The 113626-nt window shown below is 60.1% G+C and carries 102 protein-coding genes and 5 pseudogenes (1 of these 107 only partly in view); 59 read left to right on the forward strand and 48 right to left on the reverse strand.

Annotated features, from left to right (window positions below):
- Window positions 1-21 precede the first annotated feature (21 nt).
- Window positions 22-1353, reverse strand: a complete 1332-nt coding sequence (gene oxlT, locus P3T40_RS21190) for an oxalate/formate MFS antiporter (RefSeq protein ID WP_429269687.1) — start codon at window positions 1351-1353, stop codon at window positions 22-24.
- A gap of 460 nt (window positions 1354-1813) precedes the next feature.
- Between oxlT and P3T40_RS21195 the strand changes: the two genes are divergently transcribed.
- Window positions 1814-2203, forward strand: a complete 390-nt coding sequence (locus tag P3T40_RS21195) for a hypothetical protein (RefSeq protein WP_429269688.1) — start codon at window positions 1814-1816, stop codon at window positions 2201-2203.
- A 23-nt stretch (window positions 2204-2226) separates the two neighbouring features.
- Here the strand turns inward: P3T40_RS21195 and nudC are convergent, their stop codons facing one another.
- Entirely contained in the window at window positions 2227-3171 is a 945-nt protein-coding gene (nudC, locus tag P3T40_RS21200) for an NAD(+) diphosphatase (RefSeq protein ID WP_429269689.1), read from the reverse strand.
- Window positions 3172-3699: 528 nt separating this feature from the next.
- Window positions 3700-3954, reverse strand: a complete 255-nt coding sequence (locus tag P3T40_RS21205; RefSeq protein WP_429269690.1) for a hypothetical protein — start codon at window positions 3952-3954, stop codon at window positions 3700-3702.
- Between the two features lie 849 nt (window positions 3955-4803).
- Here P3T40_RS21205 and P3T40_RS21210 point away from each other — a divergent pair.
- The 3 genes from P3T40_RS21210 to P3T40_RS21220 all read left to right on the forward strand — a co-directional run bounded on the left by P3T40_RS21210 (window position 4804) and on the right by P3T40_RS21220 (window position 6378).
- The gene (locus tag P3T40_RS21210; protein WP_429269691.1) at window positions 4804-5259 is read left to right on the forward strand and encodes an NUDIX hydrolase; all 456 of its coding nucleotides are present in this window, start codon (window positions 4804-4806) and stop codon (window positions 5257-5259) included.
- Window positions 5260-5409: 150 nt separating this feature from the next.
- A complete protein-coding gene (locus P3T40_RS21215; RefSeq protein WP_429269692.1) occupies window positions 5410-5922 on the forward strand; it encodes an N-acetyltransferase family protein in 513 nt (170 codons plus the stop codon).
- Between the two features lie 72 nt (window positions 5923-5994).
- Window positions 5995-6378 carry a hypothetical protein gene (locus P3T40_RS21220; RefSeq protein ID WP_429269693.1) on the forward strand — a complete coding sequence of 128 codons (384 nt, stop codon included), beginning with the start codon at window positions 5995-5997 and terminating at the stop codon, window positions 6376-6378.
- A gap of 107 nt (window positions 6379-6485) precedes the next feature.
- Here P3T40_RS21220 and P3T40_RS21225 read toward each other — a convergent pair whose 3' ends face one another.
- The 4 genes from P3T40_RS21225 to P3T40_RS21240 form a co-directional block, all read right to left on the reverse strand.
- Complete coding sequence (locus P3T40_RS21225) at window positions 6486-7472, reverse strand: ABC transporter permease (RefSeq protein WP_429269694.1); 987 nt, start codon at window positions 7470-7472, stop codon at window positions 6486-6488.
- Entirely contained in the window at window positions 7469-8449 is a 981-nt protein-coding gene (locus P3T40_RS21230; protein WP_429269695.1) for an ABC transporter permease, read from the reverse strand. The genes P3T40_RS21225 and P3T40_RS21230 overlap by 4 nt, the downstream gene beginning before the upstream one ends.
- On the reverse strand, window positions 8446-10008 hold the full coding sequence (locus tag P3T40_RS21235) for a sugar ABC transporter ATP-binding protein (protein WP_429269696.1): 1563 nt from the start codon (window positions 10006-10008) through the stop codon (window positions 8446-8448). Before P3T40_RS21235 ends, P3T40_RS21230 begins: the two co-directional genes overlap by 4 nt.
- Window positions 10009-10197: 189 nt before the next feature.
- Window positions 10198-11325 carry a sugar ABC transporter substrate-binding protein gene (locus P3T40_RS21240; RefSeq protein WP_429269697.1) on the reverse strand — a complete coding sequence of 376 codons (1128 nt, stop codon included), beginning with the start codon at window positions 11323-11325 and terminating at the stop codon, window positions 10198-10200.
- A 405-nt stretch (window positions 11326-11730) separates the two neighbouring features.
- Between P3T40_RS21240 and P3T40_RS21245 the strand changes: the two genes are divergently transcribed.
- On the forward strand, window positions 11731-12459 hold the full coding sequence (locus P3T40_RS21245; RefSeq protein WP_429269698.1) for a FadR/GntR family transcriptional regulator: 729 nt from the start codon (window positions 11731-11733) through the stop codon (window positions 12457-12459).
- A 371-nt stretch (window positions 12460-12830) separates the two neighbouring features.
- Window positions 12831-13286: a hypothetical protein gene (locus P3T40_RS21250; RefSeq protein WP_429269699.1), complete on the forward strand. Its 456-nt coding sequence runs from the start codon at window positions 12831-12833 to the stop codon at window positions 13284-13286.
- A 168-nt stretch (window positions 13287-13454) separates the two neighbouring features.
- On the opposite strand, the gene P3T40_RS21255 is transcribed toward P3T40_RS21250, so the two are convergent.
- Together P3T40_RS21255 and P3T40_RS21260 are read right to left on the reverse strand one after the other, a co-directional pair.
- Complete coding sequence (locus P3T40_RS21255) at window positions 13455-14198, reverse strand: SAM-dependent methyltransferase (protein ID WP_429269700.1); 744 nt, start codon at window positions 14196-14198, stop codon at window positions 13455-13457.
- A gap of 957 nt (window positions 14199-15155) precedes the next feature.
- The gene (locus P3T40_RS21260) at window positions 15156-15761 is read right to left on the reverse strand and encodes a TetR/AcrR family transcriptional regulator (protein ID WP_429269701.1); all 606 of its coding nucleotides are present in this window, start codon (window positions 15759-15761) and stop codon (window positions 15156-15158) included.
- 130 nt (window positions 15762-15891) lie between these two features.
- Here P3T40_RS21260 and P3T40_RS21265 point away from each other — a divergent pair, with 130 nt between their 5' ends.
- Together P3T40_RS21265 and P3T40_RS21270 are read left to right on the forward strand one after the other, a co-directional pair.
- Window positions 15892-16815 carry an NAD-dependent epimerase/dehydratase family protein gene (locus P3T40_RS21265; RefSeq protein ID WP_429269702.1) on the forward strand — a complete coding sequence of 308 codons (924 nt, stop codon included), beginning with the start codon at window positions 15892-15894 and terminating at the stop codon, window positions 16813-16815.
- Entirely contained in the window at window positions 16812-17162 is a 351-nt protein-coding gene (locus P3T40_RS21270; protein ID WP_429269703.1) for a DoxX family protein, read from the forward strand. Before P3T40_RS21265 ends, P3T40_RS21270 begins: the two co-directional genes overlap by 4 nt.
- 74 nt (window positions 17163-17236) lie before the next feature.
- Here P3T40_RS21270 and P3T40_RS21275 read toward each other — a convergent pair.
- Window positions 17237-17530: pseudogene (locus P3T40_RS21275) on the reverse strand (cupin domain-containing protein); the annotation flags it as partial.
- Between the two features lie 116 nt (window positions 17531-17646).
- On the opposite strand from P3T40_RS21275, the gene P3T40_RS21280 reads away from it, so the two are divergent.
- Window positions 17647-18381, forward strand: a complete 735-nt coding sequence (locus P3T40_RS21280) for a GlxA family transcriptional regulator (RefSeq protein WP_429269704.1) — start codon at window positions 17647-17649, stop codon at window positions 18379-18381.
- 114 nt (window positions 18382-18495) lie between these two features.
- On the forward strand, window positions 18496-18882 hold the full coding sequence (locus P3T40_RS21285) for an ester cyclase (protein ID WP_429269705.1): 387 nt from the start codon (window positions 18496-18498) through the stop codon (window positions 18880-18882).
- 239 nt (window positions 18883-19121) lie between these two features.
- Here P3T40_RS21285 and P3T40_RS21290 read toward each other — a convergent pair whose 3' ends face one another.
- A complete protein-coding gene (locus P3T40_RS21290) occupies window positions 19122-20312 on the reverse strand; it encodes an MFS transporter (protein WP_429269706.1) in 1191 nt (396 codons plus the stop codon).
- A gap of 165 nt (window positions 20313-20477) precedes the next feature.
- Between P3T40_RS21290 and P3T40_RS21295 the strand changes: the two genes are divergently transcribed.
- Window positions 20478-21503 (forward strand): IS110 family transposase, encoded by a 1026-nt coding sequence (locus tag P3T40_RS21295; RefSeq protein WP_429269707.1) that lies wholly within the window; start codon window positions 20478-20480, stop codon window positions 21501-21503.
- Between the two features lie 533 nt (window positions 21504-22036).
- Here P3T40_RS21295 and P3T40_RS21300 read toward each other — a convergent pair.
- Together P3T40_RS21300 and P3T40_RS21305 are read right to left on the reverse strand one after the other, a co-directional pair.
- Window positions 22037-22783, reverse strand: coding sequence for an SDR family oxidoreductase (locus P3T40_RS21300; RefSeq protein ID WP_429269708.1), 747 nt, complete (start codon window positions 22781-22783; stop codon window positions 22037-22039).
- Between the two features lie 78 nt (window positions 22784-22861).
- Entirely contained in the window at window positions 22862-23683 is an 822-nt protein-coding gene (locus tag P3T40_RS21305) for an aldo/keto reductase (protein WP_429269709.1), read from the reverse strand.
- Window positions 23684-23834: 151 nt separating this feature from the next.
- Between P3T40_RS21305 and P3T40_RS21310 the strand changes: the two genes are divergently transcribed.
- Window positions 23835-24797: a LysR family transcriptional regulator gene (locus P3T40_RS21310; RefSeq protein WP_429269710.1), complete on the forward strand. Its 963-nt coding sequence runs from the start codon at window positions 23835-23837 to the stop codon at window positions 24795-24797.
- Between the two features lie 34 nt (window positions 24798-24831).
- On the opposite strand, the gene P3T40_RS21315 is transcribed toward P3T40_RS21310, so the two are convergent.
- Window positions 24832-25119, reverse strand: coding sequence for a winged helix-turn-helix domain-containing protein (locus P3T40_RS21315; RefSeq protein WP_429269711.1), 288 nt, complete (start codon window positions 25117-25119; stop codon window positions 24832-24834).
- 586 nt (window positions 25120-25705) lie between these two features.
- On the opposite strand from P3T40_RS21315, the gene P3T40_RS21320 reads away from it, so the two are divergent.
- The 4 genes from P3T40_RS21320 (at window position 25706) to P3T40_RS21335 (ending at window position 29614) form a co-directional block, all read left to right on the forward strand.
- Complete coding sequence (locus tag P3T40_RS21320) at window positions 25706-27040, forward strand: sodium:solute symporter family protein (RefSeq protein WP_429269712.1); 1335 nt, start codon at window positions 25706-25708, stop codon at window positions 27038-27040.
- Between the two features lie 163 nt (window positions 27041-27203).
- Window positions 27204-27896, forward strand: a complete 693-nt coding sequence (locus tag P3T40_RS21325; RefSeq protein ID WP_429269713.1) for a helix-turn-helix domain-containing protein — start codon at window positions 27204-27206, stop codon at window positions 27894-27896.
- A gap of 288 nt (window positions 27897-28184) precedes the next feature.
- Window positions 28185-28958 carry a c-type cytochrome gene (locus P3T40_RS21330; protein WP_429269714.1) on the forward strand — a complete coding sequence of 258 codons (774 nt, stop codon included), beginning with the start codon at window positions 28185-28187 and terminating at the stop codon, window positions 28956-28958.
- 131 nt (window positions 28959-29089) lie between these two features.
- On the forward strand, window positions 29090-29614 hold the full coding sequence (locus P3T40_RS21335; RefSeq protein WP_429269715.1) for a DUF6622 family protein: 525 nt from the start codon (window positions 29090-29092) through the stop codon (window positions 29612-29614).
- 59 nt (window positions 29615-29673) lie between these two features.
- Here P3T40_RS21335 and P3T40_RS21340 read toward each other — a convergent pair whose 3' ends face one another.
- Window positions 29674-30420 carry a hypothetical protein gene (locus P3T40_RS21340; protein ID WP_429269716.1) on the reverse strand — a complete coding sequence of 249 codons (747 nt, stop codon included), beginning with the start codon at window positions 30418-30420 and terminating at the stop codon, window positions 29674-29676.
- Between the two features lie 387 nt (window positions 30421-30807).
- Between P3T40_RS21340 and P3T40_RS21345 the strand changes: the two genes are divergently transcribed.
- On the forward strand, window positions 30808-32148 hold the full coding sequence (locus P3T40_RS21345; protein ID WP_429269717.1) for a sensor histidine kinase: 1341 nt from the start codon (window positions 30808-30810) through the stop codon (window positions 32146-32148).
- A 78-nt stretch (window positions 32149-32226) separates the two neighbouring features.
- On the opposite strand, the gene P3T40_RS21350 is transcribed toward P3T40_RS21345, so the two are convergent.
- The 6 genes from P3T40_RS21350 to P3T40_RS21375 all read right to left on the reverse strand — a co-directional run bounded on the left by P3T40_RS21350 (window position 32227) and on the right by P3T40_RS21375 (window position 37032).
- Window positions 32227-33351, reverse strand: coding sequence for an MFS transporter (locus tag P3T40_RS21350; protein WP_429269718.1), 1125 nt, complete (start codon window positions 33349-33351; stop codon window positions 32227-32229).
- Between the two features lie 252 nt (window positions 33352-33603).
- A complete protein-coding gene (locus P3T40_RS21355) occupies window positions 33604-33756 on the reverse strand; it encodes a hypothetical protein (protein ID WP_429269719.1) in 153 nt (50 codons plus the stop codon).
- A 136-nt stretch (window positions 33757-33892) separates the two neighbouring features.
- Window positions 33893-34039 (reverse strand): DUF3563 family protein, encoded by a 147-nt coding sequence (locus P3T40_RS21360; protein WP_429269720.1) that lies wholly within the window; start codon window positions 34037-34039, stop codon window positions 33893-33895.
- A 173-nt stretch (window positions 34040-34212) separates the two neighbouring features.
- A complete protein-coding gene (locus P3T40_RS21365) occupies window positions 34213-35607 on the reverse strand; it encodes a sugar porter family MFS transporter (RefSeq protein ID WP_429269721.1) in 1395 nt (464 codons plus the stop codon).
- 266 nt (window positions 35608-35873) lie between these two features.
- Window positions 35874-36368: a GNAT family N-acetyltransferase gene (locus tag P3T40_RS21370; protein WP_429269722.1), complete on the reverse strand. Its 495-nt coding sequence runs from the start codon at window positions 36366-36368 to the stop codon at window positions 35874-35876.
- Window positions 36369-36594: 226 nt separating this feature from the next.
- On the reverse strand, window positions 36595-37032 hold the full coding sequence (locus tag P3T40_RS21375) for a GFA family protein (RefSeq protein ID WP_429269723.1): 438 nt from the start codon (window positions 37030-37032) through the stop codon (window positions 36595-36597).
- A gap of 291 nt (window positions 37033-37323) precedes the next feature.
- Here P3T40_RS21375 and P3T40_RS21380 point away from each other — a divergent pair, with 291 nt between their 5' ends.
- The 20 genes from P3T40_RS21380 to P3T40_RS21475 all read left to right on the forward strand — a co-directional run bounded on the left by P3T40_RS21380 (window position 37324) and on the right by P3T40_RS21475 (window position 57111).
- Window positions 37324-37860, forward strand: coding sequence for a DUF3592 domain-containing protein (locus P3T40_RS21380; protein ID WP_429269724.1), 537 nt, complete (start codon window positions 37324-37326; stop codon window positions 37858-37860).
- A gap of 337 nt (window positions 37861-38197) precedes the next feature.
- Window positions 38198-38569 (forward strand): VOC family protein, encoded by a 372-nt coding sequence (locus P3T40_RS21385; protein WP_429269725.1) that lies wholly within the window; start codon window positions 38198-38200, stop codon window positions 38567-38569.
- Between the two features lie 13 nt (window positions 38570-38582).
- Window positions 38583-39149, forward strand: a complete 567-nt coding sequence (locus P3T40_RS21390; protein ID WP_429269726.1) for a GNAT family N-acetyltransferase — start codon at window positions 38583-38585, stop codon at window positions 39147-39149.
- A gap of 43 nt (window positions 39150-39192) precedes the next feature.
- On the forward strand, window positions 39193-39909 hold the full coding sequence (locus P3T40_RS21395; RefSeq protein ID WP_429269727.1) for a GNAT family N-acetyltransferase: 717 nt from the start codon (window positions 39193-39195) through the stop codon (window positions 39907-39909).
- Window positions 39910-40047: 138 nt separating this feature from the next.
- Window positions 40048-40899 (forward strand): oxidoreductase, encoded by an 852-nt coding sequence (locus tag P3T40_RS21400; RefSeq protein ID WP_429269728.1) that lies wholly within the window; start codon window positions 40048-40050, stop codon window positions 40897-40899.
- Window positions 40900-41070: 171 nt separating this feature from the next.
- The gene (locus P3T40_RS21405) at window positions 41071-41874 is read left to right on the forward strand and encodes a transporter substrate-binding domain-containing protein (RefSeq protein WP_429269729.1); all 804 of its coding nucleotides are present in this window, start codon (window positions 41071-41073) and stop codon (window positions 41872-41874) included.
- Between the two features lie 463 nt (window positions 41875-42337).
- On the forward strand, window positions 42338-43381 hold the full coding sequence (locus tag P3T40_RS21410) for an NAD(P)-dependent alcohol dehydrogenase (RefSeq protein WP_429269730.1): 1044 nt from the start codon (window positions 42338-42340) through the stop codon (window positions 43379-43381).
- Between the two features lie 36 nt (window positions 43382-43417).
- The gene (locus P3T40_RS21415; protein WP_429269731.1) at window positions 43418-43735 is read left to right on the forward strand and encodes a hypothetical protein; all 318 of its coding nucleotides are present in this window, start codon (window positions 43418-43420) and stop codon (window positions 43733-43735) included.
- Window positions 43732-44754: a CobW family GTP-binding protein gene (locus P3T40_RS21420; protein WP_429269732.1), complete on the forward strand. Its 1023-nt coding sequence runs from the start codon at window positions 43732-43734 to the stop codon at window positions 44752-44754. Before P3T40_RS21415 ends, P3T40_RS21420 begins: the two co-directional genes overlap by 4 nt.
- Window positions 44751-45845, forward strand: a complete 1095-nt coding sequence (locus P3T40_RS21425) for a WD40 repeat domain-containing protein (RefSeq protein ID WP_429269733.1) — start codon at window positions 44751-44753, stop codon at window positions 45843-45845. The genes P3T40_RS21420 and P3T40_RS21425 overlap by 4 nt, the downstream gene beginning before the upstream one ends.
- Window positions 45846-45885: 40 nt before the next feature.
- Entirely contained in the window at window positions 45886-46089 is a 204-nt protein-coding gene (locus P3T40_RS21430) for a hypothetical protein (protein ID WP_429269734.1), read from the forward strand.
- A gap of 350 nt (window positions 46090-46439) precedes the next feature.
- Window positions 46440-48110, forward strand: coding sequence for an aromatic/alkene/methane monooxygenase hydroxylase/oxygenase subunit alpha (locus tag P3T40_RS21435; RefSeq protein WP_310815899.1), 1671 nt, complete (start codon window positions 46440-46442; stop codon window positions 48108-48110).
- A 59-nt stretch (window positions 48111-48169) separates the two neighbouring features.
- Window positions 48170-49252, forward strand: a complete 1083-nt coding sequence (locus P3T40_RS21440) for an NADH:ubiquinone reductase (Na(+)-transporting) subunit F (protein WP_429269735.1) — start codon at window positions 48170-48172, stop codon at window positions 49250-49252.
- Window positions 49253-49312: 60 nt separating this feature from the next.
- Complete coding sequence (locus P3T40_RS21445; RefSeq protein WP_429269736.1) at window positions 49313-50395, forward strand: aromatic/alkene monooxygenase hydroxylase subunit beta; 1083 nt, start codon at window positions 49313-49315, stop codon at window positions 50393-50395.
- Window positions 50396-50439: 44 nt separating this feature from the next.
- The gene (locus P3T40_RS21450) at window positions 50440-50793 is read left to right on the forward strand and encodes an MmoB/DmpM family protein (protein ID WP_408256268.1); all 354 of its coding nucleotides are present in this window, start codon (window positions 50440-50442) and stop codon (window positions 50791-50793) included.
- Between the two features lie 81 nt (window positions 50794-50874).
- Window positions 50875-51900 (forward strand): amidohydrolase family protein, encoded by a 1026-nt coding sequence (locus P3T40_RS21455; protein ID WP_429269737.1) that lies wholly within the window; start codon window positions 50875-50877, stop codon window positions 51898-51900.
- On the forward strand, window positions 51897-52778 hold the full coding sequence (locus P3T40_RS21460; protein WP_429269738.1) for an iron-sulfur cluster assembly protein: 882 nt from the start codon (window positions 51897-51899) through the stop codon (window positions 52776-52778). Before P3T40_RS21455 ends, P3T40_RS21460 begins: the two co-directional genes overlap by 4 nt.
- Window positions 52779-52820: 42 nt before the next feature.
- A complete protein-coding gene (locus P3T40_RS21465; RefSeq protein WP_429269739.1) occupies window positions 52821-54458 on the forward strand; it encodes a molecular chaperone GroEL in 1638 nt (545 codons plus the stop codon).
- A gap of 100 nt (window positions 54459-54558) precedes the next feature.
- Window positions 54559-54765, forward strand: coding sequence for a hypothetical protein (locus P3T40_RS21470; RefSeq protein WP_429269740.1), 207 nt, complete (start codon window positions 54559-54561; stop codon window positions 54763-54765).
- 354 nt (window positions 54766-55119) lie between these two features.
- A complete protein-coding gene (locus tag P3T40_RS21475; RefSeq protein WP_429269820.1) occupies window positions 55120-57111 on the forward strand; it encodes a sigma-54-dependent Fis family transcriptional regulator in 1992 nt (663 codons plus the stop codon).
- Between the two features lie 60 nt (window positions 57112-57171).
- Here P3T40_RS21475 and P3T40_RS21480 read toward each other — a convergent pair whose 3' ends face one another.
- Window positions 57172-57912: a TetR/AcrR family transcriptional regulator gene (locus P3T40_RS21480; RefSeq protein ID WP_429269741.1), complete on the reverse strand. Its 741-nt coding sequence runs from the start codon at window positions 57910-57912 to the stop codon at window positions 57172-57174.
- 196 nt (window positions 57913-58108) lie between these two features.
- Between P3T40_RS21480 and P3T40_RS21485 the strand changes: the two genes are divergently transcribed.
- Genes P3T40_RS21485 through P3T40_RS21500 form a run of 4 tightly spaced genes read left to right on the forward strand, consistent with a single transcriptional unit; the run spans window position 58109 to window position 62536 of the window.
- Window positions 58109-58762, forward strand: a complete 654-nt coding sequence (locus P3T40_RS21485; RefSeq protein WP_429269742.1) for a CoxG family protein — start codon at window positions 58109-58111, stop codon at window positions 58760-58762.
- Between the two features lie 12 nt (window positions 58763-58774).
- The gene (locus tag P3T40_RS21490; protein WP_429269743.1) at window positions 58775-59650 is read left to right on the forward strand and encodes an FAD binding domain-containing protein; all 876 of its coding nucleotides are present in this window, start codon (window positions 58775-58777) and stop codon (window positions 59648-59650) included.
- Window positions 59643-60143, forward strand: a complete 501-nt coding sequence (locus P3T40_RS21495; protein ID WP_429269744.1) for a (2Fe-2S)-binding protein — start codon at window positions 59643-59645, stop codon at window positions 60141-60143. Before P3T40_RS21490 ends, P3T40_RS21495 begins: the two co-directional genes overlap by 8 nt.
- Window positions 60137-62536, forward strand: a complete 2400-nt coding sequence (locus tag P3T40_RS21500; RefSeq protein ID WP_429269745.1) for a xanthine dehydrogenase family protein molybdopterin-binding subunit — start codon at window positions 60137-60139, stop codon at window positions 62534-62536. Before P3T40_RS21495 ends, P3T40_RS21500 begins: the two co-directional genes overlap by 7 nt.
- Window positions 62537-62626: 90 nt before the next feature.
- Here the strand turns inward: P3T40_RS21500 and P3T40_RS21505 are convergent, their stop codons facing one another.
- A complete protein-coding gene (locus P3T40_RS21505) occupies window positions 62627-63961 on the reverse strand; it encodes an alpha/beta hydrolase (protein ID WP_429269746.1) in 1335 nt (444 codons plus the stop codon).
- 270 nt (window positions 63962-64231) lie between these two features.
- On the opposite strand from P3T40_RS21505, the gene P3T40_RS21510 reads away from it, so the two are divergent.
- A complete protein-coding gene (locus P3T40_RS21510) occupies window positions 64232-65776 on the forward strand; it encodes a carboxylesterase/lipase family protein (RefSeq protein ID WP_429269747.1) in 1545 nt (514 codons plus the stop codon).
- 32 nt (window positions 65777-65808) lie between these two features.
- Here P3T40_RS21510 and P3T40_RS21515 read toward each other — a convergent pair.
- A pseudogene (locus tag P3T40_RS21515) lies at window positions 65809-66306 on the reverse strand (MFS transporter); the annotation flags it as partial.
- 293 nt (window positions 66307-66599) lie between these two features.
- Between P3T40_RS21515 and P3T40_RS21520 the strand changes: the two are divergent.
- Window positions 66600-67178 carry a helix-turn-helix domain-containing protein gene (locus tag P3T40_RS21520; protein WP_429269748.1) on the forward strand — a complete coding sequence of 193 codons (579 nt, stop codon included), beginning with the start codon at window positions 66600-66602 and terminating at the stop codon, window positions 67176-67178.
- A gap of 53 nt (window positions 67179-67231) precedes the next feature.
- A complete protein-coding gene (locus P3T40_RS21525) occupies window positions 67232-67804 on the forward strand; it encodes a DUF1349 domain-containing protein (RefSeq protein ID WP_429269749.1) in 573 nt (190 codons plus the stop codon).
- 130 nt (window positions 67805-67934) lie between these two features.
- Here P3T40_RS21525 and P3T40_RS21530 read toward each other — a convergent pair whose 3' ends face one another.
- Window positions 67935-69227 (reverse strand): TAXI family TRAP transporter solute-binding subunit, encoded by a 1293-nt coding sequence (locus P3T40_RS21530; protein WP_429269750.1) that lies wholly within the window; start codon window positions 69225-69227, stop codon window positions 67935-67937.
- A 145-nt stretch (window positions 69228-69372) separates the two neighbouring features.
- Window positions 69373-70332, reverse strand: coding sequence for an HPP family protein (locus P3T40_RS21535; RefSeq protein WP_429269751.1), 960 nt, complete (start codon window positions 70330-70332; stop codon window positions 69373-69375).
- A gap of 235 nt (window positions 70333-70567) precedes the next feature.
- Between P3T40_RS21535 and P3T40_RS21540 the strand changes: the two genes are divergently transcribed.
- Window positions 70568-71440, forward strand: a complete 873-nt coding sequence (locus tag P3T40_RS21540; protein ID WP_429269752.1) for a LysR family transcriptional regulator — start codon at window positions 70568-70570, stop codon at window positions 71438-71440.
- Between the two features lie 131 nt (window positions 71441-71571).
- On the opposite strand, the gene P3T40_RS21545 is transcribed toward P3T40_RS21540, so the two are convergent.
- Window positions 71572-72534 (reverse strand): helix-turn-helix domain-containing protein, encoded by a 963-nt coding sequence (locus tag P3T40_RS21545; protein ID WP_429269753.1) that lies wholly within the window; start codon window positions 72532-72534, stop codon window positions 71572-71574.
- Between the two features lie 394 nt (window positions 72535-72928).
- Here P3T40_RS21545 and P3T40_RS21550 point away from each other — a divergent pair, with 394 nt between their 5' ends.
- A complete protein-coding gene (locus P3T40_RS21550) occupies window positions 72929-74530 on the forward strand; it encodes a GMC family oxidoreductase (protein WP_429269754.1) in 1602 nt (533 codons plus the stop codon).
- Window positions 74531-74633: 103 nt separating this feature from the next.
- Here P3T40_RS21550 and P3T40_RS21555 read toward each other — a convergent pair whose 3' ends face one another.
- Window positions 74634-75032 carry a hypothetical protein gene (locus tag P3T40_RS21555; RefSeq protein ID WP_429269755.1) on the reverse strand — a complete coding sequence of 133 codons (399 nt, stop codon included), beginning with the start codon at window positions 75030-75032 and terminating at the stop codon, window positions 74634-74636.
- Window positions 75033-75489: 457 nt separating this feature from the next.
- On the opposite strand from P3T40_RS21555, the gene P3T40_RS21560 reads away from it, so the two are divergent.
- Window positions 75490-76395: a LysR family transcriptional regulator gene (locus P3T40_RS21560; RefSeq protein WP_429269756.1), complete on the forward strand. Its 906-nt coding sequence runs from the start codon at window positions 75490-75492 to the stop codon at window positions 76393-76395.
- Here the strand turns inward: P3T40_RS21560 and P3T40_RS21565 are convergent.
- The 3 genes from P3T40_RS21565 to P3T40_RS21575 form a co-directional block, all read right to left on the reverse strand.
- Window positions 76392-76721: a LysR substrate-binding domain-containing protein gene (locus P3T40_RS21565; protein WP_429269821.1), complete on the reverse strand. Its 330-nt coding sequence runs from the start codon at window positions 76719-76721 to the stop codon at window positions 76392-76394. The two genes, P3T40_RS21560 and P3T40_RS21565, sit on opposite strands and share 4 nt — an antisense overlap.
- A gap of 272 nt (window positions 76722-76993) precedes the next feature.
- Window positions 76994-77839 (reverse strand): sulfite exporter TauE/SafE family protein, encoded by an 846-nt coding sequence (locus P3T40_RS21570; protein ID WP_429269757.1) that lies wholly within the window; start codon window positions 77837-77839, stop codon window positions 76994-76996.
- 216 nt (window positions 77840-78055) lie between these two features.
- Window positions 78056-78835, reverse strand: coding sequence for an AraC family transcriptional regulator (locus P3T40_RS21575; protein ID WP_429269758.1), 780 nt, complete (start codon window positions 78833-78835; stop codon window positions 78056-78058).
- Window positions 78836-79164: 329 nt separating this feature from the next.
- Here P3T40_RS21575 and P3T40_RS21580 point away from each other — a divergent pair.
- Window positions 79165-79571 (forward strand): annotated as a pseudogene (locus P3T40_RS21580) (response regulator); the annotation flags it as partial.
- 238 nt (window positions 79572-79809) lie between these two features.
- Here the strand turns inward: P3T40_RS21580 and P3T40_RS21585 are convergent.
- The 3 genes from P3T40_RS21585 to P3T40_RS21595 form a co-directional block, all read right to left on the reverse strand.
- Window positions 79810-82305, reverse strand: coding sequence for a CoA transferase (locus P3T40_RS21585; RefSeq protein ID WP_429269759.1), 2496 nt, complete (start codon window positions 82303-82305; stop codon window positions 79810-79812).
- A gap of 23 nt (window positions 82306-82328) precedes the next feature.
- The gene (locus tag P3T40_RS21590) at window positions 82329-83174 is read right to left on the reverse strand and encodes a class II aldolase/adducin family protein (protein ID WP_429269760.1); all 846 of its coding nucleotides are present in this window, start codon (window positions 83172-83174) and stop codon (window positions 82329-82331) included.
- A gap of 489 nt (window positions 83175-83663) precedes the next feature.
- A complete protein-coding gene (locus P3T40_RS21595) occupies window positions 83664-84248 on the reverse strand; it encodes a DUF308 domain-containing protein (RefSeq protein ID WP_429269822.1) in 585 nt (194 codons plus the stop codon).
- 325 nt (window positions 84249-84573) lie between these two features.
- Here P3T40_RS21595 and P3T40_RS21600 point away from each other — a divergent pair, with 325 nt between their 5' ends.
- Window positions 84574-85638, forward strand: coding sequence for a carboxymuconolactone decarboxylase family protein (locus tag P3T40_RS21600; protein ID WP_429269761.1), 1065 nt, complete (start codon window positions 84574-84576; stop codon window positions 85636-85638).
- 5 nt (window positions 85639-85643) lie between these two features.
- Here the strand turns inward: P3T40_RS21600 and P3T40_RS21605 are convergent, their stop codons facing one another.
- From P3T40_RS21605 to P3T40_RS21635, 7 genes and pseudogenes are all read right to left on the reverse strand, one after another.
- Window positions 85644-86918, reverse strand: a complete 1275-nt coding sequence (locus tag P3T40_RS21605) for an MFS transporter (RefSeq protein ID WP_429269762.1) — start codon at window positions 86916-86918, stop codon at window positions 85644-85646.
- 93 nt (window positions 86919-87011) lie between these two features.
- On the reverse strand, window positions 87012-87218 hold the full coding sequence (locus tag P3T40_RS21610) for a tautomerase family protein (protein WP_429269763.1): 207 nt from the start codon (window positions 87216-87218) through the stop codon (window positions 87012-87014).
- Window positions 87219-87237: 19 nt separating this feature from the next.
- The gene (locus tag P3T40_RS21615) at window positions 87238-87468 is read right to left on the reverse strand and encodes a tautomerase family protein (RefSeq protein WP_429269764.1); all 231 of its coding nucleotides are present in this window, start codon (window positions 87466-87468) and stop codon (window positions 87238-87240) included.
- Between the two features lie 26 nt (window positions 87469-87494).
- Window positions 87495-88904, reverse strand: coding sequence for an MmgE/PrpD family protein (locus tag P3T40_RS21620; protein WP_429269765.1), 1410 nt, complete (start codon window positions 88902-88904; stop codon window positions 87495-87497).
- A gap of 256 nt (window positions 88905-89160) precedes the next feature.
- Window positions 89161-90072 carry a LysR family transcriptional regulator gene (locus tag P3T40_RS21625; RefSeq protein ID WP_429269766.1) on the reverse strand — a complete coding sequence of 304 codons (912 nt, stop codon included), beginning with the start codon at window positions 90070-90072 and terminating at the stop codon, window positions 89161-89163.
- Window positions 90073-90320: 248 nt separating this feature from the next.
- On the reverse strand, window positions 90321-90617 hold the full coding sequence (locus tag P3T40_RS21630) for a hypothetical protein (protein WP_429269767.1): 297 nt from the start codon (window positions 90615-90617) through the stop codon (window positions 90321-90323).
- Between the two features lie 257 nt (window positions 90618-90874).
- A pseudogene (locus P3T40_RS21635) lies at window positions 90875-91339 on the reverse strand (helix-turn-helix domain-containing protein); the annotation flags it as partial.
- An 8-nt stretch (window positions 91340-91347) separates the two neighbouring features.
- On the opposite strand from P3T40_RS21635, the pseudogene P3T40_RS21640 reads away from it, so the two are divergent.
- A pseudogene (locus P3T40_RS21640) lies at window positions 91348-91566 on the forward strand (putative quinol monooxygenase); the annotation flags it as partial.
- Window positions 91567-91671: 105 nt separating this feature from the next.
- Here the strand turns inward: P3T40_RS21640 and P3T40_RS21645 are convergent.
- Window positions 91672-92688 (reverse strand): D-cysteine desulfhydrase family protein, encoded by a 1017-nt coding sequence (locus P3T40_RS21645; protein WP_429269768.1) that lies wholly within the window; start codon window positions 92686-92688, stop codon window positions 91672-91674.
- Between the two features lie 178 nt (window positions 92689-92866).
- Here P3T40_RS21645 and P3T40_RS21650 point away from each other — a divergent pair, with 178 nt between their 5' ends.
- On the forward strand, window positions 92867-93601 hold the full coding sequence (locus tag P3T40_RS21650) for a molybdopterin-dependent oxidoreductase (RefSeq protein ID WP_429269769.1): 735 nt from the start codon (window positions 92867-92869) through the stop codon (window positions 93599-93601).
- A gap of 943 nt (window positions 93602-94544) precedes the next feature.
- On the opposite strand, the gene P3T40_RS21655 is transcribed toward P3T40_RS21650, so the two are convergent.
- The 6 genes from P3T40_RS21655 to P3T40_RS21680 all read right to left on the reverse strand — a co-directional run bounded on the left by P3T40_RS21655 (window position 94545) and on the right by P3T40_RS21680 (window position 103232).
- A complete protein-coding gene (locus tag P3T40_RS21655; RefSeq protein WP_429269770.1) occupies window positions 94545-95141 on the reverse strand; it encodes a YopT-type cysteine protease domain-containing protein in 597 nt (198 codons plus the stop codon).
- A 167-nt stretch (window positions 95142-95308) separates the two neighbouring features.
- On the reverse strand, window positions 95309-96394 hold the full coding sequence (gene tssA / locus P3T40_RS21660; RefSeq protein ID WP_429269771.1) for a type VI secretion system protein TssA: 1086 nt from the start codon (window positions 96392-96394) through the stop codon (window positions 95309-95311).
- Entirely contained in the window at window positions 96394-100278 is a 3885-nt protein-coding gene (locus P3T40_RS21665) for a type VI secretion system protein (protein WP_429269772.1), read from the reverse strand. The genes tssA and P3T40_RS21665 overlap by 1 nt, the downstream gene beginning before the upstream one ends.
- Window positions 100275-101249, reverse strand: coding sequence for a DotU family type IV/VI secretion system protein (locus P3T40_RS21670; RefSeq protein ID WP_429269773.1), 975 nt, complete (start codon window positions 101247-101249; stop codon window positions 100275-100277). Before P3T40_RS21670 ends, P3T40_RS21665 begins: the two co-directional genes overlap by 4 nt.
- On the reverse strand, window positions 101242-102612 hold the full coding sequence (tssK, locus tag P3T40_RS21675) for a type VI secretion system baseplate subunit TssK (RefSeq protein ID WP_429269774.1): 1371 nt from the start codon (window positions 102610-102612) through the stop codon (window positions 101242-101244). Before tssK ends, P3T40_RS21670 begins: the two co-directional genes overlap by 8 nt.
- A gap of 131 nt (window positions 102613-102743) precedes the next feature.
- Window positions 102744-103232 carry a hypothetical protein gene (locus P3T40_RS21680; protein ID WP_429269775.1) on the reverse strand — a complete coding sequence of 163 codons (489 nt, stop codon included), beginning with the start codon at window positions 103230-103232 and terminating at the stop codon, window positions 102744-102746.
- A gap of 630 nt (window positions 103233-103862) precedes the next feature.
- Between P3T40_RS21680 and tssB the strand changes: the two genes are divergently transcribed.
- The 8 genes from tssB to P3T40_RS21720 form a co-directional block, all read left to right on the forward strand.
- Window positions 103863-104429 (forward strand): type VI secretion system contractile sheath small subunit, encoded by a 567-nt coding sequence (gene tssB / locus P3T40_RS21685; protein WP_429269776.1) that lies wholly within the window; start codon window positions 103863-103865, stop codon window positions 104427-104429.
- 26 nt (window positions 104430-104455) lie between these two features.
- Window positions 104456-105934, forward strand: coding sequence for a type VI secretion system contractile sheath large subunit (gene tssC, locus P3T40_RS21690; RefSeq protein ID WP_429269777.1), 1479 nt, complete (start codon window positions 104456-104458; stop codon window positions 105932-105934).
- Window positions 105935-106025: 91 nt separating this feature from the next.
- On the forward strand, window positions 106026-106532 hold the full coding sequence (locus tag P3T40_RS21695) for an Hcp family type VI secretion system effector (protein WP_429269778.1): 507 nt from the start codon (window positions 106026-106028) through the stop codon (window positions 106530-106532).
- Window positions 106533-106577: 45 nt separating this feature from the next.
- The gene (gene tssE / locus P3T40_RS21700; protein WP_429269779.1) at window positions 106578-107051 is read left to right on the forward strand and encodes a type VI secretion system baseplate subunit TssE; all 474 of its coding nucleotides are present in this window, start codon (window positions 106578-106580) and stop codon (window positions 107049-107051) included.
- Entirely contained in the window at window positions 107035-108822 is a 1788-nt protein-coding gene (tssF, locus tag P3T40_RS21705) for a type VI secretion system baseplate subunit TssF (protein WP_429269780.1), read from the forward strand. The genes tssE and tssF overlap by 17 nt, the downstream gene beginning before the upstream one ends.
- Entirely contained in the window at window positions 108786-109883 is a 1098-nt protein-coding gene (tssG, locus tag P3T40_RS21710; RefSeq protein ID WP_429269781.1) for a type VI secretion system baseplate subunit TssG, read from the forward strand. The genes tssF and tssG overlap by 37 nt, the downstream gene beginning before the upstream one ends.
- Window positions 109880-112468: a type VI secretion system ATPase TssH gene (gene tssH, locus P3T40_RS21715; RefSeq protein WP_429269782.1), complete on the forward strand. Its 2589-nt coding sequence runs from the start codon at window positions 109880-109882 to the stop codon at window positions 112466-112468. Before tssG ends, tssH begins: the two co-directional genes overlap by 4 nt.
- On the forward strand, window positions 112465-113626 hold the 5' portion of the coding sequence (locus tag P3T40_RS21720; RefSeq protein ID WP_429269783.1) for a type VI secretion system Vgr family protein. The gene runs 833 nt beyond the window's last position; the window shows 1162 of its 1995 coding nt (coding positions 1-1162); it begins with the start codon at window positions 112465-112467; the stop codon falls past the right edge of the window. Before tssH ends, P3T40_RS21720 begins: the two co-directional genes overlap by 4 nt.

Raw genomic sequence — 113626 nt, forward strand, 5'->3', positions numbered from 1 at the left:
GCTGCGCGCTCGTGTTGTTGTTTATTCAGGCGAGCCGCCGGGCGACGGCTGCAGCCGCGCTTCAGCGATGACTACGCTGGCCGGCGCGCCCGAGTTCTCGATCCAGCGCTTTCTCATGGGTGCGAGGATGAACTTCGCGGACACGGCCGCCGCGATCGATACCACCGCCGCTGAGATGAACACGGTGCTCCAGCCGCCGCTCGCCGACAGCACCGATGCGATCGGCACCAGCATCGACGCGGTACCCTTCGCGGTATAGAGCGTCCCCGCATTGGCCGCGGCGTATTTGCTGCCGAACGTGTCCGCGCACGTCGCCGGGAAGATCGAGAAGATCTCGCCCCAGCACAGGAATACGGCGGCCGCGAAGAACATGAATGCGTACGGGTTGTGGCCGAACTGCATGAGTCCCAGCAGCGCGACGCCTTCGCCGAGAAAGATCATGAACATGGTGTTCTCGCGGCCAATGCGGTCCGACAGAAAACCGCACAACGGACGCGTAAAGCCGTTGCACAGATTGTCTATCGACAGCGTCATGGTGAGCAGCGGCAGGGTGATGCCCAGCAGATTCACCGGCAGCTTGGCAAAGCCGTATTCCTTCGCGATTGGCCCTAGCTGCGCGGTCGCAATGATGCCGCCGGCCGCAACGAACACGAACATCAGATACAGCACCCAGAAGAGAGGAGAACGGATCATCTCGCCGGGCGTGTAGTCGATCTTGCTTGCGACCACGCGTTTGGCTGCGATCGCGGTTGAGGGCGGCTTCGGCCGTACCAGCATGGTGGCGAGCAGCAGAATAGAAACGCCCTGGAAAATGCCGAAGAACATGAACGTGTGCTCGTAGCCTGAGCGCTGGATCATGTTGGCGATTGGAATTACGGTGACGGCCGCGCCGGCGCCGAAACCTGCCGCGGTCAAACCGGCCGCGAGACCGCGCTTGTCCGGAAACCATTTGAGTGCCGTGCCGACGCAGGTGCCGTACACGCAACCCGCACCGATGCCCGCGATCACTGCTGCGACGTAAAGCTCAGCGAGACTGCTCGCATGCGCGTCGATGATCCAGCCGAGCGCCGCACACAGGGAACCGCCGATCACAACCGGGCGCGGCCCGAACTTGTCGACGAGCCAACCCTCGACGGGCACGAGCCAGGTTTCGGTGACGATGAAGACGGTGAACGCGGTCTGGATTGCCGCGTGGCCCCAATGGTGGGCGTTGTCCATCGGTACAACGAACAGTGTCCACGCATATTGAAGATTCGCGACGAGGCCCATGCACACGATGCCGATCGCCAGTTGCATCCAGCGGTGATGCCAGAATGCCGTGCTGTTTCGCCCGGGTACGTTGGAATGTCCCATGTCTTTCGTCTCCTCTATATTCCGTCGCGCTCGAACGGCGCGTTGGACCTACGTGATCGAATCGCTTCATAGCCCGTTTGCCGGGGGGCAATGAAGCGCCAATGGTCGGCCAGACGAAATTGCACTAACGAAAACCCTTGCTCGTCGATCGCACGGCAACTGGGTGAAAGGTGTTTGTCGTAGAGCGCGTCAGAGGGATGCTGCGCGAGAACAGCAATAAGTGAAAGTTAAAACATTTTATGGTTTGTATTAGGCATACCTAATGGATAGGTTTGCCGCTTCTGGCTGTGGCGCTGTGAGAAGGGCAGCGCGGCTGTCCAGGCACCAGGTTTCGTTGCTTTTTGTCAGCGAGGAACGGATGTATAAGTAAAGAGCTATCGTTTATCGAAATAACTTTAACTATTGTTTATTCATGCGCCGACCTATTCTGGGTCATGCCACTTTCCTCAAGGAGACGACCATGAGCCCGTACCAGTTGGATGTTTGCGACAGCGCGCATGATGCGGAAGTCGAGGCGCAACTGTGCGCCTATAACAGCACATTCGATGAACTCGGCCTGCGCTTCCGTTGGGATGCGAGCACGCTGGCGTTAGTAGCCAGGATCGACGGTGAGGAGGCGCAGATTGCCGCGTATATCGAAGCGCACCATCCGCACTTGCTGAAAGCGTATAGCGCCGGGTTTTTGAGCCAGGCCATTCTCGAGAAGAAAAACGCTCGCTATTCAGCGCGCGTCTCGATGCACGTCGAGAGCGCGCCGCGTCTGAACCACGTGGAACGTCAGCCGCAGATCAGCAGCGGGCGCGAGCGTGTGTCGTACGACGTAGAGCTGCCGGCGCTGGCTGGTGTTTAGACGCTGCTCTTGCCGCGATGCGCTCAGCCACTTAATACCGAGGCACCCTTAGCGGCGTACGCCTGCAGCAAATGATGGGCGATGGCGAACGGCTTGGGCGCCGACAGCCCGCTCGCATGCGTTCCCGCGAGCATCGCCGCGACTTCCTGGCGTGAGAACCAGCGGGCGTCTTCGAGCTCCGCCGTATCGACGACGATTTCGGTATCGCTCGCCTGTGCAAAGCAGCCGATCATCAGCGATGAAGGGAACGGCCACGGCTGCGACGCGAAATAGACCACCTGTGCGCACCTCACGCGAGCCTCCTCCATTACTTCGCGCCGCACGGCGTCTTCCGCGGTTTCCCCCGGTTCAACGAAACCAGCAAGCGCCGAATACATTCCCGGGCCGAAGTGGCGCTGACGCCCGAGCAAACACCGCTCGCCATCGATCACCAGCATGATTACGACTGGATCCACCCGCGGGAAATGACGTGCGCCGCAAACATCGCAGATGCGTTGCCAGCCGGCCGCCGCGACGCGGCTTGGAGAGCCGCAGTTTGCGCAGAAGGAGTGGCGGCGGTGCCAGTCGAGCATCGACTTCGCCTCGCCCAGTATTCCGAGCGTCCCAGACGCAACGAGGCCCTGCACCGCGATCGAGCGAAGGTCGATGCGATCGTGGACCGCGCCTCGCGACGGATCCTCTGGCGCGAGGCCAAGTGTGAAGCCGAGCGCGAAGCGTCCGCTGCCGTCGCTTTCCTCCCCGAGGAAAACGCTATGAGACGGCTGGCCGAAGGCAGCCGTTTCGCTCTCAAGGAACCACACGTCGTGCTCGCTGCCGCGCTTAAGCAAGGGGATGTCGCCGTCGAAGACGAGAAAGCGCGCGGCCGGGTCGCTGCGCAGCTGCTCGATGAAGGCGAGGTCGTCCCGCCTGTCCGAGCGGCGCTCGAGCGGGTTCAGGTTAAAGCCGATGGACGTGGAAGAGGGGATCATCACTATCACTGAAATATGGGTCGGTACGATCCGGAAGTATGGCACGGCGTCCCGCGCGGTGCTGACGGTGGCCAGCTAGGTCGCGGCTGGCGAACGCCTAGGTGCCTTGGGGCCTAAATGCTCCCGATCGTGTCGTTGTCCTCAAACCACTGCACAATGAGTGTGGGATGTTTCGGGCTCGGACATACATAAGCGCGCGGGTCCCGTAAGGAGGACAGCAATGAACTTTTCTTTCCATTCGGAAGATCTGCTTGCGAGGCTCGCGATTACCGTGCCGATCGTCCAGGCGCCGATGTCCGGTTGGGCAACGCCCAGCCTTCAACGGAAATGCGCCTTGTGTAGCTAGCGAACGCAATGAATAAAGCGACGCCGATGGCCATGCAAAGCGAGAGTGCCGTGAGGGAGGCGAATGAGACTGGGCGAATTAGGATGATTTCGCCTGCGGTCTGCGAACACTGCGCCCCCAACGCTTAGACTCGAAAGAGAGTGGATCGAAATGTCACCGTCGAAATTTTGATAGGCAGAAATTTATCGGAATTTTTTAGCCACGAGCAAGACCGCACCAAAGGCAATCATTAAAGTCATGTAGAAATGACTGCTAATCGCGGACGCGCTTCCGATTGAAAATATTCCAACAAAGAAAATAAAAATCAAAAGCGAAGTGAGATCTCTTTGGTGCGAACTTTCTTTTCCTGTTAGTATTTTTTTGAGTACAATCGCACCATAAGAAAAATGCAGGCAGATTAATAGAAAGAAAAAACCGAAATCGACTTCTCCGGTCATCACCTTGTTCCTGTAATACAAAAATCGGAATACGCGAGTATCGATGCAAATACGGTCCATATAAGTAATATCGCAATTTTTATCGCAGACATATTTTTCATACTTTATGGAGGTGATTCGCGACTCTAAATTATGGAAAAAGACGGTCGCTCAACAAGCGTCGTGGAGCGACTACCCCCGCCGACTGCATTAATCTCTTCAACGGACATTGTTTGCATTTTTTCTTCCGTAGAGTGATTAAGGAAAACACCGGATAGCATCCTAGACAAGTCAGCCAAAATATTTCAAGCCGAAAGCATTTTCCGCTGACGAATGCATGGAAAATGAAAGCAAACCGTGAAGTATATGAATTTTCTTGTCTGAAGATATCGACAACAAAATGTAAATCGAGAAAAGTGCGTCGTCAAGGAGATTTGGTTAATCACCCCAAAAGGAATGAGGTACCCCAATAGGCATAGCAAATGATGCTTATTGCATCTGTCCTGCCGGATGGAGGGGGACGGCGGTAGACCGGTTAGATAAGGCGAACGATATTGTATTTTCACGGTTGTTGCTTGCGTGCGCTTGTCGCTAGCGGCATTGCCCGCTGGCAAACTTGACGTCACGCGTAGCCGAGTCCAACCAGTCATTGACCGTGTCACGTTTTTTGTGCAATCAACTAGCGGTAGGCTTTTATCAAAAAACTCAGTTTTTCGGTCGTGACGAAAGATGAGCACTTTGTAATGTATCGATCCCCGCCCTTAATTGACGCGAGCGCAGCGTCCGCTTTGGAGAAAGATGGAGAACCGAAACGGGTCGCTTCCCGATGCATACTCTACTTCCACTGACATCTACTTCCGAATGAATCCCATGCGCGAACGTCCTTCGGCCAGGCTACTGATCACCACTCCAAAGCGGCGAGTGTTGCTGTTCCGGTTCGTGCACAGGACTGGCGTGCTAGCGGGCAAGGTTTACTGGGCAACGCCGGGCGGTGGTGTCAAGCATGGCGAGACGTTCGCAGACGCTGCGATACGAGAGCTCCGTGAAGAAACAGGCATTCGAGTGGCACGGGTATCCGCGCCGGTCGGACGGCGCGAAGTGCCCTTGCTGTTGGCAGATGGCGAGCGTGTGCTCGCGGTCGAACAGTATTTCGTCGTGAACACGGACACGGAATCCGTTTCACGTCACGGTTGGACTGCGGAAGAGATGGAAGTGATGGCGGATCACCAATGGTGGAGCCGCGAGGAGTTGTCCATCACCACCGAGACTATCTATCCGGAAGGGCTGATCGAGATGCTAGACGAGGCAGGGGTTTTCGGCGCATGAGCGGCCGCTTTAAAGCAAAAACGAGGGACCGGAATGGATCGCGTGCTGTCGATTGCCGTCAGGCAGCCACCGACCATATTCGGCGGGTCGACGTACGCCCTTGAATCGTCGACACCCACCGTTCCCAACGGACTCTGAAAAACGAACAAGATGGAAGCTACGCATTCGATAAGAACAGCTAGGCCGGAAGACTCAGCACGTATCGCGGTGCTTGGCGCACATGTTTGGGTGCATACCTATGCAGCGGCGGGCGTGTCTGAGGTCATCGCGCAATATATCCTGACGACATTTACGCCTGGAAAAATCCTGACCCTGGTGAACGATCCAGGTGCCGTTCTGTTGGTTGCCGAGGCAGAAGGAAATCTTGCCGGGTATATTGTCATGCGCTTTGGTTCGTACCATGCGGACGTTTCCATCGAGATTGAAACACTCTACATCCAGGACTCATTTTCCGGTCGTGGAATCGGATCGGCATTGCTGATCCATGCCAGAGGCATTGCAGAGGCAAAAACTGGAAATCGTGCAATCTGGCTCATCGTTAACTCTCAAAACGAAAAGGCAATCTCTTTCTATCATTCCCGTGGGATGACGCAGGAGGGGATAGCGTACTTTGAGCTTGGCGGTATCAAACACGAGAACAAGGTGATGGTCGCGAGGGGTTGACGCGCGTCTTGCAGCCGTTAAGCGCTGTTGAACATCGTCAAATATACGGCCAACGTTGACATAGCCGCGGAATTGAAGGGCGCGCAAGTTGCCACATACGCGACGGCGGTCCGACAGGACGGTGCGAGTGACGGAAAAGTCGTCGGCGTTCTGGCCGTGTTCTTCGATTGGGCGAAGCAGGCGTCGACCGTCGTGAATAGCGTCCGGTTGACCGCTGGCGAACGAGAGCGGACGCGCTGCATGATCCTTGACGCAAGTGGTCAAGTGATCGCCTCCTCCGCAACAGCGAGCCGCGAGAATATGCGCTTCGACCCGCCGCCGAATACTGCTGATATCGGAACGTACCGTACGGCCAGGGGATCGCTTGTCGGATATGCGCTGACACCCGGCTATGAGACGTATCGCGGTATGGGCCGGTTCGGAGTAATCGAGCAACAGCCGAATCAAACACCGTAACCGGGTCATCGGCATAAACAAACACGGGTTAGGTCATCTGCAACGGTAGCCCAGGTCCTGCATTCGGAATAGAGCGCAGCCAAACAGCAAACGACAGCCGCTTCTTCCTACGCCTCCCGCTTGCCGCGCCCGTACAGCAGCAGCATCGCCGCGATCACCACGCCGTAGATGATCTGGCGCCCCGCCTCCGGCATCTGCGCGACCGAGAGGATCGACTGCAGCAGCGTGATGAGGATCGCGCCGGCCACCGTGCCGAGGTACGAACCCCGGCCGCCCAGAATCGACGTGCCGCCGAGCACGACCGCCGCGATCGCCGGCAACAGGTAAGCATCGCCCATCGACTGCGCCGCTTTCGACGCATAACCCGCGAGCAGCACGCCGCCGAACGCCGCGAACGCGCTGCACACGGCGAAAGCGGCCACTGTCACGAGCCGCGTATTGATACCGGAAAGATACGCTGCGCGTTCGGTGTTGCCGATCGCGTACAGCGTGCGGCCGAAGGTCGTGCGCGACAGCAGGAACATCGTGACGCCGCCGATCAGCACCCACAGCGCGACGGCATTCGGCACGCCCGGTACGAGCCAGCCCGCAGCGAGCCATCGCATCACGTGTGGCGCGGAATCCTGCGGCGACGATCCCCCCGTGTAGACGATCATGATGCCCTGCGCGACCGCATTGGTCGCGAGCGTCGCGATCATGGACGGAATGCGCAGCAGCGCGACAAGGATGCCGTTGACGATGCCGATCAGCACGCCGCAACCGATCCCGACTGGAATCGCGAGGATGCGCCCGAGTTCGCCGTGTCCCGCGACGGCGCACGCCATCATCGCGCCGACTGTGATCGTCCACGGCAGCGACAGGTCGATGTGACCGAGCAGTATCACCATCATCAGGCCGGTCGCGATGATGCCGAGGAACGCGCCGACCTTCAGCTGCAGCAGAATGTATTCCGGCGACAGGAAGTTCCGCGAATACATCCCGCCAACGAGCAGCAGCGCGACGATGCACGCGAACGCGATAACGATCGGCCGGTCGATTTTGCGCGTGAGCCTCGACACGAACGTGGTCCAGCTGGTTGCGGAAACGTCGCTCATTGAAACCACTCCAGACGGTTGCGCACCCTGAACAGCCCGCACGCTCCGATCGCGACAGCAAGCAGCAGAATCACACCCTGGAACAGCGGCTGCCACAGCGCATCGACGTTGAACACGAACAGCAGGTCGCCGATAGAGCGGAATGCGAATGCGCCGAAGATCGCCCCGATCGCGCTGCCCTTGCCGCCGAGCAGTGACACGCCGCCGATGACCACGGCGGCGATCGAAAACAGCGCATATGAGTTAGCGCTGCCGAGACTCGCTTCTCCGGTGTCCGTGAAGAACGTCAGAAAGAGGCCGCCGATCGCGGCGAGCAGGCCGGCCAGCGTATAGCTCGCGAACTTCGCGCGCAGGATCGGCATGCCGGACAGGAAGGCCGCGGATTCGGACGAGCCGGTCGCATACGCCGCACGCCCGATCACCGAACGTTTGAAAGGAATCCAGACGATCACCACAGCTGCGAGCAGAATCAGCAGACTCGCCGGCACGACGCCGGCGACCTTGCCGGTCAGTGCGTCGGCGAGGTCCTCGTTGATCGATCCGCCAGGAACCGGGCGCAGCAGCAGCGCCAGTCCATAATAGACGGCCCCCGTCGCGATCGTCGTCACGATCGGCTGCAGACGGCCATAAATGATGATGATGCCGTTTAGCGCGCCGCACAGTGCGCCGGCCGCGAGCACGCCGGCGATGCCGAGCGCGCTGTGCAGCGCGTCGCCCGTGACGATCCACGATCCAACGCAATTCGTCAGCACGAGCGTCATGCCGATCGACAAGTCGATGCCGGCCGTCAGCACGACCAGCGCCTGGCCCATCGACACCAGCGCGAGCAGTACCGCCTTGTTCGCTGCCGTCTGAAAGACGTTCGCCGACAACGTCGACGGATAGTTGAAGAGGTAGATCGCGAACATCAGCACGAACAGGCCGAATGCGAACGTCGTCCCGCGATTTTCCGCATACCAGTAACGCAGCCCGCTCATGGCGCGACTCCAATGGAAGGCGAAACCTGGCCGACGGGCAGGTCCAGCGCACTTGCAATCAGGTTTTGCTCGGTGATCTCCGGCCCGACAAGTTCCTTCTTGATCCTGCCTTCGTAAAGCACGAGCACGCGATCGCAACAGCCGATCAGCTCGTCATAGTCGGTCGAATAAAAAACGATCGCGGCGCCTTCGTCGGCGAGGCGCCTCAGCAGCTGATATATCTCCTGCTTGGTGCCGACGTCGATGCCGCGCGTCGGATCGCTGAGGAGCAGGATTCTCGGCTGCCGGATCAGCCACTTCGCGATGACCACCTTCTGCTGGTTGCCGCCCGACAGCGAGCCCACGGCCGCGTCGACGCTGAACGACTTGATCGCGAGGAGCTCCATCATGCGGTCGACGAACGACTGCTGGCGGTCGCGATCGATCACGCCCGCGGTGGACATGCGATCGAGCGCGGCAAACGACAGGTTCTCGCGCACTGACATCGGCAGCATCAGACCTTCGGTTTTGCGGTCCTCCGGGATCAGTGCCATACCGATCTGGTTGGCGCGCGCGACCACGGGGCTCGTGATCGACACGGCCTTGCCGTCGATCTCGATCTTGCCCGTGCAGCCGCGCAAGACACCGAATAATGCGAGCAGCAGTTCGCGTTGGCCTTGCCCGTCGAGGCCGCCGAGCCCGAGAATTTCACCCGACTTTAGCGAAAAGCTGATGCCTTGAAGCGTGTCGGTCCACGCGAGATTACGACAGGCGAGAACCGGTTCGGCGGCGAGGCGGCGCCCGGGGTCGTCCGCGGGTTTGTCCGGGAATGCGTGCTGGTATTTCCGGCCGATCATCATTTCGACGACCTCATTATCGCTGCGCGTACCCGCCTCGAAGCTCATCACATGACGACCGTTGCGGTACACCGTGCATTCGTCCGCGAGCGCCTTCACCTCGTGCATCCGGTGCGAGATGAAGAGCAGGGCGAGCCCCTCGTCGCGCAGACGCTTGAGCACTTCAATGACACGCGCCACGTCGGCCGCGGTCAGCGCCGACGTGGCCTCGTCGAGGATCAGGATGCGCGGCTCGTGCGCAAGCCCCTTCGCGAGCTCGACCATCTGCTGGCGCGACAGCGGCAGGTCCCGGACTTTCGCGAGCGGATTGATGTCGCCCGCGCCCGCACGGGCGAGCGCGTCCTCGGCCTGGCGGCGCTGGGTCCGGCGGTCGATCATGCCGAAGCGTCGCGGCGGGTTCGAAGCGAAGATGTTGTCCGCCACGCTCAAATCAGGGATCAGCGACAGCTCCTGATACACGCAGACAATGCCGGCCGCGTTCGCCTCGGAGGGCGACGCGAAGGAGACCTGACGACCATCGAGGTGCATCGTTCCATCGTCCGGCTGCACGACACCGGACATCACCTTCAGCAGCGTGGACTTGCCCGCGCCGTTCTCGCCGAGGACCGCATGGATGCGGCCGCTCCGCACCGCGATATCCGCGCTATCCAGCGCGACGGCGCCGCCGTAGCTTTTCGACACGCCCGACATCTGAAAGAACGGCTGCTCCTCGTCCTGCCGCATGCTTCGTCTCCTGTCGATCGGAGTTAGCGCTTTAGCGCTTACTCCGATCCCATGCAAGTGCGGTCGATCGGAGTTAGCGCTTTAGCGCTTACTCCGATCCCATGCAAGTGCGGTCGATCGGAGTTAGCGCTTTAGCGCTTACTCCAATCCCATGCAAGATGTTGCCGTTACGTCACAGAACCAACCCGGTCACTGGTTGCCCTGGCTCTGCTTCATGATTTCCTGCGCCGAGAAATTGATGCCGCAAGTCGGAAACGAGTTGCCGACGAAGAAGTTGTCGGATTCATCCGGGAAATAGTTGACGCCAGCCTTCAGTTTCGAATCGTCGGTGACGTCGAGCGGCAGCTTGATCGCGACCGGGATCGTCTGGCCGTCCAGCGCAGCGAGCGCGGTCTTGATCGCCACGGCCACCTGCGCAGGACCGCTACCCGCCGACGTGCACTTCAGGCCTTGACTTCCATACTGCGCACAGAGCTTGCGAAAGCCGTTCTCCGTTTCGCCGCCGAACGGCACGAAAGGATGTTTCGCATCGAGCATCGCGCGCACGACACCGGTGTCGCCGCCTTGCGCCGACATGCCATCGAAATGGCCCTGCACGGCAATCGCGTCGGCCACGGCCTTTTGAGCGACGCCATCGTCCCACTTGCCGTAGACCTGGACAACGTTCCACTTCTTGCCGGTCGCGTTCAACGTGTTCTGGAAACCATTGTGCCGGTCGGTATCGACCGAGGTGCCCGCCACCCCGCGAACCTCGAGCACTTTGCCTCCGCTGGACAGATGCGACGCGAGCCAGTTGGCCCACAGCACGCCGAGCCCGTACTGATCGACGTCGACGTTGATCGCGTCTTCGCTGTCGAGCGTGTTGTCGAACGCGATCAGCACGACGCCGGCCTTCTTCGCGCGGCGGATCGCGGGTCCGAACGAGGCGGGATTCTGCGCGTCAACGATGATCGCGTCATAGCCGGCATCGATGAAGTTGTTGACGGCCGAGATCTGCGCCGGCACGTCCTCGCCGGTCGAGACGACCTTGAATTCCTTGAGCTTCGCGGCGACGGCCGGCTGCGCCGTATAGGCCTTGGCCGTCTTGATCATCTGGATACGCCAGGTGTTCGCGATATAGCCGTTCACCAGTGCGATCCGGTAGGGCCCGCTCTTCTTCGGATATTTGACGAACTTCGTGTCGCTCTTCCATGGGACCATGCACGTGGGATCGCTGGGCGGCCCGGAAACGATCGATGCCTGTGCGAAAGCCGTGCTTGCGCACAGAGCCAATGTCGCGGTCGCCGCCGCTCGAAGCACCTGGATTCCTGAAAGCATGTTGTCTCCTGTGTTGGATTGAACTTACCGATTGCCAGCGCACATGGCTCGTCGTGAATTTCCGACACGGTGTGCGTATCGCAGGGAATCTTGCGGATGTGCTGCAGCGGGACTGAATCGGCCTCGCCGAACCAACGGAATGACCTCTTCAAAGGCGTCCCCTCGAAGCGAAACGAAGGATGCGCCTACGCTCCCTATCCGACAGTACTGGCATACCAATCCGCACGCGATAGTGGTTTACCAGTGCGCCCCGGAGTACGGCCAGATCGGGCTGAAACCGGCGCCGTTTCTGCACTTGACGGTTAAAGCCTGCAGCCGACAGACTCGGCGTTACATAAAATTGGTGTACCATTTCGGCCAACTTCAGCCGCCGCCGGGCGGCTTCGACGATTTCGGGAATCCTGGATGGCCGATCTTTCGCGCACGCCAACCGGCCGGGCCGCCGATGCGGACGCGGCCGACCGTTCCTATGTCGGGCTGGCAAAACAGATCTACGATCTGATCGAGGCTGGCGACGTCGGGCCGCGTGCCCGCCTGCCTTCCGAGCGCACGCTAGCCGAGCGCTTCGGCGTGAGCCGCACGCAGGTGAGGGAAGCGATTATCGCGCTGGAAGTGCAGGGCGTGGTCGAGGTGCGTGTAGGGTCGGGCATCTATGTGGCCGAAGCACCCGAGGCGCGGTCGGTCTCGTTCGAACTGCCACGTGGGCCAGGCCCGATCGAGACGCTGCGCGCGCGGGTGGTGATCGAAAGCGGAATCGCGGCGCTCGCCGCGACTGAACGCAAGGATTCGGACCTCGACCGGCTCTTCGCTGCGTTGCGCGCGATGCGCGAAAACATGGACGACAAGGCCGTGAACGAAGCGGCTGACCGCGAGTTCCATCTGTCGATAGCGCGGGCGACGGGAAACGAAGTGCTCCGCCTCGTGGTGACCGCGATGTGGGACAACTCCCGCGCCGACCCGTTGTGGAAAAAGATTGAGGAGCACTTCCATACGCCCGCGTTGCGCGCGGCTTCACAGGAAGACCATCAGCGCATCTTTTCGGCCATCATGGCGCGCGACGCGACCGCTGCGCGCACGGCGATGCAGGCGCATCTCGCGCGCGTGATCGGCGAATTCACGAAGGCCTGGCGTTAGCCCAACTTGAGGAGCGTTGGCCCGGTTTAGGAACTCGCTTTGCCACTGCCAGAGAGGAAGGTCGTCACCATAAGCGATTCCGGCGATTCCCCACGCGTACTCACACGAGAGGTCAACGGGTTACCCCAGCAGCCGCATCAAAAATCGGTGAAGAATGCTGGCATCGGCGGTCGAACAGCGAACGTCGGATTAGTTCAGTCGAAGTATGAAAGTTCGCGTTGGGTCGTTCACGGAAATTCGGAACGGGACCGGGTTGGCCATAAACCGCCGTGCGCCCGCACTGTCGCATGGACATTTGACTGTCCGTCAGCCGACCCATTGCGAATGACAGTTATACTAAACAGCCTATGTTCCTGTGCCAGGAGACTTCGATGAGCAAGCATACCCTTGTATCGACCGCCACCACGTTGCTGTGCGTGGGTGCGCTGACGGGCTTGACCGCCACCCCGGCTCAGGCAGGCGCGCCGGTAAAATGCCATCTGACCTTCAGCATGTCCGGATGGTCGGCGATTTATCAGCATGCCGAAGGACGCGGCAAAGTAAGTTGTAGTAATGGGCAAAGGGCCGCTGTCACGATCAGCGTGCACGGCGGCGGCCTGACGGCCGGCAAGTTTCACGTCAGCGGCCATGGCGATATTACCCATGTGTACAGCATCAGGGATGTGTATGGCAGTTATGCTCAGGCCGGTGCTTCGGCCGGCGCGGGGAGTAGCGGTACTGCCCAGGTGCTGACCAAGGGAACTACGTCGATGGCGTTGAGCGGCAGCGGTGAAGGCGTGGACCTGGGTGTAGCGGTCGATGCTTTCAAGATCGAGCCGGTGCGCTGAGACACCAGAGATGCTCTGATGTATTCCCTACGCCGGGCGTCATATCAGTGGCGCCCGAGGAAGGCACTTGAAGCAGCGTGCAACGCCATCGGACTGGGTCGGGCCAGAATCGGTCATTTAGATCGGCCGCGAAAAGCTGCGCGGCCGGGGAGCTTTAGTCTGTATGTTTTAAGTGCGCGAAAGCAAATAGTAGCCAAATCCGAGCGTTGCGCGCCCCCACAGCAAGTATGAGTTATGCCAATCTTGCATCCGCTTCAAGAACTTTGCCGAGTCGGGATCATCAGGATGCGTCGCTAAGTACTGCATCATCGCATCGCAGTACCTGCCTTCGTATTCATCCCACTCATCATCACTACTGGTCGCGGTCCGCAGCAGGTTGTAGCCCAACGCGTTGGCGCGCTGGGCGTTCTGCGCGTGAGAAACGAACTCGTCGGCTGTTCCGCCAATTGCATCCAGATAGTCTTGCGAGGGTGCTTGCTTCCAATACCCGTCGGCGACTAGCAAACGGCCGTTCGGCTTCAGCCAGTCAAACGCGACACGCAGGCATTCTTCGAACGAACCGAATGCATGCGTAGATCCGCCTTCGGGCCGAGTGTGCTCCAGCAAAGGAGCGTTGATCAGGCTCAGTCGCGGGTCATTTGGAAAGTCCTGCCGAAACGCGGCTTGCGCTTCGACCAGGAAACTTTGATTGATATCGACGCCGACACCACGCGCCGGCGACATGTGAAGCACGTCTCGCAATAGCCCTGCCTTGCCACAGCCGGCATCCAGCACGATGTCATCTGCGGAAAGATCCGCGACGAGGCTGCGGAGGATTTCATGAGCTTTGTTCCGCGACAGCGGGCTCAGGTAGCCGTGGTTACTATGTGCGATCGTGGAAAAACGGAACGGGTTGTAGTTCGTGTTGGTCATGGTTCTCTTGCGAATAGGTATTGATGGTTTTTTTCAACATCGATTCACGAAGAGCTTTCATACACGAACCTCCCAAATATTGTCGTTGTGCGGCGCGGCAAGCTTACACAGATTCTCAAACGGCTGCAATTCTTCACTCTCGTGAACGTCCGCTCTGGGCGTTCGCGAATCGCCGTTCGGGGTCGTATTGGGCCGGTCGCGATGGAGGTGGCATGGCAGGTCTAATATCAGAACATCGCTGGCGACTTCCAAGGAATATATTAGACACTTCTGGCCATCACACGGTGTGGGGCGTCTGATAAACCGGCCGCGCATGCCGTCACCAAGGCGAGCCGACTGTGCCGCTCAGTCGGTCGAAGCGCCGAAGCAGCGGCCGCACGAACGCGCCAGGCCCAGTCGCAGGCGCCCGGCACTCACTGTTGCCTTACCACCGCAGTCACACCGGCAAACCCACAAGCCATCTCCAGCGTATCGATCGGTCGTCAACTGGCCGAATACCTCGCCGCCCCGCAGAGCCGGTGAGCCTGGCCGGGAGCGCCACACACGACGCTGCTCACGGCAGCCGCAATCCCGCATTCGGCCGCTCTTCACCGCCTCCAACTCCGCAGTCACGTGGCCGCCACACCGGCACCCCCAGAGCCAGACGCCGGCGCCGCGATATTGAAGCGCGACAAGGTCGCCAAAGGTGCGGCCAGAAACATCGCGACTCGGCGGAAAGGGCCATTCAGGCGGCAAAGGGGGAGGAATGCGCTTTTTCACAAGGGGTAAATGGGATTCGGCGTCTTACTTTCAAGGCGTAACTGCCGGCCTTCGATTCGCGGGGCTCAGGAAGGCGGGGGCAGAACGCCCTCATACGGTCGTCGGGTCGCCGCCTCGTTATGAGGAGCGCGTGCGCAATTCGGCACCTCCACGTGCCCGCTCCGCATGCAGTAGCTCGACAATCTTATGCGGCGCTCCTTAGCGAAGTGCAGCTGCCACCGCCTCGTCAATCTGCAGCGCAAAGCGCGTTTCAACATCGGGCACCGTGTAGCCAATTGACAGTTCCAGATACGCGTCGCCTAGCACCAACTGAACGAATGTCGCTGCCCGCAATGCAGCAGTCGTTTCGTCAAATCGCTCTCGCAGAATTTTTGCGGCGAACGCTCGCACGACCTTTGCACCATTTTCATAAAACACCTGGCCCAGTTCCGGAAGACGCTCGGCCTCAGCAACGATGGCCCGGTAAAGCCGCAGATTATCCGGCGCGATAAGGTTTTGCGCCAACGCCCATCCCAACTCGCGCAGCTCGACTTCGGGTGCTCCATCGGATTGCTCGTCCTGAGCGCTGGCAAGAAGTCCACCCACCTGAGCGCACATCGAACTCACCAGACCAACGAAGAGCGCCTCCTTCGACTTGAAGTGGCGGTAGACCGTCTGTTTGCCGACGCCAGCGGCTGCGGCGACATCGTCCATCGTTGCCAGGCCGAAACCCTGAGTTAAAAAAACGGCTTTCGCGCCGTCGAGGATGGCGGACCGCTTACGGCGTTGCAGCGGGCTCAGGTCGGGGAGAGAGGACGTGTTCATGCCCGATTAATAACAGATCGTTGAGTCGTTGACAAGACTGATCAGTCTCGTTTAGAGTTATCGAAACGAGACCAGTAAGTCTCGTTTATGTGACTTATCAGCGGTGCAGGCAATCATCGAGGAGAACGCTATGGAACTATTCATTACAGGTGGTACGGGCTTTATCGGGCAAGCGGTCGCGCGCAAGGCAATCAGCCTCGGTCACCAGGTGACGGCGTTGGTGCGCCAGGACAACTCGGCGGGCGCCAGTGCGCTGGCACGTCTCGGAGTGAAACTGCATTCCGGCGATCTGCGTGAGCCACAGTCTTTCGCTGCGACTGCCGGTGCCGCTGATGGCGTGGTGCACATGGCGTCGACCAACGATGCTTCCGCCGCCGCTGTTGATGAGGCCGCGGCAGAGGCGATGCTTTCGCGTTTGCATCCGGGCGCGGCGTTTGTCTATACGTCGGGCACCTGGGTCTACGGCAATACAGAGGGGGAGCCCGCGACTGAAGCATCGGCGCTGAACCCGACACCACTTGTCGCCTGGCGGCCCGCAGTGGAACAACGTGTGCCGGCGCTGGCAGCAAGCCGCTCGATTGCCGCAGTGATCCTCCGGCCGGCGATGGTGCATGGATATGGCGGCGGCGTTTTCGGCATGCTTGCCGGCATGGTCCGTCAGACCGGCAGTGTGAGGATCGTCGGCGATGGTCGCAACCACTGGCCTGCCGTGCACGTCGATGATCTCGCCACGGCATATCTGAGCGCGGTGGAGCGGGCGGCAAGCGGGGACGCTCGAGTCACGGGACAGATCTTCAACGTGGTCACGGAAGATGCCGTTGCCGTTGCCGAAATAGGTGCAGCGATTCGGGCCTCGGTCGGCGCCGATCGCGTCGAATTTTGGCCGCTCGACGATGCTCGCAAATCGCTTGGGCCATTTGCTGACGCACTGGCGCTCGACCAGACGGTAAGCGGCCAGCATGCCCGGCGAGTTCTTGCCTGGGAACCCCACGGCCCCGGCCTGATTGCGGACCTCTCTGTACAGAAGCACTACCAGCCAAGCAACGGAGCATGACGATGGCGTTAAGCACTGCATCTTTCGAATCGATTCTCGCGATGATCGTAGCGGTTCTGTTCGCGGTTGCTGGGGTGGTCAATCTTTCAGGACTAGGCGCGGTGAAGCGCGACTTCGCACGCTGGGGTTACCCGGCATGGTTTCGGTTGCTCTGTGGCGTTCTCGAACTGCTCAGTGCGGCACTTCTTCCTGGACAACAAACCAGAGTTTTAGGCCTAACGCTGGCCGGTGCGATCATGATTGGCGCGCTCTTCACGTTGCTACGAAATCGGGAGCCGTTCCGGCATCTCGCCCCGGCGCTGATCTTCTCGACTCTCATTGTGGCTACTGTGGCGGTCCGCGGTTGAGGCTTCCTCGCCATCATGCGAATGAGCCCGGGATGCTAACAGGCCGCGCGGGCAATCTGTGCTGCAGGTATTTGAAAGCTTTCGCCTTCGCGATAGACGCGCGCGGGCTCATCGTTCACTTGCGACTCGATCGCGCCCGAGACGACGTAACCGTAGATAAACGCCGATCTGGCGTCCACGTGCGGTGGCGAGGCCCCGCCCGGCGCATAGTCGACAACGACCGCGACGAGCGACTTGCCGGGGATGTTCTCTATCGCGTGGTTAAAATTCGGTGTAACTGTTTCCCCAGTGCCTTGCGCGATAGCCGGCGATGAGGCAATGAATGCAATGGCGGCGCAGGCTGCACCAATCAAAGATCGTGTATTCATAACGATGTAGGTCGTTCGGGTAACTAAGTTTTAGACAGGCGGATCGTGGCCAATCAGACCGGCTCGGTCTCACGCCTGGTCGTCGCGCTGTGCTGTGTGCACGACAGGTGGATGCGATGATGCGCGGCTTCGGCGAGCAGGAAAGCGATCGCAATCAGCGCGGCCGCGACGAGACTCAGGTATTGCCCGCCGATCGACTGGAGCACTGCACCGCCAAGCACGCCGGAGCAGGCGAGTCCGATGTATGCCGCGGTATTGTTGAGCGCAATCTGCAGCGCAGTTTTCCCACGATAGCCGTCGAAGAGGACCAGATTTTCATCGTCGGTGGACCGATCTGGACCTCGGCGGGTATGACAGCCACGATCGACATGGCGCTGGCCATGATCGAGAAGGATCATGGCCAGGACGTTTCACGCGCTGTGGCCCGCAAGCTTGTCGTTCACCATCGCCGCGCCGGCGGGCAATCGCAGTTCTCCACCTTGCTTGACCTCGAGCCCAAGTCCGACCGGATCCAGAAGGCGATCGACTATGCGAACGCCAATCTGCGTAATGCGCTGACCGTCGAGGAATTGGCCGACGTAGCGGGCCTGAGCCCACGTCAGTTCAGTCGCGCTTTCAGTGCTGAAACGGCGCAATCTCCCGCCAAAGCCGTCGAGCATTTGCGCGTGGAAGCCGCGAGGCTGTTGTTGGAAAAGGGGCGTTTATCTTTGGACGTGATCGCGGACGAAGTCGGCTTCTCGGATCGGGAGCGAATGAGGCGGGCGTTCCTGCGGACGATTGGGCAACCGCCTCAGGCGGTCCGGCGCTTCGGCAGGGAAACCCGTGGGCCGATCGGACACGGTCAAGAATGACCCGTACTGGCCTGCGCGCGATAAGCTTTGGCGAAGCGACGCCCGAGGGGCAGTGCACGCAGCGCCAGATGGTCGCTAATCAACTGATCTATTGAAGCATGGAGACCGATTGCGATGGACGAAATCAATCTCTCGGAAGTCTACCGAGGCTATATCGCCTGCCTGAACAAGCAGGATTGGTCAAAGCTGGGAGTATTTGTTGGCGACGACGTGAAATACAACGGCCAACGGATCGGCTTGTCCGGCTATCGTGAGATGCTCGAGAGAGACTTCCGCGAAATCCCGGACCTACGCTTCGAGATTCAGATCCTCGTTTGCGAGCCGCCGCATATTGCGAGCCGATTGCATTTTGACTGTACGCCGATCGGTACGTTTCTCGGGCTTCACGTGCAAGGAAAACGGGTCGCGTTCGCTGAGAACGTCTTCTATGAGTTTCGTAGCGACAGGATTCAGCAAGTCTGGTCGGTCATCGATAAGGCTGCGATTGAGAGACAGTTGTAGCGGGACATGGATGCGGGTTCCGGCAGTCCCGGCCGACTCCGGACAGACATCGGCCAAGAGTAGCCGCTGATGAGGCAAGCGCTAGTCGAAAAAAAGCCGACCCTCCTGCGGATAGCGCCTTTTCGGCAAGTGCTCGACCCAATCCGCTGCTCACTCCGCTAATGAACCAAGCGCGCATGTTGATGCTCCTTATATGAACTAGCACGAACCAAAGTGTTTCTGCGCTGATGAGGGTGCTGTCACGGTTGCTGCGCCGGTAGTGGCCGCTGCAGCCACCCCCCGTCCACACAAAGCAGTAAAAGCGAGACGAGCACTGCGCCGGCAGCGGCCATGAACGCACCGGGAATGCCGTAGATCTGGGCGATAGCGCCTGCTCCTGGGCCGCCGACGGCGAGCCCGACGTCGAAGCATGCGAGGTAAGCGCCGATCGCAAGCCCGCGGCTTTGTCCGGAAACCCGCTTCATCGCTTCGACACCGAACGACGGAAAAACGAGTGAATATCCAAGGCCCGTGATACACGCGCCCGCCAGTGCGATGGTTGGCCCGGACGCCAGCGAGATCGCGCCCAGCCCCACCGCTTCCGCGAGCAGCGAAAACAGCCCCGTGCGATAGCCTCCCCATCGGTCAGGCAATCCGCCAAACAATACGCGCATTGCGATATACGCGCCTCCGAACGTGGTCAGCGCAATGCCCGCGTGCGGCCAGGATTCGCTGGCGTAACGCAGCGACAGAAACGCGCCCACTGTGCCGACGCCGCACGATGCCAGCGCCAAGCCAAGCCCCGGCGCCCAGATGACGCGCAGCATCCGAACGAACGACTCGCGCCTCGCCAACGCCTCAACTGGATCGGCCTTCCAGCGGCTCAAAATGATCAATCCGCCAAGGGGCGCCAGTGCCGCGCATGCTGCGACCGCATGAAACCCCTCTGCGTGATAGATCGCCAGTCCAGCCGGTGCCCCTAGAGCGAGAGCCGCGTACATCGCAATGCCGCACCAGGCCATGGCCTGCCCCGCATAACGGGAGCCGACGCGCGCGATGCTCCAAGCCGTGAGCGCGGTAATGAACAGGCTCTCGGCCAGACCGAGCACGAGACGCGCCGCGCAGAGAAGCACGACGCTAATCATCGGATGCCCGGTGAAGGCGCTGGATACGAGATAAAGCCATCCCGTCATCGATGCACAGAACAACCCCAGCATCGCAGTCGGTTTCGGCCCTCTGGTGTCCGAAAGCCGCCCGGAAAATTGGCGCGTCAGCAACGTTGCGAGCGACTGGAGGCCGACGACGATTCCCACGGCAGCCGTACTGAAGTGCAGCACGCCCGGGACATAGAGGGAGAAGGTTGGCAATGGAAGACCCACCGCCAGAAATCCGAGGAAGATGACAACCGAAAAGGAGATGAGTTGCCAAGCCACGTTCTTTTGCTCTTCCATTGCACAAGCCCCTGAAGATTATCTGATCAGTCGTAGACGCTGGAAGACCTTTAGAGAATAGAAGGGACTTCCCCGTCCCGAGGCTGCGGCGGAAGCCGCGAGTCGGCATCGACGTGCCATGATGAAGTTTCGAACGTTCATCAACACCAGCGAGAGGGGGAGTCCATGCCTATTGTCACTATCGGAATCGATCTTGCCAAGAATGTATTAGCCATTCATGGTGTAGATGAAGCAGGTAAAGCGATGCTGATCAAGCCGCGTGTGCCGCGCGATCAGCTGGTGACATTGATCGCGCAGTTGCCAGCGTGCCTCATCGGCATGGAAGCGTGCTCCGGCGCACATCACTGGGCACGCGTGTTCCAGCAACACGGCCATACAGTCAAGCTCATGGCACCCAACCTTGTGGCGCCTTATCGCATGTCCGGCAAGCGCGGCAAGAACGACGCGGCGGATGCTGCTGCGATCTGCGAAGCGGTGACGCGTCCGAGCATGCGTTTCGTGCCGCTGAAGGACGAACATCAGCAGGCGACGCTTTGCCTGCATCGAACACGACAAGGTTTCGTGGAAGAACGGACCGCGACCTATAACCGGTTGCGAGGCCTGCTCTCGGAATTCGGCGTGGTGCTGCCACAGAGCCCGGAGAAGTTGCGCAGGCACATCACAGAACATCTGGACACGTTGCCTGGCTGGGCGAAGCACAGTATCAGCGATCTGCTTGATCATGCTGGCAATATTGAGGATCGCCTGATTGAATACGATCGCGCGATCGCCGGGATCGCGCGTGAGGATGCGCGTAGCAGGCGGCTGATGCAGCTGCGCGGCATCGGCCCAACCACGGCAAGTGCGTTGCTCGCCAGTATCGGTGCCGGGCACGACTTCAGAAACGGCCGACAGGTGGCTGCATGGATCGGACTGACGCCGGGTCAGTACAGCAGTGGCGGTAAGGCACGGCTGGGCAGCATTACGAAGGCAGGCGACGCCTATCTGCGCGGGCTGCTGGTCAACGGCGCCCGCGCCGTTATTGCCAGTCTTGGCGAGAAACAGGATCGCTTCAGCCGGTGGGTCCGAACCCTGATCGAGCGCCGGGGCTACTGGCGGGCCGCCATCGCGATCGCCGCAAAGAACGCGAGATTGGCGTGGGCCTCGCTGAAATATGGCGATGACTTCAAGCTCGAACCAGTGGCAGACTAACTTCGATCCGAGCCTGTCGATCAGCTTGCAACGAGACGCGAGCGCAGACGTCATGAGCACATAGAAACGATCACTTTGCACTGCCAGCGGTGATGTGAAGCGGGTTGGACCCGCGCGGGGCGTACCTGACTAACACGGCGGGGATATCCATTCCCGGCTAGAGAATGAGGCCTCTGCGCGCGTTTTTCATCAGGGTCCGGGCCATTGGCCCAACATGCCCGGTTGTAGAACCGCAGTCCTTCACCTTCTCACATATACCGGCGCGGCATTGCCGCATGTATCACAGCGAACTTCGATTGAGCTTGTGCTCAACGGGGAGCCCTTGTAGCGTGTTAGGCACTTTGCGTAATCGGTACGGCATGAACGAGCATGAGCATGGTAGACGGCGACCCGCCAACTCTAGATGTCAACCACGCTTACGCGTAGTCATTTCAGACATCGGTTTCGTTTCGGCGCCGCAGCGGACTGCTGAGTGCGATGCTGATGAAGGCCTTCGTGGACGACGACGCGCGATTGAGGCGCGTGGTCGTCCATCAAACCAGCACGTGGCCTCCGTCGACAATAATGACCTGGCCCGTGCTAAAACCCTGTTGCATCAAGTAAAGATACGTTTGAGCAATGTCGCTTGCCTCTCCGACCCTTCCTACGGGCAATTTTTCGGCGAATTGATCAAAAAGACCCTTGCGGTCAGCTTCACTCATCATGTTGTCCCACAAGGCCGTGCGCACGACGCCGGGCGCTACGGCATTGACACGCAGCGGCGCAAGCTCCACCGCCAAGGTGCGAGTCAGTGATTCGATCGCGCCAAGGATGCTGGACGGGATCGTCCAGGCAGGTATCGGGCGCGACGACGCCACTCCGCTCGTAAGGGTGATAGAGCCACGCGCGCGAATCAGGGAAGCCCCGTATTTAACGGCCTTGAGCGCGCCCCAGTAGCGCACTTCGAAAGCTCGCTGCGCCGCGTCGATGCTGAGATCGGCAAGGTTTTGCAGGAGCAGTGTTTCACCGGCAGTGTAGACGAGGTGGTCGAATGCGTCGACGCGCGCGAAAAATGCCCTCACTTGTGCTTCGTCGGTCAAGTCGAGCGCCTCTCCGCGCGTGCCTTGAGGCAGTCGGTCCAGCGCAGCCGCTACGCGTTCAGGGTTGCTTGATGCGATGATGACCTCGGCTCCGGCTCGCGCCGCAGCTTCGGCCACAGCAAAGCCAATTCCTGATGTACCGCCCGCTACGACGATCCGGCTTTGCCGGAGAGTGATGCTGGAAAGCTGATTGTTTCCCATGTTCGAAGTTTCCTAAGAAAGAAAGGCCACACGAGAGACGAAGGTCCGTGGTAGCCGGTAACCAGAATGCTTGCAGAGTTAGGCGTCCCATGCCGGCGCAAACGGTGGAGTGACGAAACGGTGGTTCTTCGGCAATGCCGCAATAGCGTGGCGGTCTTGATCGTCGAGTTTCACCGTGAGCGCGTCGAGATTGGATTTCTGACTTTCACGGCGTTGAGCCTTGGGAATAACGGCCACGCCGTCCTGTTCCAGAAGCCACGCAAGTGCAACCTGGGCAGCGGTCACGCCATGCTTGACGCCGATTCCCTGAAGTACGGGGTCGCTTGCAGCCCGGCCTTGTGCAAGCGGGGCATAGGCGACGAGCGGAATGTCCTTCTCGCGCAAGTAGTTCAGCATTTTCGACTGGTCCAGGAACGCGTGGTATTCAATCTGGTGGCAGGCAATGGGCGCGCCGATTTCCTCGATGGCTGTTCGCAGCATCGTCATGTTGAAATTGCACACACCGATTGAGCGAACTGTGCCGTTCTGCAGAAAGCCCTGCATTGTCTCCATGACTGCGCCGAGGTCCATGTCACGCGACGGCCAATGCACCATGTACAGGTCAACATAGTCGACACCAAGCTTTGCGAGGCTCGCGTCCAGTGCGCGACGAAGGGACTCGGGCTTGAGGTTCTCGTGCCATACCTTGGTCGTCAGATGCAGTTGCTTTCGTGCGAGGCCCGAAGCAGCAATTGCGGCGCCGACGGCTTCCTCGTTTTGATACATCTCGGCGGTGTCGATGTGTCGATAGCCGAGCTCCAGTGCACTTTCAACTACCGGTTGGCAATCCCCACCGGGCATACGGAATGTGCCAAATCCGAGGCGCGGCAGTTCGATACCCTGTGTCTTCAAAACTTCCATTGATATTCTCCCAAGCTGGTTCAGGTCCGCAGCGCAAGCCGCCGCAGCGTTCAGGGGGACAATCTCTCATTTTTTGATTGTTGAATAAAGTACGTGCCGTTCAAATCACTCGTGACTAAACTATCTGAATGAGATGAACCTCGGAGAGGGCATGACGTTTGATGGTCGGCTGTTTTCTGGCATCACCGTACTCGCCGCAGTCGCGGAGAGTGGCAGTTTCGTGCGCGCAGCAGACGCTCTCGGATTGTCGCCATCGGGCGTTAGCCGTGCTGTTTCCCGCCTCGAAAAACGGGTAGGCGTGCGGCTGCTTGACCGCACGACGCGCTCGCAGACAATGACCGACGAAGGGAGGCGTCTGTATGAATCGGTTGTTCCGCATCTGACCGGCATCGAGGAGGCGGCTTCAGCGGCGTCAGGTTCAGCGAACGTCGTGCAGGGAAAGCTTCGAGTTAACGTCGACCCGTTCTTTTCAAGGACTGTGCTGGCGTCACGATTGCCAGATTTTTTGGCTCACCATCCTGACCTTTCGCTCGAACTCATCATGCGCGACGACGTCGGCGACCTGGTGGCAGATGGATTTGACCTTGCGGTGCGCTTTGGCCCGCCACCAATGGGAACATTGGTGGCGCGAAAGCTGCTCGAGACGCGCATCGTCACGGTCGCGTCGCCGCGGTATGTGGCTGAGCACGGAAAGCCAGCCAATCCGGAGGACGTGAGGAAACATCAGCGAATCATGTTTTATAACCCAGTGACGGCAAAACCCTTCGAGTGGGAGTTCCATCGGGGTAAGAAGGTCACGGAGATACCCGCAGAGGGCCGCCTCCTCGTGTCGGATGTCGAAACCATGCTCGGTGCGTGTATCGCCGGCGCTGGTATCGCCCAGGTAATGGAGATTGGCGTCGAGCAGGTAATGCGTGACGGCTTGCTCGTGGATATCTTCCCGGACTGGTCCGACGAAAGATTTCCGCTGTACGCGCTCTTTCCGTCCCGGCGCCATCGAGCCGCGAAAGTCGAGGCGTTCATCAAATTCTGCCTCGAGTCATTGTCGGCAGCCACTCCCGTTACGCCTCGTCAGATGAGCCTCCGGGGGGAACGGCGGCAGCGTAAAAGATAAGGCGCGCGCTCCATGGCGACCATGGCAATTGATATCAAAACCGTGTACAGAGTAACTCGTAATGTCGCAAGCTTCTCGAGAGGAAAGTACCTCGTCCAACGCTGCGAGCTATTAGGCCCTCGCGCTCGATGGCGGCGAGGGCCTTCCGCACACCGCTGCGGGGGACCTTGAATTCCACCGCGAGGTCGCGCTCTGTCGGCAAACGCCCTTCGGGAAAAAAGGTGCCGGCTGAAATCCGCTGCGACAACTCCGCCGCGACAGCTTCAAAATCTTCCATGTCACACCTCGGTCGAGCTCTTTGTTCTCCGCTGGATAAAGCCATTTTATGTCAAATGTAGGATTCCTATATCATTGATATCGAATGATCAACTGTGACCGAACTTGGTCCAACTACGACCGGCTCAGTTCGACCCATTGCTGGCATTGGACATGACTATCGATCATTCGCAGGCATGCCGGTTCGTCAGCAAGAAGGCGACCGAGGTTGGATATCCGGGCTGTGGACCTGGGCGTTTCCGTACCGCAGATCGCGAATCCTATCAAGTTCTCGCGGACAGCGATTGATTACCTTCGTCCGCCGCCAATGCTGGGTGAACACACTGCCGAGATTCTGGCATCGGTCGGGTTGACGAAGGAAGGCCTGGAGCAACTGCAGGCGTCTGGAGTAGTTCACGGTTGCGACCGATATCCTGTGGATGCTGGTTAGGGCGATAGTGATCCATGGGCAGGTCCCCGTAAAGATGCGAGATAGGCAGCGGGCTTATTGATCATGTGCCAGTTGCCGCTGAACAGCGAAAAAATGCGGAAAATATCGCATCTCGCTGGTCTGGGAAGGCTTCTGACAGTATCAACCCAAATTCGTCGAAAGCCTACATAACGCTCGCCATACTGATATGCAGGAGACAATCATGCGTAAATTTGATATGGCCGGCACATCTATAATAGTAGGAGTGCTTATCTTATATCTGGCTGGAACACAGTTCCTAACGGTGCGCTTGAGAAGCAAGAATGCGGGAGACTTTATGGTCGCGGCACGGTCCATGCCGGCGATCGTGGTTGGGGTGCTCATGATGTCGGCCGCCATTGGTTTCCCGCTGTTCGGCGTGTTCCTCGCGAGGAAGCTTTACAGCTCTGGTGAGATTACGATTTCGGGAGCGATCGCCAGTAAATATGGGCGCTCCACGCAGGTGACCGTTTCGCTGATCATGATTTATGCGCTTCTGCTGGTGAACGTCGGCTACTACGTCAGCGGGGCCGCAGCTATCTCGGGCGTGTTGCACATCTCGCTTCCTGTGGCGGAGGTGATCGTCGCCATAGTGAGCACCTTCTATTGCGCAATAGGCGGCATGAAAAGTATGGCGTATGTGTCTGTCATGCATACGACAATAAAATACGTTGGCGTTTTCGTCGTTCTCGCAGTGGCGCTGAGCATGACGCATGGGGTGAAACCGATGCTCATGCAGATGCCCCATGACTATTTCACGTGGGACGGGAAGATCGGCGTGGCGACGATCGGGGCGTGGACCATTGCCAACGTGGGCGCGATATTCTCGACGCAGTACATCATTCAGGCGGTGTCTTCACTGAAGCGACCCGAAAGTGTCAGGCGCTCAGCATATATGGCGGCAATCCTTTGCGTTCCTATCGGCATCGCGCTGGGCCTGATAGGGGTTGCCGCCAGATTTCTTTTCCCGGGACTTGGCAGTCTGTATGCATTCCCGATATTTTTGGCCCACATGAGCCCGGTGCTGGCCGGGATCGTCACGACCTCCCTGGCAGCGTCCGTTTTCGTAGGAGTGAGCAGCGTGGGACTGGCGATTTCCTCCTTGATCGTGCGCGACTTCTATGTTCCCGCCAGACATACCACACCGGAGGCGGAGTTCAGAATGTCGCGGCTGCTGTCTATCCCGGTCGGCTTTGTGCCCCTGATCTTTGTCGTTTTCTTCCCGGAGGTATTGCATTTGTCATTTTTCACCCGGGCGCTACGATTGTCGATTTCGGTTGTCGCTGTGATCGCATTTTATTTGCCGTTCTTCGGCAGCAACCGCGGAGCGACGTGGGGACTATGTGCCGCAGTGGTATCAACCACGGTCTGGTACATGTTGGGGGACCCCTACGGAATCGACAATATTTACATTGCTTTGGTAGCGCCCATGGCAGTTATGCTGATTGAGCGCCTGGTTCCGAATCGGGGTCGTGTGAAACAGGAGAAGCCAGTATCAAAGAGTGCGCTTCGAGGTTAGTGCGCCCAGGACAAAGACACGGATGTGCGGGGCGCTTGCTGCCGATCGCGACGCCGCGAGGACCTGGCAGTATAGGCCACTTGCATGAGGCATAACCCGGGCCGTGCAGCGTCATTCGCCCGCACTGTCGTTCGGACATTCAGGCGTCGGTTGGACCCAGGACGTGGGCATTCAATTCGCAATGCTGAACGTTGCTTCATCGGCCATAGTCGCCGTTCTAATGGCCAGTGATCTAAACGACATGCTCGATACTTTGATGTCGATTCGACATTCGCCTGATTCAAGCCAGCTTGAGGCATTGAATCACGAATACCTGGAAAAGGTCGTGCTAGAGCGCACTCTCCGGATCCTTTCCAACTCAACCGCCAGATCCTCTCAGATGCCGTTGGGTAGTGCGTATCGAATCACCCAAGCGGCGCAAGCTTTGATTGAAAGCAGCCCCGAAGAGCCGTTGACGGTAATGACTTTGTGTCAGGATCTGGGAGTCAGCCGTGCCTCGCTTCAGCGCTGCTTCTTGCAGATTCATGGTGTCGCGCCGCTTGCATACTTGAGGATGCGACGGCTCAATTGCGCGCGGCGCGCCCTGAAAGCGGCGCGCGGCACAAACGCCACGGTGACGGCCATCGCTATGCACTGGGAGTTCTTTCATTTTGCTCGCGATTCGCGCAAGATTATTTGCGCCAATTTGGAGAACTTCCCTCCACGACACTCGGCAGGTTGGGCAGCACGAAGTCCGCGCCTGGCCGATCCCGTCTGCAAAGTTAGCGCCGACGGGATCGGTACGAGGTTCCCTGGCCGAACGTTCACAGTCTATCGTCTGCAAGTAGACTACATCCGAGTGTCCGCGTGGGTGTAGTGTCTATCTGTCGTTTCGAACTGTCATCCGGTCGCGCAGCCTGCCGAGATTCTTGAGTTCTATCGCAACCGCACTGAAATCGGTGGCTTCGAGCTGAAAATCGCCGGCGCGCTCAAGGTTGGCAAGACGCTCCGTGGGCCAGCAGCGTCCGGAATGGGTCGATAAACGGCGAGGAAAGCGCGTTCCGGTTCTTCGCGACTTTTGTGCTCGTGCTGATTTTCGTGAGTCAATACAATGACGATATCGCTGAATAGGATCGCGCTGGTTTGGGCTATCTCGCTCTCCTTCATGGCTTCCCCCGTCATGGCCGCGGACCTGCTGCTCGATACGGGCACGCCCACCACGCTTACGACCGAAGACTTGCTCGCTATGCCCGCTGCCGCGACGATCCAGGTTCCTGAGGACGTCACCTACCGTCGCACGATGACATACCGCGCCGTGCCATTGCGTGCGCTGCCCGGCGTGCGAGGCTTGTCCGCCGATGCCGACCTGCAGATTACCGCAACCGATGGCTTTGTCACCAACCTGCCTGCTGCGCTCGTGCGCGACGGCAACGGCCATGGCGCGGTGCCTTGGCTCGCGATCGAACCGCGTGACCAGCCCTGGCCGAAGACGGCGACGGGAACGGACATTGGCCCCTTCTATCTCGTCTGGATTGATCCGGCCGCGTCGGGCGTGGTGAGCGAACAGTGGCCTTACCAGATCGATGCCATCCGCGTGGTGGCGTCGCGCGCGGCGAAGTGGCCGCAGCTCGCCGTGGATGAGCGCGTGCCGTCGAACTCGCCCATCCGCCGCGGGCAGATGCTCTTCGCCACACAGTGCATGGTTTGTCATCGCATGGACGGGGCGGGAGACGCAGAGATCGGACCGGATCTCAACCGTCCGCATAATCCGACCGAGTACTTCCAGCCGTGGGCGTTGAAGGCGTATATCCGCGATCCGAAATCGATCCGTGCGTGGTCCGGCATGAGGATGCCGGGCTTCGACAAGACCCGCATCAACGATAGCGACCTCGACGCGATCATCGCTTATCTGGGTTACATGGCGCAGAGGCGCAAGTAGGGCACACGGGTGGTTCAAGCTGCGATATTTGCATCATTCTCAGCTAATTCTGCGCTGGCAAGATTCCTGACATTCGGTAGTTCCAATGTGAGTCGCGTCTCGCGAAATCGTCAGGCCAGAAGGAGGTCATCATGTCAGCGGCAGCAATCATTCACGGCACACCAATCTGGGTGTGGGTGCTACTCGTCGTCCTCCTGTCGCGGGGGTTCAATGCACTGAACAGCAGGACGGTGCCGCTCTCCAGGCTCGCCATCGTGCCGCTCATCTTTGCAGGCTGGGGCATTGCGCATCTGGTTTCGAATCCGCTGGTCGGTTGGTCCGACGTCATCGCATGGATGACAGGCTCACTCGTTGGCATCGCGGCCGGCCTTTTCATAGCGACACGGACTCGTTTCATTGTCGATCCGATTGCGAAAACCGTTATGGTGCCGGGTTCGGCGTTGCCGTTGGTCCTGATCATTGCCATATTCGCCAGCAAATTCTGGCTCGGGTTCCAGATGGCCACTGTGACCGACATATCGTCGCTTGGAATGTATATGTTGATCAGTGCGGCTGTGTCCGGAGTCGTCGCAGGCGTGTTCGGCGGCCGCTTTATCACCTACTGGCGAGCGATGAGCGCGCGCCGGGTGATACAGGCTTATTCACAAGGCGCTTAGGCAATTCAGGAGAGTCGGTACGTCACGTCGGGCAGATTGAGCGCGCAATCAGCGGACAATCATCTCGTGCCGTCAAACACGACAACGTCCGAGCGATCCTGCTTCGGCAATGCAATCAGCAGACGGCTTTCCTGGAGCAACGCGTGCCCCGTGACCGTGGCGTTCGGCACTGCACAAGGCGCAGCGTTGAACGTGAGGGATGCCTTGTAGGCATTGACACCACTATCGGGTGAAACCCTGCCGCGAAACTCGCAACCAGTCGACGTGCTGCCCGCCAGCAGTCCGTCACGCGCGATCAGCATTTGCGCGGCCCCGTTGCCTTGCAACGAGCTCATGCGCCCGCTGTACTCACCCGCGATCGCCCCGAGCCCCGAACTTTGTCCCAAAGACGGTTCGGGGGACGCGGAGAAAGTCATGGGCGTGGCCCCCTGGTTGGACGCGACGACCGTGCCGCTCACATTGGGCGATCGCGAGAAATCGATCTGCACCTGGACCGGCGATGCTGCCGCGTTCGGCGCAAAACTGTACTGGGTGCCGGACCTGCCGTTGAATTGGCCGTTGTCCGTCTGCTGGCCGTTCGTCACGACAATGACACCGGCCACCGGCTTTTGATAGAAAAGGTAGGCTGACCCGTCGTAGAGCGAGAGCAGCGTGACGGGTGCTCGCGTCGAGAACGCGCCGCTATAGACGCCGGCGGAAGAGACGAGCAGGTTGGTGGCCGACTGGGCCTGCAAAGGCGGTGGGCTCCCCATGCTGCAAGCACCGAGAATCAAGCTACAACTGACACTCATCAGTATTTTTTTCATGACCGCACCTTGGCATCCGGGATACAACGAAGATTGGCTAACAAAGTCAGGAGTATGCATTAATTCACACCCTGTGCTCGCACGACGTTGATCCAGTTGGCAGTGCCGCCTCAATCGAGGTCTGATCTTGCGTGCAAGCGGTGCCTCCTCAACCGCCGAGTCTATTCGCTGCGCTCGCTAATTTTGCCCTAATTTTCGTGACGTACGCTGAGGCACGTTGGGTCAAATCCTGGTCCGAAGCCGGAATCCAGTACCGCAAACAGCGGATACAAAGGACCGGGCGAACTGGCATTGCGGGTCGTCGCACCGATCGTCATTACCTGTTGATCATCGGAGGCGACTGAATGGGAAGGGTCGGGTCGGCTGGCATATTTCGGAGCCCGCGGCATGAAATCGTTGAAGAGCCGGATTATCGGAACATTGGTCGTGCTGTTCGCAGTCGTCGGCGCCGCCGATGCCTGCGCGTCGTACTGGCTTTCGATGACGCATATCGATCAACTGCTCGACGAGCATCTGCAGGGCGCAGCGGTCTGGCTCTCGGTCGGCAAGGTGGGCACGCTCGGCACGAACGGTCCGCCACAGCATTCGATCGACGGGTTCATCGGGCAAGTATGGAAACAGGGGCTTGCCACGCCGACCGACAATACCGACACGGAAGTGATCTTCAACCGCAATGCACCGAGCGGCTACTCAGTCGAGCGGATAAATGGTCATCGTTATCGCCTCTACACGCTGAGAAAAGACTCGGACGATCTGACTTATCAGGTCGGCCAGCCTATCGCGTTTCGCGAACAGACCGCAGGGCGCGCAGCGCTCGAAAGTCTGGTGCCGACGTTTTTCCTGATACTGCTCGTATGGATCGCGATCCCGCTGGTCGTCAATGCCGCATTCGCTTCGCTGGAACGCGCGAGTGCGGATGCGGAAGCGGTCGGCATTAGCCGCCTGACGCCGCTCGACATATCGCACGCGCCCGAAGAGGTGAGGCCGTTCGCCGATTCGATCAACCGGATGATTACGCGCTTGCAGATCGGCATCGACGGAGAAAAGCGCTTCATTGCCGATGCGGCGCACGAACTGCGCACGCCGATCGCCGCTTTGCAGCTGCGTATCGACAACCTGCAAAATGCGCCCGATGCGACTGCGCGCGACGAGCGGTTACGCGAACTGCGCGAGGCGATCGTCCGCACGGCGACGATGATCCGGCAGCTTCTCGAACTCGCGCGCGCCGATGTGCAGCATGTTCCCGGTGCGGCCGTCGATGCGGTCGACGTACGCGAGATGGTTCAGACGCTCGTTGCCGATCTGCTGCCGGTTGCCGACGCGCGCTCGATCGATCTGGGCGTCAAGCGTTTCGAAGCCGCGCACGTGAATGCGAACACAGGAGAGCTGCGCATGGCGGTGCGCAATCTGGTTGAGAACGCGCTGCGATACACGCCCGCCGACGGTTGTGTGGATATCGATGTATTCGAGGATGCAGCGGGCGCAATCGTACGTGTGACCGACACGGGACCGGGCATTCCGGAGGAGGCGCTCGGCCGCGTGTTCGACCGCTTCTTCCGGTTGAATTCCGAAACGGTCGAAGGCAGTGGGCTGGGTTTGTCAATCGTAAAGTCAGTGGTCGCCAAACACGGTGGTTCGGTTTCGCTGGAGAATCGGCGCGACGGTCAAAGCGGCCTGATCGCGTCGCTCGTTTTGCCGGCGCGCGTGTCAGCCATCATTGAGGGTTGATTGCGCGGAAACCACCGCCGGATGTGAAAATACGCTGCGAATAGAAGCGTTAAACGGTTTGTATAACGAACGAAACGATTACACCACGCCACGTGCATCGTGCTGGCGTTGCTCACGCCCCGAAGCAAATCGAATCAGGCATAAGGCCGTCGCAACGACGCCACACACAATCAACGTTCCGCCAAGCGCTTGAGCCCACGCGGTCACCAACATCCCGGCACCGATCATCAGGTAGTACATCAATCCGAACAACGCGCCAGCGGTGCCCAACTTGTCCTGGTAAGCGACAAGCGCGTGACCGAGCACATTGGGAATCGCCAGACCAAACGCGACCACAACCAGCAACATGGGTACGAGGAACCACGCGCTGTTCTGCAGAGAAGCCACGCCCAGCGCGCTTCCCAGCATCAATACGCTCGCCATCCGGAGCATGTTTTCGCCTTTACTGCCAGCCTTGAGCCGCCGTCGATTGAACCACGCACCAAGCGATGATCCTAGCGCCAATAATGCTCCGCTGTATCCGTACACATCAGCACCAAGATGGAGTCGTTGGAAGACGAAGGGGCCGAGATCGTAATAGCTGTAAAGCGCGACATTGAATACAGCGACCAGCAGGGCGGAACGCCAGATGAGCGAATCGCGAAGCATGAGCTTCAACGTAGCTGAAAGCGGCTCAGCCATCCGATGCGATGGGCGCGTTTCGGGCAGCGCGGCCACGGTCCAGACAAACAGCACAGAGGACATGATGAATAAAGCGGTCACCACGCCTTTGTAGCCGAAGGTCTCTACCAGCGCCGCGCCCGCGAACAGCCCGATGGCCGGGCTGGCGGCGAGGACCATGCCAACCATCGAAAAAATCCTGACCAGTTCAGCTCCGGCATACCGGTCGCGGAGCACTGTCTGCGTAACAACCGAGCCGACGGCCGCGCCGAAGGCAGCAACGGCCTGGGAGATCAGTAATCCATCGAACGTAGTGACGGCGAAAGCGGCGCAACAGGCCGCTGTGTAGATGGATAATCCGCACAAAATTGCTGGCTTTCGGCCAATACGGTCGCACGCGCGTCCCCAAACGAATACGCCGAAAGCGAAGGCCACGAAGTACACCGTCAAAGCCTGGCTGGCCGCTTCTGGAGGAACCGAAAACGCCCGTGCGAAATCGGCCAGCGCTGGACTGAATAGCGTTTGGGCCATTTGCGGGAACATCAACAGCGCGACGGATAATGGGAGCAGACCTCTCGTTTGCATGACCCTGTCCTCGTGAAGAAAAGACGCTATGGTCAAGCATTCTTGCGAGTCCGGTCACAGGCTTTTGGACAGGTAATGTGTGAAATAGGACAATTGCTCGCATGCCATACCTTGACGCGACCGACATGTTTGACCCCGGCTCCTATGAGGCCGAGGTCATTGGACTTGCCACGTCGGGTCTCAGCAAAACCAGGCAGGTATGAAACGCACTCAGCCACGGAACCAGACGATGTTCGCTCCGAATTTGCGAAGACGCCGGTCCTCACGTATCCGGGCTTCATACGAATAGTCGCTGTCGAGAGGCAGATTTGGCTCGTCAAAGTCAGGTGCCAGTTGGTGAAGCAGTGCGAAGATGTAGCTCATGTGAATCTCCATGAAATTAGCGGATGCTTTGCCTGGCAGTGATTGAGCGACGCGTGCCGAATGGTGACAACGCTGCGCCGCGGGAACGCGGATGGAATGAGAGCGGGTCATCCACCACGTTGTCGATCTTCTTCGTTTACAAGGGATATCCGTTGTTTTCCAACCGGCGCATGCGGCGTTCAATCTCGCCCAGATCTGAAGATCCGGCAAGATAGTCTTCCCGACGGCGCTGTTCAGAGCGATCAAGCCACTGGCCCAGTTTTTCAAGAATGTACGCAAACATGATGTTCTCCGGTATCTCGAGTGTGGTTTTCCGCGGATCGGCGAGGGCGTCGTCGCGGCAGCATCGACGGGCTCCGGGGCGTTGGCTTCACGCTGTGTGTCGCTGGTGGAAGCAGCGGGGCTCGTCGATGGATTGAATCGTATAGGTCGAAAATGAGCGGAAAATGAGGCACTCTAGACTTTTGCGCCCAGTTCCCGCAGCCGCTGACCTGCCATCAGGTTTCGCTCGATGTGCTCCAGCGAGACTCCGCGAGTCTCGGGTACGAAGAGGTAAACGACACAGGCAAATATGATATTCAGCAATGCGTAAAGAATGAAAGTGTGGGACTCACCGATGCTGGAAAGGAGGCTGAGGAACGTCGCGGCCACGATCATATTTGCAGCCCAGTTGACGAAAGTCGATATCGCGATCCCAAAGTCACGGCCTTGCATCGGCTGGATCTCCGAACAGAGGATCCACACAAGCGGCCCGGCAGACATCGCGAAACCTGCAATGAAAACGAGAAGCATGGAAACCGCAAGCACCTGCGAAGCGCCTCCTGCAATGCCGGCATGCAGCAACCAGCCAAGCGTTCCCATCCCCATGGCCATCGTGGCGCAGCCCACATACAGAATGGGCTTACGGCCCCAGCGGTCCACCAATGCAATGGCCCCGAAGGTTGCGAGGACATTGACGAGACCCACGATTACCGTGCACCAGAGCTGCTGTTCGTGCGTTGCAAAACCAGCCAGGCCAAAGATGCGAGGCGCGTAGTACATCACGACATTAATGCCCGTGAGCTGCTGCAAAATCTGGAGAGTCGCGCCAAGCACGATCGAGCGACGAAAGTTCGTGCTGGTGCGAAACAGCTTCCAGCCCTGAGCCGGTTGCGCAAGCTGCGCGTTGATTTCGCGAACCTCGACGTCGACTTCTTCTGCGGACCCGAGCAGGCGCGTCAATACGGTCCGCGCCTCTTTCTCGCCTTTTCGCTGCAACAGCCAGCGCGGGCTGTCCGGCAGTGCCAGCACGCCAAGCAGGAACAGTACGGCGGGGATCGCAATCACCCCGAGCATCCAACGCCAGCTACCGATGTAACTCAGCCCAATATTGGAAAGAAAAGCGCCCAGGATACCTACGGTGATCATAAGCTGATAGGCGGAGATCATTGCACCACGTACCTGCCTCGGCGCAATTTCCGAAAGATAGAGCGGCGCCGTAAATGACGCTACACCCACCGCGAGACCGAGGAGCAGTCGCGCGCCGATGAGGCTCTCTGGGCTCCCGGCGAGCGCGGACCAGACGGAGCCCGCGACAAACATGACGGCAGCTAGCCCCAGTGAATAGCGACGACCCATCCGCCACGACAACCAACCAGCCCCCACGGCGCCGAATGCGGCGCCGACCATCATCGAGCTGACAATCCATTCCTGAAGCGTGTCGCTAAGCGCGTACTCCTTGGCGATAAAGGGTAGCGCGCCTGAGATTACGCCGATGTCCAGACCAAACAGCAGTCCGGCCAGCGCGGCCATCACGCAGACAAATAACCCGTATCGTCGGGAGGAAGGGGCATTCAAAGTGGTCGCGTTCATTGCGTCTCCTAAGACTTGAGCGGGAATATTTGCGGGGCGTAGCCAACCGAATGGCTGCGCATCGCGTTGACCGCATCATGCTGGAGAAAAATGAGGTAGAGATGAGCAGGCTCGGATACCGTCACCCTAGCCGTGGATTCCACAGGCGCGACTGACCCATGCGACGGCAGAAGTCGAGATTCGTCGCTGCGTCAACATCTTTCGCCGACGCCGACGAAGTCAGCAGCGGCAGTCGTTGGCCGACCATTTTAAGCCGATCGAGCTCGCTATCCGATTGGACGTTGCATGACGATGAGGTCCCCGGTAAATCGCGGACTGCTCGCGCGTCGAATCTCCTCAAAGCCCTCACGCTGCCAGAACGCGTATGCGCGAGGATTGGTTGAAACGACTGCAAGTTGCGCAGCGCGATAGCCCCAGTCGCCCGCCATCTCAATCAACAGCTTTAAAGCGGCCTTTCCAAAACCTCGACCCTGATCCGCTTCGGTGAGGAGCATCAGGCCAATCCATATGCAGTCGTCAGTTGGATACGAACGAATCACGTCTGCGCAGCCGATCATGTCCCGTCCGGCAAAGAATCCGAAGACTGATTTTTGTGCTGCATCCGTGCCCGCTGGCTTGCCGAAGAAGAAATCGGTGACATCTTCTGTGGAGGGCGAACGGCCTTCAACGAGTTCCGTGTACGAAGGTGCTTCAATAAAGACGCGCAAGACATTTGCGCAGTCGCTAGCAGATTCGCTGATAAGTGGGAGCGCTGTGAGCATCGGGTACTCGTGCGAAATGAGAAATTCGATTCTAAGCTGGTTAATCGGGCAATCGTGCATTGCACCGTGACCGCCAACGCCCGCCTGGAGGAAAGTTGAGTGGCTCTTCAGGGCCGGGTAGCGCTGGTGGCGGTCAGGCAGAGATCGGCCAACAAGAGATGGTCGATGCGAGCATCCAAATCGTCGACAATGCCACTCGGGTCGCTAAGAGGACTGCTGTCGCTGGCTAATCCATGTGCTCGATACCCGGGGGCATTTCAACCCAGGAGTGCATGCGTTCTTCATACACGGAGAAGTTCGGTGCGGGAAATGTCGGGTCTGCGAATGCGCCGACGGTGATGATGATGCTGTCTTCACGTTCCTCATTGGTGTAGTACACCGTGGCACCGCATGTGGGGCAGAAATTGAACGTGCTCTTGCTTCCGCCGTCACCAACCCGAACGAATGTGTTTGAGGGACCGGAAATGGTCACCGTCCCTGCGGGAAATCGTGCCTGTGCAGCGAACACGCTACCGGTTCTGCGTTGGCAATCCAGGCAGTGGCAAACGGAGACGCCAACCGGGGCAGCCGACGTCGTGGCTGTGAGTCGGCCACAAGCGCAACTGGCGGTTCGGTTCGTTTCGATCATCCTATTCGCGCTCCCTAAACTTGGTGTTGTACACATCTAGTGTCAATGCTTCGGCGTAACCCGGTATAAGAACCTCGGTCTCGGTCGCGTGCGGGTACCTACCGAGATGCGCGTTATCTTACCTTTTCAAAAAATCGATTTTGCGTTATGAATGCCCGCTTCCTGAAAAGCTTAAAGGCCGTTGTGGGGCGCGTTATGCCAGTCGCATGAGACGCTGTTTGGCTACTCCGGGACATTCGACGACCGGCACAAAATCGGTGACAATCCAGTGCTGTCCCTTGATCATGCCCCGCCCTGCAAAACCGAACCCGGACAAAGGAATTGCCAGTGAATAACTCACAGACTAGTGAGCGGAGAGTGACGGCTCGGCCGGGAATCAAGGGAGCTTTTCTGCAAACTCTTCTCATAGCGGCAGGTGGCGTGTGGCTGGGGTACGGAGTATTTGACGGCTGGCACTGGCAAAACGTCGAGAAAAATTGGGCATCTACTGACGGGACCATAGAAGCTGCATATGTTCACGAGGCTATGGGGCGCCACATTAATTGGGAGACCGGTTGGACCTACTCGTATTCAGTAAATGGGCGAAAATACGAGGCAAAAAGCACTGCTCTGAGCAATGCTTATTTCGTTCATATGTTCGGATCCGGATCGCAAGCGGAAGGTGATGAATACACGCGGCCAGTGGGAAGTACCGTATCCGTCTACTACGACCCCCTCGAGCCGCAACGTTCCGTGCTGGACCTTGCGACAGATAGTTCTCTGGAGTGGCTCACCTTGAGCCTGGCGGGGTTGTGTATGGCCCCCGCGATTTACGGCGCGTTTGCGCTTCTCAAAGTACTCAGAAACCGCCAGTATGGTGCTTGAGTCCGTCCTCAGTCGTTTTCGTTTTCGCCAGAGTAGCGCCGGCTCTTGGAGCTCGTCGCCGCGCCCGACCAGTAAATCAACGGCTGCTTTCTGGCTGCACGAAGGGCCGTTCAGGGTCGACGAAGTCGGGTTGAGCAGAAACGATATCTGGAACGGTGGCCCCGAGCTACGGTCATCGTTTAGGAAAGCCGTGCGCCGTCATTAGGATCGGCACCGACAGAGGTCACCCAGTATAGGTGGTCAGTCGACATCGATGCCTGGATCGTTAACAATCGACACTACATAGCAATGGTTTCGGTTGCCTCACGCCGGTCGTAAAACACATTCGGAGAATCCAATGTCCGTCTCAATGACGAGGTTGATACTGTATGTCCGCGATGTTGCACTGCTAAAGTCGTTTTATCAGACGCACTTTGACCTTGCCGTTACGGAAGAGATTGAAGGTGAATGGGTGGTGCTAAAGGCGGGTGAGATCGAGATTGCGCTGCACCGTGTCGGCGAACCCTACCGGGACCGACTACCAGAAGCCAATACTTCAAATTCCAAGATTGTTTTCTCGGTGCAATCGGGATTGCCGGCGTTGCGCGAGAAACTTGTAAGCGCTGGGGTGCCGATGTGTGATCTGAAGCGCTATGACGGCTTTGCCCAAATAATGTGTGACGGGGAGGATCCAGAAGGGAACGTATTCCAACTTTCGCAAGCGGACTAGACCTAAGAAGAAAATGGAAAACACAACCCTCGTTGTTGCAACCGACCGCTGTTTGCTCAGACCTGCTACACCTCACGATTACGACCCACTGGTTGCGGGGATCGGAGCGCCCGAGTTCCCTCCCGAACTCCCACTGGCCAATTTGCAACGGCAAGGCAAGCTGAAGTCCTGGTTGGATTCGATCCTCGCGATGTCGTTAGACGGGAGAGCTTGCGTGTTTTCGATTGACCTTCGGACAGGCGAGCGTTGCATTGGCCAAGTATCGCTCGTTCAAAGAGATCAATCGGCAAGCTGGAATCTGGCGTTCTGGTTGCATCCTTCGTATTGGGGCGGAGGCTTGGCCGTGGAAACGGCCGCGGCTACTGTCCGATATGCTTTCACCGTCATGGCGGTTCAGGAGGTCTGGGCAGGCGCTGCAGTTTGGAATCAACGTAGCATCAAGACACTGCTCAAGCTCGGGTTGCTCCCAATCGATGCAGGTAAAACATTAAACAGTGACTCCGACTCATCTGACGCTACCCGCACCTTTTCGGTATCGCGCGATTGCTGGTTGCGCACATCGAGTGGCGACTCGGCTTGAGTCCCATTCCGCGAAATCCGGTCGGCAACTAGCCAGCGCATGAATGACCGCGACCGGGATTGTTGAATGTCTCGTCGGGGTAGTCATACGACGATCGCACGAGGAACGAGACTGCCCGGCCACAAGCGCCCGGTCGACAAGGCTGGCTGAATCGCCGACAATTCAGGGCATCCGTATCCTGTCGACGTCCTCCACGATATTGACCTTTCCAAATTTACCTACCTCGTTTGAAACGGACCGCCTGATCATCAGATGCCCTCGGTCTGGTGACGGTGCAGAGCTATTCGAGGCGACCGTCGACGCATTGGCGGAACTGAGGCGGTTCCCGGCGTCCATGCCATGGGCGCTCGAAACACCATCAATCGATACGTCCGAGTCGTTTTGCCTCGCGGGGTCCGCAAATTTTCAAGCAGGAAAGGACTTTCCGTTTCTATTCATCGATAAGACGTCGCGCACCGTTGTGGGCTGCGGCGGCCTGCACCGGCCGAGATGGGCTGTTCCAGTTTTTGAACTCGGTTTTTGGGGAAGGTCGTCGCTTGTGGGGCGGGGGTTGTTCAGTGAAGCCGCCGTTGCCTTGATCAACTATGCTTTTTCCAATTTCGGCGCGAAGCGGGTCGAGGCGATCTGCGACGATTCGAACACAAGGAGCATTCGACTGTGCGAACGCATTGGGATGGAACTGGAAGGCGTGTTACGGCAGGAACGGCGCGCTCCGGACGGTAGTTTGCGAAACACGCGAATCTATTCAAAACTAGCTTGAACCGGCATCACGAGAAACTTTGCGCCGGCCCCACCAACTTTCCAGTGTTGCGATATTCTCCAAGCTCATTCTCCGCTGACCGATACGCGCCCCGATTCGCGGTGTGGCCCATCGAGTCAGCCCTCACCGAGGACTACCATGCCGATCGACTCTTCCGTTTCTCCCGTCTGGTTCATTACTGGCTGTTCGACCGGGTTCGGTCGGGAAATTGCACAGGCTGTACTCGCGCGTGGCTGGCGTGCTGTCGTCACTGCGCGCGATCCTGGTGCTGTCGCCGACCTGGCGAGCGCGCACCCCGAACACGCACTGTCACTCAAACTTGATGTGACCTCGCCCGAGGCCGTGGTCGCAGCCGTAGCGCAGGCGAAGGCTGCGTTTGGCCGCATCGACGTGCTGGTCAACAATGCAGGGTACGGTTATCTGTCGGCTATTGAAGAAGGTGAAGATGACGAAGTACGCGCCATGTTCGAGGTCAATTTCTATGGCGCGGTCAGCACGATCAAAGCCGTGTTGCCTTTGATGCGCGAGCAGCGAGCGGGGCATATCGTCAATATCACCTCCGTTGGGGGCTTGGTGGGTAATCCGGGCAGCGGTTATTACGCCGCAACCAAGTTCGCGCTAGAGGGTCTTGGAGAAGCACTCGCGCGTGAGACTGCCGAGTTGGGCATCAAGGTGACAACGGTCGAACCAGGGCCGTTCCGGACGGACTGGGCGGGTCGATCACTCAAGCAGACGCGCCGGTCGATCGACGCCTACGCATCCATCGCTGGCAAGCGCCGCGCGCAGGTGGCGGCGGATAGCGGGCGGCAACCCGGAGATCCGGCACGCGCCGCACAGGCGATCATCGCCGCCGTCGAAGCAGAGGTGCCGCCGTCGAATCTCGTATTGGGCAAACCCGGGCTGGAAGCAGTCCGAACGAAGCTGGGCAGGCTTCAGAACGATTTGAATAACTGGGAGGCGACGACACTCGGCGCGGATTTTCCTGACTGATATCGCGCCCGGGATCGCCATTTGCTTACTGCGCGCCCGCAGACAGCGCAGGATGCGGGTCCATTGCAAGAGCGCCATGGCGAACCTGTCCGACCTCACGAATCGCCGCAACCCGGACGAGATGTTAAAGTCGTTGTGCAGTCCCATAATTCAATAAACAGGAGGCATGTTATGAAGTTCTCGAAGTTGCTGTTTTCGAGTGTAGTAGCCGTATCCGTTCTGGGGTTTACCGCAGTTGCTGCCCATGCGGAAGATTTGCTCGACTCTGTAAAGCAGGCCGGGGTGCTTAAGATCGGGCTCGAAGGCACGTATCCTCCGTTCGATTCCCGCAACAGCGCGGGCGAGCTCGAAGGCTTCGACGTGGACGTTGCAAAGGCTGTCGCAGCCAGGCTTGGCGTCAAGCCGCAATTCATTCCAACCGAGTGGAGCGGTATCATCGCAGGCTTGCAAGCCGGGAAATTCGACGTCATCGTGAACCAGGTTACCATCACGCCGCAACGTAAGGAGGCCCTGGATTTCAGCCAGCCGTACACGTTTTCCGCAGCGCAGCTAATTCAGCGGGCCGACGACAAGCGGGACATCAAGTCACTTGAGGAGTTCAAGGGGGAAAAGAAGCTGGGGGTGACGCTTGGCACGAACTATGACCAGATGGCTCGCGCTGTACCGGGCATTAACGTGCAAACTTACCCCGGCGCACCCGAAAAGCTCCGCGATCTGGCGGACCGCCGCATCGACGCGACGATCGATGATCGATTGATGCTGCCATACGTCATCAAGACGTCGCAGCTGCCACTTCGCCCGGGTGAAGTGCTCAAGGGAGCCGACCAGGAAATGGGCATTCCATTCCGCAAGGGCAATCCCAAGTTCGAGAAGGCGATCAATGATGCGCTCACGTCGTTGACGCAGGACGGCACGATGAAGAAAATCTCGATGCATTGGTTCGGCACCGACGTAACCCAACCCATCGCACACTAATCCATCACGTTCTCTTTCCCCACGTACGGTCCGGTACGCCTGAACTTCAGGCGGCTGAATCCGCCGGATCGACGTGGGTGACCTTGCTTGGTCGGCTCACGCTCCGTGCGCCGATTAACGAGGATGGCGCAACGCTCGCATCTCAAGGCAATTCGCGCGCCTGGTCTTCGTATCAACAGCTCGGCATCAGCAATCCTTCACGCCTAATGCGTCCCATTTTCGGACAGGCCGCCGATCCTCACCCACACTAAGCGTCCGATTTTGCGACAGTACTCCAGCACGCGAGCCATTTGTCCGCTGCGGATAACGCCGCGTCTCCATGCTCACGAACCTTCTTAGGGTAGCGTGATTACTTTCTTCTCCTTTGGCATGGACATTGCCTAGTCTGTATTGGCCCCGCGCAAAAGCGCCGCTCTTACGGTTCGTGCATCTGCCGGCCATACAGAAACGGAGGAGACAAAAAGTGAAAGCTGCCGTGCTGCATCAGTACGACGAGTCATTGACTCGCGAAGAATTCGTGCGCTACGAAGATGTCGACGATCCGAAGATCGAGCGTCCCACTGATGTCATTGTCCGGATTGGCGGCGCCGGTGTGTGCCGCACCGATCTGCACGTCGTGGAAGGCATCTGGCGCAGCAAGGTCGATGTCACGTTGCCCTACATCATGGGCCATGAAAACGCCGGCTGGGTCGAAGAGGTGGGCCGCGGTGTGGAGAGTGTCAAGGTGGGCGACGCGGTCATCTGCCATCCACTCGTGACGAGCGGCCATTGTCTCGCCTGCCGGCGTGGCGACGATATGCACGCGGCGGACAGCCGGTTTCCCGGCATCAATGCCAACGGCGGCTACGCGCAATATCTGCTGACGGGCGAACGCTCGCTGATCCAGTTGCCGAAGTCGCTCGCGCCGAAGGACGTCGCGCCGTATACCGACGCCGGCTTGACCGCATACCGCGCTGCAAAAAAAGCGTCGCGCCATTTGCTGCCCGGTCAATTTGCGGTCGTGATCGGCGCCGGCGGGCTGGGGCACATCGGCATTCAGGTACTAAACGCGCTTTGTGCGGCTGAAATCGTCGTAGTCGACCGCTCCGATGTTGCGCTGCAGCTTGCAAAGGAATGCGGCGCGCATCACACGGTCAAGGGCGACGGTCATGAAGTCGAGCGCGTACTCGAACTCACGGGCGGCAACGGCGCCGAAGCGGTAATCGATTTTGTCGGCGAAGGCGATGCAATCGCAAAGGGCCTCGCCATGACGCGCAACGCGGGCTTCTACTACATCGTTGGCTATGGCGGAAAGATCGAGTTGCCGACCATCGACATGATCACCAGCGAGAAGACCATCGTCGGCAACCTGGTCGGCACCTATCCCGAACTCGTCGAACTGATGGCGCTCGCCGACCGTGGCCTCGTCCATCTGTCAACGCGGGAATACCGTCTGAGCGAGGCGAACCAGGCGCTCAAGGATCTGCACCACGGCAAGGTCAAAGGCCGGGCGGTGTTGATTCCGTAGACGCCTCGACGGGCGAACCTTAACGTGGAGATCGCCGTGACTGGGGAGCGTGACGCAGCCTCGCTTTTCGAGCGTATGCGTCTGGTTATTGCACTGACCGAAGTTAATTCCCACCACTTGCGCGGCGAAAGCAGACGCGCGGGCGCGGAGATCGAACTGGCGTGCGCACTGGCTTGCGAGGAGTGCGACGGTGTCTCGCCGGAAGGAACGGCGCATATAGCGCAATTGCGCGAGCGCTTCGGCGAGGCCGAAAGCGCGTTGCGGGCGATCGAATCCGAGCGGGAGCGGCTGGCGAATGAGCTGGCCCAATTGGACAGGCGAGCGTCGTCTGACACGCATGGGGGCTGGCAATGAATCGGATCCCGGTTACGGTGCTCACCGGCTTTCTCGGCGCTGGCAAAACCACGCTGCTCAATCGTATTCTGCGCGAGCAACACGGCCAGCGCTATGCGGTGATCGTCAACGAATTCGGCGCGATCGGCATTGACGGTGGCCTTGTCGTCGGCGCGGAAGACGAGGTCATCGAATTGAACAACGGCTGTGTCTGCTGCAAGGTGCGCGGCGATCTGATTCGCGTAGTGGCGGCCCTGGTGAAGCGCAAGGGTGGCTTCGACGGGATCCTGATTGAAACTTCCGGTCTGGCGGACCCTGCGCCGGTGGTGCAAACCTTCTTTATCGATGATGAGATCCGGCAGCGCACGCGGCTCGACAGTGTAATCTGCGTGGCGGATGCCGTGCATCTGCAGGCGCGCCTCGCAGACAGCCGCGAGGCGGCGGAGCAACTCGCGCAGGCCGACATCGTACTGATCAACAAGATCGACCTCGTCGATCCAGCCGGTCTCGCTTCGGTTCAGGATGCCGTGCGGCGTATCAACCCGACTGTGGAATGGCGGACCAGTGTGCGCTGCGACATACCGCTTGCCGTGCTGCTCGATCGCGGGGCCTTCGATCTCAAGCGCATGGCGCTTGCCACATCGGCGGGTGAGGCCGGCGAATCATCGCGCGGCGAGCGGCCTTACCGCTATGTGCCGCTTCGTGCAGGCGCCCCCGTCAAACAGGGTCGTCATAGTCACGGTATAGATAGTGTATCGCTGCGCGTCGAGCGCCCGCTCGAACGTACGCGTTTCCTCTCCTGGCTGCAGCAACTGGTGGTCGAGCAAGGCCAGGACCTGTTGCGGGCAAAGGGTATCGTCGATCTCGCCGGATCGGAGCGCCGCTTCGTGTTTCAGGGCGTGCACATGACGATGGATACGGATTTCGACCGACCCTGGCGAGCCGGCGAACACCGTGACAGCCGCCTGGTGTTTATCGGCCGCAATCTCGACCGGCGCGAGTTACGGGAGAGCATCCGGCACTGCGAGATCGACTCATGAATGCGCCCCCCGTTCTGATCGAACTACTAGGGGCGTGTTGGGTAACCGATGCGTCCGTCGTCGACGTGGTGTGGGACACGGCGGGGCAATCTGCTGGATTCGCCCTCGGCGACGGCACGCTTGCGCTCGCCACCGGGGTCTGGGACGGCGGCCCTCGACTCAAACCACGCGAGAGCGGCGGCGTCGAGTTCGTGCAGGCGCAAGCACCACCGGCGCCGCTCGCGCGCTTCAGCGCGCATGAGGGCACGTGCCTGGCCCTTGCCGCCGACCCTGCGGGCGGATTCCTCACCGGTGGCGATGACGGCCGTCTCGTCCATCTGCGCCTCGATGGCACGAGCGAACTCGTCGCGCACGAGGCCGGCGCATGGATCGACCGCGTGGCTGCCAGCGAGGCGGGTGGCCGAGCCTATGCAAGCGGCCGCCGGGTTCATTGGCTTGGGGCCAAACCCGCCTGCGTGATGCTGTCCGGATCGGCAACATCGCTGGCTTTCGACCCGGCTGGCACGCAACTGGCGATCTCGCATCAGGGTGGCGTCACGCTTTGGGCGGCCGACACGCTCCGCGAGCGTCAGCTTGCGTGGCCGGGCTATCACCGTGACGTAGCGTGGAGCCCTGACGGCCGCTATCTGGTGAGCGGTATGGAGGAGAACGCGTTGCATGGCTGGCGGCTGCCCGACGGCGCAAACATCGAGATGCGCGGCTATCCCGGGCAGCCGCGCTCGCTATCGTTTTCCGCGGACGGCCGCTTTCTTGCCACCAGCGGCGGCATGCGCGCGGTGTGCTGGCGCTTTGATCCGCCCGACGCAGATGACGAGCCGCATGAATGCGGTATCACGGGCAAGACGCCGGTCAGCCGGGTAGCGTGCCATCCGGCACATCCGCTGATTGCAGTGGGTTATCACAGCGGTGCGGTGTTGCTGTGCCAGCCAGGCAGTAGCGACATTTTGTTTATCAAGGGTTCCGGCAACAGCGCGGTGAGCGCGATGGCCTGGTCGCCGGACGGTGGGCGGCTCGCGCTGGGAACCGAGGCGGGCGAGCTGGCGCTGGTGTTTCTGCCGGAGGAACTGTTCCGCTTCGGACGCCGCAGATAAGCGGGCCGCGCTCGCATCACATATCAAAACGGAGACAACCATGAATAACGGACACACACCCAAAGAGCAGTTCTTCGAGCGCCTTGGCGGCGTCGCGGACGAGATGATCGAAGCGTACGGCAAGGACTTCGCGCTGGGCGCGCTGATTCTTACGGCACGCTTTGTCGCTGAAGGAAAAGGGCCCGACGGCGTTGCTCAAAGCTTGATTCTTACGGGTGAAGGCCAAGGCGGCGTTGCGACGTAACAGCGTGGCATGGTTTACCCCGCTATCCGTAACGAAATATAAGGCATCCGAAATAATATTGACGGTCGATCCAGCGATCGCCATCCGATCCAAACGTCCCAATATCGGACAGCGTCGTGAAACGGAGTTGTCGCAGAACACAACATGGCGCACTGCAAGAATTTTTAACAGAAGCCCGTGCTCGTTACCAGGCTTGATGCCGAACCAGATAGTCCTTCTGGCACGCATATCGCTCTATAAGTCCAGGTCAATCCGGCCCGCCCGTGTTGTTGACTCTGGTCCAGGCGCGAGCCGGCCCTGCCCGAAGCGTCGCATTGCGACAGTTACCGAAATGGAACTAGGAGAGCTCAATGTCTGATGGATTAACGCTCAACAAGATCACGTCCCAGCGTGGGATCAGCATTGGCGAAGCGGCACGCCGCGTTGCCGATCTCGGCTGGACTCCGAGTTACGTCCAGGAGGCCATGACCTTCCCGACTGACTACAAGATCAGCAAGGCGCCACGCGACCCGATGAAGCAGGTGCTGCGCTCTTATTTCCCGATGCAGGAGGAAAAGGACAACCGCGTCTACGGCGCACTCGACGCGGCATTGCGCGGCGACATGTTCCGCAACGTCCAGCCCCGCTGGGTGGAATGGATGAAGCTGTTCCTCGCGATCATTCCGTTTCCCGAAATTTCGGCGGCACGCTCGATGGCAATGCTCGGCCGGCTCGCGCCGGGTGAAGAGCTACGTACCGGCTTTACGATGCAGATGGTCGACGAGTTCCGGCACTCCACGATCCAGATGAATCTGAAAAAGTGGTACATGGAAAACTATATCGATCCGGCCGGGTTCGATATTACGGAGGCCGCATTCGGCAAGTGCTATGCCACCACGATCGGCCGTCAGTTCGCCGAGGGCTTCCTCACCGGCGATGCGGTCACGGCCGCCAACGTGTTTCTGCAGGTGGTGGCTGAAACGGCGTTCACGAACACGCTGTTCGTCGCGATGCCATCAGAAGCCGCCCGCAACGGGGACTATGCGTTGCCGACTGTGTTCCTTTCGGTGCAGTCGGATGAAAGCCGCCATATCGGCAATGGCCACTCGCTGGTGATGTCGATCATCAACGATCCGGATAACCATCTGCTGCTTGAGCGCGACCTGCGCTATGCGTTCTGGCAGAACCACGCGATTGTCGACGCCGCGATCGGCACCTTCATCGAGTACGGCACCACGGATCGCGACAAAAACAAGGAATCGTACGCCGAGTTGTGGCACCGGTGGATCTATGAGGATTACTACCGCACCTACATGCTGCCGCTGGAGAAGTACGGTATCAAGATTCACCACGACGACGTCGCCGCCGCCTGGGACCGCATCGTCAAGCAGAACTATGTCCACAAGGTCGCGCAGTTCTTCTCCGTGGGCTGGCCCGTCAACTTCTGGCGCATCGAAGCGCAGACCGAGAAAGACTTCGAATGGTTCGAACACAAGTACCCCGGCTGGTACGCCGAATTCGGCGATTTCTGGAAGTGGTACGCGAAGAAGAGCGTGCCGGGCGAAACCAACATGCTGTTCGATCAGGAAAACGGTTACGTGTATCCGCACCGTTGCTGGAGCTGTCTGGTGCCGTGTCTGATCCGTGAAGACTTCGTGGTCGACGAGGTGGATGGTCAGCTGTACACGTATTGCTCGGAGCTGTGCCGCTGGACGCATAAGGTGGCGTTTGCGCCGGAATACGAGGGCAGGCCGACTCCGGCTATGGGGCGCTTTAGCGGGCGCCGCCAATGGGAAGAGTGCTACCACGGCTGGGATCTGGCCGATTGCATCAAGGATCTTGGCTTTGTGCGCAGCGACGGCAAGACGCTCGTGCCCCAACCGCATCTACGCTTTGACGACAAGCAGATGTGGACGCTCGACCACGTGCGCGGCTATACGATCCAGAGCCCGATCGTGCTGCTGCGCGCCATGACACCGGAGCAGCGCGAGAAACACATTGCCGAGTATCGCGCCGGCTTCAAGATCAATCCGGTGAATTGACGAAGCCATCCGATCCGGCGGCACCTATCCCGCGCCACCGGACGGATCAGGAGCACACGATGAGCGACACGCAAGAGACGAGGCGCGAGATGGCGGACACAGGTGACGACAAGGTATTCCATACCGTTTACTTCGAGCCGGTCGGCGTGCAGATGTCGGTGGCGGAAGGCGAGACCGTGCTCGATGCCGCGTTTCGCCAGGGCATTGCGGTGATGCACGGATGCAAGGAGGGGCAGTGCAGCAGCTGCAAATCGCTGCTGGTCGAAGGCGATGTTGAACTCAAGAAGTATTCGACCTTCGCGCTGCCCGACTACGAACGAGAATCCGGCCATATCCTGCTGTGCCGCACGCTTGCCTATAGCGATCTGACCGTCGAGCTGCTGAATTACGACGAAGACCTGATGCGCCGCTCGATCGCGGTGAGCGAATACGACGCGACGCTGACAGGGATCACCGAGCTCACGCACGACATCAGGCTGCTGGAAGTGAAGTTGTCGAGGCCGCTGCGCTTTTGGGCCGGGCAGTACGTCGACCTGACGATTCCCGGCGCGGGCATCACGCGATCTTTCTCGATGGCGAACACGCCCGACGGCGAACCGGTGCTGAAATTCATCATAAAGAAGTATCCCAACGGCGCGTTCTCGTCGCAACTGGACGGTGGTCTGAATCCAGGCGACAGGTTGATAGCAAAGGGACCGTACGGCACCTGTTTCCGGCGCGAAGACCAGCCTGGACCGATGGTGCTGGTGGGCGGAGGCTCAGGCATGTCGCCGCTGTGGTCGATCCTCAGCGATCACGTGCAAAGCGGTGAAGAGCGCCCGATCCGGTTTTTCTACGGCGCGCGCAGCCGTCGCGATCTGTTCTATCTCGACGAGTTCGCGGAGCTGGAAGAAAAGCTGCCGGATTTCCGTTTTATTCCGGCGCTCTCGAATGCCGAACCGGATGACGGCTGGACGGGCGAGACCGGCTTCATACACGAAGTGCTCAGCCGCGCCTTGCGCGAGGAGGCACTTGCTGGAGAGATCGACGCTTACACATGCGGTCCCACTCCGATGATCGAGGCGGTGATGCCGGTTCTTCAGATGGCGGGTGTGGCACCCGAGCGGCTCTATTTCGACAAGTTTACGCAGGCGGTTCGCTGACCGAATCTGGCAAAACGCCTATTCGAAGTGCTTATAACCGAAACACGAAGGAGGACTAACATGAGTACGTTGGCAGAGCAGTCGCCAGTGAAGTCGGGCGCGGCCGGCGCGGCCCAGTTTTCCGGCTGGGACAGCCGCAAGTACAACTACTTCGAGCCGAAGGGACGCAAGGCGAGCCACTACGAAGACATGACCGTGGATGTACAGCCGGACCCCAAACGTTATCTGCTGCAAGACTGGATACTTGCATTCGCTGACGGCACACCGACGTATTCGCAAACCTGGACGGCGGCCAAAAGCTCAGACTGGCATCAGTTCCGCGCTGTGGACGAAGAGTGGGAGCGCACCCATTACCAGCGTCAGTCGACCATTGTGGGCATGATCACCGGCGCGATCCAGAACGCGCGGCGCTCAGGGGCAGTCAAGCGCTTCGACAAGACCTGGATCAAGGTGCTGGAACAGCATCTGGGCGCATACAAGCATGCGGAATTCGGTTTGGGCACAGCCACAATGCATGCGCAGCGCTACGGCTACACCCAGATGATCAATAGCGCCATCCTCACGAACGCGTCGTACAAGCTGCGCTTTGCTCAGGACCTGACGCTCTACCTGGGCGAGATCGCGTTGGACCTGCCCAATCTTGACCTCGATGCCGGCAAGCAGCATTGGCTCACCGACCCAATCTGGCAGGACACGCGCCGCGCGGTGGAAAACATCGGTGGCGCCACCGATTTTCTCGAGAAGTACTTCGCCGTGAACGTCGTATTCGAGCCGCTCGTGGCGGATCTGTTTCGCAGCGGCTTCATCATGCAGGTCGCCGCCTCGCAAAACGATTTTCTGACGCCGACCGTCGTGTCCGCGGCGGAAGGCGACTATGAGCGCAATCTGGCCAATGCCGTCGAACTGTTCCATATGCTCGCTAACGACCCGCAGCACGGCGAAGCCAATCGCAAGCTGTTCGGCGAATGGCTGGAAAAACACGGTGCGCTGGCCTCAGCGGCAGCAAAGCAATTGCAGCCGATCTGGTCGATTCCGCACGTGAAAACGGCCCAGTTCAACGATTGTCTGAACAGTTCGATAGAGCGGGCGGAGATGATCGCGAGAGAAATAGGCGTTCACTTTCCGTCGTCGATCCGCGCCTGAGCGCTCCTCGACCCATTCGAACCAACCGCGAAGAGGAGTACGCAATGTCAGTGCATACCGACAACATTTTCAAGTCGATGAAGGACGTCCGCTTCGAACAGACCATCTCGCATCAATGTGGCGTGACGATGAACGACAGCGTGGAAGCCCGGGCGATAGCCGAACTGATGTCCGCCAAGCCCGGCATCACGGTGACTTATCTGCCCGCGATGATCCGCATAGACGGCCAGGGCAAGATCGAGTTCAGGATGGGCGAGATCAGCGAAGTGCTCGGCCGCGAGATGACACCGCATCTGTTCGAAATCTCTACCTCGACCCACTACGGACGGATGGTGATGATCGACGACGAGACGGTGGTGCTGTTCGGCAATATGGACGATGCGATGGCTTACGAGTGAGCGAACACCCTGCCAGCTAATCAGGCGGACGGTTGCCCTCAAGGGCGACGGGCCGCCCATGCAACCAAGGAGACGAATGCCATGTATCGAACCACGGACGGTGAGGAAATCTTCATCATCGACGGACACGTTCATCTATGGGACGGCAGCAAGGCCAACCTTAAAAACGTGCACGGCCAGCAATTCATTGACTGCTTCTACGCGTATCACTCGAACCTGAGCCCCAAGGAGTACTTGTGGCCCAAGGAGAAATTCGACAAGTACGGCGAAGAGGCGATGTACAACGACCTGTTCGTCACGGGTTACGACGACATGGCGATCTGTCAGCCAACCTATCTGACGGACTTCTACAAGAACGGCTTCAACACGACCGAAGCCAACTACGTGCTGAAGCAGAAGTATCCGCACCGCTTTATCGTCAACGGCGCGTTCGATCCGCGCGATGGGGAAGCAGGACTCGATCGTCTCGAGGAGCTTGCGTCTCTCTACAAGATTCAGGGTGTCAAGCTCTACACGGCAGAATGGCGCGGCGATAGCAAGGGCTACAAGCTGTCGGACCCGAGCGTGCAGCGTTATTTCGAACGCTGCGAGAAGCTGGGCATCAAGAACATCCACGTCCACAAGGGACCGACGATTCTGCCGCTGAATCGCGACGCGTTCGACGTGGCCGATGTAGACGATGCCGCCACCAGCTTTCAGAATCTGAATTTCATTGTCGAGCACTGCGGCTTGCCACGGCTTGACGATTTCTGCTGGATCGCGACCCAGGAGACGAATGTCTACGGTGGCCTCGCCGTAGTGCTGCCATTCATCCATACACGTCCTGAGTACTTTGCGCATGTGATCTCGGAACTGCTGTTCTGGATCGGCGAGGACAAGATCCTCTACGGCAGCGACTATGGCATCTGGTCGCCGAAATGGCTGATCGAGAAGTTCATGGCCTTCGAACTGCCGGAATCGGTGAGTAAGGAGACCGGCGTGCAGTTGTCGATGACGGCCAAGAAAAAGATCCTTGGGCTCAATGCGGCGCGGTTGTACGGCATCGACGTCGAGGCGCAAAAGGCGCTGCTGGAGGACGTCCGGCAACCGGCAGCGGTCGGCGCATGAGCACCGGGCGCGCTGTGCAAGCACCGGCCGCCATTGCGCCGAAGGCAACTGACGGCCGGGTCGCCGAGGTCTGGACCCGGCTCGAGGCGGTCGCTGACCCCGAACTCGATGAGTCGGTGACGGAGTTGGGCTTCGTCACCGCGGTCGAGGTCGACAGCGGCTGCGTGTCGATCGGTTTCCGCTTGCCGACCTACTGGTGTGCGGCCAACTTTGCGTACCTGATGGCGGACGATATGCGACGGGCGGTAGCTGGCTTGCCATGGGTGACCAACATCATGATCACACTCGACGAGCATATGTATGCCGCTGAGATCAATCGCGGTGTGGCCGCTGGACGGTCGTTCCAGCAGACCTTTGGCGGCGAGGCCAATGGCGAAGTGGAAGACGTACGGCGTATTTTTCTCGTCAAAGCTTTTCAGCGGCGGCAGGAGGCGCTTTTAAGCTGGCTGCTGGCACAAGGCAACGAGCCCGCGATGCTCGTGCGCTTGAGCATGACGCAGCTATTGGTGTTTGCAAGCGCGAGCACAGACGATGGGAAAACCCAGCACCTGGTAGCGCGATATCGCGAGCGGCGTTTTTTTGTGGGGCGCTGTACTGACGAAGCACAACAGGGGGATGCACCGGCTTTTATCGACACAGAAGGTGCATTGCTGAATCCAGACGAGCTAGGTGCATACCTGCGTGCGTTGCGAAGGGTCGGCGTCAATGCCGAATTCAACGGCGCGCTATGCCGCGGTCTTCTGGCTGCCCGCTATGGCGAAAGCTGCGCCCCAGCGCCAGCGGTTGAGATCAAACCGGTGCATTTCGTCCGCACTGGCGGCTCGAAGCCCGGAGGTACGTTCGCGCCAGCACGAGAGACACGCGGCGCAGCAGAGTAAAAAACAGCAATCCGAATTAACCGGATCAGGAGGAGCAGGATCATGCCGAATATCATGCTGCATGACGACGACGCGCGCATGGCGCTAGGTCGAGGCGTTGCGAAACTGGCCAAGGCAGTGCGAGGCACGCTGGGGCCGCGTGGAATGAACGCGATCATCGACCGGCCAATCGGCACGCCGATCATCTCGCGCGACGGCGTCAGCATTGCCAACGAGATCGAACTCGAAGATCCATTCGAGAATATCGGTGCCCAAGTCGTGCGCGAGGTGTCCAAGCAGACCAACGAAGTCGCCGGAGACGGCACGACCACCGCGACCGTGCTGGCCGACGCACTGGTCCAGGATGGCCTCGCCTGCCTCGCGCAAGGCGCCAACCCTGTCGAACTGGTGCAAGGGCTGGAACTGGCCGTCAACGAGGCAATCGATGCGCTGAAGCGCGCTGCGACGCCCCTGCGCAGTGGTGACGAAGTGCGTGCCGTGGCGGTGGTGGCAGCCAACGACGAATTCACCGGCAAGCTGGTGGCCGAAGCATTGGAGCGGGTGGGCGCCGATGGGATTGTCGATGTGGAATACGGCACCACCGTCGAAACCCGTCTGGAAGTGGTGGACGGGATGGCTTTCGATCGTGGCTACCTGTCGCACCACATGGTGACGGACATCGAGAGAATGCAGGTGGTGCTGGATAACCCGCTCATTCTGATGACCGACCAGCGGCTGCAATCGCAGGAAGAAGTCGCAGCGCTTCAGACATTGGCGACCCGGAGCAAACGTCCGCTGCTCATCATTGCCGAGGAGGTGGCGCCGGCCTGTGTCATGACGCTGCTCGCATGGCGCGACAACGGCGGCATGCCTGTGGCGGCGATTCATCCACCGGAGTACGGACACTGGCGCAAGGCGATGCTCGAGGACATCGCAATCGTCACAGGCGGCAAGGTGGTTGCCCGCGACCTGGGGGGGAAGCTGGAAGCCACCGAATTGCGCGACCTCGGTAGCGCGCGGCAGGTGCGCATCTCCTCGAACCAGACCATTATCACGGCCGGTGGCGGCGATCCTGCGGCGGTCGTGGCGCGCCGTCAGCAGGTGGCGCGCCAGTATGAGATGGCGCCGGAGAACGTTGAGCGCGACAAGTTCCAGGTACGTCTTGCCAAACTCTCGGGCGGCACTGCGCTGATTCTTGCGGGTGGCGCGACGCCAGTCGAGCAGAAACGCCGGCTACATCTGATCGACGATGCGATTCACGCGGCGCGCGCGGCGATTGCCGAAGGCGTCGTCCCTGGGGGCGGCATGGCCTTGTTGCGGGTTTCGTCCGAACTGGAGGGCGTCATTGCTCGTAGCCACGGCAGCGTGCAGCAAGGCGCACGGCTCTTGCAGCGTGCGTTGGCGAAGCCGCTCTTTCACATCGCGACCAATTGCGGCCTCGACGGCGCGGCCATCGTTGGCGAAGCGGTGCGGGCAAAACCCGGCATGGGTCTCGACGCGCGTAGCGGGGCTTTCGTCAATCTCGTCGAAGCAGGCATCATCGATCCGGTAAAGGTCAGCTACAGCGCGGTGCGCAATGCAGCCTCGGTAGCAGGGCTGATTCTCACCACTCAGACGCTGATCGCCAAGAAGCCGGAGACGATCGATCCGACCGCCGGACCGGCGCTAGGCGCAGGCGCCGAACTGCTCGGTCGCCAATAGACGCATGAGATTGACATAGCCGGTCCCCCTATCCGTGGACCGGCACAACAAGGCCGCTGCCGGCACGAACCGGGCGGCCTCCTGTAGAAGGAGACGAACGATGGCTACAGGAACGACCCGCCACTTCAGCGCAATTGCGATGACTGCCCGGTATCTTGGCGTGCTGCCTTCGAGGCGCCTCGTCAAGTTCACACTGGGCTGGAGCATCACGCTGAGTGGGACAGGTATTCTCGTAAACGATGTAAGCGCAACGATCGCTCCGTTTTTACGCGGCGTCGCGGGTGCGATCATTAAAGCAATGGTGTAAGCGAAATGCCTGTCCGTTTGAGCGGCCGCTGTTGCGAATTGCGATGGGAAGGAGAGCGCACGCATCGATGATCGCGTTTGGCGAACGCGTCTGACGTATTCAGGGGCAAGACCAACGAAGCCATGAAAGGGGCGCGATCCGCTGTGCTGACCGTGTTTCCCCCAAAAGACATGCTGAAAATCCAGAGCTATACTGATCGCGCGTTAGCTGCTGGGTTTAAAAAATAGGAGTCCACCAGATACGCCCAGCCAGAACATTCCAGCTAGTCAAGACGAAGCCAGCCGTAGAGCCCGGTTCCGCGTTGACCCATCGCCCAGGAGGAAAGTTGTGGCGAGGAGACATCAGATTGGCAGCATGTTGGGTCTAGGTGATCAGGCCGCGATGCGCAGCATCGTGGCCAACGCGCAGCGCGCCAATCTCCGTCATTCCGACAGGGGTACGATGCTCGCATGGGAGCGCTTTCTGGCGGGCGAGCCGTCGACGTCTGCTCCGCCGGCGCTCATCGACTCATGGCAACGCAGCTTGCAGTCCGGCGTCAGTCCGACTGCGGTCTCGGCGCCGATCGCGGTACACGGCGACGAGGTTGCGGCGCTGTGCTGGCGCCATCGCGACCTGCTGGCAGCGGCCGACCGCCTGTTCACGGTCACGGCCGACCTTTTCGCCGATTCACATTCAATCCTGCTGCTCACGAACCAGGACGGCGTGATCCTTAAAGCGGCCGGCGATTTGCGCACGCAGGCGGCGGGCGAAAAAATCCATTTGACGCTCGGTGGGGACTGGGGCGAGGGCAGAGCTGGCACCAATGGTATCGGCACCGCGCTGGCGACCCGCGAGCCAACCTATATCCACGGCTCCGAGCACTTCTGTGAAGGCATCAAGTCATGGAGTTGTGCAGCGGCGCCGATTTGCGAACCGGGCACTGGAGCAGTGATCGGTGTGCTCGATATTTCCGGTCCGCCTTCCACCTATCAGATCAACAACCTCACGTTGGCCGTGACCGCGGCACGCCAGATCGAAATGGTGCTGGCCGAGCAGGCTGCGCGCGAGCATATGCGTTTGTTGGCCTTTTGTCTGCAACGGTTGTCGTCGTCGGATGCAACCGGCATGGTTGCGATAGACCGCAGTGGCCGGCTCGTGCATACCACGGGCAGAGTGGCATTGCCGGTCGGCATTGGCGAGCGTTTCCCGGGGATGAACGAGACTTCCGCCGTGGAGGACTGGGCGCAGCATTTGCCCGCAGGGCTAAGCGCCGAATGGTTCAATCCTGTCGTCGTCGACGGTAGCACCATTGGGGCAATGCTAGTCGTGCCGGCGCGAACCCGCCCCATCAATGTGCGGGTCGCGGAGCGCAACGGAGAGGCTGATCCGCTGCGCAACTGCTTCGCGCAGATCCAGGGGCAAAGTGCGGCGATGCTGGCCGCCGTCACTCGCGGGCGCCAACTTGCCAGCAGGCGCGTACCAGTGCTGATCGAGGGCGAAACAGGGGTTGGCAAGGAACTGTTCGCGCGCGCTATTCATGGTGAAGAAGGCGGAGGCGGCCCGTTCGTCGCCTATAACTGCGGGGCGGCGTCGAAAGAACTGATTGCCAGCGAGTTATTCGGTCACGTGCGCGGTGCTTTTACTGGCGCGACAACGGAAGGGCGGGCCGGCCGTTTCGAGCTGGCTCATGGTGGGACGCTCTGTCTCGACGAGATCGGTGAGATGCCGCTCGAGTTGCAACCTGTCCTCTTGCGTGTACTGGAAGAAGGCATCATCTACCGGCTTGGTGACACGCAGCCGCGGCGCGTCGATGTGCGCCTGCTGGCAATGACCAACCGCAATCTGCGCGAGGAGGTCGAGTCCGGTCACTTTCGCCGCGATCTGTATTACCGGATCAGTGTTACGCGTATACGTATTCCGCCGCTGCGTGAACGGGACATTGATATCGATCTGCTCGTCGAGCACTTTAACCGGAAGCTTGCCTTGCGCCACGGGGTCCCCGAACGACAACTGAGCGCGGAGATCATGGCGGTGTTGCGCGCCTATTCGTGGCCGGGCAACGTAAGGGAAATGCGCAACGTGATCGAGAATATGCTTTTGACGTCCAGTGAACCCGCTGTGTCGTTCGATGATCTGCCTGCCGAGTTGCTCGATGAAATCGCGACGTCTGGAGCCGTACCGTCGCTGCGGGACGATGGGGCGAGTCTCGAAGAAACGGAGCGTTTAGCCATTGCACGCGCAGTGCACAATGCGCACGGCAACCTTGCGCAGGCCTCCCGCGCCTTAGGCGTTTCACGCAGCACGCTTTATCGCAAGATCGAGCTTTATCAGCTGGAAGGTATCGTCAAACCAGCGGGAAAGGAATGAGGTTGTGCGGATGAAAGTCTGGCACACCCGGAAGTTCATGCATGACAATACCCGGGTTATTTACTTCCGGCCTGCACGCGGGGGCTTTACGCTGGGGCGTTGCTTTGAAATGCTGCGCATAGCCGCGGGAGCGCCCTGCATGAAACGCGTAATCGCGGCCTCGATGATTCCGTCGAGATCATCCGGAACTGGCATGTCGTACACCCAACGGCGCAAGGCCAGATAAAACAGTTCACCGTGCAGGCCCCAAGCCACTTCCATCTCTTCCGCCGAAGGAGGGGTTTTTCGCGCCCTGGGGCCTTCCGCCAATAAGCGCAACTCGATGGCCAAGGGCGCAATTACCTTTGCCTGAATGAGCGCGAGGTAGCGCTGACTGATGCCGACGCCCTTCAGGCCAGAAAACACGAAGATCCTCACCCAGTCATAGCGGAAGATGGCGTGGAGATAGGCTTTGTAGAAATCCGTCAGGCGGGCTTCCAGTGGTCGCTTCGGCTGACGCAGCAGGCTCTCCCATTCGGGCTGCCAACGGCCGAGATAAACCTCCTCGTACACGCGGTCAATCAGCGCCTCCTTGGTGGGAAAGTACCGGAAGAGGTTCTGGTGCGTGATGCCGAGTCGCTGCGCGAGTTCCCGCAGCCCCCCGTCGAAGCCCACTTCGGCGAAGAAGTTCACGGCGCCCTCGATAATTTCCCGCTCGCGGTCCTGAGGCGCAAGGCGTCGCCGCCGTAGTGGCGCAGCGGCCGTTGACGGGATGCGAGCAGTGCGCGCAGCGGAAGCAGGTTTCTCGATCAGTTTGGTCATCCCACTAGGTTACCTGTGAGCGACCATTCGGTAAATAGCCTGAAGACCTTGCGGGACGGTCCTCTCACGCACACCAAATGCCCTCTTGCGGACTGCTAGTTGCCACTCGGTAATTTGTGTTACGCTGATATCACGTGGAGTACATGCCAGTGCCGACGCGGTCGAAACTGGTTCGCTATCGAAAGGAGACAGGTCCATGGAGCTATCTGGGCAGCAGATTGTCGCTGCACCGCGACAAGCGGTTTGGGACGCATTAAATGACCCGCGGGCGCTTTACGAATGCATTCCAGGGTGCGAGGACATCGAAAAAGTATCCGCTGAAGAGACGCGGGTGCGGGTCGCGGTGAAACTGGGCCCGGTGCGTGCCCGATTTACCGGGAAAATGCTCATGTCAGACGTCACGCCTGCGGAGCGATGTAAGCTCACCTTCGAGGGCGCCGGCGGGGCTGCCGGATTCGCAAAAGGGTCCTCGCGGGTTGAACTGTCCGACGAGGGAAGGGAGACCAAACTCACCTATTCTGTTGATGCGTCCGTGGGGGGCAAGCTCGGGCAGATTGGCGGACGACTCATCGACTCATCCGCCAAGAAAATGGCCGATGAGTTCTTTGGATCGCTAGATCGCTATTTGACAGGAGGCGCGCTTTCGCGCGAGAGCGCACGCGAGCAGGCGCCGACTACGAACGTGGCAGATATTGCCGATCTGCCAAGGTCCGCTCCCGAGAAGCTATCTGTGCGCGATACGTCGGTGGGTCGCGGCGCATGGACTGGCGGTCTTATGCCAGAACTCTACCGCGTCGGCTGGTTCGCGCTTGGGGTGGCAGTCACGCTGTTGCTGAAGCATTCGTTCTGAGAAGGGGTGCCCATGAAAGCTCCTGAATTTGACTATGTGCGAGCCAGATCACTTGAAGAGGTGTTCGCACTACTGGACGAGTATGGCGATGAGGCGCGGATTCTGGCGGGCGGTCAGACGCTGCTTGCGACCATGAACATGCGGCTATCCGAGCCGCAAATTCTGGTGGACATCGCAGGCCTGTCGGCTCTGAAGCAGGTATCAGTCGTTGGCGATGTCTTGCGTATCGGTGCAATGGTGACGCATGCGGAGATCGAAGATTCGCCGGTGGTGCGCGAGCATGCGCCCCTGCTCTCGGAGGTTGCGCCCTTTGTCGCACACCGCGCCATTCGTAATCTGGGCACGTTCGGCGGATCGATAGCATTCGCGGATCCCGCTGCGGAGTGGCCTTGCATTCTGGTTGCAGTGAGGGGAGTTGTAATTGCACAAGGCGTTGAAGGTCAACGTCGAATCCCGGCGGACGAGTTCTTTATCGATCTCTACACGACTGCGCTACGCCCGGGCGAAATCATCGTCGCGTTGGATATCCCTCTCAAGGGGCCAAAATCCATTTACGCGTTCGACGAATTGACCCGGCGTCATGGAGATTACGCCATCGTTGGTGCAGTTATCACAGGCAACGCCTCCGAAAAAGGCCTTCTCAAAGATGCGCGAATTGTCTTCCTTGGTACAGGTAACAAGCCGGACCGGGCGCATGCGGTCGAGCAGCAACTCGAGACGACATCACTTACGCGTGCTACGGCGGCAAGCTTTGCGCGGGCGCTCGACATCAGCCCCGGAGGCGATCTCTACACCTCGGCCGAAACCAAGCTCCACCTTGCGCGGGTTACCCTCGAGAGATTGCTGTCGAAACTGGCTTTGACGCTGGAGGTATCTGAACATGACTGATCGCCAAACTGTCCGGCTGGTTGTCAACGGCAAGAGCGTGACGACGACAGTCGAGCCGCGGATGCACCTGATTGATTTCTTGCGGGACGAATTGCAGATTAAAGGCGCTCGCGTTGGTTGCGAGCATGGGGTATGCGGGGCATGCACTGTCCGTCTGAACGGGCAGATGGTGCGAGGCTGCCTTGTGCTCGCCGTTCGGGCGACAAACTGCACGGTTGAAACCCTCGAAGGCGCAAGTGACCGCGGCGATCTCGCTGCCTTGCAGGCGGCCTTTCATGCGCGCAACGCCTTGCAGTGCGGTTTTTGCACGGCAGGTATGCTGCTCACAGCAGCGGAGCTGGTTGCGACCAGGCCGGATTCCAGTCGCGAGGAGATCCGGGAGTTCATGTCGGGTAACTACTGTCGCTGTACGGGTTACCAAGCCATTGTCGATGCGATTGAGGACGTTCTGAGCGCTCGCTCCGGAAGCGTTGCTGGAGGGCAAAAATGCTGACGCCAACGAAAAGCGAACAGCGTATCGCTGACGAACTGCGCTACATCGGCGCGCCTGTGGCGAGACCGAACGCGCTGAGATTACTGCAGGGCCGAGGCGTGTACGTGGACGATATTGTGCTGCCACGCATGGTTCACGTGGTTTACTGGCGCAGTCCGATTGCACATGGCCGCATCACCTCGTTCGACGCGAGCTTTGCCACGATGATGCCTGGCGTGATAGGTGTATTCGGAGCGGAGGATATCGCCGATATCTGTACTCCATGGGTGGGTACACTTGCTCACCTGCCAGGCATGAAGTCCCCGCCGCAATATCCACTTGCGCGGGGGCATCTATGTTGGCAAGGCGAACCGGTCTTTGCGGTGGTCGCTGAAACCCGGCATCAGGCTGAAGATGCACTCGCATACCTGCGGATTGAATGGGACGAGCTGCCCGTCGTCGCGAATATGGAGCGGGCGCTGGACCCTGACTCGCCCCTCATCCACCCGGAATTGGGCGATAACCTGTGCCTTACGCGAACAATCGACAACGGAGCCGTGGATGCTACGTTTGCGAGTGCTGATGTTGTCGTTGAAGAGTCGTATCGGTTCGGACGTCACACGGGCGTGACCATGGAGACGCGCTCGGTACTGGCCGACTTCAACGCTGCCGAGCACACTTTGACCGTGTACCACTCGCATCAGGCGCCGCACATGATGCAGGATTTGTACAGCCGACATCTGAATCTTCCGGAAACATCGGTTCGCGTCATCTGCAAGGACGTGGGAGGGTCATTTGGAATCAAGGTGCACTCCTATCCGGATGACTTCGCGACGGTAGCGCTGTCGAAACTGCTAAAACGTCCCATCAAATTCGTTGCCGACCGACTCGAGTCATTCACGAGCGACGTCCATGCGCGAGACCATCTGGTAAAGGCACGGCTTGCCGCGACAAAAGATGGCCGTATCCTCGCGTTCGAAATCGACGATCTTACCGGCGTTGGGCCTTATTCAGTGTATCCGCGGACGAGCGGCATCGAGGGCAATCAGGTTCTTAACATCACCGGCGGCCCTTACCAGCACGAAAACTATAGAGCACGACTGCGCGTCGTATTCCAGAACAAGCCCCCCATGAGCCAGTACCGGGGAGTCGGACATCCAATCGCATGTGCCGTAACCGAGGGGATTGTCGACCTGGCCGCTTCAAAGCTCGGAATCGATCCGCTCGCGTTCAGAAAAATGAACGTAATGCATGACGATACCTATCCGCGCACGGGGGCATCGGGGATCAAGCTTGAAGGGCTCTCTCATGACGCGTGCCTCGCCCGTATTGAAAGACTGGCTGACTACGACGGGCTTCGCGACGAGCAACGTCGTTTGCGGGAGGACGGTGTGTTTCGCGGAATCGGCATTGCCGCGATGGTCGAACTGACCAATCCCGGCCCGGCGTTCTATGGCATCGGTGGTGCGCGCATCGCGGCGCAGGACGGGGCAACCGTCCGTCTGGACGCGGGTGGCGGCATTACAGTGATGGTTAGCGTTGGAGAGCAGGGCCAAGGGAGCGAGACCATCTTCGCCCAGATTGCTGCGGACGCCCTTTCGATGCCGATCGACCGGGTCCGCGTCATTACAGGCGACACGTCAGTTACACCGTATGGTGGCGGCACGTGGGCATCGAGAGGGGCCGGCATTGGCGGCGAGGCTGTGCTTCAGGCGTCGAACGCATTGGGAATGCAGTTGATTGAGTTTGCCTCTGCTGTGCACGAGCGCTCGTCCGAAGGGCTCAAGCTCTTTAACGGACAGGTGATAGACGCAGAAAACGGCGCCTCTCTGATCGACCTTAAAGACCTCGCGAGTAAGGCCTATTTTCGCCCGGACACTCTGCCGAGGGATTTCCAGCCTGAGCTATCCGCGACACGACACTATTCGCAGCGCGATTATCCATTCGTGTTTACCAACGGCGTACATATCGCATACGTCGAGGTCGACGTGGATACCGGCATGGTGAAGTTACTGAAGCACTGGGTCGTCGAGGATTGCGGACGCGTGATTAACCCGATGTTGGTGGACGAACAGATTCGTGGCGCGGTTGTGCAGGGCATTGGTGGCGTTCTGTTCGAAGAGTGTCTTTACGACGAAGCAGGTCTTCTCAGGAATGGCAGCATGGCAGACTATCTTGTGCCGATGGCCTCCGAAATGCCGGACATCGAAATCGCACACGTAGAGACGCGGACCAAAACTTCGGCCCTCGGCGCTAAAGGGGCGGGGGAGGCGGGATCGGCAGGGGCGCCGGCAGCCGTGATGAATGCAATCAATGATGCACTCGCGCCATTTCATGCCCGAGTCACTTCACATCCCATTACGCCAGAGAAGATCCTGGTGGCGCTTGGGAAAGTGAAACCGGGTCGCGCGTGACGGGACCGCGCTTTATGGGCCTGTACGAAGCCTTCCACCGCGGCGTAATGCGGTCATCGCTGCTCAACGGCTGGTAGGCAACCAGCCCTTTCAGCGCACTGGCGCCGGGTAGTCTTTCCACAGCCACTCGAGTGCTTCGGCCATGGTTTGTGCTTCGGTGGCGCCGTCGACGTGACCGGCATTGCGGGAGAACACGAACTGGTAGTGGTAGCCCTTGGTGGCGAGCACGCGCGCCATGTCCTCGTTGGCCGCAGTCCAGTCATGCATGCCATCGGCAAGAGGCGCGGCCGGATAAAAAAGATCGCGGTCCCCCGCCTCGAACCAATACCGGATCGGCTTGCGCGGCGCATTAGGGATCAGCGGCGCACCATCGGACGCGCTTGCAGGCGTCACCGTATTTCCTGTCACGGTGAGGTTCGGCTTGATCGGCCCCGGCCACACATCGTGGTACTGCCATGCGCCACCAGGAAGCGCTGTGTCATGCGGCCATTGCTGGTTCACCATTGTTGGCGAGTAGCCAAGTACGCGGTGATAGAGATCGGGGCGGAACCAGGCCATGGTAAAGGCGGCGGCAGCACTGGAGCTGAAGCCCATGGTCGCACGCCGATCCGGATCCTTCGTCAACCGCACATGCGCATTCTGTTCGACGCGCGGCAACACCTCCTGTTCGACCCATTCGGCGTAGGTGCCGGACACGGTGTCATATTCGCGGCCCCGTTCGCTGCCTTGGGCATCCTGTCCGCCGGCGCCTATGCCGATGGCTATCATTGGCGGCAGCTTGTGCGCGTGGATGAGGTTGTCCAGCACGTTGAACAGCATCTGCTCCTTGAAGAAGCTGTGGCTGCCGCCGTCACCGTACACGATAAATGGCGCTGCAGTGCCCGCGACGTAACCGGCCGGCACATAGACATCGACCTCGCGACTCCAACTGCCAGCATGGCTCGCGGGCACCAGAAGATCGGATTTGTCGCCAGGAGCGGTCGAAGCAGAATTCACCGCCGAATTCCTGCATCCGGGCATGTCGTCACGAACCATGCCGGGACGGTAGATGACGCTGTCTGCCGAAGTCATGATGAAGGTATGGACCGTACCGTGTGGCACATCGGCCTGAGCGACAGTCTCTGGCGAGGGCTGATGTGTCGCACCGATAATGAAGTTGCCGTCGCTATTGATCGACGGAACCTGGCCATCCGGCAGTTCCGTCGCTTTCGGATACTTTGGATTGTGCGGGTCGCGAGTGGGCGGAGTCGTCTTCAGATCCAGCCCCGCCGTATCGATGAAGAACGGCGCCTTTGGATCGGTTGTGTTGGCACCAGCCGGAACCGACGCATTGGGTGGCACGCAAGCGGTATCGGCGGCGATGGCCGGCATGGCCGCAGCCGTCGAGAGCAGTGCTGCCACGAGAACAGCATGGGCTTTGGTCATCTGTGATCTCCTCCCTCTGTGGGCACGCCAGCCCGTGTCGATTCGACTAGTGTCTGAACCGTTTCGTACAATAGTCGAAGCGAGGAGACAACGTCAAGTCTAGTAGCGCCTGGGCTTTGCGATAGGTGTTAGGTGTACGAACGGAATATATGTCGGCTACGCCATGTTCGCGACAGCCTCCTGCCATGAAGCCTTTCTATCATCGACATGCGCCCGCTATCTGCGGTCCGACCTGCTGGGGAAAACAGAACAACCGATGGAATCCCGCTCATGATCAACGTTATCCGCACGATAGTTGTCGTCGCGCTTGCCATGCTCACGTTCGACGCCGTTGCGGCGCCGGTGATCCAGACTCAAAGCGGCCAATTGAGTGGCGCCTGGGACGGGCACGTGTTCTCCTTCAAGGGCATTCCTTACGCGGAGCCACCGGTAGGTCCGCTGCGTTGGCGCCCGCCCGCGCCCCCGGTATCCTGGCAAGGTGTGCGCGATGCCACGAAGTTCGGAGCCAGTTGCGAACAGGCTCGGCGCGACCCGACTGTGGTCATTCCCTGGACCGCGGAATACACCTCTACTCCGTCATTTAGCGAAGACTGCCTGTTCCTGAACATCTGGACACCTGCGCTGCATCCTGCCAGCAAGCTGCCGGTCGTCGTATGGATTCACGGTGGCGGCTTCGACCATGGCTCCGCTGAAGTGCCGGTCTTCCGCGGCAATCACCTTGCGCAACAAGGCATCGTCGTCGTCTCGATCAACTATCGGCTGGGCCTGTTCGGTTTTCTTGCCGATTCCTTGCTCGATGCCGAGCAGGGTAGTTCGGGCGAGTACGGCATGATGGACCAGGTTGCCGCGCTGGAATGGGTCAAGGCTAATATCGCGAGCTTCGGCGGGGACCCGGCGCAGGTGACGATCGAAGGGCAATCAGCTGGAGCGATGGCTGTGCATCACCTGCTCGCTGCGCCGTCGGCCGAAGGGCTGTTCGCGCGCGCGATTGCGCAAAGTAATTCGTGGGCAGATTCGACGCTCGTCCCCCGCGAGCGCGCCGAGGCGGTCGGCGAGAAACTCGTAAACCTGACAGGCGCTACGACGCTCGAAGCGCTTCGCGCCGTCCCTGCGGACCAGCTTCTTGCGTTGCAGGCCGATCCGCGTCTGGGCGATCACGTGAGCTTCTTCCCTGTCGACGACGGCAAATTCATTCCTGACGGCTCGAAGGAACGCAGCGATGTGCCGGTGCTGCTCGGCTCGAACCATGACGAAGCCAGTGCTTTTAGCCCGACGTGGCAGATCAGCACGACGCAAGCGTACCAGACACTGCTCGACCAGCGCTTCGCTCCGTTGTCTGCCCGATTTGCCGCACTTTATCCGGCGCAAGACGATGCGGCCGTACCGTCGGCGGTGCGGCAACTATTGGCCGATTCCGCTTCGGCCGGTGTGATTGCGTGGTCGAAAGCGCGCGACAGCCGCGCGGCACCCGCCTATGGCTATCGCTACACCCATGCGGAGCCGGGTCCGCTTGCCGCGCGTTTTGCGACGTTTCATAGTTCAGAGGTTCCTTACGTGTTCGGCACGCTGGAGTATGGTCATCGTCCCTTTACCGCGAAGGACCATGCGATCTCGCGGCAACTCCAGTCCTACTGGGTCAATTTCATCCGCACCGGAAATCCGAACGGCCCGGGCCTGATGACCTGGCCGCAGCTCGATAGCGGCAATTTCATGCAGTTGGGTGACAAGCAGATGGTCACACCCTTGCTGTCGAAGGCGCAGCGCGATGCGTTCAGTGATTGGCTCGCGGCGGGTGGGAAGATTGGGTTGTTCTAAGGTGGCGCGTAGCGCTCGAGCCAGGTCGTTAATCATTTCGCGGGCTTGCCGGCAAACAGAAACCCGCTGAGTGCAAGTAACGGGAACAGCATGCCGACGACCGCGACCCAGCTCCAGCCACTGTGCCTGTACAGCGTGCTCGCGATTGCGGAGCCGACGACGCCGCCCACGAAGACGCTCGTCATGTAAATCGAATTCAGACGGTTGTGGCTGTCCGGATCGAGTTGGTAAATTTCGCGCTGACCCAGGACAAGGTTCATCTGCACGGCGAAGCCGAGCAGCAGGCCGGTGCCGACGAGCCCGAACACGCCGAGGCGCGGAACCAGCATGACCGGCAGGTAGCCGATCGCCGCCAGTGCGAGCGCGAACGCCGTTGCGCGATGCGTGTGGCCGGCGTCGGCGAGGCGCCCGGAGATCGGTGCAGACGTCGCGCCCATCGCGCCGACCAGTGAGAACACGGCGACCGCCGTCTGCGACAGATGGTAGTAATTCATCAGCTCGATCGGTACCGCAGTCCAGAACAGACTAAACGGGCGCGGGCAATAGATTTCATTCCCGGGCGGAATATCTACGCGGGAGGTGTGAGGCGGCAGGAGCGCGGAAGCCTGTGCCTCGCCCGTCCCCTATGGATGGCGCCCGGCTCGCTTTCCTTTAAAACTGAGACGCATGGTCAAGCCTGGCAATAAAAATCGGTCACGATTTCGGGGATTGCCAGAAACGGCGCAGGGCAGCCCTTGAAGGTCCGGCCCAAATAAAGGAGGCCAATCGGGTTGGCTGGCGGCCGTCCTCTGAGCGAGTTTTGAAGGGTTGACTGCAGGTTACGATGCTCACTAAAACTAACACTTACAACAATAATTCGTCTCTTTCGCTGGGCAACAAGATACGCGCGCTTCGGCAACGGCTAAAGCGCACGCTCGATGTCACAGCGGCAGCAGCGCGCATTTCCAAGCCCTTTCTGTCGCAGATAGAACGCGGCCTCGCCACCCCGTCTCTTACGTCGCTGGCAGGGATTGCGAGCGCACTCGGTGTCACGGTGCAGTATTTTGTCGACACGCCCAGCGAAGAGCGCTCGGTGAGTCGCGGCGACCAGTTGAAGTTTTTCGGTTTCGCGGATTCCGCGAACCTGTTCGCGCGGCTGACCAACCTGACGGAGGGCCGCCAACTGGAAGCGATCCTCGTCAAAATGCCGCCCGGACAGAAGCGCTCCGAAGTGAATACCCATGCCGGCGAAGAGTTTTTGTATGTGATCAGCGGCAAGGTGTCGTTAACGCTGGAAGGCAAAACGTTCTTGCTGCAAGCGGGCGATAGCGCTCATTACGAATCAACGACGCCGCACAGCTGGGCAAATATGGCTCTCATCGAGTCGGTGGTTGTCTGGGTGGGTACGCCAAGGCTTTTTTAGACCGCTGGCATTCTTCGCCTGAAGTCACGCGCATAGGAACACAAGGAGGTTTTATGTTTGAGTCAGCATCATGGCTGAACCGTCCAGCCCAGTTCGAAGTGAGCGAGAACAAGCTGAAGATCTGGACCGACGAAAAAACCGATTTCTGGAGAGAGACGCACTACGGCTTCACCCGAGATTCAGGACACGCTTATGGTGTCGACGTGTCCGGTGACTTTACTGCTCAGGTGCGCGTCAATGGGTGCTTCGAGGCACAGTATGATCAGGCGGGTATTTTAGTGCGTGCGGATGCCGAAAACTGGGTCAAGGCCGGAGTGGAACTGTCCGATGAGGTGCTCACGATTTCGTCGGTACTCACGGTCGGGAGTTCCGACTGGGCAGTCGGCGCGTCTCTGCCGACCGGTGAGTTCTGGATTCGCGCTACGGTCAAATCACGCGCATTGCTCCTCCAATACTCTGACGACGGGAACCGCTGGTCCTTGATCAGACTGGCGCCGTTTCCTTTCAACGGCCCGCTATTGGTAGGGCCCATGTGCTGTTCCCCACAGCGTGCCAGGCTGACTGTCGAATTCGACTGCTTTGAGGTTATCCAACCCCCTGTTGGACTGCTGCACGATCCGGCTTGATCATCGTTGATTTCACTAGAGCCAGGCAACGGGCGATGCATGAGAGGCTGCACGGCGTATCCGATATGCTGCCGCCTTCCGAGACTCCGCCCTTCGAGAGTGCGTGAAGCACCCTGGTCCAATGCCTGGCCTATCGGTCAGAACCCACCTGGAAGATCCGGTCCCGTACGACTCTAATTGCCTGCTTGAGGGCGTAAACATCCCGAAGATAGCGCTGCGGAATCCGTATCCGGCTGGCATGCGCATCAATGTTCTCGATTTCATCCCGCCATTGCGCAATCTGATCCGGGGTCGGTTGCCTGTTTCTCCATATCTCGTCTTCTAGCGCTTTGATTTCGCGATACCAGACCACGAGCCGGTTTTTTATCCGCGCCTCCGCCACGCGCGGCAATGCCTGAAGCAAACCTATCAGTAAGGCCATGAAGGGGAGCAGGATCAGCAGTCGCCTTTCGATAAAGCTCGCGAGCCAGAATGGAAGATAGCGCTGCAGAAAGGGGCGGCCGGATTTGAAGTACCGCGTACTTTCGTCCGAGACCGGAAATTCCTCGGTGTTCAGGTTCGGGAACGTGCCGATCGGCGTGAAGTAATCCTCGCCGCCGTGGACGGTCTTAGCCGCGTCCAGAAGCAGGTAGACGAGTGCAGGATGCAGGGAGTCCTTAGCGACGAGCAGAGCGGTAGCGGCCAGCAGCGTGACGTCCGAGCGCGGAAGATCGTTGACGATGCTGGTCGAGCCGCGCGGGAAAACAATCTTGGAGAGAGACGGGAATTTCTGCACCAGGGCATCGGCCTGAGCAAAACTCATCAGCTTCAGATTGCTGTTCAGTAGCGTTCGCTGCATCTCGGCATCCGGCCTGCCGATAAAGAATGCGGCATCCAGACTGCCGTCTTCCAGCCTTTGATAGGCCTTGGCTGCATCCATTTGCAGCAGCGTGGTGTTGCTGCCGGTGATGCCGCTATAGCCAAGCAAGACTTGGGAGACGTTGAGCAGGCCGCTGCCGGCAACCCCAATGCCAACCCTTGTGCCGCGCAACTGTGCCAGGCGGTCGATGGTGGTGTCACCGCGATAAAACACCCAGATCGGCTCATATGAAACAGCAGCGATGGTCTGCAGGTGGTCTGTTTCTTTCGGACTGGTGGTGCCCGATTGGATAAAGCCCACTTCGTATTCGCTATCTGGGTTCGCCAGCCGTTCATAATTTTCGACCGAGCCTGAAGAGCTGCGGATATCAAGCTTTATGCCGTCGCGCTTCAGGATGGGGGCATAACGATCGGCAAAACTGCGATAGATACCCTTGTCCGCCCCAGTTGTGATGACAATCGTGCGCTGGTTGGCTGGCTCAAGTACGGTTGCCAGCGCCCAGCCTAGCACGGCCAGCAGCAGTATCGCGCCAATGATGAGAAGCAGCTGGCGCCCCGGTGTCATGGGGGCCTTCTGGCTACGATGAAGCACTGGGTCGCGCCTGGGCATTTACTTTGATCGCATCCGCATCGGAGTTAGCCATTGTCGATCAATTCTTGCGTAACACCAATCTTACAGTACCAGATTGTCTTGCTGCCGCATCCGCCCGCTATTGCGCGACCTGGCGTCCGGCTCCCGACGATTTCTCGAAGAGCAGAAAACTCGCTGTCAAGAACGTGCTACCTATGCCTACTGCGAGCGGGAAATGCCAGTCGGCGCGCGTTATGACTTGCGGCAGAAGCGCTATCGCAAGCGCGGGAATTGCATGCAGACGAGTCACGCGTAGCATGACGACGCCGAACAGCATGGCCAGGACAGTTGAGGCCATGCCTGGACCAAATGTCGCCAGCGCAGCAACGCCGGCTGCCGCCGCGAGCGTGCATACCGCGGGCAACAGTACCGGCCGCTGGGCCCACGGACAGACGTCTGCATGCGCGAACATTTCGAAGGCAATCACGACGAGCGGCGGGAAAAATACCATTCTCATTCCGGTCGCCATCGAAAGCAGGTAGGTGGCGCCGAGAAACGCTGCGAAGAACGGCACCCACAGGAGCTGCTCGGGCAGCGATTCGATTTCATCGTCGATCCGATCGGCGGCACTCGGCGCGGCGTGTGCGGCTTGTTTGTCGAAGAACCTCCGGTATGTCGAGGACAGGACGGCAAGCGCACCCGTGCCGAGCAGAATCGAGAGCGGATACAGCCAGCTTTTCTCGCCGAGTGAGAGAGCGAGAAAGCAGGCCGAGATGGCCGGCACGATGGGCGAGCGCATCAACTTGAGAATGATGAATGCCCCCACGATGCAGATCGCAATGGACGCAGCGGAATAGGGCAGATAACGGGTGACGAGTACACCCAGCACGGCAGTCACGGCCGGAGAGAGCGCGAGCATCCAGGGCGCGCGGGCCCAGGTGCCGCGCGGACGCAGGAATACGTCGTAGGACAGTGCCGCTAACTCAGGAAAAAGAAGCAAAGTCACGCCGGCCGCCGAAGCGGCTCCGGCGATCCCCGCCATGAAGCAGAGCGAGACAAGCACCGCTAACACGATGCGGCGAGATTCAACAGTTCTCATGTTTCGGACCTATATATGTGCACAGGCCAGTCGGTAGGTTGAGCGGGACATGATGGGCCAGCCGATGTGCGCGACCAGCAGGTTGCCCAACACGGTGTCTGGCGCTTTGATGGCTGGTCAGGGACGTGCTCATCGGGCAATAAACCTTGTCGGCTGAAGAAGTCCCCATGGTAGACACATCAGCTTCGTGCGAATATTCCCCATAACCGCACGGCATCCTTGGGAAAATGCACCGATGTTCGATTGGGAAAATATGCGTCATTTCCTCGCGCTCGCCCGCATCGGTACGTTTTCGGGGGCCGCGCGCAGTCTGAAGGTCGATCACGCGACGGTGAGCCGACGCTTGAGCGCATTGGAGGACGAGATGAAGACCCGTCTGGTTGAGCGTTTGCCCCGATCCTGCAAGCTCACTCAGGCTGGCCAGCGGGTGTTCGAACTGGCCCAGGGAATGGAAGAGAATGCCTACGCGATCGAGCGCTTCCTGGATGTCAGCCTTTCCCCACTAAGCGGCAAGGTCTCACTGAGCGCCCCGCCTGTACTGGTAGCCAGTTTTTTGGTGAAGCACCTTGCGGACTTCCGGATTGCACATCCAGGCGTGCAGTTGTCTGTTTCGGGCGAGCCACGGCAAGTTTCGCTGAGTCGACGCGAAGCGGACATCGCCCTACGGCTGGTTCGGCCAAAAGAAGCGACTACGGTGGTACGAAAGCTGGGGCGTATGTCGTTTAACCTTTACGCAAGCAAGGACTACCCGCATCTGCACAATCCGGCTGCCTGGGAGTTCATCGTCTACGATGCCGGAATCGCGGATAGGCCACAGCAGACCTGGTTGATGAACGTCGTAAGAGGGCGGCCCATTGCATGCGAAATCGGCGACATCACGGGTCACCTTGCAGCGGCTCAGGCAGGCGCCGGCGTGGCTGGCCTACCGTGCTTCGTCGCAGACACTGATCCGAATCTGCGGCGCGTCGCCTACGATGGCGAACGATTTTCACGGGATATCTGGATGGCCGTGCATCGGGATCTGCGCCGTTTGCCGCAAGTACGGGCAGTCATGGACTTTCTACTAAAAATCATCGCGGAAAATGCGGCGTTTACAACGAGCGATTAGAAAGCGTTCCAGATTTTGAGCTGGCTCAGCGTTCATTGCACCTGATCTGATTCATAGCGAGAGGGAGCCATGGTGGCCCGATGAATCCGTGTGGCAAAGATCAAAACGAAATTCCGCCGTCGCATCGCTCCTTAATTATCCTGCCTCGAGACCGACGTCTTGAGCGATGCGAATTCGCGGGGCGAGGCCCCATAACGTGCCTTGAACACGCGGCTAAAGTGCGCCGCATCGGAAAATCCGCAGCGATAAGCGACTTCCTTGGCCCGGACGTTGTCTTTTGCCGTGTCTCCGAGCAGACGTGCCGCCTGCTCCAGTCTTAGCGACCACGCATACCGCATCGGCGACATGCCAGCGGCTTTCAGTGCTCTCGTCAGGGCGCTGGCAGACATGTTCAATTCGGAGGCTATTCTGCTGACGCTGAGGCCGGGATCGGCCAGAAGGCGCAATACGACCTGTCTGGTGCGCAGCACGATGGTGGCGTTGGTGTGCCCACGCGCCGCGGCAGGTGAGCTATCCAAGACCACGTCCAACAGGTCAAGGCACTGCTGGCCAAAACGGTCCAACAGCGTCTCGCTGGTCGCGCCTGACTGCTGAGCGGTGCGAAACATAAATTCACGCACCGCTTTAACGTCATCTGAACCGAGATCGGCCGTATGCGGTTCACTGAAGCTATAGCGGAGTCCTCTGTCTTTCAGCGCGCTGCGGGGCATGCGCAGGATAGCGACTCGCGTCACGTCGCCGTAGAAATCATTAAATCCGTACGACGGGTCGACCACCAGCATGCTGCCAGCGTCGAAACGGTGCATCCGCTTGTTTTGTTCGACGACCAACACCCCGCTTTGCACCACTTTCAGAAAAACATGATCGCCAAGTCCCGCAAGACGGCGTGACGCGGGGGACAAGCGGACTGAAGCCAGCTCGGCCTTTCCAATGCATAGTTCTCCTGCGGGGTGCCAGTCCACCGCCACAGATCTGCCGTCCGCCGGTATGGCATCAAAGCGGCAGTCGATGCCCTCTTCGTGCATGTGATCGATCCATGTGGCTCGATCCAGTGCGCGACCGCACCACTCGCTCAGTACGGTGCGATTTCTCATGATCTTCTCCTAACCAATTCTGCAACCTGACCGACATATTCGGGATCACTAGACATTTCGGCGATGCGCTCCCTTCAGCGCGAGGCATTTTGTAGGTGAACACCAGACCGCCGCATTTATTCCCCAAAACTTCAAGGTCAAGGCGCGCGCGACGAAGCTGAGGCCGGGGGAATGGCAATTTGCGGTGAAAATTTCGCAGGTTACTGGCTCGGTCCCTTAAACAGTTCGCCCATGTCGTACAGCGGCGTGTGAAGGCCACTCGCCGAAGCAAACGCGCGTTTCAGTCAATCGATCTGACATAGCGAGTCAATCTGGCCCTCTGTCTGGTTGATAACCTCGGACCATTCGCGTCGTAATCGACGAAGCTTGAGACAGTCCACTATCGGGAATCAGCATGGTCACAGTGACAAATGAAGAATTCGCCGCGCAGGTTCGGCACAATCAGCGCGAGTTGGCCGCTCGAATCAGCTCGCCTTTTGATTTCATCGTGTGCGGAGCGGGCACTTCGGGATGCGTGGTAGCAGCAAGGCTCGCCGCAGACCCTAACCTGCGGGTTTTGCTTATCGAAGCAGGCGGACATGACGAGACCGAACTCGTACAAGATCCGAACCGCTGGCCATTGACGCTTGGCGGTGAGATGGACTGGGCATTCGTCGCGGACGCTAATCCACAGTTAAACGGACGTGCGCTCGCTTATTCGATGGGAAAGGTACTCGGCGGCGGCTCCAGCATCAATGTGTCGACGTGGTCGCGTGGGCATCAGGCAGACTGGGACTTTTATGCCGCTGAGGCGGCCGATGAGGCGTGGAGCTATCGGGCCGTTCTGGAGTTATATCGCAGCCGAATTGAAAAGTGGGCAGGCGACCCGGACCCCGACTATCGAGGCACACATGGCACGGTGCACGTTCAGCCGGCGCAGGAGCCCTTTCCCTTTTCTGAGCGCCTGCTGGCGGGTGCCGAATCGATGGGGCTCGCCCGCTTTCCCAACGCGAATGGGCGCATGATGGAAGCGGCAGGTGGCAGCGCACTGGTGGACGAAACGGTTTGCAACGGCAAACGGCAGTCGATTTTCCGCTCCTATGTGTACCCGCTGATGGCGCAACCTAATCTGACCGTGCTGACTGGGGCTCTCGCCAGCCGTATTCTTTTCGATGGCCGCCGGGCGACAAAGGTCGAATTCAACTATCAGGGCAACGTAATAATGGCCGAAGCGACTCGCGAAGTCGTTCTTTCATTAGGCGCTATCCACACGCCCAAGCTATTGATGCAATCCGGAATCGGCCCTGCGGCCGAGTTGAGGCACGCTGAGATCCCTGCGTTGCAGATCCTGGAGGGCGTGGGCCGCAATCTGCACGATCACGTGTCCATCGCATCTGTGTGGGCGAGCAAGGGCGAAGTGCTGGGCAGTTCTCCTCGAAGCCAGACAGCGTGTTTCTGGAAAAGCCGTCCTGAGCTGGACAGCCCGAACTTTTATAGCTACGCCATTTCCGGCGCGTATCTCACGCCAGAAAACGCGCTGCGTGCCGATCCACCAGCAAACAGCTGGACCCAGGTGATCGGAATGCGGCCGCAAAGCCGCGGCAGTGTTCACCTCACCGGTGCCGCGCCCACGGACCCCGTGCGGATTAACGCCAATTACCTGGCCGAGCCGCAGGATCTCGCCGACCTGATTAGTGGCCTGAACTTCGCACGCGAAATGGGCAGCGCGCCTGCGCTTGCGGGTTTTAGTGGACATCAGGTCGCGCCATATTCGTTCGAACCTGACGGCCTCTCACAGTACATTCGCGACGGACTCACGACGTTCTGGCATCAAAGTGGCACCGCCAGGATGGGCCGTGATGCCATGTCAGTCGTGGATAGCAAACTGAGAGTTTATGGCGTCGAAGGCTTGCGCGTGGCGGATGCGTCTGTTCTTCCACGAGTCACGAGCGGAAATACCATGGCACCGTGCGTCGTAATTGGTGAGCGTGCAGCAGAGTTCATGCTGCGGCGATAGCTATGGGTTCGTTATAGCGACTGAACCTGCACGACCTTGCCCGGTTTGCCTTCAACCGCTGGGGCGATGCGTTGCCCCTCGGCCGCAAACCTGAACCGCGCTCTCAGGTCGCGGGCTTTTCCGCAGCCACCATTGCGGATCCAAAACTGAGAAATTCGCCGTCCGTGACGGTGCTGTCTCCATAGGGGACGAGCAGTTGCTCGAGTGCTTGCATCCCTGAGCTTGCGGTGCTGCTGCCGAACTCGGACATGGCCTTCAGCAGTTCTGTATTGGCTATCGAACCGTTTTTGTCGGTGTCCAGCGCAGCGAAGATATGGTTCGCTTGATTCTTCGTTCCACCAAACTGCTGGATCACCTTCTCGGCGGCCGACTGCGAAATGCTGCCGTCGTATGCGTCGTCGCTCGTGGGCGGGGTGATAAGGCCGGCCGGCATTTGCTGCGCTAATGTCGTAAGTGGGTCACCTGACGACGCTACCGAACTGGACATCTTGCCGACGGCCATGCTGATACCGCCCGGATCAGTCATCGAGACGTCAAAGCCTGTCGCGGCAAGCGCTTCACAAACCTGCATTGCGTAGTCAGTGATCGACTCCTTAGGTGATTGCGCCGCAGAGAGCTTCGGTTAAGCGAATGGATCGGCGACCGTATTTGCGTCGGATTCTAGAGGCGGGCATTTCAAGGGTCTAGTCTCCTTTCGCTCCCAACTGTGTGGACCGTTGTGTCCACTCACGCGGCACTTTGTCGTGGTACTTTTTTTGAGGGGTCGCAGACGTGTTTACATGAAAAATCGTTAGGGACAATACGGGGAAGGGTGCACGAATCGCAAATTGTCAGTTTCCAGATTGATGCAAAAACTGCTCGCGTTGTAGCTGGCGCGGCAAGCATGAGGTAGGGGAAAATTGTGTTTAAACGCGGTCGCTCTGACCTAGGCTATTCAAGCGTCCCTATCAGTCGAAGGAATGAAAGAGGTGGATGGTTTTAACGCGTTCGGTGCCTTTATGCATGTCGCCGAATCGGGTAGCTTTACCGCCGCAGCGAGGCGTCTTGGCATATCCACGTCGGCGGTTGGAAAGGCCGCGAGCCGGCTGGAGAACAAACTGTCGGTCAGACTCTTTCATCGAAATGCACGCAGTGTGGCGCTCACCCAGGAAGGCGAGTTATTACTGCAAAGTTGCATGCGAATCGTCTCGGAGATGGACGCGGTGCAGCAGATGCTCAGGTCGGCGAAGGGGACGCCCGCCGGTAGGCTTCGCCTGAGTCTGCCCATGCTCCCTGCGTTGCTCGTTCCAGCACTAAACAAGTTCGCGCAGGCTTATCCTGCGATCGAACTGGACCTGGTGTTCAGTGATCATCTTGTCGACCTGATCGACGATGGCTTCGACGTTGCGGTTCGAATCGGAGAGGCAAACGATTCGCGGCTAGTCTCGCGCGACCTGGGTGTCTACCGGCTGGTTCTCGTTGGCTCGCGAGAGTACTTTTTGCGCGCTGGAAAGCCGCAATCAGTGAACGATCTTCGCTCGCATAGGTGCCTGCATCATAGGTGCGCGACGACGGGAAAACTGGAACCATGGCCGCTGATCAGTTCAGCAGAAGCAGCGCACGAGTCGGTCGTGCCGGTTACTGCTGTCGCCAATACGATAGAGGCGATGGCGAGGCTCGTGGAATGCGGATTCGGCATGGCGTGTTTGCCTGATTTTGCAGTCAGGAAGCAGCTTGCTGAAGGTTTGGTTGCGACGGTCCTGGACGATGGGATCGTGGGTTCGAACGTCATTCGAGCGGTTTGGCCGTCGAGCAGACATCTGGCGCCTAAAATTCGCGTGTTCGTCGACTTCATGGCGCAACACCTGTTTGCCGCGTCGGATTAGTTTTGATAGCGCCAAGTGCCGACGACTTTCTCTAGCTGCGACGTGTCGATGAACGCCCGAACCTTCGCAGACGTATGTTTTCCTGGCGGAATGACGACCTGGATAGGCGCCGTGGTTGCCCATTCGTCATAGATACTTACCAGACGGCCGCTCTCGAAGTCAGCCCCGATCGTAAAGTCGGGCAGTCGGGCAACTCCGGCTCCGGCAACAGCGGCGGCGCGGCATGCCGGCATCGTGTCCATGAGGAGTGCCTGTGAAAAAAATGAGCTCTTTTTGTTCGCCGCGAGCGTTCTTAAGCTGGCATCGTGTGGGGTGAGCCAGGACAGAAAGACCGATAAAGGGGAGGGTGGACGTTGAGGGTGGGTCGTCGCTCAATTTGTGCGAGGCCAGAAAGGCGGGACTTGCCATCAACCACTTCGAGAATTCCCCGATACGGACTGCGCCCGCTTTAACAGCATGGGCGAAATACTCGAAAGAATCAGCACAACAAAATGTTTTCGGGGGGACTTTGATCAATATGTGGGGCGACGTCCCATGGCGCCCCGAGGGGGGATAATATCAAGGAAACGATCTATATGAGCAGCGCAAGAGACATAAACTAGACACCAAGGGCGACGTTCGGCTTTGTCCCGATATGCACGGTGGCAAACGTATCGATCGCGGGAATGACCCGTTTGTCGAGCCACTGAATCGGCACTGCCAGATGCACTAGTTCACCCACAACGACGACGATCAGCAAGCCGATGATCCAGCGTCGCGCCTGAGCTGAGATTGCGACGCGCGCACCCAGAATCCCGCCAACTAGACTGCCCAGCGCCATGATTCCTCCGTTCGTCCAGTCGACGCTTTGGTGTTCGGCAAAAATCAGCATCGCGACCGCGGTCGTTATTAGCGTAGCGAAGTTCTTGATGGCATTCGCTTCGACAAGCGTCAGTCCCGATGCAAGTACGAGCACGAGCAGGATGTAAGTGCCGGAGTCGAGCACGATGAAACCTGCCCAGAATCCGACGAGAAAAAGTAGCGACATCTGCTTAACGCCCAGGTGTACCTCGCGGTCTCCCGCGGCGTTCAGCAGATCCTTGAGCTTGGCGAATATCAGAAGCAGCGCGATGATCACCGCGCCAACGATGATCTTGCGAAGGTCATGTCCTGGAAGCTGTTCGCTCGCAAGCGCGCCAAGGGCTGCGCCGAGCGTCATCGGGGCAGCGACGATTAGCGCGCGTCGCCACGGAATCGCTCCACTGCGTGCGAGGCCCGCCGTCGCGGCAAGGGCGCCGACGAGAACCGGAACGCGATTGGTCGCATTTGCGGCAGCGGCGTGCAGGCCGATCGACATGAGAACAGGCAGCGATATCGCCGATCCCGATGACGCAACGGTATTGAGAAAGCCACAGAACACGCCAGCGATCACCACGACGGCAATGATTTCTGGATTGAAGCTCACGGCGTCTCCTTCGATCAACCCTGCAACCGCCACGATGTATGTGGCGGGACGTGACCGAATCTTGCAATCGACTTCGTTTATGGATCGATCCGGTGGCGTGAAGATAGGGGGCGAGAATGAGTTGAGAATTACGGCGACTGGAGCTTGCGCTTGTTCGGGCCGGTGGCACGGCATAGTGCATGCGCTGGCCTCAACGTTGCGTCGCTGCAAAGGTGCCTAGTTTTGCTGGGACCGATCGAGATATGACCTGGGGGTGTCGCCGAGCATTTTTCGAAAGAAAGCGATGAAAACGCTATCACTCGAAAACTCCAGTTCCGCCGCCGTGTACGTAATACTGTGTCCGGTGGCCAACAGTTCGATCGCTCGCATCAGACGCCACTGCTGACGCCACTGTTGATAACCCATCCCAGTCTCCCTCTGGAAGATGCGGGTGATGGTCTTGCTACTCGCTCCTACCGCTCCTCCCAGCACTTGCAATTCCGGCGGCATTCGATCCGGACGGGAGGTCAGCTTCACGAGGCGCCGATCGGTCGGTAACGGAAGCAACATCGCCTCCTGCGGAGCGTCGCGTATTTCGTGAATACAAAGTCCGAGCAGGTGCGCCTGCCGACCATGGCGCCAATCTTCATGAAAATCCGCGAATGCGATCGACTCAAGGACCGCGCGCAACAACGGTCGCACGTCGATCACCCGAACATCACCCGGTAGCGAGTCGCTCAGGTCAGGCCGAAACCACAGCGATCGATAATCGACGGCTTGCTGCATCACTGCGCGATGCGCCGTCAGCGGTGGAATCCAAACGGCTCTGGATGGGGGAAGCAGGCACAACCGGTCAGCCAGGGTGATCCGGACGCAGCCTCGCCGTGCATACAGCAATTGCCCCCGTTGGTGCTGATGCGAGCCTGAATCGTGATCATCCAGCGAGGTGGCAACGCCAATGACCTCGGCATCGAAGGAGTCGGGGTCAAAGGTCTCAGTCGTGTCGAGGTATGGCATAGAAACCATTGTCCCATTTCACACATTTTCTGTCCAAAAACCTGTAACTGAACCGGCGGGAATGACTGACCATAGCGTCATTCTTCAGGAGGACAGGGCGATGCAGACGAGAAGTCTGCTCCCCTGTCGTGATTCGATCCAGAGCGAAACCATGCGCGGGGGCAACGTATACACGAACGTGAATACCAACTGGTTTAAGCTCATCACCATACGTTATGCGAATCAACAGGAGGATTATTAGTTTCAATAGCGTGCGCCCGACGTGGAGCGAACGCTATCCCTAACGGTGGATCATCATGCGAGTTTTACTGGTTTAAGAGGATTCGCAGATTGGCGAGAGCCTGCTTCGTGCATTGAAGGATGCGGATTGCAGTGTCGACTGGGTGCGCGACGGCAAGGCCGGCAGCGTGGCCATCAACACGGCCTATTACGCTGTCGTATTGCTCGATCCCGGGCTGTCGGGCGCAGGCGGAATCGATCTGCTACGCGCGTTACGTGCCGCGGGCAATGACGTCCCCGTGCTGATTCTCACTGCACTGGACGATCTGGAGACGCGTGTGCACAGCCTTGACGTCGGTGCGACGATTGCGTACTCAAGCCGATCGAAGTCCGCGAACTTCTTGCGCGCATCCGGGCGGTATTGCGGCGCAAGGCGGGCTACGCGACCTCGCGTATCGGCGGCGAGTCGCTCAGCCTCGATCTCGACAAACGCATGTTGCGCTGCAACGGGGTGGCGCATCCCTTCAAACGAGAGGTCGAGAGGGCATTTTGCAAATTGCGTATGTTGCGATTGTCGATGATGATCGAGCCGTTCCGTCATGCCCTGGCAGCCTGATCAGGTCGCTGGGTTGGCAGATGCGCATGTATGGGTCGGCACTTTCCGATCATGCGCAGCTTCATCGGGAAACCGTACTTCGGGAGTAAAACCTGGCCGTCGATCAGAGCTTGCGCCTCTGCGCGGTCCCCAAAAATAGTCAGAGGGGAAGATAGTGATGCAGTACAGACCACCCGTCTCTGGTGATGCCTCGTTCCTTCAACTCTGCGATTTCCTCGGGGCCAAATCCAAAATCCCGGAGAACCTCTGCTGTGTCGGAACCGGGAAGCGGCGCCGGCCGAAGTTGCGCGATGGGAGTGCGAGCAGTCCGATACCACGTGGGCAAAAGCAGTGAAACGGTGTAACCACTGGGATGATGGTTAAAGTGCTGCATCACGATGGAGCGCGTGTCCGCTGCAATGGGGCTCTCTTGAATTCCTTCTAGCTCGTAATCCGCGCGAAGCTCGTCCAGCCGTCGAACCGCGACCGCCGCGGTACGCGGGACGCACGCGACTGCCTCAGAGACTTCGCTCTTGTTAAGTTGACGAATTCTGGCTGCGATTCCGTCATAACTCGTGGTGTTGGCCTGCAACGTGTCGGCAATCGCCTGAATAGACGACTCTCGGCCCCCGAGGTAAATCCAACCGTCGGCTGCTCGATAAACGGCCTGAGCCGGACCATAGCCGGTCGCTCGCGAAACTTCCGGCTCGTTCAGTCGATTCACGCTGTCGACGACATACGGGAACTGCACAAGTTGGCCACCCATACTCAGGGACGTTTCTACATTCGCGCTTCCGCGACCCAGTTCTCTTGCTATGAGCGACTGAGCAATACCCAGAGCAGACAGGAAACCGGTTATGTAGTCGATACACGACGCCAGGCCGTGCAGGACCGGTTCCTCGGCGGTGCCGTAGCGGGAAGCAATGCCGACGCCGAACTGGACGACGGGATCGTAGCCCGGGTCGTTCTTGCGGGGACCGCCCAAGGGGCCGCGCCATGCGGTTATCTGGCACGCAATCGCGGAAGGATTAGCGTCTGAGATCTGCGGAAACGATATCCCCAGCCTCTGGCTCGACTCGTCGAGAAAATTCTGGATGATGACGTCGGATTGCTTAACGATCCGGCGCAGTGACTCGCGGCCTTCTTCGGTCTTCAGGTCGACGATGATGGCACGCTTGCCCTGGTTGACTTCCATGCCGAACCACATGGTGTGGCGAGGGCCGGCAATCGGTGCAGGCGGATCAATGCGAATGACATCAGCTCCGAATTCAGCCAATACCCGTGCGGCCGCAGGGCCGGCAATCGTATTGGAGATATCCACCACGCGGATACCCTCCAGCACGGTCTTACGCTCGGCGTTGAATGCTTTGGGCTCGATACGTTTGCCGGACCACCGCGCCGCGAGCGGGTCGTCAATATGGCGGTAGGGGCGCAATTCCGGCGAAACCGTTTTACCACTCGCGCCAAGCAAGGTTACGAAACGACCGGCTTGACGAGTCTCGCCAAGGCGCGGGTCAACCAGTGACGTAACGTTGCCACCTTCGATTGCGGAAGGGAGCTGGAGCCATTCTTTGGTGGTGCGAACGATAGAGACAGGTACGCCGGCGCGCGCAAGGTCAGTTTCCCATTCGGCGGCCGGCCGGGTGGAAATGCGTTCTTCGAAGGCGCTCCGCAACTTCTGCCGCCAGCTGACGCTCAGCGTCGCCAGATTGACGTTGTTATCAGCTCCGCTCTCGTCGAAAGGACTGCCAAGTACGAGTCCGTCGCCAATCATGCGATCGAGCAACCCGAGTGCCTGGAGGAGCGCACGGGACTGCTGGACATGCTCGACCGCATTGATGAAGATCTGCCTACCATCCGAGCAGCTATACGTCGCGAACAACGGCCATGCGAAGTCGGACAGGTAGCGGTCCAACGCGGCGGTATGTTCGGCCGTGAGGTGCGTCGAGAGGTCCCGAAGAATCGGGAAAGCGACATCCCGCATCGCCTTTTCAACCGGCGGGAGGTCGAATCGCACGGGCTGGTTTTCAATATTCATCGCCAGCAGCGCCATCGCAGACATCGCCGCGTCTGCCAGCGGAACTTCAATATACTGTCCGATACCGCTGCGCAGTCGATGGAGATAGCCCATGCTTGCGGCAATTGCCCCGTGCACGCCGCCGTATGCCGAAGCCAGCGGAATGGACGTAAAGCGCGGGGCACCGCCACGCAACGGTCCGGCAAGATGAATGTCGGTATACACGCCGCAGACCGCGTCGATCACGCCTTCCCAGCCGGGTATGTCGCTCTCCGCGCTCTGTGATGCGAATGCGGGCAGCGAGATGTAGACGGCTGCGGGATTGAGGGCCTCGATTGCAGGATAGTCAACACCGAAACTTGCGCTTCGGCCCGGACCGAGGTTTTCGATAATGATGTCCGCGTCCTGGGCGAGCGCGAGGGCGGCGCGTCGACCCGATTCGGATTTGAGGTCGAGCGTGATGCCGGTTTTGCCGCGATCCAGCAGTGCATCGTCGACGGAAGTCCGGCGATTCGGCGGCTCAATCTCGATGACTTCCGCCCCTTGGTCAGCAAGAAGCATTGCGGCAACCCGGCCGGGCCAGGCGCTACCGAGATGGAGTACCCGGACGTCTTTCATCGGGTAGGTGGGTTTAGTCATTGCGGATGGACGTGGCCACGGACTCAGTCCAGCAGATCCGGTTGTTCCTTGACGATGCGGGAGTAGAGGAGCTGGAACTGGAACCAGCCTGCCTGCGCGGAGCCGACAATCGAATGCGACTGGCGCGCGGCGGCATCGGAAATCGTCTTCAGCGGTGCGCCGGTGTGTGCCGCTGCGGCTTCCGCCATCAGTTGCACCTGGCATGAACGCTCCATGGTGATGAACCACCATGCGGCCTCGTCCACGGTCTTGCCAACTGTCAGCAAACCGTGATTCTGCAGAATGGCCGCCTTGTTCGAACCCAGTGCATCGGCTATGCGCTGGCCTTCGTCCAACTCCACTGCCACGCCGCCGAATTCATCGTAGACGGCATGGTCGTTGTAGAAGGCGCAGACATCCTGTGTGATCGGGTCCAGCGGGCGGCCCAGCGTCGACCACGTTCTGCCGTAGGTACTGTGCGAATGCGCGGCTGCCATCGCGTCGGGACGCGCCTGGTGCACGCGCGAATGGATCGCAAAGGCCGCTGCGTTGACCGGGAGGTCTCCCTCCACGACATTGCCATGGTGGTCGCAGCGGATCAGGTTGGACACCTTCACCTGACTGAAATGCACGCCGAACGGATTGACCCAGAAGGTGTCGCTGAACTCGGGGTCGCGCATCGTGATGTGGCCCGCCGCACCTTCGTCGAAGCCGAACTTCGAGAACAGCCGGAACGCGGCCGCGAGGCGCTGCTTGCCGTGCAAACGCGCCTGCGCCGGGGAATCGAACTCAGGTGGGCGAGATACATGCTGGTATCGCGCCTTGAGCTCTTCGGGGAGGCCCGTAGCCATATCAAAGTCGGGCGCAGCTTGCGTTTGCGGGGACGTCATGTTGATTTTCGCCTGTGTGGATACGCGAGTGAATGAATGGATACGCGCAGTCACTGTGCTGTATTCTCAGTCAGTGAAACTTCCATCCATTCGGCTTGACCACATCCTACGATGGCGCATGATCGTCGATCTGCAAGATTTCTGACGTTTCCAGGTTTTCCCACGCAGCTTCTGATGCGCCCCCGGTCTGCTACCTTTGCCCAGGTACGACACCACAGCTTTGCCGTAACATCCAATGTCGAGGCCAGACTGAAGTGTCGTAGCGCTGGCCAGATACAGATGTCGTAGTCTTGATGTCGGGTTTGAGTCTGTCTTTAACGGTTTAAAGCTCACGCAGCGTTGAAGGAATGCGGTGAAACGGGCAGGGCGCGTCAGTCCGTTCAGTGGCTGTCTGCAGACCGCTGGCGAGGTTTGCGAACCTTGACTGCGAGCGTGACGGGTTCTGGCGCGGCCCGGATCAGCGCGGCATTGACGTCCTCACGTGTGAATTTAATGCGTCGATGCAAACTTGCGTCGCAGTTGGCCGGTCGATAGCCACAACGCGGAGACAAGAAAATAGATCGCGCCGACACCTGCGTAGCCAGCCACTTTAACAATCGCCGGAGGCGCTGATGCATGGGCCTGCGCGATAAAAAACGCGCCCGCCAGCGCCGACTGGCCCCCGCTCAAAATCATTGCCCATTGCGCACCAAAGTGCTTCCAGCGGCGGACGGCGGTGGCGAGCTGAAGTAATCCGGACAGAACGGCCCAGACTCCGAATACATCAAGGACCAGGCTTGTGTTGACGCTCAATACCACAATCGCCGCAATCGCTATCACCGCGCTAGCGAAGACGTTGAAAGCCTGAGTAAGGTTTTCACGCATCCCACCGCTACGCGACATGTCGACGTAATTGGCCAGCGCATCCCATACGGGATAGACGATGAGCAGTGCTGCTCCGATCGCCGTGGCATGCTGCCCGATGGCGAACGCGAGCGCGACCCACAGGACAGAAAATGCGGCACGCGCAAAATAATAGTGTTTGAGCCACCGCTCACCCTGAAGGCGGGTGGCATCTGAAAGATGATTAGCCATTGGAACTCCTTTCGGATTTTGTCGACCGCGTCGCCTTGAGCGACGCGCCAAGCTCTTGCCGCGATGGGCTGTCGCCAGGATCGCACCAGCGTCATCGCGACAAGAAGCCTGCGTTGATAGAGATGATGGCATTCGGCCTGTTTTTATAGCATCGGTCAGATGACCGGTTCGGCTTGACGCATACTGAGCTCCCGCAGTCTGACCAGAAGCATCCAGCATGGCATCCGCCGCAAAACACGACATCTGTATCTTGCTGAAACCCGACATTGACATAATGCTGCTACATCCAATAGATTGATAATTTATCTTATGTCAAATCAGATCATTGTTCGACATCGACTCCCCAGCCGCCTCCGATACTCGCGCTTTGAACCGTTACCGCGCGCTATCTCCACAATCCGCCAATACCTGGCGACACAAATGGCACCTCAAGGCCGCCCGTAGACTCCCAACATCCAGACCACCAGCGTGCATTTCGTGCTCCTCACATATCGCTCCAGCTATCGCCCGTCAGGCAACTTTATCTCCCCACGCAGCCGACGCCTATCCGGTACCATCGAATCACAGCGATCTCCACAGATCGCACGGCTACCCTCATCCGACGGAACCCATCATGACCCGCACCGCAAGACAGCAGTCCATCAAGGACGACTTCATCCGCATCAGAAATACATGGGCCCCGCAATGGGAAAGCATTTTGCGGATGGACTGTGAATTCCTGAACGCCTACCTGCACCTGTCGGCCGTGCCGCTACGGCACAATCACCTCGACAACAAGGTGAAGGAGTTCATCTACATCGCGGTGAATGCTTCGTCGACACACCTTTTCGCGCCTGGTATCCAGATGCATCTGAAAGCGGCGCTCGAGTTTGGCGCCACCGCCGGCGAGTTGATGGAGGTTTTTCAGCTGACCAGCACAGTCGGGATCCATGCATCGAATGTCGGCGTACCGATCCTGCTCGAGGTCCTGAGCGAGGAAGGCTTGAGCCCGAACGTTGTCACCTCAGACGAACGACGCGAGGCGCTCAAACAGCGCTTTATCGAGTCGCAGGGCTATTGGGAAGCTTCATGGGATGCTTTGTTAAGCCTTGACCCGGATTTCTTCAAGGCGTACGTGGATTTTTCGGCGATCCCCTGGCAGTCCGGGCACCTCGAACCAAAAGTCAAGGAACTCGTGCTCTGTGCGCTCGACGTTGCGGCGACGCACCTGTACAAGCCCGGCATCAAGACACATATGCGTAACGCCATTCGTCATGGCGCGACGCAAGACGAAATCATGGAAATGCTCGAGATCGTCAGCGTCATTGGCATTCACGGCGCCTTGATCGGTGTTCCCATGCTGGAAGAGAACATCAACGCTCTGAACGGTAGCCAGAAGCTCGCCGACTGACGCGGCTACGCTGCTTGCTTCGACCGCCCGCGACCCTTGACCCATCGATCTAAAACAGCGCAGGCAAGCAGCAGAGCACCGGTTACGAAAAACACATAACGCATTCCGAAATGCACACCGACGGCGCCGCCGATGAGCGGGCCCGTGACCTGTCCAGCGTATTGAGCGGACTGCAGATACCCCAACATCTTCCCGGATTCCTGCTCATGCACCGCCTGCCTCACGAGTTTGGCGATCGACGGTAACAAGCCCGCCAGCGTCATTCCCATCAGTCCGCGCAGCGCTGCCAGTTGCCACCACTCGGTCACGAAGGCCTGGGGAATCATGACCAGACCGGTTGCAAACAGACAGCCGATGATGACGTTCCAGCCGCCTACGCGGTCGGCCAGTGCGCCTAGTCTGGCAGCCATGACCATGCTGCCGAACGCCGAACACGCCATCACGATGCCGGCAACCGTGGCGAGCCGGTTGTGAGCAACACCCAACTGTCCGATATACACGGTGATGATCGGCTCGATGGACATATTGGACAGCAACACCATCATTGCAGTGACCAGTAGCGCGCCGAGGACCACGTAATTGCGCTTCGGATGCTGCACGGCACCGGCAGTCTGCTTCGACTTGCTCTGCGGCCGATTTGTGAAGTCTTCCCGCACCAGCGTAATGGTCAGGAGAGCGGCAATAGCAATCATGCCGCCAGCCGCGAAGAACGCACCCCGAATGCCTATCAGATTCGGCAGCACGCCGCCAATCAACGGGCCTACGAGATTTCCGGCAAGTACGCCCGTGGACAGCACGCCCAACGCCCATCCTGCACGTTCGGGGGGCGCCTGAGTACCGATCATCACAATTGAAGCAGAAGCATACCCGCCGATCAGCCCGGCAGCGAATCGCAATGCGACAAGCTCGTAGACGTTGTGCGCCAGACCAATGGTCGACATGACCACGGCCATACCGATGGCGGCACGGATCAGCATCGGTTTGCGGCCGTAGCGGTCGGCCAGTTGGCCCCAGATCGGAGCAGTCAGTGCCGTGCCCAAAAACGTGACGCCAAACGCTACGCCTGACCATTGAACGATGGCGGAGGTCGAATTCACGCCGAGTTGCTGCACGTAGAGCGGCAGGAACGGCAGCAGCATGCTCAAACTGACTAGCGTGGTGAATGACCCGAATACGCAGACGATCAGGTTCCTGCGCCAATACTGCGCGTTGCGTGCCGAATACGTGTTGTTTTCAATGCCGAGGACTGCCTGGGGAAACTCGTCGCTGGTGTTTGCCATTACAGATTAATGTATCGCTGATTTGAAACGATCCGCCAGGCTCGAAGCCTGGCGGACCGGTTGTCTAGCTTTCAACCACGTAGCGTCGCGTGGTCAGGGCGTCCTGTTCTTCTTGAAGTCTTCCCCGTTGATGCGGCTGGAAATGCTGATATTTTCCGCAGGATGCTCGTGCAGGATGACGTTGATGATCTTTGGATCCGATCCGATGGAGTCGTGGGTGACCTGAATGATGTCACGGATCAGTTCTTCCCGACGCTCAGGCGTCAGGCCGGTTTTGATATGGCATTCGATGAAAGGCACGAAATATCTCCAGCAATTCCTATTTGAGGCGTTCGATGAGTTCTTTGTCGTTCGCTGCACCTTCGACATACTCCGGAAGGTGCTCGCCATGTTCGACGAAGTTGATGCCTCGTCCTTCGCGTATCACCAGAAAGATGTCGTTCTTCGTCTCACCTGTTGCGGCACTGACCACCCGCAGCAGGCCAGCGGCGAGTTGCCGCTTTTGCTCGTCGGTTCGGCCGAACCGCATGTCACATGAAATGAGGGCCATGAAACTTCTCCTAAAGACCTTCGTGGTTATTGGATCCCCGCGTGTTCTGCCGGGTATCGGGGTTCTGGACTGACCTTCGCCATGAGTTGCATCAACTCCGCAATCGGGTGTTCATCCAGTGAGGAGACCAGATCGATAATCTGGCCTCGAAGCGCTTCATCCGCGTAGGGTTCGCTCAGCCAATGGAATTTCTCGACCGTGCGCTCCCAAGTGAACGGATTGTCGAGCCCACCTTCGAAGCCGACATGAGCCTGCGAAAGCACACGGCCGTCCTTGCATCGAATCGTTACTCGTGCGTTCAATGCCTGCGGATACTGCGCGGTGAACTGCGCGTCTGGCTGCACTGTGACCTTCTTGAGCAGCGCCTGCGCGTCAGCCGCCTGGACACGTTCCGGTTCAAGCTGGGCCGGTCCCACCTGATCGTCGATTAACGCCGCTGCAATCAGGTACTTGAGGTTGTAGTCGGCCTGCTCCTTGGTCTGCGGAGCGTCCTTTGGACCGAAACTGCCCCCTCCCGCAATGTCGAAGCCGGTCTGGAATATGTCGCACACGACCGCCTCGACGTCTTCGCTCTTCACGCCGTTCCGGCGCTTCAGATCAAGCGTCGCTTCGAGCACCGGCTGACCGTGAATCAGCGAACAGTACTTCTTCATCACCGTCTGATGGATGACCTCCAGCTTGTTGTCATCCCAGTCCACGTCGAGCGGCTGATCGAACATGCGCACCAGCCCGTTGGGCCCTTCGAACAGACGCAGTGGACCCGTGAAACCGCGTTTCGCGAGCGACGCCGAGTAGATCGCCCGCATGCCGGTGATGGCCGGCGAAAAGCCCTTCCATTGCGACACAGGCTCGGAATGGACGCAGGTCAAGGAAATGTTGTCGACGGTGGCGATCGCCACCGCATGGGCGATCTGTTCGGCATCGAGACCGAATAGCTTGCCCGAACCCGCGGCCGACGAGATCGCCAGCTGGATTGCGTGATTGAACCCTTTCGCCATGACCGGAACGATCGCGGTAATGCGGCAGCCGATCTCATAGGCCACGGCAAGCGCGAGCATGAAGTCCTCGCCGCTTGCCGATGCATGGTCGGCCGCGGCGAGGATCGTGCCGAAATTGTCGCTGGGGTGACACAGGCCGCCCGGCGACATGTAGCTGTCGAGCAGATCGACATAGCGCACGAGGCCAGAGTTATACAACGCGGCCTGATCCGGCGACGTCGTGCCACCGCCAATCAGGGTGCACGCACCCGAGCGGCCGTACTCGTCGAACTGCTCGCGAAGCGCCTTGAACGGCTTGCCCGGCAGCGCGCCGATCGCACAGCCCAGGCTGTCGAGGATGTTTCGCTTGAACACGGTTCGCGACTGCGGCGTGAGATGCTGCGCACACGCGTCGAAAGCAAACTGTCCGATACGTTCAGTCGTAGTAGGTGTACTCATGTGACGAAAGTCTCACGGTAAATCGCCTATCAGCCGCAGCGGCAAGCTGATTTGCAGTTGAAATCTGGCGTCCAGTCCTTTTGGGGACATCAGCCTGGAACGCCGCATCAGTGCCGGCGTTTGCTAGTGACGCGTTCGATACGCGAGCCAATGGTGCAAAATCGCACCGTTCGAAGTGAATATCAAGCGAAGGTATTGCATAGGGTTATCTATCTTGCAGATACCCCCCCGCCCCGCCCAGCCTGACTGGGCATCGTTACTCGGTGCTCAGTGCCCCATCCGTACAGTCGCGCAACAACTCGACCCACGTCTTGATCTTCGCATCGAGATACTGCCGCGACGCATACACGGCGAACACATTCAGCGTTTGCAGCTGATAGTCCGGCAGCACGCGCTTTAGCAAACCCGAGCGCAGCAGGGCTCGAACCGTGAAGGTCGGTAACGCGCCAATGCCCATTCCTTCCACCACCGCAACCGCCATGGCATCGGGAACGTTCACCTTGAAGCGGCCATCAGGCAGCGTGAATTCATACGCTCCCTTCACATCTTCCAGATGCCAGCGGTCCGCCGGAAAAACCGGCATGGCAACCTGAAGACAGGTGTGGTTCGATAAATCGTGGACTGTCTGCGGTACGCCGTGTATCGCGAGATACTTTGTGGACGCGCACAGAATGCTGTAGAACGTGCCGAGCCGGCGTGAGACGTACGCCGAGTCGGGCAGCGACCCCGGCGCGACCCGCAAGGCCACGTCGTAGCCCTCTTCCAGCAGGTCGGGCACGTTCTGCGAGAGCGTGAGATCCACGGTGACTGCCGGATAACGCTCCTGGTACGCCGCGACCGCGGGAACCACATAGTTTTGCCCGAGGCTCGACATTGCGTGGACTCGCAGCGTTCCCACTGGTTTCGCATGGGCGTTCGATGCCTCAGCCTCGGCCTCGGCAACCGACGCGGTGATCGCGTAGCACCGTTGCAAATACCGCTCGCCTGCTTCTGTCAGTGCGATGCGGCGCGTCGTGCGGTTGAGCAAGCGGGTACGCAGATGAGATTCGAGGTCGGAAACCGATCGGGACACGTAACCCGTTGTGGTCCCCAATTGACTGGCAGCCGCTGTAAAGCTCCCCGCCTCGGCCACTTCGACGAACATCCTCATGTTGCGGAACGTGTCCATGCTGCTCCGATCAATCCATGTTGAACGGAGACAGCACATTTATCTCCGCCTCGGCATCTTGTCTGAATTCGACATGTTGTCCTTAACGCCTCACATACAGCATAGCTTGACCCCGATCTACTTTCTGTTGGGCCATCCACCAGAATGGCCGTGCTCCGTGCATCTTCCCTTGCTGGGCGGAGTCCTCCGCGATTGTTTCCGTATCCGAACAAGTTACGCGGACTAGTTCCCCGGCCAAAAAGAAGTGCTCAGCTGCCGCCGAAGTACAAGCTGCAGTAACTAGCCGGTGCAACGCAGTCAGTGCCCCGATGCGAGGCTTTAGCGTTTTCACGACGGAAGAAGTCGACGATGCGAAGACCCGAATGTCCTTCAGCACCTGAACTGGAAGCCGCAGACCCGGCGGTAACGCCGCCGACGCTTGATTCGCCCGCCTGTGACTGGGATTGGGCCGGTGCAGCATTCGCTGGGATATCAGTCTGCGCAAACGACACAGCGGGAATCGCAAGCGCTGCGGAAACAACCATGGAGAAGAAAACCGATTTCATGACAACCTCCTGGAATCCACGTTACGCCTTGAACTGTTGTTCTTGGCACTTGCACAGATTCTAGGTAGAGCCAGGTCCGGGATGAAGATAGAAGTAGTCACAAGACTGTTGACTTGAAATGGCTCTTCCCGACCGCAGAAGCGAGCCTCTCGGGCCGGTCGCGAGGCAGCGATCTGTGGAATATATCGGCTGGATTGTGTCGCATCGGGCAACGCCAAATGCGTGATTGCGATCCCGGATGGTGCGGCGACAGCGACTTATGACGCCCGCAACTCACGCACGCCCTTCCCTAGCCGCCGGCGCAGCAATGTTCGCAAAGTCTGGCCATCCGCATAGCCGACCTGTTCCGCAATACGATCAACGGTGAGCTTGTTCGTCTTGAGCAGATGAACGGCGCGTTCAATCCGCAGATCCTGAATGTACTCGATGGGCGTTTTACCGAGCACCGCGTCCAGACGTCGCGTCAACGTCCGCTGGCTGGTTGCCAATATCTCGGCAACGACGTCGATCGCGATAGCCGTGTGAAGGTGTTCACGCACCCAGCGGTCGAACCGTTCGACGAGCGGGTCCGAATGGGCAAGGTGATCCGAGATCGCATAGGCAGACTGCGATAGCCGCGTATCGAATACGAGGTACCTGGCAACGAGCGCCGCAAGCTCGGGGCTACTGTTGCGGATCAGCCAGAGCGCAAGATCGAGGTGGCTCAGCGCCGCCCCTGCTGTCAGCGCATATGGCTGGCCAGGGGACGACTACGCCGATCTGGTTTGCGCTCAAGCTCTCGCCGACAACGTTCGGCATCTTCGATGCCTTTGCCAGCGAAGAAGATCGCGAGGCACACCTGCACGGCAGTATCGCCAAGGCTCTGATGGAGCATGCCGACGAGATGCTGGCAAGTCCCCCGTCGATCGAATCGATCGACGTGCTGGGAATGAAGAATCGGCTACCCTGACCCGTTGGCGTTCCGGGAGCGAACGCGAGACATCGCACCATCAGGGCCGCTTACGGCGGTGAGCGGCCCCGTTTGATTTCTATTTCGCTAAATAGTCCTGATCGATCACGCAAACGCGGTGGTTCGATAGGCAAACAACGAAGGGGTACCGCCGCTCATGATAAACAAGACCTTTTGTCCCGCAGCGAACTGTCCATTTTCAACGCTTTGAATCAGGCCCGCGAACGCCTTGCCGCTATATACCGGGTCCAATAGAAGACCTTCCTGGCTGGCCAAAAGATTAACCGCTCGAAGCATTGAATCAGTAGGTAGCCCATAGCCGTTGCCGAGTTGATCGCCGTGGAGAACAACATCGTCGCCGGAAGCCGTGAGACCGGAATCGATCAAGCCTAGCGTCTGCTGTACTTTTTCGCAGGTAGTGGCATAGGCTTTCTCGAGCGGCGCAAGAACTGTATAGCCCACTACTTTCCTTGGCGACACGCCAGCGGCGATTGCGCCGGCTACCAGCCCCGCCTGCATGCCACCGCTGCCATTGGCAACAACAATGTGGTCGAAGTCAATTCCGCTTTCTTTGGACTGGTCGAGAATCTCGTTTGCACAGGAGACATAGCCCAGACAACCGGCCGGGCTCGATCCACCGAGCGGACACACGTAAGCTTTTCGCCCCTCGCGACGCAACGTTGCAGCTCGATCTTCCGCAACCTGCAAAGCGCTAACGCTCCCGGGAATGTCATGAATGACTGCACCAAAGAGGCGGTCCAGCAGCACATTGCCATTCTCGACGTAGTCCTCATCTTCGATCGGAACTAGCCTCGAAAGCACCAGTTCACATTTCATTCCAACGCGCGCGGCCGCCGCTGCCGTCAATCGGGCATGGTTGGATTGCCGGCCACCGACCGTGATAATCGTGTCGGCGCCAGTTGCCTGCGCCTCGCCGATCAGAAACTCGAGTTTGCGCAGCTTGTTGCCCCCGCCCCCTAAGCCATCGACGTCGTCCCGCTTGACATAGATTTCGGCACCGCCTAAGTGCTGACTCAATCTAGGCAGCGCCACAATCGGCGAAGGTCCGTCACGCAATTGTGTCTTGGGAAATCGGGCAAGGTCTGTTGCTCGTAATGTCATTTAGTCACCGTCAAAGTAGGCTGATCGTTCGTCTGCGCGGAGGTGTTCGCCGTTGCTTGGCCTGAGTTCGAACTCACAGCTGGACGCACACGCATGCCCGCGCCTAATCATTTCCACGCCAGATCAGCCGGATCAGATGCCATCGGGCCAGGAAACTTGGCCACGAGAATACGCCGCCATGAGGATTATCCTGCGTATCGGCGATGATTGCTGGACGGCCCGCGCGGGAAGCGATGCGTTGTTCACGTGTTGCAACTGGAATAAGTCGTTGTCCGGCTGCGATCTGAGCAGCGACAAGTCGGTCAATACGATGTTGCGCAGGATCTCGTTCTTCAACGACGACGTGCAGGCCCTGCTGTTCGACCCGAACAAGATGGCGCCGACCTATCCGGAATCGATGATCACGCGGCCGTTTCCATTTAACGCGTTCTATGACATCGACGATGTGCCCGAGGTCGACGCGGCCACGTACCGGCTTCAGGTAGGCGGTCGTGCAAACGGCAAACGGGTGTGGACGCTCGACGAGCTGCACGCCCTGCCGCAGCAGGACCAGATCACCCGGCACATCTGCATTGAAGGATGGAGCGCGATCGGCCGCTGGGGCGGCGTGCGCTTTGCCGATTTCCTCAAACGCGCCGGCGCGGACACGACGGCACGCTATGTGTCATTGCATTGCGCGGACAACTACTGGACGAGCATCGACATGCCCACTGCCCTGCATGCGCAGACGCTGCTCACGCTCACCTACGACGGCCAGGTGCTGCCGCCGAAATACGGCTTTCCGATGAAGCTGCGCATGCCCACCAAGCTCGGCTACAAGAATCCCAAACACATCGTCGCGATCACCGTGACGAACGATTACTCCGGTGGTTACTGGGAGAACCAGGGCTACAACTGGTTCGGTGGCTCCTGAGCGGCGTCAGTGCGCGATGGTCATCATCAATCATGGTTGACGAGTGGTGGGTCGTGCGGAGGAGCTCGGCGCGAGCAGCGACAGCTACCAGTTGTTGTCTATATCCGTCAATTTGTTCGCCCTTGGCAACGCGTTCCATGTCCACATTGCCCCGCCTCCGGCCGGGTAGGGCCACCGATACCAGACATGCAGAGTAGCGGGACCACCGGGCGCTATCGTCGCTGCAACCGGATTTTTGGCTCCGTTCGCCAGCCAGGCCATACAGGGAACGCACGGCGCCAGTTGCACAAATAGAACGTAGTGCGCGAAGCCACCGATGGCTAGAGCAGGATCTGCATAAAGAGCCAATCCGTTGTTGCTTGCTACTAGAAGCGTATTTCGCTCCGCATGGTTCGAGACCGCGTTAAAACCTCCGGCTCCGACCAAGCCTGGAACCGGCACTCTGGTTCGGATGGACGCCATCCTGGAATTTCCAAACACTGCTCCGTACGGCAAGAGCGCACCGGTGGTGCCCAATGGCGCAGCAGTAGTAACAGCACTCTCAGCCGGAAACCCAGGGCCTGGCATCGTTGCGACAGCAGCCCAACAAGAGCCTTGGGCAATCCCCGCGCCGACCCCCGTCAGCACATTAAATTCATACTGTTCAACGCACATCTTGGCGAGCTCTTTCGCTATCGCATATCCGGGTGATATAGCAGCACCGGCTTGAGCAAACTGCCACAGGATTATCGGCATCACACGTCTCTTTTAAAGTTAACTAGTCCAACTCGCCTTCACTCATCGATCGACCACGATCAATCAATGGCCGACAATTCGAGTCCGACGTTGCCACTTTCGCTGGAAGCCTTTTGTGCGGATCTCGACGTTTCATCGCCCTGCCAAGCCCGCAAACGCACGCTGCTAAATTCGAGTGAATTGGCGCATCCCCGTACAATGCAAACGCTCAAGGATTGTCCACAAACGCGCAAATAGCATATCCGGACGTATCGCTATACTGTTCGGTCAGAAATTCATTGAGAAATTCCCGAAATGATGCTCGTGAGACGACGCACGCGCCGCAGTTTGGGTCATAGAACGCGACGGCCTTTTCGCCAAACTTCCATACGCCCAAGGCATGACCGGGCCCTGAGGGGAAATAAATGCATAAAATGTTCAGGCTTTCTTTCCATTCTGGAGTGGCCGTCATCAGGCTGAGATCGGCTCCATATTTATTTGAAGTGTAGCTATGGAGCTGAGCCGAACGGTACCAGAACGTTTTTCCCACCACAGCTTTTGCGTTGTTTTCCACCGAGGCCATGCCCTCCCATTTCGCTTCCATGGTGTTTTGAAGTTTTAATGCAGAGGTTTTGTTTTTGATACCTTTGGCAGGGTCCGTCTTGGCGGTATTCTGGGAAAGCCAGCCCATAACGAGCGCCAGACAAACGCCTCCGAAATTGGTAATCATCGGTCCGCCTAAAAAATCGGTAATCGTACTTTGGCTGGAGGTGAAAATAAGTTCTCCCCCGTGGCTTTCGACGATACTCGGAAAACTCTTTGGCATCGCATTTCCCCTTGAAAAGTGCACGTCGCGACATGCTTAAGAAGCGCCACCATCCCTGCGCCGTAGCGCCGGCGAACCCGGCAGGTAAACGCTGGTCCCGCTGGTCCCGCTGGTTCCTTTAGATTCTTCGACAAGCCGTGCGCCTTGCGCTTGCGAACTCTGCCGTTTTATTTCTCCTTCCCTTCCTCCGACAACATGCCAAGAAACGCCCACAGCTTTTGCCCATCGGAATCGCCCGCCGTCAATTCGCGTAACAACACGGGCAATGGTTTGCGCCCCCATTCCAGCGCTCTTTGGATGAGATAAGGCACGGGACTATGCGGCTCGTAGCGCGCAAGGTATTCCGCGATCACGCCCAGTTGCCGATACGCGTCCTCCCTGCTGTGAGGCACGCCTGAAGCAGCCAGCACCGGTGCTGGTGCTGGCGCCCCGGCCACTATTGCCGTATTGCCTGCCGGCGAGGCAAGCGGCGGCGGATCGGAATTCGGATGCATAGCCAAACACTCCGTCAACACATGTTCTGCATGGGTCATCGTTTCCATCAGCACTGCGAAGCTGGGCGCCTCGCTGCCCAGGTACGGCGTACACCTTGCATCCAGTTGTTCGATCAGCGGACGCGCCCACGCAAGCGCATCACGCTCGAACCGCAGATACACAGGTGAAGCCGCACGTACCGCGTCCTGTAACGCAGCCATCACGCGAGCCGCTTCCTGCTTCTTCGTAGCGGGTACGTCTTGCCGTGCGGTGGCTGCAAGCGCCATACGCTGCGCGCTTTGCCATTGCGCGAGCGTGCCGCGCAAACCGTCACACCCTTCGAAGAGTTCGATCTGCGCCGACAGCAGATCCGCATAAGCACCGGCGAGCCAGGCAAGGGGTGCGGCCCGAAATCCCACATCGCCGTCTCGTGGTAAGGGGTGGAGGTCGTCCCAGTAGCGCTCGCATAAGCCCACTATCAGTTGGAAACAGTGCGGCAGCGCAGGCACCCCGTAGCGGTTCAGCCAGGCCTCGCCAAGCCACGCAGCGATCGTCAGGTCTTTGCTACGGTTCGACAGCACACGGCGGCAGCCCGCCTCCACCGCTGCCCAGTCAGCCACCTTCAGGGTGGTCTGCCAGATGCCGGCGGGCACGCTCGCATCGTCCGCGCGGCGCGCCGTGCGAATTGCGTCGTACTCCGGATCATGGATCAGCGACACGCCGCATGGCTGGTCGCCCGGCAGCGGCTGCAACAGCGCGTCGATTTCGAGTTCCGGCATCATCCGTGATCCGCCTGCGCATTGCCGTCGGTTGGATAGATCACCGTCGTCGTCACGCCCCGGCCCTCGAAGCCGGGCGCCGCAAATGGCAGATCCGGAATCGCCTGCGGCGTCTTTGCACCGCCGAAGCTCACGCGCATAAACATCCTCGCGATCTCGATCATCCCGGTACGATCGCGCACGGGCACTGTGAACAACAGCCGTGGCGGCAAGCCGGCGCTCGTAAGACTTGCGTCCTCGGGCATCAGATGCAGGCGCACGAGCCGCAGCAATGCCCACGTGTCCGAGACGCTCCAGGTCGCTAAGCCGTGCTCGCCCGACAGCGTCGGTTGCGCGGTGTCGAACATCGGTTGCCACGGCGCATCCTTGGCCCAGCGCAGGCTGAGCGAGACCGGTTGCCCCGGCCTCCAGCGCGCCGCGGGGCTGCCGGATATCGGGTACGTGAGCGTATCGCTACCGCTCGCGAGCTTCCATTCGATGACCTGGTCGGCACCCACCTCGTCGGCGCGATCGACGCGCCATTCGACGTTCAGCTCCACACCCTGCAACGTGCCGTCAGCGCCGCGGGCGACTAAGGTATCGAGCCAAGGCTTGGCACGCGCCAGTTCAGCGATGAAAGCGTCGGCGCCGTCCGCCCGCCCTCGCCCGGCCGCGGCGGTCGCAGCGAGACCCGCCTGCGCCTGCGGCAACTGGCTGTCGAGCAGCGCGACGAACGCTGCCGTCTGCCGCAAGTCGGCACCCGGTGCGGTGGCATCGGAGGCAAACGGAAAGCGTCCAGCCAGATAGCGCGCGAAAAAGCTGCGGATCTGCTCGTAGGCCTGCATGCCGGTGCCCATCTGCAATCTGAAGCACTGCTCACGAGCTGACGAAACGAGACGCGAACCGGCGCTCGCGACGATATCGCCCGCTGGCGGCACGCTGACCTGCTCGAGCGACGCGCTGCAATTGCCAAGGTCCAGCTTGTCCAGTTGATCGCCGATGATCGCCTGCACCGCGACCATTGCGCTCGCCGGGCTCTTCGCGCGGTATTGGGCAAGGTCGGCTGACAGGGCCTTCCAGCGGGCCACCAACTGGGCATCAGCCGGGTCGAGCGGCGGCTTCTGCGTGTTCAGCCAGTCGAGCGCGCCAGCGGGACCCTCTGCAAGATCCGCAATCGCCGCTGCCTGAGCCGTGAGATAGGCTTGCAGCGCTTGCGGCGAGGCCGCGCCAAATGCCCGCAACGAACCTCCTGTATGACCGTCCCAACCCGAAAAATCACCGCGCACCGGGCGGAACGGCGCGAGTTGCTGCAACTGTGCGTCGGCTGTGCGCAGCACGACCAGCGCCGCGTCGCTCACGCGCAGTGCGACGCTCGTCGCGAGATCGTCGCGGCCTAACGAATCGAAAGCGGCGATCAGATCCAGTGCGCTCTTATGCAACGCGTCGAATTGCGCCGCCGTCTCGGCGACCGAACTGCCGCCCTGCTGTGCCGTCAGTTGCTCGGGTGTAGACAGCGCGGCCAGCATGCTCTTCACCGCCTCGTTGCCTGCAGCGGCCAGCAATGCGGCCCGATACGCGTCAGGCGCTTGCACCAGCGGCCCCGCAACGTATTGCCGGTAGGCAGGCAAGACCGCGAGTGCGCGCTGCACCGTGCTGACGTCGACGCTGCGGATCACCGTGTTGGTGTTGCCATCTGTCGCTGCAAACGGCTGTGCCAACAATGTGCGCAAGGCTTCGCGCAACGGCGGCAGGTCCGCGGACAGTTGCAGCCCGTTGGCCGGCGTGGCGCTCAGCACGCCCGGCAGATTGCCGCTTGCCAGCCAACGGGCGGAGAAGGCGGAGCGGGCCTGCTGCTCGTGCGCGAGTACCGCCTGCACCGGCGCTACGCCGATCAGTTGCAGACGCTGCGCCGTATCGAAGGTGGCCGTCAGGCCCGGTACTAGCTCCTTTCCCTGCGCACTCGCCCAACCGTGATCGGCCGAGTCGACCTGTACCGCCAAAGCATCGATACCGTTGGCAAGCGAGGACAGTGCAGTGTCCCCTGGCGTGGCGCCCGGCGAGCGCAATTGCGTGAGCGAGGTCTGAACCTGAGCAGCGTTAGCCGTCAGCGTGGAGTCCGCGTAGACCTCGTCGAACCACGTATCGAACGACTGCTCGAAGCACGCGCTCACGCGTTGCCGGGCACTCGCGGCCTGCGCGCCGCCGAGCGGCAGCGTGCCGTCATCGACGGAGGTCGCGCGCAGCGCCGCATCGAGCTGCGTGCGATCGCCGACATGCTCCGGTGGAAGCTGGACGCCGGCGGCTTCGCGCATCAGTTGGGTGAGCATGACGAGATTGCCGCTGCCGGCCTGCACCAGTTCGTTGTACTGGCCAATCCAGCGCTCCGTTTGCGCCGCCTCGCTGACGAGCTGAGTTGCAGCGACGAAGGCAGGCAAGTCTTGCGGTCTCGTGGTCGCCTGCTGCGCCGCGTCCGTATCGGCGGTCGCGCTCAAGCCGCACGAGGATTGAACGAGCTGCGCCGCCAGACGGTCATGTAGCGGTTCGAAGACGAGTCCGCGTAACACGTGCCGTTGCGCGTCAGCGAGCCGGCCTTCCAGGAACAGGTAGGAAAGCGGCATGAACGGTGAGCTCAGTTGCCAGCGTGGCACCTTGAACAACGCGTCCCTTGCGCTCTGCAGCGCGCCTGTAACGGCCGCGTCGCCGTGATCAGATTCGCGATACGTGGCTCGCGCAACCGTAAGCGAGTCATACGCGGCGCTCAGGGTGCGAGCGTCGCTGCGCAGGTGCCACCACGAAAACCCCATCCCCACGCACCAGCAGACGGCCAGCACAGCGGCGCACACAGTCGCCACCCGGTGCCAACGGGTTCGCAGGGCCAGTACGCGCGGCATCGGCACCGCGAGCCCCTGCCCGCTTAGCACGACGTCGTGCCACAACCGTGCGGCGAAGGTCGGCGCGCTGGCGCGCAAGACCGGCCCACTATCCGATTCTTCCGCAGGCAGCCGCTCAGGCACCGCTCCGATGCAGTAGACGCCGCGAAACAGCGGGGCCGTGCCGTCCGCCGCGCCGCGCAACACCAGATCCACGCGCTCGCGCAACGGTAACCTCAAGCGGTCGAGGCGCTGGGGCAACAGGAACAACGTATCGCCGACACCGCCGTTCAGCGTACCGAGTTCGACGATCGTTTCCGTCAGCGCCGCCTGCATCGAAGCAAATGCTTCGTCGAGCCAGGCATCTTCATAAGCACGCCGCGGCGCATAAGGCGACGCCCAACCGAGCGTGGTGACGCTTGCCGCGCCTTGCAAGCCGGCCGCGAGCGCGTCGAAACCCGGCAGCGCATCGCAATTGCTGACAACGATATAAAGCGGCAGCATCAGGCCGAATTGCCTTTGCAGCGCGATGAGCTTGCGCGACGACTCGAGCGCCAACGCACTCATCTCGCGCGGCTCACCGTCCTCCGTGACCAGCGTGTCGGCGGCGATCACCCATACGATCGCATCCAGCGGACGGCCGGCCCGGTTGCGCAGCAGAGCGCGCATTATCCGGCGCGACGCGCCCAGCCGGCGATCCGCCGCAGCCATGGCGAGCGCGTCGTGCGGTTCGGCGAGCAACAGCCCTTCCGCGTCGTTCCAGACGCGCCCAAACCACGCGGTCTCACCCACCGGTGAAAGGCGCCAGCCACGGCAGAGCGCATCGAGGGCGGCCGGAGCACCGGTTGCGAGAATGTGCGGAACCGAATAAGGATCGCGCGCGCTCATACGCATGTGAGCCACGCGCATCGTCGCGGCGAAACTGCGCGACGACCGCTCGTCTTGACGGGCATGCCAGAAACGCAGCGCGACGGCAAGCACGAGCCCAAGCAGCAGCAAGGCGATGAGGACCAGCAGGATCGTGATCAAGCTCACGGGCGGCGCCCCCCCGCGTCCGCGGCCGTGCGCAGGATACCGGCAGTCGGCTCCGCCGCGGGTATCTTTGGCGCCGCGGTCAGCGTATTGCTTTGCGGCGATGCCGGGCCATCCGTCACTGGAGGCTGCGCGCGCGGTTTGACGGGTACCCGCACGACCGCGCCGGAAACACTGGTGCTGCTTGCAAGGGCCGGCAGCGCGTCAGCCAGCGCAATAGCCTGAAACTGCGCCACGGACGGCCGCACGTCGGCCGTCGCGACGGACCACAGCAGATGCGACAGGCCGAGCAGCACGCACACACCGATGCCGAGCAGCGCGGCGAAACGCACGTGGTCCGGGAACATTTTGGTGAGTGTGACCGTGCGGCGCGGTGCGAGCGCCACGCGTTCAAGCGGCGCAGCCAGATGGGCCGGTTCCGCATCGCGTTGCATGGCGAACGCAAACAGTGCATGGCGCAGTTGATCGTGCCGCAGCGCGCCGGCTTCGCCACGCAACCGCCCCCTGAAACCAAGGATCAAACACGCCAGATAGACGTTGGCCAGATCGCGTTGCGACGCATCGCGCTGCGTCAGCAGTGCCTCGATTGCATCAGGCAAGCGTTCGCCCGCTGCGCGCGTGCCGAACACCCGTACCTCGAGCGGTTTTGCCTCCCAGGCGGCGGTGCCTGGCCAGTCGGAGAACAGCAGCAGTTCATCGAGTAGCGCGACAAACGCATACTGCGCCGCTGCAATCTCGGCCTCGCCGGCCGCACCTGTCCATGCCATCGCTTCGCGCGCCAACCGGCGCGTCACCGAAGCCAGTTGCGCGGCCACCTTATCGGCCACATTCTCGCCCGGCGCATGCACTTCCAGCGGCGCTTCGGTCGCGCGGCCGAGCGCGTCGCGCGTTTCCATCGCGCGCCGGAACGCGTCAACGAACGCGCGCGTGAGCGGCGCGCGTTGATCGCCGGAGAAGGCCGTGTAGTCACTCATTGGCGCCGCGCCCCGTTTCGCCGGATGGATCATTCGCCTCGGCCACCGGCGTAAAGAGCTGCACCGCCCACGGCGCGACGCCGCGCACACCCGCACCGACATCGATGTGCAGCGGCTGCGTCGCATCGAACCAGGTATGGTCGAGCGCGATCACAAACATCGCGGTATCGTCGCCGGCGCTGTACGTGGCCCGTTCGTCGCGCGACAGCCGCCGCCGTGCCAGGCCACGCATCCGTTGCCGCGACAAGGTCGGCAAATGCGCGCGCGAAGCAATCGCCGTTTGCTCCAGCCAGGCACTTGCATCGTGCTCGGTGGCGTCGCCCGGCATGCGCAGACCGATCACCAGCTCGCCCGGTGCGGCCGCACCCGCGTCGGCCGGCGGATCGATCCAGAAGCCGCCCGCTTCGACGGTGAACTGGCGGACCCGATAGCCCTGGCGCACCGTGGACAGCGCCGCGTCGATCCACTCGAGCAGCGGATCAAAAGACGCCAGCAACTCCGTATAGTCGAACGGCGCGAAAGTGGGCACGCCACGGGTTGGCCGCAGACTCGCCAGGCCGCCCGCCATACCGGCGAGGATGCGGTAAAGGTCGAGTGGATGAACCGCGCGCGAATGCAGCGCGGCTTCGATTTCCGGCAAGCGCATCCACAATGCGGCCAGTTGCCGCTCGATCTGTGCCGCGTCGTCGCGCTCGCCAGCACGGCGTGCCGCATCCAGGCGGCCAGAAAGGAATACGCACTTTTCTCGCGCGCGCATCGCGATGCGCATGATGCGCTGGCCGAGTGGCGATTCCGGCGCGACGAACGGACAAGGCGGCACGTACTCGGTAAGCGCGACGCCCCCGCCCTGTTGTCGCAACTGCATCAACGGTAACCGTTCGTATTCCTGATTGCCAAGATCGGTCATCAGATGCAGCCTTGGCCGCCATGTCGTGATCGCGGCGGGCTCGGTGCCGGTTGTCAGATCGGGCACGCCCTGGCTCTGATGCTGCCGGTAGCGCGCGCCGCGCTGATCGATCTCGCCGCCGCGGTAAAGCGGCGGCACCGCCAGATACACGGTGACGAGTTGCTCCGGCGAGCCGAATGCCTGGCGCACGTCGATCTGTAGCACGGGATCGTCGGGACCGTGACGGATTGGCAACCCGTCAGCCAGGATCGCATCGAGCCGGGTGATGCGCACGAGCCCTTCGGCGAGGCCCGCTTCTTCCTGCTCGAGTGTCAGCACGCCCCAGTAGTGCGGCCGGGCCGCGCCGGCCAGGAGCGCCGCGTGTCCGGCCGCGTGCAAGGCCTGGGTCTGAAAATGCTGCGGCAGCAACGGCATGCCTTCGAACCAGCAAATCGTATCCGGAAACAGATTGCGCATGATAGTGGGCTACCAGCCTTATTGTTGCCACATGCCGGAACGGCGTGCAGTCGCGCTGACGTCGCCATTCGCCCACTGCCGGGGCGCCGTCGCATCGCGGCCATCGATGTCGTCGAAGTTCATGGTTCGCTCTAGCGGGCGATTAACTGAAGATCCTGGTCGCCCAGTTCGAGCAGCGGCTTCTCCGGACCGCCGTCGAGCCGCACGCGGTGGGCGCCGGCCGTCTGGTAGTCCGCGAACACCAATACGCCGGCCGCGCGCTGCCCATCGAAGGCAAACGCGGGGTCGGAAATCTGCTGACCCGGAACGAGTTCGTACGAGACGACGCTCAGATCTTTCGGATGGTCGCGCCGCAACTGCTCGCGCTCAGCAAACCATTTGGCCGACGGCAAACCGAGCAGCGTATCAAGCAATTGAGGATTACGTACCAACACGGCGTCGACCGCAATCGGTGTATCGAGGTTCGCCTGCGCCGCCACCTGGATGGCGAGCGAGTCGACCTTGACGCGCGGCAGCGACGCCGAGCAACCCGCGACGCACAGCACGGCCACGAGCGGCACCGACCACCGCCGCGGCGCCTGGCTGCGCCGGCCGGCCGCGAGTCCCGAAGCATTGATCACGTCGATACCCCCTACACATCCCGTTCGTCTGCGTCGGCTGACACCGCTGCCATGTTTAGCATGGACTTCTGTTCAGCCGTCCTCGTATCTGTTGTCGTATGGCGAGCCTCTCTCAGCTTGCCCGCATGCTCTCTCGCGTCACGTCCCGCGGCGAGCGTAGTCTACAAGTACCGCCCTCTACACCGCAATTGCCGTTTGAAACGGGTCGTCGCTCTGCCACGAAACTGTCACTGCGGGTAAGTTCTAATCCCGCACGAGGCCTCGACGCAAACGTTAAATTATTGTTTGAATTTCGTCGAAGACTATCGTAAAGTATTTTTGTCTGAGCAATTTGCGGCGAGCGGAATTTTTTTCGGATTCCTCTCGACGTAGCTTTCCGGGGGCAGGTGCGCCTTGCGCAAGCGAAGGGTTAATGCCCGGTCGCGAGTGCCTTTGCGCCCGTTATCTTCTGTTGCAGTCACGCAGTGCGGCGCGATCGTGATTCCGATTGCCCGAGTGCATGCGCTCGTCTTCGCGCAGGCCCTCACGCAGCTTGATTTCGGAAGTGGTATTTGTCGCGCCAGAAAGAAAAGAAGCGGTGCATGCACCGCGCTATTAACGCGTTACAAGAACGAAATGCGAGGGATGACCATGGCCGACAGCACCCAGCACTGGTTCGAGAGGAACCGCCCGCCGCGCGTCCAGATTACCTACGACGTTGAAACCGGCAACGCAATCGAGAAAAAAGAGCTGCCGCTTGTCGTCGGCATCCTCGCGGATCTATCGGGTCAGCCTGAAGAGCCGCTAGCCAAGCTTTCGGAGCGCCGCTTCGTCGACATCGACCGCGATAATTTCAATGACGTGATGAACTCGATCGGGCCGCGCGTCGCCCTGCAGGTCGACAATACGCTGGCTGGCGACGGCAGCAAGCTGAACCTCGCGCTCAAGTTCCAGCATATCGACGACTTCGATCCGGTGCAGATCGTCCAGCAGATCGCACCGCTCAAGCAGCTCTACGATGCGCGGCTCCGCTTGCGCGACCTGCTCACCAAGCTCGACGGCAACGACGAGCTCGACAAGCTGCTGCAGGATGTGGTGCACAACACGCAGGGACTGGCTGAAATCAAGTCCGCCCATCCGCACGATGGTGTCGTCGCGCAACTGCCCGCGCCGGCAGATGCGACTGATCCCGCCGGCGACGCGCCCGCAAGCGCCTGAGCCCTGCACGCCCCTAGGAGACGCTGATGTCGGATATTCAAGCCGCGGCTGCGCCCGCGCAAACGGAAACCCTTACCCTGCTCGACCGCATCGTTCACGACGGCCGCATGGCGCACGACGACGAGCAGCAACAGCACGCCCGCGAACTGCTCGCTGAGTTCGCGCTGCAGGTGCTCGACAAGAACATGACGGTCAGCCGCGATACCGTCGCGATGATCAACGACCACATCCGCAAGATCGACGAACTGATCAGCGAGCAGCTCAACCAGGTGCTGCACCACGCGGATATGCAGGCGCTCGAAGCATCGTGGCGCGGCATCCATTACCTCGTAAAGAACAGCGAAACCGGTACGCGCCTGAAGCTGCGCCTTCTGAACGTGTCGAAGAAGGATCTGCAGAACGACCTGGAAAAGGCCATCGACGTCGACACCAGTGCGCTCTTCAAGAAGGTCTACGAAGAGGAATACGGCACCTTTGGCGGCCATCCGTTCAGCGTGCTGATCGGCGACTACTACTTCAGCCGCCAGACACCCGATATCAGCCTGCTCGAGAAGATTGCCCAGGTCGCGGCAGCGGCCCACGCCCCCTTTATTTCGGCTGCGCATCCGCAACTGTTCGATATGGGTAGCTTCACCGAACTCAGCGTGCCGCGCGATCTGTCGAAGGTATTCGAGACGATCGACATGAGCCGCTGGCGCGAATTCCGCAAGAGCGAAGACTCCCGCTATGTGGCGCTGGTGTTGCCGCATGTGTTGATGCGCCGTCCTTATCATCCGGACAGCAATCCGGTGGAAGGCATGAGTTTCGTCGAAGATGTCGATGGCACCCAGCATTCGAAGTACCTGTGGGGTAACGCGGCCTATGCGCTGGGCCAGCGCATCACCAACGCCTTTGCGCAATACAGCTGGTGCGCCGCGATTCGCGGTGTGGAAGGCGGCGGCGCAGTCGAGAAACTGCCGGACCATATCTTCCAGACGGCCTCGGGCGACAAGGCGATGAAATGCCCGACCGAGATCGCGATCACGGACCGGCGCGAAAAGGAGCTGGATTCGCTCGGCTTCATCGCCCTGTGCCACAAAAAGAGCGAGGGGCTGGCGGTCTTCTTCGGCGGCCAGACCGCCAACAAGCCCGCGGCCTACAACACCAATGAAGCCACCGCCAACGCCCGCATTTCCGCCATGCTGCCTTATGTGCTCGCCGCGTCGCGGTTCGCGCATTACCTCAAGGTGATCATGCGCGACAAGGTGGGCAGCTTCATGACGCGCGACAACGTGCGCACCTATCTGAACACCTGGATCGCCGACTACGTGCTGCTCAACGACAATGCGCCGCAGGAAATCAAGGCGCAGTATCCGCTGCGCGAGGCGCGCGTCGACGTGACGGAGATCGCTGGCAAGCCCGGTGCCTACAAGGCGACGGTGTTCCTGCGGCCGCACTTCCAGCTCGAGGAGCTCACCGCTTCGATCAGGCTGGTCGCGTCGCTGCCGCCGCCTGCCGCCGCCTGACTCTCCACGGCCCAGCACTACCCTACTGTCATCCACGCGGCGCGGCCATTTCGGCACGCGCCGCTTCCACACGTTTCAGGAGCGCTCAGTCATGGATTCGATCATTCTCGATCTCGGCGACGACATCAAAGGCGAATGCACCATTGAAGGCTATACCGACAAGATCGAAGTGATGTCATACAGCCACAACGTGGCGATGCAGGTCACCAACGACGTCAGCAATTCGGAACGCACCTCGGGCAAGCCGCATATCGGCGAGTTCACCCTGACGAAGTTCGTCGACGTCTCGACGCCCACGCTGAACGAATACTGCTGCGGCGGCAAGGCGTTGGCGACCGCGACGGTGATCGTCGGCCGCAATGCCGCTGAGAGCGACGGCAAGATCATGCCGTTCATCACCTACACGCTCAACAACGTAGTACTGAGCAATGTCAGCGTGTCGGGCGGCGCCGGCGGCAAACCGGTCGAAACGTTATCGCTGAACTTCACGAAGATCAAGTGGGAACTGACCGCGCAGAAGGACGACGGCTCGAAGGAAGGCACCGCCGCCTCGACCTGGGATCTCGCCGCCAACAAGCTTGTCAAGGGAGGCGCCTGACGCCTCTACCCGCCTGCCGCCTACGCTCCTCACCTGTGAGGCATCATGCCGCCCGTTGACGCCCCCGCCGCGCCGATGCCGCTTTTTGAGCGGCTCGAGGACGACGCCCCATTCGCGTCCGCCGAAACGCCCGCGCACCGAACGCTCACGCCCGCTGGGCTGCGCGCTTCGGTGCGTGGCGAACTGATCCGGCTGCTCAACACCCGGCGCGGTCGCACGGGCGCACCCCGGCCGCTCGATGTGCTCCATTACGGGCTGCAGGACTGGAGCGCGAGCGACGCCGCGCGCGCCGCCGACCGCCACGGGCTCGAGCGTGCGGTCGTCGAGGCGATCCTGGCGTTCGAACCGCGCCTCAAGCAGCCACGCGTCCAGCTCGAACCGGAGCCGGACGCGCCCTGGCGGCTGCGGCTGCGCATCATGGGAACCCTTGAGGTCGGCGCCGGCCCTTGGGCCGTTGCCTTCGTCGCGCAACTCGCTGACGGCCATCCGGTCGGAGTGGTCGATGAACGAATCGCTTGACGACCTGCTGCTCGATTACTACCAGCGCGAACTGACCTATTTGCGGCGCGCGAGCGAGAGCTTCGCGCAACGCTACCCGAAGATCGCCCGCCGCCTCGAACTGGGACCCGGCGAAAGCGCCGATCCGCATGTCGAACGCCTGATCGAAAGTTTCGCTGTCCTGACTGCGCGCATCCAGCGTACCCTCGACGACGAATACTCGGAGTTGACCGACGGCCTGCTCGAGCAGTTCTACCCCTATGCCGCGCGGCCGTTGCCGTCCATGACGATCGTGCAGCTCGAAGCGGATCCCACCCAGGGCAGCGTCGCTACCGGTTACGCGGTGCCGCGCAATACGCCGCTGGTCCACGTGACGTCCGACGGCACAGCGATACGCTGGCGCACTTCGGCTGACGTGACGCTCTGGCCCATCGCGCTCGAAGCGGCCCAGATGCTCAATGCCGAAGAAGCGCAAACCGCCACCGGTGATCCGGGCCTGCAAGCGGCGCTGCGTCTTTCGCTGCGGACAACCGGCCTGCACCAATTCGGCGGGTTACCGGTCAAGCGCTTGCGCGTGAGGCTCGCGGGCTCGCCCGTCAGCGCCGCGACCCTTTACGATCTGCTCTGCGCACATGGCGCTGGCGTCTACCTCCAGGCACCCGGTACCCCCGCGCAAATTCTTGCAGGCAAGCCGGAACCGGTGGGCTTCGATGACGATGAGGCGCTGCTGCCGCTCGAAGACGGCGTGCACCCGGCGTGTCGCCTGCTGGTCGAGTATTTCGCTTTCCCAGAGAAATTTGCGTTCTTCGATTTGCCGTTCGAACCGCCAGCGGACGCTGGCGACCGCCTGGATCTATTGATTGGACTCGACGCCGCGCCGGGCGGGCGTCTCACGCTCCACGCGCATGACTTCGCGCTCGGTTGCACGCCGGCGCTCAATCTGTTCGCGCGTACCTCGGAACCCTTGCGCCCTGACAACACGCAGCGCGAGCTGCGCGTGAGCCCCGACGCGCATCGCGAAGCCAGCACCGAAATCTATGCAGTGCGTAAGGTCCGCTCGGTGAGTGGCCGCGAGGTCGTCGAAGTGCCGCCCTACTACGGTGTGCAGCACGGCAGCGGTTCGACGCTCTACTGGCATGCTCGGCGCGTGACAGGGATGCATCCGTCGCGGCCCGGCAGCGACATGATGCTGACCTTCGTGGATGCCTGCTTCGATCCGGCGAGCCCCTCCGCCCGCACGCTCACCGCGGAACTGCTCTGCACCAACCGGCATCTGGCTCACACGCTCGAACCCGGCATGCTGCTGTCGTTCGAGCAACCGGGCCCGGTTGCGAGCGTGCGGATCGCACATCGTCCCACCCGGCAAACCTTCGCCGCGCTCGACGGCAGTTCGCGCTGGCGCCTCGCTTCCCAGTTCGTCCTCAATCACACGCCCCTTGTCGCCGGCCCGCAGGCTCCGCAGTCCTTGCGCGAGATGCTGGAACTGCACAACCTCGCGGCTAACCCCAGTGCGCGCCGGCAAATCACCGGGCTCATGAGCGTGAGCAGCGAAGCGATCGTCGGGCATGTCGGCTCGGACTTATGGCGCGGCTGGCAAAACGGCCTGAAAGTGCGCATCGAACTCGACCATACACATTTCGTCGGCGCTAGTCCGGTCATGTTCTCCGGGGTGCTGGCCAACTTCTTCTCGCTGTACGCGAGTGTCAATCGTTTCGTGCATACCGCACTGATGCGCGACGGCAGGGAGATTCACGCATGGCGGCCACTCCAGGGCAGCCCGCTCGTTCTGTAGGGCAGCGGCTGTTCGACGAACCGTATGCCTTCGAATTCGCGCAGGCGGTGCGGTTGCTCGAATTGCTGCGGCCCGGCTCGGTGCCGCTTGGCACGGGCCTCGATCCGCGCGCCGAAGCGCTTACGCTAGCCGGCGCACTCGCCCCGGTATTTGCACCGAGCGCCCTTGGCGCATTACGGCTCGCGCAGCCGCGTGCGCTCGCCGTCGAGGCGGACACCGTAGACGACCCAGCGCCGCAACCCGAACTGGAAGTCAACGCGTTCGGACTGGGCGGCCCCGAAGGCCCGTTGCCGGACGCGTATCAGGAGTGGCTGCAGGACCGCTTGCGGCAGAAGGACACGTCCGCTGTCGCGTTTCTCAACCTGTTTCAGCACCGGCTGCTTGCGCTGCTCTACCGGGCACAGCGCAAGTACCGCGTCGCCGATCCGTTTCTCGCACCGCTTCACAGTCCCGCGCAGACCATCCTGCGCGGCTTGACCGGCCTGCCTTTGCCGAAACGTGGCGCAGCGGTGCCGGCCGGCGGCCTCGATGTTTCGGCAACGCTCGCGCGGGCCGGACTGATGGCCAACCGGCGCCGCTCGCTGGCCGGCTTCAACGTGATTGCCCGGCACCATTTCGGCGTGCCGGTGCGTACTTCGCCGTTCGCAGGCGGCTGGCGCACGCTGGCCGACGAGAGCCACACCCGCATCGGCCGGCACGGCCGTAACCACCACCTCGGACATGGCGCGGTGATCGGCACGCAGATCTGGGACGAGCATCGCGGCATTCGCATTGCAATCGGCCCCCTGCCGCTCGAGAGCTACGAATCGTTTCTGCCCGGCGGCCGCTGTCATGCGGATCTGCACGCGCTCGCAGCGGCTTATTTCGGCGCTGATCTCTACCATCACCTCGACCTGCATCTGGGCGCCGGCCAGCAGCCCAAGGCGCAGCTTTCGCTGCAAGCGCCATTGCGGCTCGGCTGGACCGCCTGGGTCGGCGCAAGCGACACGCCACCAGCGCGCACCGCCCATATGCGCCTTGGCGCCGTGCGCCCCGATGAGCGCAATGGAACCACCGGATGAGCCTCGACCTCAAGACGCTGGTCGGCACCCTCGAGCGTTCCTCGCGCGGTGCGCTCGAACGGGCCGCGCAGCGCTGCCTGCAACTGACCCACTTCGAGGTGGAGATCGAGCATCTATTGCTCGAACTGATCGACATCGAGGGCGGCGACCTCGCCTGCGTGCTGCCACACTTCGCGCTGGAGCGCGACGCGCTGATCGCCGAGATCAACCGCGCGCTCGAACAGTTCAAGCGCGGCAATACCCGCACGCCGTCGTTCTCGCGCAATCTCGTCATGCTCATGCAGGATGCCCTTGTCCTGTCCACCGTGGTGTTGCAGGAGCCGCTGGTGAGTTCGGGCACCCTGCTGCTGGCGCTGCTCGAAAGCGATGCGATATGCGCGCAGTTGTCGGCCAGCGTGCCGTCAATCCTGCGCGTCTCGCGCGCCGCACTGCGGATGAACCTGAAAACGTGGCTCGCGCCGTCGAGCGAACGCGGCGTGGCAGCGGTAGGCACGCATGCCGGCGTCCTGAGCGGCCCCACCGGTTCAGGCCGCGCGAACGGCGCTGGCGCCGCGGCCTCGGCGCTCGATCAATACACACTGGATCTGACCGCCGAAGCGCGGGCGGGACGCATCGATCCGATCGTCGGGCGCAACGCGGAAATTCGCCAGACCGTCGATATCCTGCTGCGACGCAGGCAAAACAATCCGATCCTGGTCGGTGCGCCTGGCGTAGGCAAAACCGCGGTCGTCGAAGGGCTTGCCCTGCGGATTGCCGCGGGCGAGGTACCACCGCCACTCGCGGCCGTCGCACTGCGCGTGCTCGACCTCGCCTTGCTGCAAGCGGGCGCAGGCGTCAAAGGCGAGTTCGAGCAACGCCTGAAGAGCGTGATCGACGAGGTCAAACGCTCGGCGCAGCCGGTCGTTCTCTTTATCGACGAGGCCCATACGATGATCGGCGCGGGCGGCGCCGAGGGGCAAGGCGACGTGGCCAACCTGTTGAAGCCGGCGCTGGCGCGCGGCGAGTTGCGCACGATAGCGGCCACCACGTGGCTCGAATACAAGAAGTATTTCGAAAAGGATCCCGCGCTGGCGCGGCGCTTCCAGTTGGTGCAGGTCGAAGAGCCCGACGAGCAGACCGCGGTCGCGATGTTGCGCGGCGTCGCCACCAAACTTGAAGAACATCATGGCGTCGCGGTGCTGGAGGCGGCGATCGTCGATGCCGTAAAGCTGTCGCATCGCTATATCTCCGGCCGCCAGTTGCCCGACAAGGCGATTGCGGTGCTCGATACCGCCTGTGCCCGTGTAGCGCTGGCGCAACACGACACGCCCCCGCAACTGGAAGCCGCGCGGCATCGCGAACGCGCGCTGCATGAGGAACTCACGCGGCTCAAGCGCGAACTGGTGCTCGGCGCAAACCATGCGGCTCGGCTTGCGATGCTCGACGCCGAGCATCAACGCAACGCGACCCTCGCGCGCGAACTGGAGGCGCGGTGGCACGACGAGTCCGCCGCGGTACGCGAAATCCTCAGCACCCGGGCGCGACTGGCCACGGTCGATCAGGCGTTGAGGGAGCAGCCGCAGGAGCCGCCCGGACTCGGTGAAGAGCTCGACGACCTGAGTGCTGAACTAGCCAGGCTTGAAAGCGGGCTGGAAGCGATCCGCGACGACGATCCGATGGTGCCGGTCTGCGTCGACTCCAAGGCGGTTGCTGCGGTGATCGCGAGTTGGACCGGCATCCCGGTCGGCAAGATGCTGGCCGACGAAGTGCATGCGGTGCGCACGCTCAAGGCGCGTCTCGCGCAACGAATCATCGGCCAGGATGCAGCACTCGATAGGATTGCCAAACGCATCCAGGCCTATCGCGCCGGTCTAACCGATCCGTTGAAGCCGGTCGGTGTGTTCCTGCTGGTAGGGCCAACCGGCGTCGGCAAGACCGAGACGGCCTATGCGCTCGCCGATGCCTTGTACGGCGGCGAGCGAAATCTGATTGCGATCAATCTGTCGGAGTACCAGGAAGCGCACAACGTATCGCAACTGAAGGGCGCGCCGCCCGGTTACGTCGGTTACGGCATGGGCGGCATGCTGACCGAGGCCGTGCGCCGCCGGCCGTACAGCGTGGTGCTGCTCGACGAGATCGAGAAAGCCCATCCCGATGTGCTCGAAGCGTTCTACAACGTCTTCGACAAGGGCACCATGGAAGACGGCACGGGCCTGCTCGTCGATTTCCGCAACACGGTCATTCTGGCGACCAGCAACGTGGGCGCCGAATTGCTGCTGCACACGCCAGCCGACCTGCTCGCCACCGACGCCTTCACGCGCAGGCTGCGCGACGTGCTGCTGGAGGCGTTCCGCCCGGCGTTTCTCGCGCGCATGACCGCAGTGCCTTACCGCGCACTCGACGACACGGTGCTGCGCGAAATCATCGAAAAGAAACTGGAGGAGCTGAGAACGCGATATCACGCGTTCACCGGCAAACAGTTCAATTTCGACGCCGAGATCGTCGACGCGGTGCTCGCGCGTTGCCGCTCGGCCGGCGCGCGCGAAATCGACAACGTGCTGATGAACGAACTGGTCGGCACGCTCGCACAGTGGGCGCTCGAATGACAACGCGTCCTATCCCGACCGACGACACCACCCGCCTTGCGATCGCCGGCGCGCCATTCGATACGCTTTTTCCCGCCCAGTTCAGCGGCCGCGAAGCCATCGGCGCAGTCACCGAATTGAACTTGCGCGCCACCGGCGCCACACCGGCCATCGCGCTCTCCGGGCTCACCGGCCAGCACGCCACGCTCTCGCTCCAATGGAGCGACACCCCACGCCTCATCGATGCCGTTTGCACGCGAGCGGCGCAATTACCGTCTACCGTCGAGGGCAGCCATTACGCGCTCGAATTGCGCTCGTGGCCATGGCTCTTGACGCTCGCGTCGAACAACCGGATCTTCCAGGGCAAAACCACGCAGCAGATCGTCGAGGCCGTCTTCAACGGCCATGGCGCAACCGACTTCTCGTTTTCGTTGACTGGCACGTACGAGGCGCGCGAATACTGCGTGCAATACGCAGAGACCGACTTCGCCTTCGTTTGCCGGTTGTGCGAAGAGGAAGGCTGGTTCTATTTTTTCCAGCACGAGAACGGTAAGCACACGCTCGTTGTGGCCGACCATAACGACGCCTTCGCGACGCTGCCCGGCGCCGCCGCGACGCTCACCTATACACCAGGCCACACCGGTAAGCGCGAAAGCGGTCAGATTCTGTATTGCGAACTGGTCGAACAAAGCGTGACTGGTGTATTCGCAAGTTCCGATTACGCGTATCTGATGCCCACGTCGCAGCTTTTTTCACAGGCAGAGGCCGTCTCCGATGGCCCCAAAGTCTACGAATACCCCGGCCGCTATCAGACGAGTTCGACCGCGGCATCGATCACGAAGCGCCGCATCGACGAATTGCGCAGCGGCGCACGCCTCTTGATCGGCGAAAGCGATTGCCGTGCGTTGCTGCCGGGGTACAAGTTCACGCTGTCCGACCACGAGTCGACTGACGCCAACATCGAGTGGGTGGTGGCGAGCGTGGTCCATGACGCGAGTCACGATATCTACCGCAACCGCTTCGAGGCCTTCCCCGCGACCATCGAATACCGCCCGGCACGCGTGACGCCTCGACCCGTGATGCCGACCCAGACGGCCACCGTCGTGGGCAAGGCAGGCGAGGAACTCTGGACCGATCAGTACGGACGCGTCAAGGTGCAGTTCCATTGGGATCGGGACG

The organism is Paraburkholderia sp. EB58 (genome assembly GCF_050436665.1).
GTDB lineage: Bacteria > Pseudomonadota > Gammaproteobacteria > Burkholderiales > Burkholderiaceae > Paraburkholderia.

What these genes read in the sequence shown, in the direction of transcription:
- oxlT (WP_429269687.1), bottom strand. Translation starts at nt 1,353, where the DNA reads ATGGGACATTCCAACGTACCCGGGCGAAACAGCACGGCATTCTGGCAT.
- P3T40_RS21195 (WP_429269688.1), top strand. Translation starts at nt 1,814, where the DNA reads ATGAGCCCGTACCAGTTGGATGTTTGCGACAGCGCGCATGATGCGGAA.
- nudC (WP_429269689.1), bottom strand. Translation starts at nt 3,171, where the DNA reads ATGATCCCCTCTTCCACGTCCATCGGCTTTAACCTGAACCCGCTCGAG.
- P3T40_RS21205 (WP_429269690.1), bottom strand. Translation starts at nt 3,954, where the DNA reads ATGACCGGAGAAGTCGATTTCGGTTTTTTCTTTCTATTAATCTGCCTG.
- P3T40_RS21210 (WP_429269691.1), top strand. Translation starts at nt 4,804, where the DNA reads ATGCGCGAACGTCCTTCGGCCAGGCTACTGATCACCACTCCAAAGCGG.
- P3T40_RS21215 (WP_429269692.1), top strand. Translation starts at nt 5,410, where the DNA reads ATGGAAGCTACGCATTCGATAAGAACAGCTAGGCCGGAAGACTCAGCA.
- P3T40_RS21225 (WP_429269694.1), bottom strand. Translation starts at nt 7,472, where the DNA reads ATGAGCGACGTTTCCGCAACCAGCTGGACCACGTTCGTGTCGAGGCTC.
- P3T40_RS21230 (WP_429269695.1), bottom strand. Translation starts at nt 8,449, where the DNA reads ATGAGCGGGCTGCGTTACTGGTATGCGGAAAATCGCGGGACGACGTTC.
- P3T40_RS21235 (WP_429269696.1), bottom strand. Translation starts at nt 10,008, where the DNA reads ATGCGGCAGGACGAGGAGCAGCCGTTCTTTCAGATGTCGGGCGTGTCG.
- P3T40_RS21240 (WP_429269697.1), bottom strand. Translation starts at nt 11,325, where the DNA reads ATGCTTTCAGGAATCCAGGTGCTTCGAGCGGCGGCGACCGCGACATTG.
- P3T40_RS21245 (WP_429269698.1), top strand. Translation starts at nt 11,731, where the DNA reads ATGGCCGATCTTTCGCGCACGCCAACCGGCCGGGCCGCCGATGCGGAC.
- P3T40_RS21250 (WP_429269699.1), top strand. Translation starts at nt 12,831, where the DNA reads ATGAGCAAGCATACCCTTGTATCGACCGCCACCACGTTGCTGTGCGTG.
- P3T40_RS21255 (WP_429269700.1), bottom strand. Translation starts at nt 14,198, where the DNA reads ATGACCAACACGAACTACAACCCGTTCCGTTTTTCCACGATCGCACAT.
- P3T40_RS21260 (WP_429269701.1), bottom strand. Translation starts at nt 15,761, where the DNA reads ATGAACACGTCCTCTCTCCCCGACCTGAGCCCGCTGCAACGCCGTAAG.
- P3T40_RS21265 (WP_429269702.1), top strand. Translation starts at nt 15,892, where the DNA reads ATGGAACTATTCATTACAGGTGGTACGGGCTTTATCGGGCAAGCGGTC.
- P3T40_RS21270 (WP_429269703.1), top strand. Translation starts at nt 16,812, where the DNA reads ATGACGATGGCGTTAAGCACTGCATCTTTCGAATCGATTCTCGCGATG.
- P3T40_RS21280 (WP_429269704.1), top strand. Translation starts at nt 17,647, where the DNA reads ATGATGCGCGGCTTCGGCGAGCAGGAAAGCGATCGCAATCAGCGCGGC.
- P3T40_RS21285 (WP_429269705.1), top strand. Translation starts at nt 18,496, where the DNA reads ATGGACGAAATCAATCTCTCGGAAGTCTACCGAGGCTATATCGCCTGC.
- P3T40_RS21290 (WP_429269706.1), bottom strand. Translation starts at nt 20,312, where the DNA reads ATGGAAGAGCAAAAGAACGTGGCTTGGCAACTCATCTCCTTTTCGGTT.
- P3T40_RS21295 (WP_429269707.1), top strand. Translation starts at nt 20,478, where the DNA reads ATGCCTATTGTCACTATCGGAATCGATCTTGCCAAGAATGTATTAGCC.
- P3T40_RS21300 (WP_429269708.1), bottom strand. Translation starts at nt 22,783, where the DNA reads ATGGGAAACAATCAGCTTTCCAGCATCACTCTCCGGCAAAGCCGGATC.
- P3T40_RS21305 (WP_429269709.1), bottom strand. Translation starts at nt 23,683, where the DNA reads ATGGAAGTTTTGAAGACACAGGGTATCGAACTGCCGCGCCTCGGATTT.
- P3T40_RS21310 (WP_429269710.1), top strand. Translation starts at nt 23,835, where the DNA reads ATGACGTTTGATGGTCGGCTGTTTTCTGGCATCACCGTACTCGCCGCA.
- P3T40_RS21315 (WP_429269711.1), bottom strand. Translation starts at nt 25,119, where the DNA reads ATGGCTTTATCCAGCGGAGAACAAAGAGCTCGACCGAGGTGTGACATG.
- P3T40_RS21320 (WP_429269712.1), top strand. Translation starts at nt 25,706, where the DNA reads ATGCGTAAATTTGATATGGCCGGCACATCTATAATAGTAGGAGTGCTT.
- P3T40_RS21330 (WP_429269714.1), top strand. Translation starts at nt 28,185, where the DNA reads ATGGCTTCCCCCGTCATGGCCGCGGACCTGCTGCTCGATACGGGCACG.
- P3T40_RS21335 (WP_429269715.1), top strand. Translation starts at nt 29,090, where the DNA reads ATGTCAGCGGCAGCAATCATTCACGGCACACCAATCTGGGTGTGGGTG.
- P3T40_RS21340 (WP_429269716.1), bottom strand. Translation starts at nt 30,420, where the DNA reads ATGAAAAAAATACTGATGAGTGTCAGTTGTAGCTTGATTCTCGGTGCT.
- P3T40_RS21345 (WP_429269717.1), top strand. Translation starts at nt 30,808, where the DNA reads ATGAAATCGTTGAAGAGCCGGATTATCGGAACATTGGTCGTGCTGTTC.
- P3T40_RS21350 (WP_429269718.1), bottom strand. Translation starts at nt 33,351, where the DNA reads ATGTTCCCGCAAATGGCCCAAACGCTATTCAGTCCAGCGCTGGCCGAT.
- P3T40_RS21355 (WP_429269719.1), bottom strand. Translation starts at nt 33,756, where the DNA reads ATGAGCTACATCTTCGCACTGCTTCACCAACTGGCACCTGACTTTGAC.
- P3T40_RS21360 (WP_429269720.1), bottom strand. Translation starts at nt 34,039, where the DNA reads ATGTTTGCGTACATTCTTGAAAAACTGGGCCAGTGGCTTGATCGCTCT.
- P3T40_RS21365 (WP_429269721.1), bottom strand. Translation starts at nt 35,607, where the DNA reads ATGAACGCGACCACTTTGAATGCCCCTTCCTCCCGACGATACGGGTTA.
- P3T40_RS21370 (WP_429269722.1), bottom strand. Translation starts at nt 36,368, where the DNA reads ATGCTCACAGCGCTCCCACTTATCAGCGAATCTGCTAGCGACTGCGCA.
- P3T40_RS21375 (WP_429269723.1), bottom strand. Translation starts at nt 37,032, where the DNA reads ATGTGTACAACACCAAGTTTAGGGAGCGCGAATAGGATGATCGAAACG.
- P3T40_RS21385 (WP_429269725.1), top strand. Translation starts at nt 38,198, where the DNA reads ATGTCCGTCTCAATGACGAGGTTGATACTGTATGTCCGCGATGTTGCA.
- P3T40_RS21390 (WP_429269726.1), top strand. Translation starts at nt 38,583, where the DNA reads ATGGAAAACACAACCCTCGTTGTTGCAACCGACCGCTGTTTGCTCAGA.
- P3T40_RS21395 (WP_429269727.1), top strand. Translation starts at nt 39,193, where the DNA reads ATGACCGCGACCGGGATTGTTGAATGTCTCGTCGGGGTAGTCATACGA.
- P3T40_RS21400 (WP_429269728.1), top strand. Translation starts at nt 40,048, where the DNA reads ATGCCGATCGACTCTTCCGTTTCTCCCGTCTGGTTCATTACTGGCTGT.
- P3T40_RS21405 (WP_429269729.1), top strand. Translation starts at nt 41,071, where the DNA reads ATGAAGTTCTCGAAGTTGCTGTTTTCGAGTGTAGTAGCCGTATCCGTT.
- P3T40_RS21420 (WP_429269732.1), top strand. Translation starts at nt 43,732, where the DNA reads ATGAATCGGATCCCGGTTACGGTGCTCACCGGCTTTCTCGGCGCTGGC.
- P3T40_RS21425 (WP_429269733.1), top strand. Translation starts at nt 44,751, where the DNA reads ATGAATGCGCCCCCCGTTCTGATCGAACTACTAGGGGCGTGTTGGGTA.
- P3T40_RS21430 (WP_429269734.1), top strand. Translation starts at nt 45,886, where the DNA reads ATGAATAACGGACACACACCCAAAGAGCAGTTCTTCGAGCGCCTTGGC.
- P3T40_RS21435 (WP_310815899.1), top strand. Translation starts at nt 46,440, where the DNA reads ATGTCTGATGGATTAACGCTCAACAAGATCACGTCCCAGCGTGGGATC.
- P3T40_RS21440 (WP_429269735.1), top strand. Translation starts at nt 48,170, where the DNA reads ATGAGCGACACGCAAGAGACGAGGCGCGAGATGGCGGACACAGGTGAC.
- P3T40_RS21445 (WP_429269736.1), top strand. Translation starts at nt 49,313, where the DNA reads ATGAGTACGTTGGCAGAGCAGTCGCCAGTGAAGTCGGGCGCGGCCGGC.
- P3T40_RS21450 (WP_408256268.1), top strand. Translation starts at nt 50,440, where the DNA reads ATGTCAGTGCATACCGACAACATTTTCAAGTCGATGAAGGACGTCCGC.
- P3T40_RS21455 (WP_429269737.1), top strand. Translation starts at nt 50,875, where the DNA reads ATGTATCGAACCACGGACGGTGAGGAAATCTTCATCATCGACGGACAC.
- P3T40_RS21460 (WP_429269738.1), top strand. Translation starts at nt 51,897, where the DNA reads ATGAGCACCGGGCGCGCTGTGCAAGCACCGGCCGCCATTGCGCCGAAG.
- P3T40_RS21465 (WP_429269739.1), top strand. Translation starts at nt 52,821, where the DNA reads ATGCCGAATATCATGCTGCATGACGACGACGCGCGCATGGCGCTAGGT.
- P3T40_RS21470 (WP_429269740.1), top strand. Translation starts at nt 54,559, where the DNA reads ATGGCTACAGGAACGACCCGCCACTTCAGCGCAATTGCGATGACTGCC.
- P3T40_RS21475 (WP_429269820.1), top strand. Translation starts at nt 55,120, where the DNA reads ATGTTGGGTCTAGGTGATCAGGCCGCGATGCGCAGCATCGTGGCCAAC.
- P3T40_RS21480 (WP_429269741.1), bottom strand. Translation starts at nt 57,912, where the DNA reads ATGACCAAACTGATCGAGAAACCTGCTTCCGCTGCGCGCACTGCTCGC.
- P3T40_RS21485 (WP_429269742.1), top strand. Translation starts at nt 58,109, where the DNA reads ATGGAGCTATCTGGGCAGCAGATTGTCGCTGCACCGCGACAAGCGGTT.
- P3T40_RS21490 (WP_429269743.1), top strand. Translation starts at nt 58,775, where the DNA reads ATGAAAGCTCCTGAATTTGACTATGTGCGAGCCAGATCACTTGAAGAG.
- P3T40_RS21495 (WP_429269744.1), top strand. Translation starts at nt 59,643, where the DNA reads ATGACTGATCGCCAAACTGTCCGGCTGGTTGTCAACGGCAAGAGCGTG.
- P3T40_RS21500 (WP_429269745.1), top strand. Translation starts at nt 60,137, where the DNA reads ATGCTGACGCCAACGAAAAGCGAACAGCGTATCGCTGACGAACTGCGC.
- P3T40_RS21505 (WP_429269746.1), bottom strand. Translation starts at nt 63,961, where the DNA reads ATGACCAAAGCCCATGCTGTTCTCGTGGCAGCACTGCTCTCGACGGCT.
- P3T40_RS21510 (WP_429269747.1), top strand. Translation starts at nt 64,232, where the DNA reads ATGATCAACGTTATCCGCACGATAGTTGTCGTCGCGCTTGCCATGCTC.
- P3T40_RS21520 (WP_429269748.1), top strand. Translation starts at nt 66,600, where the DNA reads ATGCTCACTAAAACTAACACTTACAACAATAATTCGTCTCTTTCGCTG.
- P3T40_RS21525 (WP_429269749.1), top strand. Translation starts at nt 67,232, where the DNA reads ATGTTTGAGTCAGCATCATGGCTGAACCGTCCAGCCCAGTTCGAAGTG.
- P3T40_RS21530 (WP_429269750.1), bottom strand. Translation starts at nt 69,227, where the DNA reads ATGACACCGGGGCGCCAGCTGCTTCTCATCATTGGCGCGATACTGCTG.
- P3T40_RS21535 (WP_429269751.1), bottom strand. Translation starts at nt 70,332, where the DNA reads ATGAGAACTGTTGAATCTCGCCGCATCGTGTTAGCGGTGCTTGTCTCG.
- P3T40_RS21540 (WP_429269752.1), top strand. Translation starts at nt 70,568, where the DNA reads ATGTTCGATTGGGAAAATATGCGTCATTTCCTCGCGCTCGCCCGCATC.
- P3T40_RS21545 (WP_429269753.1), bottom strand. Translation starts at nt 72,534, where the DNA reads ATGAGAAATCGCACCGTACTGAGCGAGTGGTGCGGTCGCGCACTGGAT.
- P3T40_RS21550 (WP_429269754.1), top strand. Translation starts at nt 72,929, where the DNA reads ATGGTCACAGTGACAAATGAAGAATTCGCCGCGCAGGTTCGGCACAAT.
- P3T40_RS21555 (WP_429269755.1), bottom strand. Translation starts at nt 75,032, where the DNA reads ATGGCCGTCGGCAAGATGTCCAGTTCGGTAGCGTCGTCAGGTGACCCA.
- P3T40_RS21560 (WP_429269756.1), top strand. Translation starts at nt 75,490, where the DNA reads ATGAAAGAGGTGGATGGTTTTAACGCGTTCGGTGCCTTTATGCATGTC.
- P3T40_RS21575 (WP_429269758.1), bottom strand. Translation starts at nt 78,835, where the DNA reads ATGCCATACCTCGACACGACTGAGACCTTTGACCCCGACTCCTTCGAT.
- P3T40_RS21585 (WP_429269759.1), bottom strand. Translation starts at nt 82,305, where the DNA reads ATGACTAAACCCACCTACCCGATGAAAGACGTCCGGGTACTCCATCTC.
- P3T40_RS21590 (WP_429269760.1), bottom strand. Translation starts at nt 83,174, where the DNA reads ATGACGTCCCCGCAAACGCAAGCTGCGCCCGACTTTGATATGGCTACG.
- P3T40_RS21595 (WP_429269822.1), bottom strand. Translation starts at nt 84,248, where the DNA reads ATGGCTAATCATCTTTCAGATGCCACCCGCCTTCAGGGTGAGCGGTGG.
- P3T40_RS21605 (WP_429269762.1), bottom strand. Translation starts at nt 86,918, where the DNA reads ATGGCAAACACCAGCGACGAGTTTCCCCAGGCAGTCCTCGGCATTGAA.
- P3T40_RS21615 (WP_429269764.1), bottom strand. Translation starts at nt 87,468, where the DNA reads ATGGCCCTCATTTCATGTGACATGCGGTTCGGCCGAACCGACGAGCAA.
- P3T40_RS21620 (WP_429269765.1), bottom strand. Translation starts at nt 88,904, where the DNA reads ATGAGTACACCTACTACGACTGAACGTATCGGACAGTTTGCTTTCGAC.
- P3T40_RS21625 (WP_429269766.1), bottom strand. Translation starts at nt 90,072, where the DNA reads ATGGACACGTTCCGCAACATGAGGATGTTCGTCGAAGTGGCCGAGGCG.
- P3T40_RS21630 (WP_429269767.1), bottom strand. Translation starts at nt 90,617, where the DNA reads ATGAAATCGGTTTTCTTCTCCATGGTTGTTTCCGCAGCGCTTGCGATT.
- P3T40_RS21645 (WP_429269768.1), bottom strand. Translation starts at nt 92,688, where the DNA reads ATGACATTACGAGCAACAGACCTTGCCCGATTTCCCAAGACACAATTG.
- P3T40_RS21650 (WP_429269769.1), top strand. Translation starts at nt 92,867, where the DNA reads ATGAGGATTATCCTGCGTATCGGCGATGATTGCTGGACGGCCCGCGCG.
- P3T40_RS21655 (WP_429269770.1), bottom strand. Translation starts at nt 95,141, where the DNA reads ATGCCAAAGAGTTTTCCGAGTATCGTCGAAAGCCACGGGGGAGAACTT.
- tssA (WP_429269771.1), bottom strand. Translation starts at nt 96,394, where the DNA reads ATGCCGGAACTCGAAATCGACGCGCTGTTGCAGCCGCTGCCGGGCGAC.
- P3T40_RS21670 (WP_429269773.1), bottom strand. Translation starts at nt 101,249, where the DNA reads ATGAGTGACTACACGGCCTTCTCCGGCGATCAACGCGCGCCGCTCACG.
- tssK (WP_429269774.1), bottom strand. Translation starts at nt 102,612, where the DNA reads ATGCGCAATCTGTTTCCGGATACGATTTGCTGGTTCGAAGGCATGCCG.
- tssB (WP_429269776.1), top strand. Translation starts at nt 103,863, where the DNA reads ATGGCCGACAGCACCCAGCACTGGTTCGAGAGGAACCGCCCGCCGCGC.
- tssC (WP_429269777.1), top strand. Translation starts at nt 104,456, where the DNA reads ATGTCGGATATTCAAGCCGCGGCTGCGCCCGCGCAAACGGAAACCCTT.
- P3T40_RS21695 (WP_429269778.1), top strand. Translation starts at nt 106,026, where the DNA reads ATGGATTCGATCATTCTCGATCTCGGCGACGACATCAAAGGCGAATGC.
- tssE (WP_429269779.1), top strand. Translation starts at nt 106,578, where the DNA reads ATGCCGCCCGTTGACGCCCCCGCCGCGCCGATGCCGCTTTTTGAGCGG.
- tssF (WP_429269780.1), top strand. Translation starts at nt 107,035, where the DNA reads ATGAACGAATCGCTTGACGACCTGCTGCTCGATTACTACCAGCGCGAA.
- tssG (WP_429269781.1), top strand. Translation starts at nt 108,786, where the DNA reads ATGGCGGCCACTCCAGGGCAGCCCGCTCGTTCTGTAGGGCAGCGGCTG.
- tssH (WP_429269782.1), top strand. Translation starts at nt 109,880, where the DNA reads ATGAGCCTCGACCTCAAGACGCTGGTCGGCACCCTCGAGCGTTCCTCG.